Source organism: Microbacterium sp. ZW T6_19, from assembly GCF_044987465.1.
Classification (GTDB): domain Bacteria; phylum Actinomycetota; class Actinomycetes; order Actinomycetales; family Microbacteriaceae; genus Microbacterium; species Microbacterium natoriense_A.
The window spans coordinates 1-114,417 of the sequence record NZ_JBJDRH010000007.1; the positions used below are offsets into that span (position 1 = coordinate 1).

At 67.6% G+C, this 114,417-nt stretch carries 105 protein-coding genes, 1 tRNA gene and 2 pseudogenes (1 of these 108 only partly in view); 83 read left to right on the forward strand and 25 right to left on the reverse strand.

Annotated elements, in window-relative coordinates; genetic code table 11:
• From ACI3KT_RS11685 to ACI3KT_RS11785, 21 genes and pseudogenes are all read left to right on the forward strand, one after another.
• Positions 1 to 1,433: pseudogene (locus tag ACI3KT_RS11685) on the forward strand (hypothetical protein); the annotation flags it as partial.
• Entirely contained in the window at positions 1,433 to 2,470 is a 1,038-nt protein-coding gene (locus ACI3KT_RS11690; protein ID WP_404904392.1) for an HAD-IIA family hydrolase, read from the forward strand. The pseudogene ACI3KT_RS11685 and the gene ACI3KT_RS11690, both read left to right, overlap by 1 nt.
• Before the next feature lie 45 nt (positions 2,471 to 2,515).
• On the forward strand, positions 2,516 to 2,692 hold the full coding sequence (locus tag ACI3KT_RS11695) for a hypothetical protein (RefSeq protein ID WP_292908011.1): 177 nt from the start codon (positions 2,516 to 2,518) through the stop codon (positions 2,690 to 2,692).
• Positions 2,689 to 3,486 carry a TlyA family RNA methyltransferase gene (locus ACI3KT_RS11700; RefSeq protein ID WP_307297915.1) on the forward strand — a complete coding sequence of 266 codons (798 nt, stop codon included), beginning with the start codon at positions 2,689 to 2,691 and terminating at the stop codon, positions 3,484 to 3,486. The genes ACI3KT_RS11695 and ACI3KT_RS11700 overlap by 4 nt, the downstream gene beginning before the upstream one ends.
• Complete coding sequence (locus ACI3KT_RS11705; protein WP_404904394.1) at positions 3,483 to 4,403, forward strand: NAD kinase; 921 nt, start codon at positions 3,483 to 3,485, stop codon at positions 4,401 to 4,403. The genes ACI3KT_RS11700 and ACI3KT_RS11705 overlap by 4 nt, the downstream gene beginning before the upstream one ends.
• Positions 4,400 to 6,091: a DNA repair protein RecN gene (recN, locus tag ACI3KT_RS11710; protein WP_404904396.1), complete on the forward strand. Its 1,692-nt coding sequence runs from the start codon at positions 4,400 to 4,402 to the stop codon at positions 6,089 to 6,091. Before ACI3KT_RS11705 ends, recN begins: the two co-directional genes overlap by 4 nt.
• 17 nt (positions 6,092 to 6,108) lie before the next feature.
• Positions 6,109 to 7,797: a CTP synthase gene (locus ACI3KT_RS11715; protein ID WP_404904397.1), complete on the forward strand. Its 1,689-nt coding sequence runs from the start codon at positions 6,109 to 6,111 to the stop codon at positions 7,795 to 7,797.
• On the forward strand, positions 7,790 to 8,356 hold the full coding sequence (locus tag ACI3KT_RS11720) for an NUDIX domain-containing protein (RefSeq protein WP_404904399.1): 567 nt from the start codon (positions 7,790 to 7,792) through the stop codon (positions 8,354 to 8,356). The genes ACI3KT_RS11715 and ACI3KT_RS11720 overlap by 8 nt, the downstream gene beginning before the upstream one ends.
• A 2-nt stretch (positions 8,357 to 8,358) precedes the next feature.
• Positions 8,359 to 9,261, forward strand: coding sequence for a site-specific tyrosine recombinase XerD (gene xerD, locus ACI3KT_RS11725; RefSeq protein WP_307297911.1), 903 nt, complete (start codon positions 8,359 to 8,361; stop codon positions 9,259 to 9,261).
• Positions 9,262 to 9,363: 102 nt separating this feature from the next.
• On the forward strand, positions 9,364 to 10,380 hold the full coding sequence (locus tag ACI3KT_RS11730; RefSeq protein WP_404904400.1) for a hypothetical protein: 1,017 nt from the start codon (positions 9,364 to 9,366) through the stop codon (positions 10,378 to 10,380).
• 3 nt (positions 10,381 to 10,383) lie between these two features.
• Entirely contained in the window at positions 10,384 to 12,000 is a 1,617-nt protein-coding gene (locus ACI3KT_RS11735) for a hypothetical protein (protein WP_404904402.1), read from the forward strand.
• 14 nt (positions 12,001 to 12,014) lie between these two features.
• Complete coding sequence (locus ACI3KT_RS11740) at positions 12,015 to 12,731, forward strand: ABC transporter ATP-binding protein (RefSeq protein ID WP_292908455.1); 717 nt, start codon at positions 12,015 to 12,017, stop codon at positions 12,729 to 12,731.
• Entirely contained in the window at positions 12,728 to 14,002 is a 1,275-nt protein-coding gene (locus ACI3KT_RS11745) for an ABC transporter permease (RefSeq protein WP_404904404.1), read from the forward strand. Before ACI3KT_RS11740 ends, ACI3KT_RS11745 begins: the two co-directional genes overlap by 4 nt.
• Positions 14,003 to 14,142: 140 nt before the next feature.
• Entirely contained in the window at positions 14,143 to 15,039 is an 897-nt protein-coding gene (locus ACI3KT_RS11750; RefSeq protein ID WP_404904406.1) for a ParA family protein, read from the forward strand.
• Positions 15,026 to 15,859 (forward strand): segregation and condensation protein A, encoded by an 834-nt coding sequence (locus tag ACI3KT_RS11755; protein WP_404904655.1) that lies wholly within the window; start codon positions 15,026 to 15,028, stop codon positions 15,857 to 15,859. The genes ACI3KT_RS11750 and ACI3KT_RS11755 overlap by 14 nt, the downstream gene beginning before the upstream one ends.
• On the forward strand, positions 15,849 to 16,454 hold the full coding sequence (gene scpB / locus ACI3KT_RS11760) for an SMC-Scp complex subunit ScpB (RefSeq protein ID WP_404904407.1): 606 nt from the start codon (positions 15,849 to 15,851) through the stop codon (positions 16,452 to 16,454). Before ACI3KT_RS11755 ends, scpB begins: the two co-directional genes overlap by 11 nt.
• The gene (locus ACI3KT_RS11765) at positions 16,451 to 17,239 is read left to right on the forward strand and encodes a pseudouridine synthase (protein ID WP_404904409.1); all 789 of its coding nucleotides are present in this window, start codon (positions 16,451 to 16,453) and stop codon (positions 17,237 to 17,239) included. Before scpB ends, ACI3KT_RS11765 begins: the two co-directional genes overlap by 4 nt.
• Positions 17,236 to 18,375 carry a prephenate dehydrogenase gene (locus tag ACI3KT_RS11770; protein WP_404904411.1) on the forward strand — a complete coding sequence of 380 codons (1,140 nt, stop codon included), beginning with the start codon at positions 17,236 to 17,238 and terminating at the stop codon, positions 18,373 to 18,375. Before ACI3KT_RS11765 ends, ACI3KT_RS11770 begins: the two co-directional genes overlap by 4 nt.
• The gene (gene cmk / locus ACI3KT_RS11775; RefSeq protein ID WP_404904413.1) at positions 18,368 to 19,054 is read left to right on the forward strand and encodes a (d)CMP kinase; all 687 of its coding nucleotides are present in this window, start codon (positions 18,368 to 18,370) and stop codon (positions 19,052 to 19,054) included. The genes ACI3KT_RS11770 and cmk overlap by 8 nt, the downstream gene beginning before the upstream one ends.
• Before the next feature lie 40 nt (positions 19,055 to 19,094).
• Positions 19,095 to 20,567 (forward strand): ribosome biogenesis GTPase Der, encoded by a 1,473-nt coding sequence (der, locus tag ACI3KT_RS11780; RefSeq protein ID WP_307299423.1) that lies wholly within the window; start codon positions 19,095 to 19,097, stop codon positions 20,565 to 20,567.
• A gap of 60 nt (positions 20,568 to 20,627) precedes the next feature.
• Entirely contained in the window at positions 20,628 to 21,521 is an 894-nt protein-coding gene (locus ACI3KT_RS11785) for an NYN domain-containing protein (protein ID WP_404904415.1), read from the forward strand.
• Positions 21,522 to 21,534: 13 nt separating this feature from the next.
• Here ACI3KT_RS11785 and ACI3KT_RS11790 read toward each other — a convergent pair whose 3' ends face one another.
• The 4 genes from ACI3KT_RS11790 to ACI3KT_RS11805 are packed head-to-tail and all read right to left on the reverse strand — an operon-like array spanning position 21,535 to position 23,618.
• Entirely contained in the window at positions 21,535 to 21,906 is a 372-nt protein-coding gene (locus ACI3KT_RS11790; RefSeq protein WP_307297895.1) for an RNA-binding S4 domain-containing protein, read from the reverse strand.
• Entirely contained in the window at positions 21,906 to 22,562 is a 657-nt protein-coding gene (locus ACI3KT_RS11795) for a lysoplasmalogenase family protein (RefSeq protein ID WP_404904417.1), read from the reverse strand. The genes ACI3KT_RS11790 and ACI3KT_RS11795 overlap by 1 nt, the downstream gene beginning before the upstream one ends.
• Complete coding sequence (locus ACI3KT_RS11800; RefSeq protein ID WP_404904419.1) at positions 22,562 to 23,017, reverse strand: hypothetical protein; 456 nt, start codon at positions 23,015 to 23,017, stop codon at positions 22,562 to 22,564. The genes ACI3KT_RS11795 and ACI3KT_RS11800 overlap by 1 nt, the downstream gene beginning before the upstream one ends.
• Positions 23,018 to 23,033: 16 nt before the next feature.
• The gene (locus tag ACI3KT_RS11805) at positions 23,034 to 23,618 is read right to left on the reverse strand and encodes a GNAT family N-acetyltransferase (protein WP_404904421.1); all 585 of its coding nucleotides are present in this window, start codon (positions 23,616 to 23,618) and stop codon (positions 23,034 to 23,036) included.
• 109 nt (positions 23,619 to 23,727) lie between these two features.
• On the opposite strand from ACI3KT_RS11805, the gene ACI3KT_RS11810 reads away from it, so the two are divergent.
• Both ACI3KT_RS11810 and ACI3KT_RS11815 read left to right on the forward strand, forming a co-directional pair.
• Positions 23,728 to 23,804: transfer RNA gene (locus ACI3KT_RS11810), tRNA-Pro, on the forward strand.
• 225 nt (positions 23,805 to 24,029) lie between these two features.
• A complete protein-coding gene (locus ACI3KT_RS11815; protein ID WP_404904422.1) occupies positions 24,030 to 24,626 on the forward strand; it encodes a hypothetical protein in 597 nt (198 codons plus the stop codon).
• On the opposite strand, the gene ACI3KT_RS11820 is transcribed toward ACI3KT_RS11815, so the two are convergent.
• The 4 genes from ACI3KT_RS11820 to ACI3KT_RS11835 all read right to left on the reverse strand — a co-directional run bounded on the left by ACI3KT_RS11820 (position 24,575) and on the right by ACI3KT_RS11835 (position 31,342).
• The gene (locus tag ACI3KT_RS11820) at positions 24,575 to 25,810 is read right to left on the reverse strand and encodes a tyrosine-type recombinase/integrase (RefSeq protein ID WP_404904424.1); all 1,236 of its coding nucleotides are present in this window, start codon (positions 25,808 to 25,810) and stop codon (positions 24,575 to 24,577) included. The two genes, ACI3KT_RS11815 and ACI3KT_RS11820, sit on opposite strands and share 52 nt — an antisense overlap.
• A gap of 26 nt (positions 25,811 to 25,836) precedes the next feature.
• Positions 25,837 to 26,112, reverse strand: a complete 276-nt coding sequence (locus tag ACI3KT_RS11825) for a hypothetical protein (protein WP_404904425.1) — start codon at positions 26,110 to 26,112, stop codon at positions 25,837 to 25,839.
• Between the two features lie 219 nt (positions 26,113 to 26,331).
• Positions 26,332 to 29,895, reverse strand: coding sequence for an SIR2 family protein (locus tag ACI3KT_RS11830; protein WP_404904427.1), 3,564 nt, complete (start codon positions 29,893 to 29,895; stop codon positions 26,332 to 26,334).
• A 484-nt stretch (positions 29,896 to 30,379) separates the two neighbouring features.
• Positions 30,380 to 31,342: a zinc-binding dehydrogenase gene (locus ACI3KT_RS11835; protein WP_404904429.1), complete on the reverse strand. Its 963-nt coding sequence runs from the start codon at positions 31,340 to 31,342 to the stop codon at positions 30,380 to 30,382.
• A gap of 86 nt (positions 31,343 to 31,428) precedes the next feature.
• On the opposite strand from ACI3KT_RS11835, the gene ACI3KT_RS11840 reads away from it, so the two are divergent.
• A complete protein-coding gene (locus ACI3KT_RS11840; RefSeq protein ID WP_404904430.1) occupies positions 31,429 to 32,058 on the forward strand; it encodes a TetR/AcrR family transcriptional regulator in 630 nt (209 codons plus the stop codon).
• Between the two features lie 247 nt (positions 32,059 to 32,305).
• Here the strand turns inward: ACI3KT_RS11840 and ACI3KT_RS11845 are convergent, their stop codons facing one another.
• Positions 32,306 to 33,016 carry a helix-turn-helix transcriptional regulator gene (locus tag ACI3KT_RS11845; protein WP_404904432.1) on the reverse strand — a complete coding sequence of 237 codons (711 nt, stop codon included), beginning with the start codon at positions 33,014 to 33,016 and terminating at the stop codon, positions 32,306 to 32,308.
• A gap of 84 nt (positions 33,017 to 33,100) precedes the next feature.
• On the opposite strand from ACI3KT_RS11845, the gene ACI3KT_RS11850 reads away from it, so the two are divergent.
• Positions 33,101 to 33,973 carry an NAD(P)H-binding protein gene (locus ACI3KT_RS11850; protein WP_404904434.1) on the forward strand — a complete coding sequence of 291 codons (873 nt, stop codon included), beginning with the start codon at positions 33,101 to 33,103 and terminating at the stop codon, positions 33,971 to 33,973.
• Positions 33,974 to 34,243: 270 nt separating this feature from the next.
• On the opposite strand, the gene ACI3KT_RS11855 is transcribed toward ACI3KT_RS11850, so the two are convergent.
• Together ACI3KT_RS11855 and ACI3KT_RS11860 are read right to left on the reverse strand one after the other, a co-directional pair.
• Positions 34,244 to 35,773, reverse strand: a complete 1,530-nt coding sequence (locus tag ACI3KT_RS11855; RefSeq protein WP_404904436.1) for a serine hydrolase domain-containing protein — start codon at positions 35,771 to 35,773, stop codon at positions 34,244 to 34,246.
• 13 nt (positions 35,774 to 35,786) lie between these two features.
• Positions 35,787 to 36,329, reverse strand: a complete 543-nt coding sequence (locus ACI3KT_RS11860) for an ArsR/SmtB family transcription factor (protein ID WP_404904438.1) — start codon at positions 36,327 to 36,329, stop codon at positions 35,787 to 35,789.
• A gap of 168 nt (positions 36,330 to 36,497) precedes the next feature.
• Here ACI3KT_RS11860 and ACI3KT_RS11865 point away from each other — a divergent pair.
• From ACI3KT_RS11865 to ACI3KT_RS11895, 7 genes and pseudogenes are all read left to right on the forward strand, one after another.
• Positions 36,498 to 36,584, forward strand: a pseudogene (locus tag ACI3KT_RS11865) (DUF2510 domain-containing protein); the annotation flags it as partial.
• Positions 36,585 to 36,614: 30 nt separating this feature from the next.
• The gene (locus tag ACI3KT_RS11870) at positions 36,615 to 37,646 is read left to right on the forward strand and encodes a hypothetical protein (RefSeq protein WP_404904659.1); all 1,032 of its coding nucleotides are present in this window, start codon (positions 36,615 to 36,617) and stop codon (positions 37,644 to 37,646) included.
• A gap of 66 nt (positions 37,647 to 37,712) precedes the next feature.
• The gene (locus ACI3KT_RS11875; RefSeq protein WP_404904439.1) at positions 37,713 to 38,150 is read left to right on the forward strand and encodes a hypothetical protein; all 438 of its coding nucleotides are present in this window, start codon (positions 37,713 to 37,715) and stop codon (positions 38,148 to 38,150) included.
• 154 nt (positions 38,151 to 38,304) lie between these two features.
• Entirely contained in the window at positions 38,305 to 40,221 is a 1,917-nt protein-coding gene (nagE, locus tag ACI3KT_RS11880; protein WP_404904441.1) for an N-acetylglucosamine-specific PTS transporter subunit IIBC, read from the forward strand.
• Between the two features lie 140 nt (positions 40,222 to 40,361).
• Positions 40,362 to 42,437 carry an MDR family MFS transporter gene (locus ACI3KT_RS11885; protein ID WP_404904444.1) on the forward strand — a complete coding sequence of 692 codons (2,076 nt, stop codon included), beginning with the start codon at positions 40,362 to 40,364 and terminating at the stop codon, positions 42,435 to 42,437.
• 1 nt (position 42,438) lies between these two features.
• Positions 42,439 to 43,035, forward strand: a complete 597-nt coding sequence (locus ACI3KT_RS11890) for a TetR/AcrR family transcriptional regulator (protein ID WP_404904446.1) — start codon at positions 42,439 to 42,441, stop codon at positions 43,033 to 43,035.
• Between the two features lie 92 nt (positions 43,036 to 43,127).
• Positions 43,128 to 43,712, forward strand: a complete 585-nt coding sequence (locus ACI3KT_RS11895) for an NADPH-dependent FMN reductase (RefSeq protein ID WP_404904448.1) — start codon at positions 43,128 to 43,130, stop codon at positions 43,710 to 43,712.
• Positions 43,713 to 43,785: 73 nt separating this feature from the next.
• On the opposite strand, the gene ACI3KT_RS11900 is transcribed toward ACI3KT_RS11895, so the two are convergent.
• Positions 43,786 to 44,652, reverse strand: coding sequence for a DUF72 domain-containing protein (locus ACI3KT_RS11900; RefSeq protein ID WP_404904450.1), 867 nt, complete (start codon positions 44,650 to 44,652; stop codon positions 43,786 to 43,788).
• Between the two features lie 76 nt (positions 44,653 to 44,728).
• Here ACI3KT_RS11900 and ACI3KT_RS11905 point away from each other — a divergent pair, with 76 nt between their 5' ends.
• Complete coding sequence (locus ACI3KT_RS11905; protein ID WP_404904451.1) at positions 44,729 to 44,989, forward strand: hypothetical protein; 261 nt, start codon at positions 44,729 to 44,731, stop codon at positions 44,987 to 44,989.
• Positions 44,990 to 45,443: 454 nt separating this feature from the next.
• Positions 45,444 to 45,824 carry a hypothetical protein gene (locus ACI3KT_RS11910; RefSeq protein WP_404904452.1) on the forward strand — a complete coding sequence of 127 codons (381 nt, stop codon included), beginning with the start codon at positions 45,444 to 45,446 and terminating at the stop codon, positions 45,822 to 45,824.
• Between the two features lie 26 nt (positions 45,825 to 45,850).
• Here ACI3KT_RS11910 and ACI3KT_RS11915 read toward each other — a convergent pair whose 3' ends face one another.
• From ACI3KT_RS11915 to ACI3KT_RS11925, 3 genes are read right to left on the reverse strand one after another with little or no spacing between them, the layout of a single operon-like run.
• On the reverse strand, positions 45,851 to 49,291 hold the full coding sequence (locus ACI3KT_RS11915) for an error-prone DNA polymerase (protein ID WP_404904454.1): 3,441 nt from the start codon (positions 49,289 to 49,291) through the stop codon (positions 45,851 to 45,853).
• Positions 49,291 to 50,826 carry a DNA polymerase Y family protein gene (locus ACI3KT_RS11920; RefSeq protein ID WP_404904456.1) on the reverse strand — a complete coding sequence of 512 codons (1,536 nt, stop codon included), beginning with the start codon at positions 50,824 to 50,826 and terminating at the stop codon, positions 49,291 to 49,293. Before ACI3KT_RS11920 ends, ACI3KT_RS11915 begins: the two co-directional genes overlap by 1 nt.
• Positions 50,823 to 51,566: a hypothetical protein gene (locus ACI3KT_RS11925; protein WP_404904459.1), complete on the reverse strand. Its 744-nt coding sequence runs from the start codon at positions 51,564 to 51,566 to the stop codon at positions 50,823 to 50,825. The genes ACI3KT_RS11920 and ACI3KT_RS11925 overlap by 4 nt, the downstream gene beginning before the upstream one ends.
• 142 nt (positions 51,567 to 51,708) lie before the next feature.
• On the opposite strand from ACI3KT_RS11925, the gene ACI3KT_RS11930 reads away from it, so the two are divergent.
• The 6 genes from ACI3KT_RS11930 to ACI3KT_RS11955 are packed head-to-tail and all read left to right on the forward strand — an operon-like array spanning position 51,709 to position 56,086.
• Positions 51,709 to 52,179 (forward strand): A24 family peptidase, encoded by a 471-nt coding sequence (locus tag ACI3KT_RS11930; RefSeq protein WP_307297845.1) that lies wholly within the window; start codon positions 51,709 to 51,711, stop codon positions 52,177 to 52,179.
• A 29-nt stretch (positions 52,180 to 52,208) separates the two neighbouring features.
• The gene (locus ACI3KT_RS11935) at positions 52,209 to 52,421 is read left to right on the forward strand and encodes a response regulator (RefSeq protein ID WP_307297842.1); all 213 of its coding nucleotides are present in this window, start codon (positions 52,209 to 52,211) and stop codon (positions 52,419 to 52,421) included.
• A complete protein-coding gene (locus ACI3KT_RS11940) occupies positions 52,414 to 53,049 on the forward strand; it encodes a CYTH domain-containing protein (protein ID WP_404904460.1) in 636 nt (211 codons plus the stop codon). The genes ACI3KT_RS11935 and ACI3KT_RS11940 overlap by 8 nt, the downstream gene beginning before the upstream one ends.
• A 52-nt stretch (positions 53,050 to 53,101) precedes the next feature.
• The gene (locus ACI3KT_RS11945; RefSeq protein ID WP_404904462.1) at positions 53,102 to 54,262 is read left to right on the forward strand and encodes a type III polyketide synthase; all 1,161 of its coding nucleotides are present in this window, start codon (positions 53,102 to 53,104) and stop codon (positions 54,260 to 54,262) included.
• Positions 54,259 to 54,975 carry a methyltransferase domain-containing protein gene (locus tag ACI3KT_RS11950; protein WP_404904463.1) on the forward strand — a complete coding sequence of 239 codons (717 nt, stop codon included), beginning with the start codon at positions 54,259 to 54,261 and terminating at the stop codon, positions 54,973 to 54,975. The genes ACI3KT_RS11945 and ACI3KT_RS11950 overlap by 4 nt, the downstream gene beginning before the upstream one ends.
• On the forward strand, positions 54,968 to 56,086 hold the full coding sequence (locus ACI3KT_RS11955; protein WP_404904464.1) for an FAD-dependent oxidoreductase: 1,119 nt from the start codon (positions 54,968 to 54,970) through the stop codon (positions 56,084 to 56,086). The genes ACI3KT_RS11950 and ACI3KT_RS11955 overlap by 8 nt, the downstream gene beginning before the upstream one ends.
• A gap of 78 nt (positions 56,087 to 56,164) precedes the next feature.
• Here the strand turns inward: ACI3KT_RS11955 and lpdA are convergent, their stop codons facing one another.
• Positions 56,165 to 57,562 carry a dihydrolipoyl dehydrogenase gene (lpdA, locus tag ACI3KT_RS11960; protein WP_404904466.1) on the reverse strand — a complete coding sequence of 466 codons (1,398 nt, stop codon included), beginning with the start codon at positions 57,560 to 57,562 and terminating at the stop codon, positions 56,165 to 56,167.
• A 9-nt stretch (positions 57,563 to 57,571) separates the two neighbouring features.
• Positions 57,572 to 58,204, reverse strand: coding sequence for a copper resistance protein CopC (locus tag ACI3KT_RS11965; protein ID WP_404904468.1), 633 nt, complete (start codon positions 58,202 to 58,204; stop codon positions 57,572 to 57,574).
• Between the two features lie 99 nt (positions 58,205 to 58,303).
• On the opposite strand from ACI3KT_RS11965, the gene ACI3KT_RS11970 reads away from it, so the two are divergent.
• The 3 genes from ACI3KT_RS11970 to ACI3KT_RS11980 all read left to right on the forward strand — a co-directional run bounded on the left by ACI3KT_RS11970 (position 58,304) and on the right by ACI3KT_RS11980 (position 60,121).
• Positions 58,304 to 58,789 carry an FHA domain-containing protein gene (locus tag ACI3KT_RS11970; RefSeq protein ID WP_292908154.1) on the forward strand — a complete coding sequence of 162 codons (486 nt, stop codon included), beginning with the start codon at positions 58,304 to 58,306 and terminating at the stop codon, positions 58,787 to 58,789.
• A complete protein-coding gene (locus ACI3KT_RS11975; RefSeq protein WP_307297828.1) occupies positions 58,789 to 59,475 on the forward strand; it encodes a MerR family transcriptional regulator in 687 nt (228 codons plus the stop codon). The genes ACI3KT_RS11970 and ACI3KT_RS11975 overlap by 1 nt, the downstream gene beginning before the upstream one ends.
• A 100-nt stretch (positions 59,476 to 59,575) precedes the next feature.
• Positions 59,576 to 60,121, forward strand: coding sequence for a MerR family transcriptional regulator (locus ACI3KT_RS11980; protein ID WP_292908158.1), 546 nt, complete (start codon positions 59,576 to 59,578; stop codon positions 60,119 to 60,121).
• 99 nt (positions 60,122 to 60,220) lie between these two features.
• On the opposite strand, the gene ACI3KT_RS11985 is transcribed toward ACI3KT_RS11980, so the two are convergent.
• Entirely contained in the window at positions 60,221 to 61,027 is an 807-nt protein-coding gene (locus ACI3KT_RS11985; protein ID WP_292908160.1) for a ParA family protein, read from the reverse strand.
• 93 nt (positions 61,028 to 61,120) lie between these two features.
• On the opposite strand from ACI3KT_RS11985, the gene ACI3KT_RS11990 reads away from it, so the two are divergent.
• Genes ACI3KT_RS11990 through def form a run of 3 tightly spaced genes read left to right on the forward strand, consistent with a single transcriptional unit; the run spans position 61,121 to position 66,861 of the window.
• Positions 61,121 to 64,528, forward strand: a complete 3,408-nt coding sequence (locus tag ACI3KT_RS11990; RefSeq protein WP_404904470.1) for a pyruvate carboxylase — start codon at positions 61,121 to 61,123, stop codon at positions 64,526 to 64,528.
• A gap of 60 nt (positions 64,529 to 64,588) precedes the next feature.
• Positions 64,589 to 66,370 (forward strand): MinD/ParA family protein, encoded by a 1,782-nt coding sequence (locus ACI3KT_RS11995; RefSeq protein ID WP_404904471.1) that lies wholly within the window; start codon positions 64,589 to 64,591, stop codon positions 66,368 to 66,370.
• On the forward strand, positions 66,370 to 66,861 hold the full coding sequence (gene def, locus ACI3KT_RS12000; RefSeq protein ID WP_307297822.1) for a peptide deformylase: 492 nt from the start codon (positions 66,370 to 66,372) through the stop codon (positions 66,859 to 66,861). The genes ACI3KT_RS11995 and def overlap by 1 nt, the downstream gene beginning before the upstream one ends.
• Positions 66,862 to 66,923: 62 nt before the next feature.
• Here def and ACI3KT_RS12005 read toward each other — a convergent pair whose 3' ends face one another.
• Positions 66,924 to 68,756 (reverse strand): long-chain fatty acid--CoA ligase, encoded by a 1,833-nt coding sequence (locus tag ACI3KT_RS12005; RefSeq protein ID WP_307297819.1) that lies wholly within the window; start codon positions 68,754 to 68,756, stop codon positions 66,924 to 66,926.
• A gap of 128 nt (positions 68,757 to 68,884) precedes the next feature.
• Here ACI3KT_RS12005 and ACI3KT_RS12010 point away from each other — a divergent pair, with 128 nt between their 5' ends.
• Together ACI3KT_RS12010 and ACI3KT_RS12015 are read left to right on the forward strand one after the other, a co-directional pair.
• Positions 68,885 to 69,583, forward strand: a complete 699-nt coding sequence (locus ACI3KT_RS12010) for a 1-acyl-sn-glycerol-3-phosphate acyltransferase (RefSeq protein WP_307297817.1) — start codon at positions 68,885 to 68,887, stop codon at positions 69,581 to 69,583.
• A gap of 26 nt (positions 69,584 to 69,609) precedes the next feature.
• The gene (locus tag ACI3KT_RS12015) at positions 69,610 to 70,950 is read left to right on the forward strand and encodes a class II 3-deoxy-7-phosphoheptulonate synthase (RefSeq protein ID WP_307297814.1); all 1,341 of its coding nucleotides are present in this window, start codon (positions 69,610 to 69,612) and stop codon (positions 70,948 to 70,950) included.
• A 107-nt stretch (positions 70,951 to 71,057) separates the two neighbouring features.
• Here the strand turns inward: ACI3KT_RS12015 and ACI3KT_RS12020 are convergent, their stop codons facing one another.
• The 3 genes from ACI3KT_RS12020 to ACI3KT_RS12030 all read right to left on the reverse strand — a co-directional run bounded on the left by ACI3KT_RS12020 (position 71,058) and on the right by ACI3KT_RS12030 (position 77,135).
• The gene (locus ACI3KT_RS12020) at positions 71,058 to 73,838 is read right to left on the reverse strand and encodes an esterase-like activity of phytase family protein (RefSeq protein ID WP_404904473.1); all 2,781 of its coding nucleotides are present in this window, start codon (positions 73,836 to 73,838) and stop codon (positions 71,058 to 71,060) included.
• Positions 73,839 to 73,960: 122 nt separating this feature from the next.
• Positions 73,961 to 75,913 carry a Stk1 family PASTA domain-containing Ser/Thr kinase gene (pknB, locus tag ACI3KT_RS12025; RefSeq protein WP_404904475.1) on the reverse strand — a complete coding sequence of 651 codons (1,953 nt, stop codon included), beginning with the start codon at positions 75,911 to 75,913 and terminating at the stop codon, positions 73,961 to 73,963.
• Between the two features lie 76 nt (positions 75,914 to 75,989).
• Positions 75,990 to 77,135 (reverse strand): LysM peptidoglycan-binding domain-containing protein, encoded by a 1,146-nt coding sequence (locus tag ACI3KT_RS12030; RefSeq protein WP_404904477.1) that lies wholly within the window; start codon positions 77,133 to 77,135, stop codon positions 75,990 to 75,992.
• 170 nt (positions 77,136 to 77,305) lie between these two features.
• On the opposite strand from ACI3KT_RS12030, the gene ACI3KT_RS12035 reads away from it, so the two are divergent.
• Positions 77,306 to 77,611, forward strand: a complete 306-nt coding sequence (locus tag ACI3KT_RS12035) for an Rv2175c family DNA-binding protein (protein WP_292908463.1) — start codon at positions 77,306 to 77,308, stop codon at positions 77,609 to 77,611.
• On the opposite strand, the gene ACI3KT_RS12040 is transcribed toward ACI3KT_RS12035, so the two are convergent.
• Positions 77,612 to 78,712: a polyprenyl synthetase family protein gene (locus tag ACI3KT_RS12040; RefSeq protein WP_404904478.1), complete on the reverse strand. Its 1,101-nt coding sequence runs from the start codon at positions 78,710 to 78,712 to the stop codon at positions 77,612 to 77,614. It lies immediately after the preceding gene.
• 85 nt (positions 78,713 to 78,797) lie between these two features.
• On the opposite strand from ACI3KT_RS12040, the gene ACI3KT_RS12045 reads away from it, so the two are divergent.
• The 19 genes from ACI3KT_RS12045 to ACI3KT_RS12135 all read left to right on the forward strand — a co-directional run bounded on the left by ACI3KT_RS12045 (position 78,798) and on the right by ACI3KT_RS12135 (position 97,123).
• Complete coding sequence (locus tag ACI3KT_RS12045; RefSeq protein ID WP_404904480.1) at positions 78,798 to 79,178, forward strand: DUF3040 domain-containing protein; 381 nt, start codon at positions 78,798 to 78,800, stop codon at positions 79,176 to 79,178.
• Positions 79,179 to 79,428: 250 nt separating this feature from the next.
• The gene (gene mraZ / locus ACI3KT_RS12050; RefSeq protein ID WP_307297806.1) at positions 79,429 to 79,860 is read left to right on the forward strand and encodes a division/cell wall cluster transcriptional repressor MraZ; all 432 of its coding nucleotides are present in this window, start codon (positions 79,429 to 79,431) and stop codon (positions 79,858 to 79,860) included.
• Between the two features lie 102 nt (positions 79,861 to 79,962).
• Complete coding sequence (gene rsmH, locus ACI3KT_RS12055) at positions 79,963 to 80,901, forward strand: 16S rRNA (cytosine(1402)-N(4))-methyltransferase RsmH (RefSeq protein WP_404904482.1); 939 nt, start codon at positions 79,963 to 79,965, stop codon at positions 80,899 to 80,901.
• On the forward strand, positions 80,898 to 81,467 hold the full coding sequence (locus tag ACI3KT_RS12060; RefSeq protein WP_307297804.1) for a hypothetical protein: 570 nt from the start codon (positions 80,898 to 80,900) through the stop codon (positions 81,465 to 81,467). Before rsmH ends, ACI3KT_RS12060 begins: the two co-directional genes overlap by 4 nt.
• A gap of 35 nt (positions 81,468 to 81,502) precedes the next feature.
• Complete coding sequence (locus ACI3KT_RS12065; protein WP_404904484.1) at positions 81,503 to 83,281, forward strand: peptidoglycan D,D-transpeptidase FtsI family protein; 1,779 nt, start codon at positions 81,503 to 81,505, stop codon at positions 83,279 to 83,281.
• A 27-nt stretch (positions 83,282 to 83,308) separates the two neighbouring features.
• Positions 83,309 to 84,721 (forward strand): UDP-N-acetylmuramoyl-tripeptide--D-alanyl-D-alanine ligase, encoded by a 1,413-nt coding sequence (gene murF, locus ACI3KT_RS12070; protein WP_404904485.1) that lies wholly within the window; start codon positions 83,309 to 83,311, stop codon positions 84,719 to 84,721.
• Positions 84,718 to 85,830 (forward strand): phospho-N-acetylmuramoyl-pentapeptide-transferase, encoded by a 1,113-nt coding sequence (mraY, locus tag ACI3KT_RS12075; RefSeq protein ID WP_292908189.1) that lies wholly within the window; start codon positions 84,718 to 84,720, stop codon positions 85,828 to 85,830. Before murF ends, mraY begins: the two co-directional genes overlap by 4 nt.
• Positions 85,820 to 87,358 (forward strand): UDP-N-acetylmuramoyl-L-alanine--D-glutamate ligase, encoded by a 1,539-nt coding sequence (gene murD / locus ACI3KT_RS12080; RefSeq protein WP_404904487.1) that lies wholly within the window; start codon positions 85,820 to 85,822, stop codon positions 87,356 to 87,358. Before mraY ends, murD begins: the two co-directional genes overlap by 11 nt.
• The gene (gene ftsW, locus ACI3KT_RS12085; protein WP_404904489.1) at positions 87,327 to 88,532 is read left to right on the forward strand and encodes a putative lipid II flippase FtsW; all 1,206 of its coding nucleotides are present in this window, start codon (positions 87,327 to 87,329) and stop codon (positions 88,530 to 88,532) included. Before murD ends, ftsW begins: the two co-directional genes overlap by 32 nt.
• Positions 88,529 to 89,617, forward strand: coding sequence for a UDP-N-acetylglucosamine--N-acetylmuramyl-(pentapeptide) pyrophosphoryl-undecaprenol N-acetylglucosamine transferase (locus tag ACI3KT_RS12090; protein WP_404904491.1), 1,089 nt, complete (start codon positions 88,529 to 88,531; stop codon positions 89,615 to 89,617). Before ftsW ends, ACI3KT_RS12090 begins: the two co-directional genes overlap by 4 nt.
• Before the next feature lie 50 nt (positions 89,618 to 89,667).
• Entirely contained in the window at positions 89,668 to 91,068 is a 1,401-nt protein-coding gene (gene murC, locus ACI3KT_RS12095) for a UDP-N-acetylmuramate--L-alanine ligase (protein WP_292908198.1), read from the forward strand.
• Between the two features lie 102 nt (positions 91,069 to 91,170).
• Complete coding sequence (locus tag ACI3KT_RS12100; protein WP_404904492.1) at positions 91,171 to 91,971, forward strand: FtsQ-type POTRA domain-containing protein; 801 nt, start codon at positions 91,171 to 91,173, stop codon at positions 91,969 to 91,971.
• A gap of 182 nt (positions 91,972 to 92,153) precedes the next feature.
• Entirely contained in the window at positions 92,154 to 93,293 is a 1,140-nt protein-coding gene (gene ftsZ / locus ACI3KT_RS12105; RefSeq protein ID WP_404904494.1) for a cell division protein FtsZ, read from the forward strand.
• Positions 93,290 to 93,976, forward strand: coding sequence for a YggS family pyridoxal phosphate-dependent enzyme (locus ACI3KT_RS12110; protein WP_404904495.1), 687 nt, complete (start codon positions 93,290 to 93,292; stop codon positions 93,974 to 93,976). The genes ftsZ and ACI3KT_RS12110 overlap by 4 nt, the downstream gene beginning before the upstream one ends.
• Before the next feature lie 43 nt (positions 93,977 to 94,019).
• The gene (locus tag ACI3KT_RS12115) at positions 94,020 to 94,493 is read left to right on the forward strand and encodes a cell division protein SepF (protein WP_292908205.1); all 474 of its coding nucleotides are present in this window, start codon (positions 94,020 to 94,022) and stop codon (positions 94,491 to 94,493) included.
• Between the two features lie 4 nt (positions 94,494 to 94,497).
• Positions 94,498 to 94,794 (forward strand): YggT family protein, encoded by a 297-nt coding sequence (locus ACI3KT_RS12120; protein ID WP_404904498.1) that lies wholly within the window; start codon positions 94,498 to 94,500, stop codon positions 94,792 to 94,794.
• A gap of 155 nt (positions 94,795 to 94,949) precedes the next feature.
• Entirely contained in the window at positions 94,950 to 95,549 is a 600-nt protein-coding gene (locus tag ACI3KT_RS12125; RefSeq protein WP_292908209.1) for a DivIVA domain-containing protein, read from the forward strand.
• 9 nt (positions 95,550 to 95,558) lie between these two features.
• Positions 95,559 to 96,194, forward strand: a complete 636-nt coding sequence (lspA, locus tag ACI3KT_RS12130) for a signal peptidase II (RefSeq protein ID WP_292908211.1) — start codon at positions 95,559 to 95,561, stop codon at positions 96,192 to 96,194.
• A 2-nt stretch (positions 96,195 to 96,196) separates the two neighbouring features.
• Positions 96,197 to 97,123, forward strand: a complete 927-nt coding sequence (locus ACI3KT_RS12135) for an RluA family pseudouridine synthase (RefSeq protein ID WP_292908213.1) — start codon at positions 96,197 to 96,199, stop codon at positions 97,121 to 97,123.
• On the opposite strand, the gene ACI3KT_RS12140 is transcribed toward ACI3KT_RS12135, so the two are convergent.
• Positions 97,120 to 97,719, reverse strand: a complete 600-nt coding sequence (locus ACI3KT_RS12140) for a TetR/AcrR family transcriptional regulator (protein ID WP_292908215.1) — start codon at positions 97,717 to 97,719, stop codon at positions 97,120 to 97,122. The genes ACI3KT_RS12135 and ACI3KT_RS12140 overlap by 4 nt on opposite strands.
• Positions 97,720 to 97,820: 101 nt before the next feature.
• Here ACI3KT_RS12140 and ACI3KT_RS12145 point away from each other — a divergent pair, with 101 nt between their 5' ends.
• The 11 genes from ACI3KT_RS12145 (at position 97,821) to ACI3KT_RS12195 (ending at position 109,884) form a co-directional block, all read left to right on the forward strand.
• On the forward strand, positions 97,821 to 98,438 hold the full coding sequence (locus ACI3KT_RS12145) for a DUF6230 family protein (protein ID WP_404904500.1): 618 nt from the start codon (positions 97,821 to 97,823) through the stop codon (positions 98,436 to 98,438).
• A complete protein-coding gene (locus ACI3KT_RS12150; RefSeq protein ID WP_404904502.1) occupies positions 98,429 to 98,878 on the forward strand; it encodes a DUF6114 domain-containing protein in 450 nt (149 codons plus the stop codon). Before ACI3KT_RS12145 ends, ACI3KT_RS12150 begins: the two co-directional genes overlap by 10 nt.
• The gene (locus ACI3KT_RS12155; protein WP_404904503.1) at positions 98,875 to 99,600 is read left to right on the forward strand and encodes a hypothetical protein; all 726 of its coding nucleotides are present in this window, start codon (positions 98,875 to 98,877) and stop codon (positions 99,598 to 99,600) included. Before ACI3KT_RS12150 ends, ACI3KT_RS12155 begins: the two co-directional genes overlap by 4 nt.
• A 35-nt stretch (positions 99,601 to 99,635) precedes the next feature.
• Positions 99,636 to 100,208 carry a GNAT family N-acetyltransferase gene (locus ACI3KT_RS12160; protein WP_292908223.1) on the forward strand — a complete coding sequence of 191 codons (573 nt, stop codon included), beginning with the start codon at positions 99,636 to 99,638 and terminating at the stop codon, positions 100,206 to 100,208.
• Positions 100,209 to 100,265: 57 nt separating this feature from the next.
• The gene (locus tag ACI3KT_RS12165) at positions 100,266 to 100,856 is read left to right on the forward strand and encodes an RNA polymerase sigma factor (RefSeq protein WP_404904504.1); all 591 of its coding nucleotides are present in this window, start codon (positions 100,266 to 100,268) and stop codon (positions 100,854 to 100,856) included.
• The gene (locus ACI3KT_RS12170) at positions 100,843 to 101,940 is read left to right on the forward strand and encodes a hypothetical protein (protein WP_404904506.1); all 1,098 of its coding nucleotides are present in this window, start codon (positions 100,843 to 100,845) and stop codon (positions 101,938 to 101,940) included. The genes ACI3KT_RS12165 and ACI3KT_RS12170 overlap by 14 nt, the downstream gene beginning before the upstream one ends.
• Before the next feature lie 157 nt (positions 101,941 to 102,097).
• Entirely contained in the window at positions 102,098 to 105,616 is a 3,519-nt protein-coding gene (dnaE, locus tag ACI3KT_RS12175) for a DNA polymerase III subunit alpha (RefSeq protein WP_307297763.1), read from the forward strand.
• A gap of 161 nt (positions 105,617 to 105,777) precedes the next feature.
• Positions 105,778 to 107,022 carry a hypothetical protein gene (locus ACI3KT_RS12180; RefSeq protein WP_404904508.1) on the forward strand — a complete coding sequence of 415 codons (1,245 nt, stop codon included), beginning with the start codon at positions 105,778 to 105,780 and terminating at the stop codon, positions 107,020 to 107,022.
• A 5-nt stretch (positions 107,023 to 107,027) separates the two neighbouring features.
• A complete protein-coding gene (gene hisD / locus ACI3KT_RS12185) occupies positions 107,028 to 108,344 on the forward strand; it encodes a histidinol dehydrogenase (RefSeq protein WP_404904511.1) in 1,317 nt (438 codons plus the stop codon).
• Positions 108,345 to 108,363: 19 nt separating this feature from the next.
• Positions 108,364 to 108,831 carry a transcriptional regulator NrdR gene (gene nrdR / locus ACI3KT_RS12190; protein ID WP_292908233.1) on the forward strand — a complete coding sequence of 156 codons (468 nt, stop codon included), beginning with the start codon at positions 108,364 to 108,366 and terminating at the stop codon, positions 108,829 to 108,831.
• 30 nt (positions 108,832 to 108,861) lie between these two features.
• Positions 108,862 to 109,884: a quinone-dependent dihydroorotate dehydrogenase gene (locus ACI3KT_RS12195; RefSeq protein WP_404904513.1), complete on the forward strand. Its 1,023-nt coding sequence runs from the start codon at positions 108,862 to 108,864 to the stop codon at positions 109,882 to 109,884.
• Positions 109,885 to 109,957: 73 nt separating this feature from the next.
• Here the strand turns inward: ACI3KT_RS12195 and ACI3KT_RS12200 are convergent, their stop codons facing one another.
• On the reverse strand, positions 109,958 to 110,542 hold the full coding sequence (locus ACI3KT_RS12200) for a DUF3043 domain-containing protein (protein ID WP_404904514.1): 585 nt from the start codon (positions 110,540 to 110,542) through the stop codon (positions 109,958 to 109,960).
• A 46-nt stretch (positions 110,543 to 110,588) separates the two neighbouring features.
• Between ACI3KT_RS12200 and ACI3KT_RS12205 the strand changes: the two genes are divergently transcribed.
• The 4 genes from ACI3KT_RS12205 to ctaD all read left to right on the forward strand — a co-directional run.
• Complete coding sequence (locus tag ACI3KT_RS12205; RefSeq protein ID WP_404904516.1) at positions 110,589 to 111,992, forward strand: dipeptidase; 1,404 nt, start codon at positions 110,589 to 110,591, stop codon at positions 111,990 to 111,992.
• A 73-nt stretch (positions 111,993 to 112,065) separates the two neighbouring features.
• The gene (erpA, locus tag ACI3KT_RS12210; RefSeq protein WP_292908241.1) at positions 112,066 to 112,431 is read left to right on the forward strand and encodes an iron-sulfur cluster insertion protein ErpA; all 366 of its coding nucleotides are present in this window, start codon (positions 112,066 to 112,068) and stop codon (positions 112,429 to 112,431) included.
• A gap of 97 nt (positions 112,432 to 112,528) precedes the next feature.
• Positions 112,529 to 113,431, forward strand: a complete 903-nt coding sequence (gene coxB, locus ACI3KT_RS12215; protein WP_307297749.1) for a cytochrome c oxidase subunit II — start codon at positions 112,529 to 112,531, stop codon at positions 113,429 to 113,431.
• Positions 113,432 to 113,434: 3 nt separating this feature from the next.
• Positions 113,435 to 114,417, forward strand: the 5' portion of a protein-coding gene (gene ctaD / locus ACI3KT_RS12220; protein ID WP_292908245.1) for a cytochrome c oxidase subunit I. 748 nt of this gene lie beyond the right edge of the window; 983 of the gene's 1,731 nt are visible here — the first part of the coding sequence; the start codon lies at positions 113,435 to 113,437; the stop codon falls past the right edge of the window.

Genomic DNA, 114,417 nt, shown 5'->3' on the forward strand with positions numbered 1-114,417 from the left:
ACAACCGTGACGGTGCTGCTCCGCGCCGCGAGGGCGGGTACAACCGTGACGGTGGCGCCCCGCGCCGCGAGGGCGGGTACAACCGTGACGGTGCTGCTCCGCGCCGCGAGGGCGGGTACAACCGTGATGGTGCTGCTCCGCGCCGCGAGGGCGGGTACAACCGTGACGGTGCTGCTCCGCGCCGCGAGGGCGGGTACAACCGTGACGGTGGCGCCCCGCGCCGCGAGGGCGGGTACAACCGTGACGGTGCTGCTCCGCGCCGCGAGGGCGGGTACAACCGTGACGGTGGCGCCCCGCGCCGCGAGGGCGGGTACAACCGTGACGGTGGCGCCCCGCGCCGCGAGGGCGGGTACAACCGTGACGGTGGCGCCCCGCGCCGCGAAGGCGGCTACAACCGCGACGGCGGCGATCGTGAGCGCAGCAACCGTTCGTACCCGCAGCGCGGGGGAGCGGGTCGCGAGCGCTCCGCCGTCGCCGATGTCGATCGTCCCCGCCACAACGACCCCATCGTTCCCGACGATGTCACGGCACGCGACCTGCATCCGTCTGCTCGCAATGAGCTGAAGACGCTGAGCAAGGAGAACGCCGAGCGCGTCGCCCGCCACCTGGCGATGGCGTCCCGCCTGATCGACGAAGACCCGCAGCTCGCGCACGAGCATGCTCTCGCCGCCTCTCGCAGCGCCGGACGCATCGCGATCGTGCGTGAGACGTTGGGCATCACCGCTTACGCGACGGAGGACTTCGCCCTCGCTCTTCGCGAGCTGCGCACGTATCGCCGCATCTCGGGCAACGACGACCAGATCGCGCTCATGGTCGACAGCGAGCGGGGCATCGGTCGGCCTGACCGCGCCCTCGAGACCGGTCGCGCCGTCGACAAGTCCACGCTCAGCACACCGGTGCGTGTCGCTCTCGCGATTGCCATGTCCGGTGCCCGGCTCGACCAGGGCGACCTTGAGCTCGCACTCGGCGAACTCGAGATCCCCGAACTCGACCCTGATCGCGCCTTCGAGTGGAGCCCGGCTCTGTTCTCGGCTCGTGCCGCCGTGCTCGAGGACCTCGGTCGCGCCGACGAAGCCGAGTTCTGGGAGAAGCGCGCGGAGGTCGCTGCCGAAGCTCTGGGCATCGATGAGGCCGGCGACGAGGAGATCTTCGTCGAGGACGGTCTGATCGAGGATGACGAGTTCTCGGGCGACGAGGAACGCGGCGATGCGGGTGAGGCGGCATCTGTCGATGACGACGGTGACGACGACGAGCAGGACGACGCCGAAGAGCCCGCCGGCTCGGACGACGACGCCGAAGAGCCCGCCGACTCCGAAGGCGAGCCCGTCGAGGACACGGCTGAAGAGGCAGAGCCGTCCGTCGAAGACGAGGTGCGCGAGCTTCTCGGCGAAGATGAGGACGGCACCGCGGACGACTCCGACCAGAGCGCCTGATGGGGCTCTTCTCGAAGAAGTCCGCGTCGAGGACTCCGCTCGAAGGCATCGACACCGTGCTCGCCGACCTCGACGGCGTCGTGTATGCGGGCCCCGGCGCGCTGCCCTATGCGGTCGAGAGCCTGAATCAGGCAGCGGAGAACGCACGCCTCGGTTACATCACCAACAACGCGTCCCGTACCGACGCCTCGGTCGCCGAACATCTCACGGGCCTGGGTCTCACGGTGGCGGCATCCGATGTGGTGACCAGCCCTCAGGCTGCCATGCGCCTTCTCAGCGAGATGGTCCCGGCCCCGGCGACCATCCTGGTCGTCGGTGGTGACGGCCTGATCGACGAACTGCAGAAGGCCGGTTACACGCCCACACGCAGCGCGGAGGACTCCCCGGCCGCCGTGGTCCAGGGGTTCGCTCCGGAAGTCGCCTGGACGGATCTCGCAGAAGCCGCCTTCGCTCTGAAGGTTCCCGAGGACGAGGGCGGCATCCCGTGGATCGCCACCAACACCGACTGGACGATTCCGCGCGAACGCGGTGTCGCACCAGGCAACGGAACGCTCGTCTCTGCCGTGCACACGGCGATCGGCCGTCTGGCGACCGTCGCAGGCAAGCCCGAGGTGCCGATCTTCGAAGAGGCCAAGGCGCGCTTCGATGCCAAGAACACGCTGTTCATCGGCGACCGTCTCGACACCGACATCCTCGGCGCTGTGCGGGCGGGCATCGATTCCGCTCTGGTCCTTACGGGTATCGACCGGCCCAAGCACGTCCTGGCCGCCCCCGAGGGCTCCCGGCCGACCTACATCCTCAGCGATCTGCGCGAACTGCACCAGCCCTATCCCTCGGTGACGCAGAAAGATGACGTGCACTGGGTCAACCAGGCGGGCGTTCGAGTCGCCGGCGGTGACGTCGAGATCGTCGCCGAGGGGGACTCGCAGATCGATCTGCTCCGCGCGGGCGCCTCGGCGATCTGGGCCTCCGGCACGCCGGTGTTCGTGCTCCGGGTCCCGGAACGCCTGTACGACGATCCTTTCCACAGACCCTGACGTGGCGACGGTGCACCGTCGGTCGCCCCGCGTACAGTAGGAAGCGTGAGCGATGAGACGACGACTGCGCCGACCGATGGCCTGTGGAGCCGCCTGCGCCTGATCGAGGGACAGCCCCTCACTGATCGGGCCGCGGCCTACTCGGCTCTGCACGACGACCTCTCCCGGCGCCTCGAGAGCGGCGTCAAGCTCGAGCACCGCGAGGCCCCGGCATCACGATGACGCGCCTCGACGCCGCCCTCGCCGCGCGAGGTCTCGCGCGCTCGCGCTCTCACGCAGCGACCCTGATCGCCGACGGACTGGTCAGCGTCGACGGGCGTCCCGTCGTCAAGGCGTCCGCGCCGGTCGACGAGGGCGCGGAGATCACTGTCGCGGGCGCCGACCACTACGTCGGACGCGCGGCGCACAAGCTCATCGCCGCCCTCGACGGATTCGGCATCCCGGTGCAGGATCGGCTCGCGCTGGACATGGGCGCATCCACCGGCGGGTTCACGCAGGTGCTGCGTGAACGGGGCGCGCGACGCGTGCTGGCGGTCGACGTCGGCCATGGCCAGCTGGCAGCATCCGTGGCCGCCGACCCGGGCGTGGTCCTCGTCGAGGGCTACAACGTGCGGCATATGACTTCGGAGAACCTCGCGGCCGCCACCGGAGAAGGCGTGGCGCCCGACCTCGTGGTCGGCGACCTCTCCTTCATCTCCCTCGAACTCGTCCTGCCCGCGGTCGCGGGCGTCGCCGCACCTGACGCCGACATCGTTCTCCTCGTGAAGCCGCAGTTCGAGGTCGGACGCACCGCTGTGCGCGGTGGACTGGTCACCGACCCCGCCACGAGAGCGGATGCCGTCGCCCGCACGGTCTGGAGCGCCTGGGACGACGGTCTCGGCATGCTCGGCATCCTGCCGTCGCCGATCCTCGGCACGCACGGCAACACCGAGTACCTCGTGCATCTCGCGCCCGGCCGCGGCAGCGATCCGTCAGAATGGTCAGACCGTATCAACGCACTGGCAGGGAGCCGATGAACGAGCGCAACATCCTGGTGGTGGCGCACGCCGGCCGCGCGGATACAGTCGACGCGGCGCGTCGCGTGGTCGACGCGTTGCGAGAGGCGGGAGCCCGTCCCGTGCTCGCGGCAGACGACCGTGCGGAGCTTGCCGCCGTCGACCCGATGTTCGCGGATGTCGATGTGCTGGGAGAGACGGTGGACCAGTCCGAGCTCGAACTCGCGATCGTCCTCGGTGGCGACGGCACGATCCTTCGGGCAGCAGAGCTGGTGCGGGGCTGCGAAGCCCCCGTCCTCGGCATCAACATGGGACATGTCGGCTTTCTCGCCGAGATCGATCGCGACGACATGGATGCCGCGGTCCGCCGTGTCATCGAGCGCGACTACGACGTCGAGGAGCGCCTGGCTCTGTCGGTGCGCGTCAAGGACAGCAGCGGTGCAGTTATCTTCGAGACGTGGGCGCTCAACGAGGCGACAGTCGAGAAGGCGAGCCGTGAGCGGATGATCGAGGTGGTCCTCGAGATCGACGGCCTGCCGTTGTCGAGCTTCGGCTGCGACGGCATGGTGGTCTCGACGCCGACCGGGTCGACCGCGTACAACTTCTCCGCGGGCGGACCGGTGATCTGGCCGAGCGTCGAGGCGATCGCCGTCGTGCCGCTGTCGGCACACGCGCTGTTCGCCAAGCCGCTGGTGGTGAGTCCTGACGCCGCCGTGGCGATCGAGATGCTCGAAGGCACATCGGGCGCGGGCATCCTGTGGTGCGACGGCCGCCGATCGCACGATCTGCCGCCGGGCGCCCGTGTCGTCGTGCGTCGTTCGTCGCGGCCGGTACGGCTCGCCCGCCTGCATCAGGCGGAGTTCACCAACCGGCTGGTGCGCAAGTTCCAGCTCCCCGTCGCGGGGTGGCGGGGTCAGAGTGCGGGAGCGCAGTCATGATCGAAGAGATGCGGATGCAGGGCCTCGGCGTGATCGCCGATGCCGTGCTGCCGCTCGGCCCGGGTTTCACTGCGATCACTGGTGAGACCGGCGCAGGCAAGACGATGGTGGTCACAGGGCTCGGCCTGCTGCTTGGGCAGCGGGCCGACTCGGGCGCCGTGCGAGCGGGCGCGGGTCAGGCTTCGGTCGCCGGTGTCTGGATCGTGCCCGAGCAGGGCACGGTGGCGGACATCGTGACGGATGCCGGCGGCGAGCTCGAGCCCGCCGGCGGAGGTGCGGCCGAGCTCTACGTGTCGCGCACGCTCAGCGCCGAGGGGCGCAGCCGCGCGAGCGTGGGCGGCCGAGCAGCCCCTGCGGGAGTGCTGTCGGCTCTCGCTGAAGAACTCGTCGTCGTCCACGGGCAGTCCGAGCAGCTGCGGCTGAAGTCGTCGACGGCGCAGCGCGACGCGCTCGACCGCTTCGGCGGTGCGCCGATCGCGAGCGCCCTCGCCGCCTACGGCGAGTCGTTCACGCGCTGGCGCGCTCTCGACGCTGAGATCACCGACATCACGCAGAACCGCGACCGACGATCCGAGGAGGCCACGCGACTGCGCGAGGCGCTGGCGCTCATCGAGGCGACCGCCCCCGAGCCGAGGGAAGACGAAGAGCTCACAGCACGTGCCGAGCGGCTCGCCAACGCCGAAGAGCTCAGGCTCGCGGCATCCGTCGCCCACGGCGCACTGTCGAATGAAGACGGCGAGCCCGACGTCTCGGCGCTGCTCGGCGAAGCCCGGCGCGTTCTGGAACGCGCGTCCGATTCCGCCCTCACCGAGATCGCCCAGGCTCTGGCCGATGTCGGCTACCGAGTCGCCGACATCGCGGGCCAGCTCTCCGCCTATCTCGCCGACCTCGACGAATCGGGCCCGCACGAGCTCGCTGCTGTCGAGGAGCGGCGTGCCGCCTTGGGCGTGCTGAGCCGTGCTCACGGCTCGCTCGATCAGGCTCTCGAACTCTGGCAGACCGGCTCTCTCCGGCTCGCGGAACTCGACGACGACGACGACAGGCTCGGCCGCCTCGAAGCTGAACGTGATGAGGCCCGCGCCGAGCTCGACGCACACGCTGCCTCTCTGACGGCCGCTCGAGCCGACGCCGCAGCCCGCCTCGGCGCCGCGGTGACGGAGGAACTGCGCGATCTGGCGATGCCGGATGCTCGTCTCGAGGTCTCGGTGACTCCTGGCGCTGAGAGCACCCACGGTCGCGATGACGTGGCCATCCTGTTGGCCCCCCACCCGGGGGCGGAGCCCCGTCCCGTCGGGAAGGGCGCCTCGGGCGGTGAGCTGTCGCGCGTCATGCTCGCGATCGAGGTCGTCATCGCGGGAACCGATCCCGTGCCGACGTTCGTGTTCGACGAGGTCGACGCGGGCATCGGCGGCGCCGCAGCGATCGAAGTCGGCCGACGACTCGCCCGGCTCGCCGAGAACTCTCAGGTCATCGCCGTGACCCACCTCGCACAGGTGGCGGCCTTCGCCGGCAACCACCTCTCGGTCGTCAAGGCCAATGACGGCGCGGTCACAGCCTCGAGCGTGCGACGCTTGGAGGGGTCGGAGCGCGAGGCCGAGATGGCACGACTGCTGTCCGGCCTGGCCGATTCCGACGCCGCACTCACCCACGCCCGAGAACTTCTCAGCCTCGGCGCCCCCACCTCCTGATAGGATCGAAGCCCGTGATGAACTCTTCTTCTGCGGGGCCCAAGAACGACACGACCAGGCACATCTTCGTGACAGGTGGTGTCGTTTCGTCTTTGGGCAAGGGGCTCACCGCCGCAAGCCTCGGCAACCTCCTCACCGCCCGCGGACTCCGCGTCGTGATGCAGAAGCTCGACCCGTATCTGAACGTCGATCCGGGCACGATGAACCCGTTCCAGCATGGCGAGGTGTTCGTCACCGACGACGGCGCCGAGACCGACCTCGACATCGGGCACTACGAGCGCTTCCTCGACATCAACCTGTCGCAGGCCGCCAACGTGACCACCGGCCAGATCTACTCGCAGGTGATCGCCCGCGAGCGGCGCGGCGAGTACCTCGGCGACACGGTGCAGGTCATCCCGCACATCACCGACGAGATCAAGCGCCGCATGCGCCTGCAGGCCGACGAGACGCCCAAGCCCGACGTCATCATCACCGAGGTCGGCGGAACGGTCGGCGACATCGAGTCGCAGCCGTTCCTCGAGGCGGCCCGTCAGCTTCGTCACGAGCTCGGCCGCGACAGCGTGTTCTTCGTGCACGTCTCGCTCGTGCCCTTCATGGGCGCCTCCGGCGAGCAGAAGACCAAGCCGACCCAGCACTCGGTCGCGGCACTCCGCCAGCTCGGCATCCAGCCCGACGCCCTGGTGCTGCGCAGCGATCGCCCGGTGAGCGAGAGCAACCGCAACAAGATCGCGCTGATGTGCGACGTGGATGTCGAAGGCGTGATCAACACGGTCGACCTGCCGAGCATCTACGACATCCCGTCCACGCTGAACGACCAGGGACTCGACTCGTACATCGTCCGTCGCCTCGGCCTCGCCGAGAAGGCCGTCGACGTCGACTGGACCCGCTGGAACCGGGTGCTGCACGCGGTGCACAACCCGAAGCACGAGGTCACGATCGGTCTCGTCGGCAAGTACATCGATCTGCCCGACGCGTACCTGTCGGTGACCGAGGCCATCAAGGCCGGCGGCTTCGCGCAGGAGACCAAGGTCAACATCCGCTGGATCCCCTCCGACCTGTGCGAGACGCCAGAAGGCGCCAAGGAGCAGCTGGCTCAGCTCGACGGCATCTGCATCCCCGGCGGCTTCGGCATCCGCGGCATCGAGGGCAAGCTCGGTGCGCTGAAGTTCGCGCGCGAGCAGGGCATCCCGACGCTGGGCCTGTGCCTCGGCCTCCAGTGCATGGTCATCGAGTACGCGCGCGACGTCGCGGGCATCGCGGGCGCCTCGTCGACCGAGTTCGATCCCGAGACCACTGAGCCGGTCATCGCGACCATGGCCGAGCAGGTCGAGATCCTCGACGGCGGAGACCTCGGGGGCACCATGCGCCTCGGTCTCTACCAGGCCGCTCTCGCCGAGGGATCCCTCGCGCGTGAACTGTACGGAACTCCCGAAGCGTCCGAGCGCCACCGCCACCGTTACGAGGTCAACAACGCCTACCGTGCGCGTCTCTCGGACGCGGGGCTGGTCTTCTCGGGTCTGAACCCCGAGCTCGATCTCGTCGAGTACGTCGAGCTTCCGCGCGACGTGCACCCGTATTACATCGCCACTCAGGCGCATCCCGAGCTGCGCTCGCGCCCGACCGACCCGCACCCGCTGTTCCGCGGCCTCGTGGGCGCGGCCATCGAGCGGCACCGCGCCAGCGAGCTGTTCAGCGAAGATGACTGAGCTGCGCGACGAGCCGTTCGCGCCCGAGGTGCTGAAGAGCGATCTCGTGTTCCAAGGGCGCGTGTGGGATGTGGTCTCCGACCGCGTCTCCTACGGCGACGGTGAGATGGTGCGGCAGTACGTCAAACACACGGGCGCCGTCGCGATCGTCGCGATCGACGATCAGGACCGTGTCCTGCTGATCCAGCAGTACCGGCATCCGATCCGTCATCGCGACTGGGAGCTTCCTGCCGGTCTGCTCGACGTCGCGGGGGAGGAGCCCCTTCTCGCCGCGCAGCGCGAGCTCGCCGAGGAGGCCGACCTGGTGGCCGCGCACTGGGAGCAGCTGATCTCGTCATGGACCACTCCTGGCGGCAACGACGAACTGATCCAGATCTTCCTGGCGACGGGCGTCGAGCAGGCCGCAGCCGTGCACGACCGCGAGGACGAGGAGGCCGACATCCGTCTCGAATGGGTGCCGCTGGCGGATGCCGTCGACGCTGTGCTCGCAGGGCGGATGCGCAACGGCATCCTCGCGATCGGTGTGCTCGCAGCCGCACGGCGCCGCGCGAAGGAGTAGCGGTGCAGCTCGAGCGTGCGCTCGACGCCTACCTGCGTCATGTCACGATCGAGCGTGGTCTCAGTGCGCACACGATCTCGGCGTATCGGCACGATCTCGGCGGCTACGTCGAGTGGCTGGCGATGACCGGTGTCGAGGACACGTCGGAGATCACTCCTGCCGTCATCGGTCGGTTCATCGCGGAGCGTTCCTCGGCGAGCCCTCCGCCGGCGGCGACCAGCCTCGCCCGGCTGCAGTCGTCGGTGCGCGGCTGGCACCGCTTCCTGACCCGCGAGGGCATCGAGCAGGACGATCCCACCGGCCGGCTCCGCCCGCCCAAGGCGCCCCGGCGGCTGCCGAAGGCCCTGACAATCGATCAGGTCGAGCGCCTGCTCACCGCCCCGTCGGCTGAGGACCCGATCGGCATCCGCGACAGAGCGCTGCTCGAGCTGCTGTATGCGAGCGGTGCCCGCGTCTCGGAGGCGATCGGTCTCGACGTCGACGACCTCGCGCACGGCGATGTTCTGCGGCTGCGAGGCAAGGGGTCGAAGGAGCGCATCGTGCCGATCGGCTCGTATGCCAGAGCTGCGGTCGACGCCTACCTGACGCGAGTGCGCCCCGGGCTCGCTGCGAAAGGACGGGCATCGGCGCGACTGTTCCTCGGTGCCCGCGGCGCTCCTCTGTCGAGACAGAGCGCCTGGCTGGTGATCCGAGCCGCCGCGGAGAAAGCGCAGATCACCGCCGAGATCTCGCCCCACACCCTGCGACACTCGTTCGCGACCCATCTGCTGCAGGGCGGTGCCGACGTGCGCGTGGTGCAGGAGCTTCTCGGCCATGCCTCAGTCGCGACCACGCAGATCTACACGCACGTGTCCGTGGACACCCTGCGGGACATCTACGCGACGTCTCATCCTCGCGCTGTATGAAAATGTCCCCCATTCGGGGGACGCGCGGGTTCGCAAAAGTCATTTATGCTTTCTCGGTATGCACCCCGGTCCTCTCGACTGGGCCGACGAAGGAGTAACGACATGCGTTCCACCGGTCCTCTTGCGGTTCTCGCCGCATCTGCGCTGGCGCTCACCCTTGCCGGATGCTCTGCGGGCACAGGCGGTGAACTGACCTACGAGGATTCACCCCTCAGCAAGTACCTGAGCTCCGCGTACGGCGGCGACCTGTCTCCGGAGGAACAGCAGAAGCAGTTCGAAGAGCAGCAGCGCAAGCAGGAGGACCTCATGGCCGAATGCATGGCCAAGGAGGGCTTCGAGTACAAGCCGAACGTGCAGAACGGCGGGATGGTCGTCGCCAGCGACGACGACGAGATCAAGTGGGAGCCTGACAAGAAGGAATGGGTCGAGAAGTACGGGTACGGCATCGTGAACAACCCGTACAACGCCGAGGGGGCGAGTACCCCGGGGGAGGAGTACGTCGACCCGAACCAGGAGTACCTCGATTCGCTGTCGGAGTCGGAGCGCACCGCGTTCTACGAGACGGCGTACGGGGTGCCGCCCGAAGAGGACGAGGTGAGCGAGGACGGCAGCTACGAGTACAACTGGGAGGACTCCGGATGCCAGGGCTGGGCGCAGCACGAGCTCCAGGGCGATGACCCCTGGCAGTCGGACGAGTTCGCCGAGCTCCGCGAGAAGATGAGCGAGCTCTGGAGCACGACGCAGGATGCGCCGGAGTACAAGAAGCTCAACACGAAGTGGGCCGATTGCATGGCCGACGGCGGAGAACCCGGCTTCACGGCGCAGATGGACGCGCAGCAGTCGATCTCCGACGCCCAGAACAAGCTCTACGAGAGCGCGTACGGTGACGGCACGACCGAGGTCGATCCTGAGACCGTCGAGGATCCCAACAAGAGCCCCGAGATGAAGGAGCTCGGCGAGAAGGAGATCGCTCTCGCGCTCGTCGATCTCGGATGCCGGGAGAAGACGAACTACATGGAGGAGTCTCTGAAGATCCAGTTCGCGCTGGAGGAGAAGTTCATCAAGGACAACAAGGCCGACCTCGAGGCGTTCAAGGCCGCTGCCGAGCAGAGCAACTGACGCATGAAGGACGACGAGACTCCCACCACTGAACTGCCCGACGACTTCTCGGAGATCATCGCCGGCGATGGCACGGCTCCGGACGACGCGGTTTCGGCCGATCCCGTCGTCGCCGACACAGACGTCGACATGTCGCGTGTCAGCGGCTGGCGCCGTATTCTCCGCGGCAATCGCACGCTGTGGATCGTTGCGCTGTGCGCGGTGGTCAGCCTGGTCGCCGGACTCCTCGTGGGACGGTTCCTGATCGCGCCCGCCGAGGCATCGGAAGCTCCCGACCCCGGGCTCGTGACGGTGCCGGTGGAGTTCGGCTCGCTCAGCAACGATGTGACTCTCCGAGCCGATGTCGGCTACGCCGATGCCGTCGACGTGACGATCGACACGACCAGCGGCGGAAGCGTCGTCACGGGCTCCGTCCCCGAGGTGGGAGCGACCCTGAACCCGCTGTCGATCGCTCTCGAAGTGGTCGGCCGACCGGTCATCGTGCTCCCGGGCGAACTGCCTGCGTACCGCACTCTCCGCTTCGGGGTGTCGGGGCCGGACGTCGTGCAGCTCAAGCAGGCGCTCGTCAGCGTCGGAATCGACGCGGGCGACGTCGCCTCGAACCTGTTCGATCAGGCGACCGCGAACGCGGTCGGACAGCTGTACGCCCAGGCGGGGTACCCGGCACCTGCGCCGGAAGAGGGCGCCGACGAGACCGTGCGCAGTGCGGAGCAGGGCGTGCGCGACGCGCAGAGCAGCGTCACGCAGGCGCAGCAGGCGCTCACCGCGGCCGGCGCCGGTCCGACGAAGCTGGAGAGCTGGCAGGCCGACGTCAAGGTCGCGCAGGCCGAGCAGGCGCTCGCTGAAGCGAAGGCGTGCACGCCGGGTGGGGAGTCACCGTGCCCCAGCATCCAGCAGGCCGAGTGGGATGTGCAGACCGCGAAGCTCGAACGCGACCAGCTCTGGTCGGCCAAGAACACCGGCCCGGAGAAGGCGGCGCTCGACTCCGCTCGATCGCAGGTCGATGCGGCGAACAAGGCGCTCGAGAGCGCCCGTCAGTCCGTGCTGCCGTACCTGCCCGCGGGCGAGGTGCTGTTCCTCACCGAGTTGCCCCGCCGTGTCGACGCCGTGAACGTGAAGCGCGGCTCGACGATTCAGGGATCGGTCATGACGGTCTCCGGCGCCGCAGTGCGGCTCACGGGCGCGGCAGCCGAGGCGGACGCGCGGCTGCTGAAGGTCGGGGCCGAGGCCACGTTCGAACTGCCCGACGGCACGCAGCAGCGCGCCGTGATCTCCGAGCTCAAGCCGGGCAAGGACAACAAGGCACGATGGGACGTGCTCTTCGAGCCCGACCCGCTCACGCCGGAGCAGATCACGCAACTGCAGGGCAACAACGTCCGCGTGCAGATCGCGGTCGGGGCCACGGAGGGCGATGTCCTGTCCGTGCCGCTCGCCGCGCTCACCGCAGGGCCTGGAGGGGAGTCCCGCGTCGAGATCGTCGAATCCGATCCGCGTGAAGGGAAGGATGCCAAGACCCGCACGGTCGTCGTGAAGACGGGACTCGCGGCCAAGGGCGCCGTGGAGGTGACCGCGGTCGACGGAGATCTCGAAGAGGGCGACCTCGTGGTGGTGGGACGGTGACCGCCGCGCAGGCCGTGGAGGTCGCCACGGGGACGGATGCCGAGCCCGATGCTGCCGACGACGCCTTCGTCGTCGAGCTCCGTGACGTGACAAGGTCATTCCCCGGCCCTCCCGAGGTGCAGGCGCTGAAGGCGGCGACGCTGCAGGTACGGGCGGGCGACTACATCTCGATCGTCGGACCCAGCGGCTCGGGAAAGTCGACGATGCTCAACATCCTGGGCCTGCTCGATCGTCCGAGCGTGGGGGAGTACCGCCTGGCGGGTTCCTTGACGGGAGATCTCTCCGACGACGAGCGGGCGGCCGTGCGGGCGAAGTTCATCGGATTCGTCTTCCAGTCGTTCCATCTGATGCCGCGCCGCACCGTCCTCGACAACGTGCTGATGCCGATGCTGTACAGCGGTGTGCCTCGGCGCGAACGCGAGTCGCGCGCACGCGAAGCCCTCGCCCGCGTCGGGCTGTCGCACCGCGTCGACTTCTTCCCGAGTTCTCTCTCCGGTGGCGAGCGTCAGCGCGTCGCGGTCGCGAGAGCCGTGGTGAGCGGCCCCAAGCTGCTGCTCGCCGATGAGCCGACCGGCAACCTCGACCAGCGGACCTCGGGAGAGGTGATGTCGTTGTTCGAGGAGCTGAACGACGACGGCCTCACGCTCATCGTGATCACCCACGACGACAACGTCGCGCGGCGGGCGCGGCGGAGCATCCGCATCGCCGACGGCCGATTGAGCGAGCTGTGAAGCGCCCCTCCTGGCGCCGGAAGCCGCGCACCAAACCGGGCCTGAAGCACGCCGACCGGTTCACCTTCCAAGATCTCGTGGCCGAGGCGACCGCCGACATCGGCTCGCGGCCAGCCCGTCTCGTGATGACGATCCTGGGCACCGTGCTCGGCATCGCCTCACTGGTCGCGACGATCGGCTTCGCGCAGACCGCCGCGGCGCAGATCGCGAGTCAGTTCAACGGCGCCGCCTCGACGCAGGTCGTGGTCACTCCGGAGGAGGCGAACTCCGGCTCGGCGAAGAAGACCGTCGCGGCGGGGCGACTGCCCTGGGACGCGCCGGAGCGTGTGTCGCTGCTGGCCGGCGTGGAGAGTGCGACCCTGCTGGGCGAGGTCGAACTCGCCGAGAACGAGACCATCACTGCCGTGCCCGTGAACGACCCTTCGGCGCCCGCGACCGCATCGCCGAGGCTGTACGCGTCATCGCCCGAGCTGCTCGACACGGCTGGCGGGGAGCTCGTCACCGGTCGGTTCTTCGACGCAGGGCACGACGGCAGGGCCGATCGGGTCGCGGTGGTCGGCTCGCGACTCGCGGAGGAGATGGGCATCAACCGTGTGGATTCGCAGCCCTCGATCTTCGTCGCCGGCGTCGCGTACGCGGTGATCGGCGTCGTCGACGGATTCGAGCGCAAGAGCGAACTGCTCGACTCTGTCGTCATCCCGGTGGGAGCGGCGCGAGCCGACTTCGGTCTTGCGGCCCCGTCCGAGCTCGACATCCGCATCGTCGTCGGCGCGGGGCCGCAGGTCGCCGAGCAGTCGGTGCTGGCGCTGCAGCCCGATGCGCCCGACACCCTCAAGACACAGGCGCCGTCGGGCTCCTCCGACCTCAGCCAGAGCGTGCAGGCCGACGTGAACGTGGTGTTCCTGATCCTCGGCGTGATCGCCCTTCTCGCCGGAGGCCTCGGCATCGCGAACGTGACTCTTCTCGGGGTCATGGAGCGAGTGGGCGAGATCGGCCTGCGGCGGGCACTGGGGGCCACCCGCCGTCAGATCGGCGCCCAGTTCATGGTCGAGTCGATCGTGATCGGCTTCATCGGCGGGCTCATCGGCTCGGCCCTCGGAGTGCTCGCGGTCGTCGCGGTGGCGGTCGTGCAGGGATGGACACCCGTGACCGATCCGCTGATCGCCGTCGCGGGGGCGTTTCTGGGCGCCCTCGTCGGTTGGGGCTCGGGGTGGTACCCGGCGCGACGCGCTGCTCGCATCGAACCGGTCGCGGCGCTGCGCGGCGCCTGACCCTTCGCACGAACGGGGTGGCATCGGATCTCCGACCAGCCACCCCGTTCGCGCGGATCAGAGGATCGCCGGGTCCGTCCGCCCGGTTCGCCGTTCGCCTGCCGCTACAATCGAGCAAGCACGAAGGAGCAGGAGAATCGGTGGTTGAGAACGTGGGATCGTCCAAGGCGAAGGCGAAGGCGAAGAAGGCCGACGACACACCCATCGGACCCACCGGCCGGCCGTACCAGGGTTTCGCGACTCCTGAGCCGCTGACGTCGCACGGCCCTGCTCGCATCATCGCTCTGTGCAACCAGAAGGGCGGCGTCGGAAAGACGACGTCGACCATCAACCTGGCAGCAGCCCTCGCCGAGTACGGGCGCAAGGTCCTCGCGGTCGACTTCGACCCGCAGGGCGCCCTGTCGGCAGGCCTCGGCGTCCAGACCCACGACGTGCCCACGGTGTACGACCTGCTCCTGGACACCAAGCGCGATGCGCACGACGCGATCGTGCACACCGGCGTCGAGGGCCTCGACGTGATGCCGGCCAACATCGATCTCTCGGCGGCCGAGGTGCACCTCGTGAACGAGGTCGCACGCGAGACGATCCTGTCGCGCGTGCTGCGCCAGGTGACGGCGGAGTACGACGTCATCCTGATCGACTGCCAACCGTCTCTCGGACTGCTCACCGTCAACGCGCTGACCGCTGCGCACGGCGTGCTGATCCCGCTCGAGTGCGAGTTCTTCGCGTTGCGGGGCGTGGCGCTGCTCATCGAGACGATCGACAAGGTGCGCGACCGGCTGAATCCCTCCATCAAGCTCGACGGCCTGCTCGCGACCATGTACGACCCGCGGACGCTGCACTCCCGCGAAGTGCTCGAGCGCGTGGTCGAAGCATTCGGCGACGACGTCCTTGAGACTGTGATCGGTCGCACCGTGAAGTTCCCCGATGCCTCGGTGTCGGGCGTGCCCATCACCGAGTTCGCGCCCGAGCACGCGGCCGCGCAGGCGTACCTGCGTCTGGCTCGGGAGCTGGTCGCCCGTGGTGCCGTCGCGTAGCGATGGCACCACGCCGGAGGCGGCAGACGGCACTGAGCCCTCCGGCTTCCGCGTCTCGCTGTCGAACTTCGACGGCCCCTTCGATCTGCTGCTGAATCTCATCTCCAAGCATGAGATGGACATCACCGAGGTGTCGCTCAGCGCGGTGACGAACGAGTTCATCTCGTATCTGAAAGAACTCGACGGTGATCGGGAGCTCGATCAGGCGTCGGAGTTCCTCGTGGTCGCCGCGACCCTGCTCGACATGAAGGTCGCCGGCCTCCTTCCCCAGGGCGAGCTGGTGGATGCCGAGGCCGTCGCGCTGCTCGAAGCGCGCGATCTGCTCTTCGCCCGGCTGCTGCAGTACCGCGCGTTCAAGGAGGTCTCGGCCTGGTTCTCGCGATGCCTGCAGCGGGAGGACCGTCGCCACGCGCGGGCGGTTCGCCTGGACGAGAAGCATCGCAAGAAGACGCCGGAGCTGGTCTGGTCGCTGACCGCATCCGACTTCGCCGCCCTTGCCATGCTGGCATTCGCGCCCAAGGAGATCCCGCATGTCGGTCTCGATCATCTGCACGCTCCGCTCATCAGCATCCGCGAGCAGGCGGCGATCGTCGTGACGCTCCTGCGCGGAGCCGAGTCGCTGAGCTTCCGCGAGCTCGTCGCAGGCATCAGCGAGCCGGGCATCGTGGTGGCACGGTTCATCTCGGTGCTCGAGCTGTATCGGCACGCGGCGCTCTCCTTCGAACAACTCGAACCGCTCGGCGAGCTGACGCTGCGCTGGTCAGCCGACCACTGGTCGGACGAATCTCTCGCGACCCTGGGGGCCGACTATGACCGATGACCCTTCGACAAGCTCAGGGACCCAGAGGGAACCCGTGGAGGCGCCGCTGACCGAGAAGGTCGAGGCGATCCTGCTCATCATCGACGAGCCGATCGGGCTGGTCGCGCTGGCGGCCGCCGTGGGCGCTCCGGTCGCCGCCGTCAGGCAGACCCTGGAGACCCTCGTCGCCGACTACGACGGAGTGGGCCGCGGCCCCCGCCGGGGGTTCGAGCTGCGCGAGGTCGGCGGAGGCTGGCGGCTGTACGTGCGAGACGAGCACGACGACCTCGTCGCCGATTTCATCGGCGGTCAGGCGCCCGCCCGGCTCTCGCAGGCGGCGCTCGAGACGCTCGCCGTCATAGCCTACAAACAACCGGTGACCCGTAGTCAGGTAGCCTCTATCCGTGCCGTGAACGTCGATTCGGTCGTGCGCACGCTGCTCGCCCGCGGTCTGATCACCGAGATGTTCGCCGACTCAGAGACCGGCGCCATCAACTACGGCACGACCGACGCGCTGCTGCAGCACCTGGGGATCAACTCGATAGACGAGCTGCCCCCGATCTCGCCGCTTCTCGATGACGGCGCCGATGGTTTCGATGAAGGAGTGGTCCGATGACCGACAGTTCAGCCCCCGAGGGCATCCGCCTGCAGAAGGTGCTCTCCGCCGCGGGAGTCGCGTCGCGTCGCGTCATCGAGGACTACATCGTCGAGGGGCGCATCCGGGTGAACGGCGAAGTCGTCTCCGAGCTCGGCAGACGCATCGATCCCGAGAACGATCTCGTCGACGTCGACGGCACGGCCGTGCAGCTCGACGTCTCGAAGCGCTACGTCATGCTCAACAAGCCCACCGGCGTCGTCAGCAGCATGCGCGACGAGAGCGGTCGGCCGGATCTCCGCCGGTTCACGGAGGACTACGAAGAGCGCCTGTACAACGTCGGCCGACTGGATGCCGAGACCAGCGGTCTCCTGCTCCTCACGAACGACGGCGATCTGGCGCACGTGCTCGCGCACCCCTCGTTCGGCGTCACGAAGGTGTACATCGCGAAGGTCGATGGCGCCGTCACGGCGCAGACGATCTCGAAGCTGACCAAGGGCATCGAGCTCGAAGACGGACCCATCACGGCAGACAAGGCGAGGCTGCTCGACACCTCGCGCGGGTCGAGCCTCGTCGAGCTCACCCTGCACTCCGGGCGCAACCGCATCGTTCGCCGCATGATGGCGGCGGTCGGCCACCCGGTGACCGAGCTCGTGCGTCGGCAGTTCGGGCCGCTCCACCTGGGAACCCTCCCGGCGGGGAAGACGCGGGAACTGACTAAAATCGAGTTGGGCGCGCTTCTTACTCTGTCGCGCCGTGATACCCGTGCCGGAACGAGCGACGGCGAGCAGCAGGAGAAAGAGTGACCGACACGACCAGTGCGCCCAGCGCGGTCCGCGCTGCCGGCGCCGTCGCCGCGCGGATCACGGGCACGGTGCGCATCGTCGGCACCGGCCTGCTGGGCGCGAGCATCGGTCATGCACTGCGCGCGAAGGGCGTCGACGTCGTGCTCTCCGATACCTCGCCTGCGCAGCAGCGCCTCGCGATCGACTACGGCGCCGGTCGCGCACCCGCGGCGGGCGACGCGCCGGTGCTGATCGTCGTGGCGGTTCCGCCCGATGTCACTGCCGATGTCATCCAGAACGAACTCGAGAATCACCCGGATGCAGTCGTCACTGATGTCGCGAGCGTGAAGCTCGAGCCCTTTCGAGCGCTGAGCGAACGCGGAGTCGACCTGCGGCGCTACATCGGCTCTCACCCTCTCGCCGGCCGCGAACGCGGGGGAGCGATCTCGGCACGCGCCGATCTGTTCATCGGTCGTCCGTGGGTGGTGTGCCGTGATGAGGAGACCTCAGCGGCCGACCTCTCCCTCGTCGAGGCCCTTGCCCTCGACGTCGGTGCGACGCCGCTGGAGATGACGCCGGAGGAGCACGACCGCTCGGTCGCGCTGACCTCCCACGTTCCGCAGGTGGTCGCGAGTCTGCTCGCGGGGCGTCTCGCCGAGGCCGAAGAGGGCGCCTTGCGCCTGGCCGGCCAGGGCGTGCGCGACACCACGCGGATCGCGGCATCCGCACCCGAACTGTGGGTGCAGATACTCGGCGCCAACGCGTCTCCCGTGGTGGAGATCCTCGATGCTCTCGCCGCCGATCTGCGTGACGTCTCCGAGGCGTTGCGCGCACCCGAGGCCCCGGGCGCCCGGCGCGCTGTCGCCGAGACCATCCGCCACGGCAACGACGGCGTCGAGCGTCTGCCGGGCAAGCACGGCCAGAACCGCCGCTTCGAGTCCCTCGTCGTGATGGTCGACGACACCCCCGGCCAGCTCGGGCGTCTGTTCGGCGAACTCGGCGAACTGGGTGTGAACGTCGAGGATCTGCGCCTCGAGCACTCACCCGGTGCGCAGTTCGGTCTCGCCGAGATCAGCGTCGACCCCGCCGCACTGCACGGGGCGATCACCGGACTCACCGAACGCGGCTGGCGGATCGCGGGGAACACGAATGACTGACACCACTACAGACTTCATAGCGATCGACGGGCCTGCAGGCTCGGGCAAATCCAGCGTGTCCAAGGCGGTGGCCCGCAAGCTCGGCTTCGGCTACCTCGACACCGGCTCGGCCTATCGCGCGCTGGCCTGGCACGTGCTCGACCGCGGCGCCGACACGGCGGATGCCGACGCGGTTCTTGCCGCGGCATCCGACTTCCCCGTGCGTCTCGGCCTCGATCCCGACGACCGCACGGTGCGCGTCGGCGAGGCCGACGTCACCGAGGCGATCCGTGACCCTCGCGTCTCCGGCGCCGTCAGCGGCGTGGCCCGCGTGCCGGCCGTGCGCGAGCAGGTGAATGCGCTCTTCCGCACCCTTGTGGCGGAAGCCCCGTACGACGCGGTGGTCGTGGAAGGGCGCGACATCACCACGGTGGTCGCCCCTGACGCTCCCGTGCGCATCCTGCTGACCGCCGCCCCCGAGGTGCGCGCCGCTCGCCGTGCTGGCGAACTCGCGGGCGAGAGCGCCGAGATGGTGGCCGCCGCCCTGCACAAGCGCGACGCCTCCGACAGCGCCGTCGTCGACTTCCTGAACGCCGCCGAAGGCGTCGAGGTCGTCGATTCGACCGAATTGGATTTCACCCAGACCATCGATGCCGTACTCACGGTGATCGAACGACTCCGAGGAGCACCCCGTGGCTGACGACGAATACGAAGGCGGCCCTGACCACCTCGCAGAGAAGATGGACGCGCTCGACGAGCAGCTCGCCGAGCAGCGCGCCGAGACACTGCGAGCGGGTCTCGCCGACTACGACCTGGACGATGAGGACGCCGCGCTCCTCGCCGGCATCACGATGGGCGAGGACGGCATCCAGTTCATGCCCGCCCTGCCCGTGGTGGCGATCGTCGGGCGCCCGAACGTGGGCAAGTCCGCGCTCGTGAACCGCATCCTCGGCCGCCGCGAGGCCGTCGTCGAGGACACCCCCGGTGTCACGCGCGACCGCGTCACCTACAAGGCCGAGTGGAACGACCGACGCTTCACGCTCGTCGACACCGGAGGCTGGGAGCCCGACGCCCGCGGCATCGACCGCTCGGTGGCGGCTCAGGCCGAGGTGGCGATCGAGCTCTGCGACGTCGTGTTGTTCGTCGTCGACGCTCTGGTGGGCGCGACGTCGACCGACGAGCACGTCGTGAAGCTGCTGCGCAAGAGCGGCAAGCCTGTCTTCCTCGTCGCGAACAAGATCGATGACGCCCGCCAGGAGCCCGAGGCGGCCGCCCTCTGGAACCTGGGCCTCGGTGAGCCGTATCCCGTCTCCGCGATCCACGGTCGCGGCGTCGCCGACCTGCTCGACACCCTGCTGAAGAAGCTGCCGGAGATCTCTGCGGTGGCCAAGCAGGAGATCGGCGGACCGCGCCGCGTCGCGATCCTCGGCCGCCCGAACGTCGGCAAGTCGTCGCTGCTGAACAGGGCCGCAGGCGAGGAGCGCGTCGTCGTGAACGACCTCGCGGGAACCACCCGCGACCCGGTCGACGAGATCGTCGAACTCGGCGGCAAGCTGTGGCGCTTCGTCGACACCGCCGGCATCCGCCGACGAGTGCACATGGCGCAGGGCGCCGACTTCTACGCCTCGCTGCGCACCTCGGCCGCACTCGAGAAGGCGGAGGTCGCGGTCGTCGTCCTCGACGTCTCCGAGTCGATCAGCGAGCAGGACGTGCGCATCATCGATCTGGTGCTGGAATCGGGTCGTTCGCTCGTGCTCGCGTTCAACAAGTGGGACCGTCTGAACGATGACGACCTCGAAAACCAGGATCGCCGTCGCTACCTCGAGCGAGAGATCGAGCAGGACCTCGCGCACGTCGCCTGGGCTCCTCGCGTGAACATCTCGGCGAAGACCGGCCGTCACCTCGACAAGCTGGTCCCGGCGCTCGAGACCTCGCTGGAGAACTGGGATCGCCGCATCCCGACCGGCAAGTTCAACGCGTTCCTCGCCGAGCTCGTCGCCGAGCACCCGCACCCGCTGCGTGGAGGCAAGCAGCCGCGCATCCTCTTCGGCACGCAGGCATCGACGCGTCCGCCGACGTTCGTGCTCTTCACCACTGGCTTCCTCGACCCGGGCTACCGCCGGTTCATCCAGCGCCGCCTGCGCGAGCTGTACGAATTCGAAGGCACGCCGATCGTGATCAACATGCGCGTGCGCGAGAAGCGCCAGCGCTGAGCTGTTCCGCTCTGTGTCGGAATCGACGACGCACCCCGGATGCTGTGAAAGGCTGAAGGGGTGACTGTCGTACCTCCTGCCGCCGGCGAACCGCGTCGGCCACTCGGCCCGCTGAACCCCGGTGACGCCTGGGTGATCGCGGACACGGGGGAGAAGTACTGGGGTCGTTTCGGCGCAGCGGGACTGCTCGCCTACGATCCCTCGCGGGGCGTGCTGCTGCAGCACCGGGTCGCCTGGAGCCACTTCGGCGGCACCTGGGGGTTGCCCGGGGGCGCGCTCCACGAGGGCGAGAGCGCGATCCGCGGAGCGGTGCGCGAAGCGCAGGAAGAGGCGGGCGTGCCCGACGGCTCGGTGCGACCGCGGTTCACGAGCGTGCTCGATCTCGACATCTGGTCGTACACGACGGTCGTCGCCGACGTCGTCGAGCCGTTCGAGCCGGTGATCAGCGATCCGGAGAGCGTCGCGCTGGCGTGGGTTCCTGTCGACGAGATCGATGCGCTGCCTCTGCATCCGGGGTTCGGGGACTCGTGGCCGCTGCTGAGGTCGCTGCTCGACGTGAGGCCCGTTCTCGTCGTCGACGCGGCCAACGTCGTGGGCTCGGTGCCCGACGGATGGTGGAAGGACCGCGCGGCTGCGGCGGGTCGTCTGAGGGATCGGCTGGCCGGGCTGGCGGCGCCGGCGGATGATCTCGGGCTCGACGCGACGACGTGGTTCCCGCAGGTCTCACTCGTGGTCGAGGGTCAGGCGCGGTCGCTGGCAGACGACGACGAGATCGTCGTGGTCAGGGCGGATGCCGGGGGCGACGACGCGATCGTCGACGAGGCGGTGCGGCTGACGTCGCTGGGGCGAGCGGTCACCGTGGTGACGAGCGATCGGGCGTTGCAGTCGCGGGCGGAAGCGGCTGGCGCCCGGATTCTGTCGGCGCGCGCACTGCTGAACACGATCGGGCGCTGAGGGCGCAACCGGGTCAGTCGAAGGGGTCGTCGTCGCGTCCGCGCAACTTGTCGATCTCGCGGCGTTCGCGCTTGGTCGGTCGCCCGGCACCGCGATCTCGCAGGCCGAGTGCCGCCTGGGGTTCGCGCTCGGGTGTGCGGTCTTCGTAGGCGAGGGCGGCAACTGGTGCGCCCACGCGTTTGACCAGGATCTGGCGGACGATGAGGATGCGGTCGAACCCCGAGATGCGGATGCGCACCTCGTCGCCGATGCGCACGTGCTGCGCGGCTTTGACCTTGTCGCCGTTCAGCCGGATGTGTCCCGCACGGCACGCAGTCGTCGCCGCCGAACGCGTCTTGTAGGCGCGCACCGCCCACAGCCAGCTGTCGATCCGCGCCGCGTCCATCAGCGGCTCTTCTCTCGGGCTGAGGCGAGCGCGCCGGCGACGATGAGTCCCTGCCCGACCGTGTACGTGAGCATGACGGCCGGGCTGCTCCACTCGGGTAGCGCGTCGGGAAGGAAGAGCCGGAAGGCAAGGATCGAGTCGCTCGTCAGGAAGAACGCGCCGCCCACCGCGACGAGCGGGTGGCACCGAGTCGAGAACGCGGCTGTGCCGGCGAGCACGAGCCCGTAGACCGCCACGGCGACGAGCAGATCGCCAGAGTGCGGGCCGATCACGATGACCATGGCGATCCACCAGAGCACGTAGATGAGCGCCCACCAGGGCATCCGGCGCCGGGAGAGGTGACGGGCGAACAGCACGATGTACGCCACATGCGCGACGCCGAAGAACCCGAGCATGAGCGGCAGTTCGGGAAGCGCGGGGAAGAACGCGCCGGCGCCGTCGCCCAGCCATGAGAACAGCAGCGCAACCAGCAGCAAGACCGTCACCGAGCGTGGCTTCAGACGGCGCGCCGACACGAGCACCGGGATCGCGAGGAGCGGCATCAGGGCGAGCTTCGTCGGGCCGGCGAGCGGGCTGTGCACGGCCAGCAGGATCACATGGGCTGCCGAGAGGATGATGTAGGGCGCGAACGCCCACGCCAGTGCGCGGGGCGTCATCAGGACTCGACGGTGACGTCGGCGACGCCGTCGTCGGGTGCGAGATGCACGGCGGGCCAGTAGCCCTCGGGGAAGTGCTCGCCGCAGTCGTCGATCAGGTGCAAGATGATCGTTCCGTCGGCTGCGGCCTCGATCGTCTCCAAGGCCAGGTCGGATGCTGCCTCGTCGAGTTCATGCGCCTCCGGCGCCCCGGTGCTGAAGCGGGTGACGACGGCATCCGAGGCCATGCGTCGAAGAACGTCGAGTCGGGAGACGACCTCGCGAAGCCGGGGGAGCAGCGGCGTCACCTCGGCGTGCGTCGTCGCCTCGATCATGAGGTCGACGTCGCCGCCGTCGGTGACGACCGAGCCGGCGTACCAGTCGTGCGTGAGGATCTCGCCGTCGGTCAGCTCTGTGCTCGCGCGGACGAGGGTGCCGAGGACGTCGTCTTCGACGACCGGATGCTGGTCGCTCATGCCACCACGCTAGCGGTCAGCGGGTGAAATCGAGTGCGACGAGGGCCCGCCCGGGCTTCATCTCGGTCTTCTTCTCGAAGCCGGCGGCGAGATACGTGCCCAGGGTGCCGTGGAACAGATCGTTCGTGCGCATCTTCTCACCGCCGGTGTCGACTGGATAGCCCTCGATCAGGCGGGCTCCGGAGGACTTCGCGTGCTCGACGGCGGCGCGCAGCAGGGCGAGATTTATGCCCTGTCCGCGGTGTTCACGTCGCACGACGAAGCAGGTGACCGCCCAGACACTGTCGTCGTCGAAAGGCTCTTCGGTTGCGGCGGCGATGATGCGCGTGCGCGGTACGCGCGCCTGAGCGGTGCGCGGCCCGATGCGGATCCAGCCCGCAGCCTCGCCGTCGACGTACGCGATGAGTCCCGGCGGCGGGCCCGTATCGATCTCGGCGTGCAGCATCTCGGTGCGCTGCTCTTTCGTGGTCTCGTTCCAGTCCTTGTTGCTCAGAACGGGCCAGATGCACTGGCAGCTCGCGCCGTCTCCGCCGCCCGTGAGGGCACGCTGCACATCGTCCCATCGAGGCGTCGTCGCCACCTCGGTCGTGATCGTCACCATGCACGTGACGCTACGCCCGGCGTCCGACACTCGCAACGCTCCCCGGTTCGCGAAGCGCGTGAGCATCAGGCTAAGATAGGGGAGTTGCCTGCGCGAGAGCGAAGGGCAACGGGCTGTGGCGCAGCTTGGTAGCGCACTTGACTGGGGGTCAAGGGGTCGCAGGTTCAAATCCTGTCAGCCCGACCAGATAAGGCCCGGAAACTCGCAAGAGTCTCCGGGCCTTCTGCATGTCTGGGAAACGCCGAGGGCTCCAAAAGGGCTCCAGTTGTCTACAGCCTCTGCCAGTATGAGGCCGTGCCGACCTCAGTCATTCTCAAGTTGACGCCTCTGCCGTCGAGACTCCCGTCGCGCGCTGGCTTTCCACAGACTGTGCGGCGGCTCCGTGCATCCCATGCGAGCGTCCAGGGTCTGTTGGACAACCTGACTGATCTCCGCGCGGCGAAGCAGCTTCAGGGTATGAAGCTGGCGAGGCTTGGGCACGCTCAGAGCGACCTTCTAAGAGCGGCCATTGTGTTCTCAGGCGCGGGCGTCGACGCTGTCCTGAAGCAGCTCGTGCGAGACACACTTCCTCGGTTGCTTCGAGGGCATGCGCCGACGCAGGAGCGGTGGACCAAGTTCCTAGCAGAACTCAGCAAGCAGGAACGCGCGGTATTCGCGGTTCTCAAGAATCGCTCTGTCGACGAAGCTCTGCTCACCGCCTACATCGACTCGTTGACCACTCGCAGCCTCCAAGGACACGACGAACTGAAGAATGTCCGTGATGCGCTCGGACTGGATGAGAACCAGTTCAGCAACGAGCGGCTTATGGGTTTTCGAGAATTCTTCGACGCGCGCAACACGATAGCTCACGAGCTGGACTTGAAGCCTTCGCGCGGCCAGGGCGATGCGCAGCGGCGGGACCGTAACATGAAGCCGTCGCTAGAGCTGTGCGACAGCGTGTTCCTGCTGCTCGTGGACTATGTCCTAGCTACTGAGGAGCTGATGACTCCCAAGCTGCCCGCTGTGTAGCCTCCAAGCGCCACGATTGGCGCAGGCGTAGCGCCCGCAGATGAGATGTGGGCGGAGAACGCGGCGCGGTGCGCGCTGAAGTCGCGCGGGCGGACGTGGGCGTAAACCTTGTCTGTGATGGCGTAGCTCGCGTGGTCCATCGCCCGGGACAGCTCGTGCATATCGAGCGCGCGGGACTCTAGGGCGAGCGTGGCGAAGGTGTGACGCAGCTCGTGGAAGTGGAGACCGTCGAGTCCAGCGCGGGTAGCCGCAGGCTTGAACGTGTAGCGGTAGAAGCCCTTGGGGTCGAAAGTGTGCTCGTAGCTGAGCTTGTTGTGTCCGGGTACCTTGCCCGGCCACAGCCCGGCCTCCAGGTTGTCGCGGTGCGGGTGTTGGCGCAGGTAGACGCCGAGGTCGTGGAATAGGCCGTCGTCCAGGATCGGCACGTCGCGCACTGCCCGCGCTGTCTTCGGGGTGCCGAGGACGTAGCCCTTGCTGGTGTGCGTCATGTTCCTCCGGACCTGCACCTCGCCACGGCGGAGGTCGATGTCACGGATGCGCAGGGCGGCTACCTCGCCGATGCGCAGCCCCGTCAGCGCGCCAAACCGCACCAGCAGGTCATACGGCGGCTGGGTGGTCAGTTCGGCAGCCAGCCGGTTCACCTCCTCCACCGACAGGAAGCGCGCCTCGGCAGTGTCAGCCTTCGGCTTCGTCACAGCGATGCAGGGGTTGAACGGGATCAGCCGGTGCGCGTAGGCGTAGGAGAACACCTTCCGCACCACCTTGTACGTTCCGAGAACGCTCGTCTCCGTGCGCTGCTCGCCATTCGCCTTCGGCTTGGCGCGGACACCCGCGAGCCAATCATCGATGTCCGCGGCCTTCAAGGTAGAGATGCGACGGTTCCCGAACGCAGGGTAAGCGTGCACGCGCAGCGCGATCTCGTAGCCGTCGAGAGTCTTCTGCTTGAGATGAGCGCTGGCCGCGATCATCGCATCCGCCGTCTGCTGGAAGGTCTTCGATCGGCCGGAAAGGTGCTCCGTCGAGTTGCCTTCCTCCAGCTCTCGGACGATCTTGTCGCGATAGCGCTCGGCTTCACCCTTGTTGTAGAACGCCTTCTTCCGATACGTACCGGATTGTGGACGCCAGCGGACCGTGTAGCGGGTGCCCTTCGACGTCTCGTCAATCTTGATGCTTGCAGATGCCATGTCGTGCTCCTTGGTATGGTGCGGAATCAGTACTCGCCGGGGATTGCCCGGTCGAAGAGGCGTCGGGCGGAGAAGGTGCCGAGTAGCCAGCTCGGCTCGTCGGGGCGCTGCCACACGTAACGGGCGTAGATGTCGATGAGGTGCCGCGGGTGGCTCAGACGGGTAATGACAGCCGGGTAGTCGTGGCTCTCCATCACGACGTCGCCCTGCCGGAGCGCGCCAGCGGCTACTCGTTCGGTGTCCGGTCGGAGGTTCCAGCCGGTGCGGAGTGTCTTGCGCTGAGGCAGGGGACGCGTACGCACAGTCAGCCCGCTACGGGCACGGCGCGGGTGAAGGTCTTGTCTGCGCGGATGGGACCGATGGCCCATGGCGAGTGCACCTGGTGGGGCGACTGCACGACGAACCGGACAAGGTCAGGCTTGTAGATCGAGGAAGGATGTCCCCCGTATCGCGCCTCGAGGCAACAGGTGTCCCGAAATGGCCCCGAGCGGGACAACAGGCGACGGAGGTCATAACGCTTTCTAACTCGCGGGCGGTGCCCAAGACGCAGCGCGGTAGAGACCGATTCGCACAGCCTGTTCCGCGAGGTCGCGAAGGGCCTGATTGCTGACGCCGCAGTTTCTAAGCGCGCTGACGACCGACTCCAACTCGTGCTCGATGTGCCAATCGGATTCAGTCATCTGTTCGAGACGACGGGTCACGATCTGGGCAATCTTGTCGGGGTGCGCGCTGAGGACATCTGGGGGTAGATCGCGGAAGGAGGTGTCCTGACCGAGCGGTCCCGGTGCGGTGTCAGTGAGTTCGAGCACTTCCAGGGCTATGACGCTGGTCACCCTTAGCGCCATGTCACCCCATGCTGTGCGCTCCTGTGCGGCAATCATGCTGAGAGGTAGAGAGAGGCGGGCGCGGATGGTTTCGGCGAGCCAAGAGTTCCAAGCGTTTGTGGACTCCGCTTCGTCGACGTCGTGAAGTACGTCGGCCATCGCCGCGACGAAGCTTCTGACTTGATCGGGTTCGACAAGGCGAGCGAACAGAGCCGGGGCGTCAACATCGTTTGCCGCCGAGCGGATGCAGATCGACGCCATCATCCACCAGTACTGGCGCTCAAGCCCGTGTTCGGAGCCAAGGTTCGCGATCAGATCGTGCGCCGAAGTCAGCAGTCTCCAGAAGCCGGCATCCAGCATCGCATCATTGGCCCGAGGATGATGCAGGTAGCTCTTCCAGACCTGCGGCGCTCTTTCAGCTGTTGTGGCCTCGAACAACGGAAAGAGCTGTTCGCGCGCAAACGCGGGATCGGCGCAGAAAATGAAGTAGGTGTCGGCGGCGATTATCGCCAGACTCGCCCGAGTTGCGTTGACATCGGGGTCCAACAGCCGTGCTGCGGCCCGCTTGTCGACGGTGGTGAGCCCGTGCCAATCGTCACCTTCGGCTTCCCATCGCACTCGCACGCGGTTGACCCAGTATTGGGCAAGGACGCCTGGCCAAGTGTTGAGCCCGAGCGTCAACCAGTCATCGGAATCGCGTTCTTCCACCCCGGGAGCGTGCGTGTGCCACACAGCGCGCGCCAGGTCATCCAGGCGAGCCAGCACTGGCTCCGAATGCTCAAGTGCTTCGCTGTCCACGGTCGAGAGACAGAGATCGCAGATCGGACGGGCGAGCCGTGCGTCGGTGACGAGGACTAGAAGCGCCTCAAGCGCTTGTTCGATCTGCCGGTCCGCCAGCGTCGCATTGCCAAGCCCAGTGATGAGCGCAGCTCTGAAATCACTTTCCCAATCGGGATTGTCCGCGATGACCGGCTCCGTGAGGAGCGCCAGCCCCACGTCAGGCCGACTCTCGACAGCCTGCTGCACGACCGAGCATGCGCCCTGCCAGGTTGGGCCGTCGAATGTGTGGTCGCTGTACGAGTGATTGACTGCCAGTGCGACGGCGCTCGCTGGGCCGTGCTCGTCGAAGGCTCCCACAAACTCGTCGGCGGCGAAGGGTGCTGCCTCCTCGACCCACGAACCCGATTCCATCCAATGGTCGAAATCGGGATGTTCCCGTACACCTATGGTCGGTCGATGCTCCCTGATCCCAGCAACCGCGCGTTCAAGCTCGTCCCATCCGCTGACGTAGCGTGTGAGCCATTCGACGACGTCGAAGATGCATCGTTCGTGCAGTTGCTCTTCGCGGTCGGGATCGACCTCAAATAGGGGAGGACCATCGAGAACCCGTTCGAGGAGCAGCTTCCGATCAGCGTCGTCCAGTTCGGTCGCGATAGTCGCAAGCAGCCGAAACACTTCGTGCTTACTCCGCTGGTCGTAGAGATGTGACCCTGACAGCAACAGCGTAAGCTTGTGGTGGTTGATCATGGCCTGGTGCTCAGTGACGAGGTGCAGACCCAGTCGACGGAAGAGCCCGAAATCGCTACTTAGCCAACGCTCGATGATGGATCCATCTGATCCAATCAGCTCGATGCTTGTGTCTCGCAGGGCATCGATCAACGTGCTTTCGTAACTTGGGAACCGATCCTGCTCGTGCGGTTCAATCGCTGAGCGCCGATAGGACCAACTGTCCCACGACTTGTTAGGCTCGCAGGTCGCCAACAACTCGTATGCATCAGTTAGAGATTGTTCGAGTATCTGAAGGGCGGAGACTGCCACAGTCGGCAATCCCTCTCGCACCGCCTCCCAGAGATGCTTCAGATCTGACTTAGAGCTTGACCACCTAACGCTTGCTTTGGTCCGGGTGCGCGCTTCAGTCTCGTCGAGATACCATGGCCGCTCGATGTCCAATTGAAGACGAACTTGCAGCGCGCGCCTCAGAAAGGGGAGTGCGGACGCGCCGTGCGACGCCGGGCGGTGTAGCAGGTTCCACGTCTCTTCAGGATCCTCATCGTGTGTTCGCAGCGCGGCCGCCACGATAATTGACCAACTTGTCGCCAATCGCGGCGAGGACTCGCGGAAGCCATAGGCGGCGTAGGCGATCGCCTGTCGCAATCGAGCGCAAACGATCGGACCGTGCCGCGCGAGAGTAGCGAGTGCCAGATCCGTCATCTCAGCGTCAGCAACGTAGCAATCGGCAAACCACTGTGCCAAGACCTGGCTCTCATCGGTCGTCTGATTCGCTGAAGTAAACAGGGACAAGAACGCCGGCTGCTGCTCAGCCCATAGAAGCCACTCCTCGCCGCGTGCCTTCTCGCTGAACGCTCGCACACCAGCAGGAAGACTTAGCACCGCGGAGAGATAGTCAGCCTCTGCGGGCAACTTCGGTGGCCCACCGCTGACGATCTCGTGGACCCTCCCGCGATGGTCGAGCTGCCCCATTTCGAGTCGGCGGGCCCATTCGTTCAGGGCCGTGGTCAGTGCAACATGTTCAGCCGCGCCCGGATACTCGATGGGGGTAATGCGAAGATCGCGCCACTTTGGGTCGTCGGGTGTGTCTGTGAGCGCGAACCTCTTCGTGGTAGGTGGCAGTCCCCGCGCCAAGTACTTCATCACTGCGTCGCTGTGGCTGTAGCCGACAAACAGGACTGTGCGATTGAGGAACAAGTCCGTGACGAATCGTCTAGCCCATCCGTCAAACAGATAGGCACGACCAAAGTCATCATCGGTGATTACAATTTCTGTCGCGGCGCGCGATACGTGGCCGTGGAGGTACACGAGACCAGTGAAGTCGCGCCCCAACGGGACCGCGGGGGCGCGGTAGATGTCGCCAATCTCAATCGAGAGCTCAGCTGCCGCGGCCGAGAGATGCTCGTCGTAGTTCGTGCTGACGATGCGAATGGCACCGCAGGCGTTACCCAGCCGAACGATGGCGCGGTGCGAGTCGTTGGGCTGTGAGTTCGGATTGGCAATGATCGCGCGGGCACGGTCCCTCACCGAGGGGTCCGAGTCGCACAATCGTCCGATGAATGCATCCGGCTCCAGGCGCTTATCCAGTTCGACGCCCGCTGCCTCGGCAAGTTGGGCCGCTAGTTCTGCGAACGAGGGGAGGCTCGCTGGTGCGTTCATGGATGCCCCGGCACCGACGAACAGGACCAGATCTCCTACGGTGGCCGCACTGATGAGTGCCTCGGGCAAGTTGACGTCGTCCGTGATCCTCATGGTCTTACTAATACCGCATCGTCGCGACACACGGCCGCGATGGGCGGACATTGGCTATTCGTGAACCCGACGCGTTCTACTACTTCGCGACCTTACGGCCGAACGCCAGTAGATAAGTGGCCACCGGCTGCGATGAGAGAATCGGTGACGAGTCGAGCCCGGGCGTTTCCAGTTCAACCCATCCCAAACATCCGTGAGTACTCGCAGACATCCGGGTTTGATCGGAACAAGCGAGCCGATCGGCTCGTATGAAAACCCAGGTCATCCGCAGGTTTCCAATTTATTCGGAGGCGATCGGCATCTCGCCGGAACCTCCAAGGGATCGCAGGCTCAATCCTGTCGGCCCGACCAGATAGCCCCGGAGAACCGCAGAAACACGCGGATCTCCGAGGCTTTTCCATGCTCTGCGGCGGTCGAAACGACCGTCGACTCAAATGGGTCTCACATGACGACGCGAGCTGCGCCCTCATCCGCGAGAACCCGCTCAGGGTACGAGCACGATGCGCCCGAACACCTCACCGGCATCCATGAGTCGGTGCGCTTCGGCGGCGGCGCTCAACGGGAGAGTGTCGTGAACCACGGGGGAGAGGACGCCTCGAACGGCGTCGTCGAACATCTCGCGTCGCACCCGGGCGAGCTCGTCGCGCGGCACGGTGTCGAGGCTGAGCGTTCCGAAGGTGATCGATCGGCGGAAACCGGCCAGAAGCGCGGTGCCGAAGTCAGCGGGCGGGAATCCGCCGACCACGCCCACGGCGATCAGGCGGCCGTTGGGCGCGAGTCGCTCGATGAACCGGGGAAGATCGGGGCCGCCGACGATGTCGAGGATGACGTCGAATCCGTCCAGGGCGTTCGGGTCGCCCGCGCCGGCGCGATCGAGCACGTGCGTGGCGCCGAACGCCCGCAGTCGCTCCCCGCGCTCGGGGGATGACGTGGTGACGGCAATGGTCGCGGCGCCGGCGCGGGCGGCCAGCTCAACGCCGGCCAGGCCGATGCTCCCGGCGGCGCCCCGCACGAGCACGGATTCGCCCTCGACGAGGTGAGCACGTTCGAGCGCGAAATGCGCGACCGGTGCCGCGCCGCCCAGGGTCACGGCCTGGACGGACGAGAGTTCGGATGACAGCGCGACGATCTCGTCGGCGCGAGCGATCACGTACTCGGCGTAGCCGCCCGAGATCCCGGTGAACGCCCAGACGCGCCGGCCGACCCACGCAGGGTCGACGTCGGCCCCCGTCGCCGTCACGACGCCGGCGGCCTCGCTTCCCGGGATCATCCCCGAGTCGCGGGTTGCTTCGGCGATCCCGCCTCGGCGGATCACGACATCGACCCCGCCGACGCCGATTGCCTCTGTTCGAACGAGGACCTCGCCGACTCCGGGCGTCGGGACGGGAAGGTCCGTCACCTCCATCCCACTCGGGTCGCCGAAGGTTCGGATGATCACTGCGCGCATGGGTGCACTCCGTTTCGCGGCGGGGGATCGAACCCGCCTTCCGAAACGTAGCGGACGCCTGCGTCCACTTGACTAAAGTGAGACACATGCCCGCGACACTGCCTCAGGAACTGCGATCCGACGCGAAGGAGAACCGCGACCGTGTCCTCGCCGCGGCACGCGAGCTGTTCGGGACCGACGGTCTCGAGGTGACGATGCGACAGATAGCCCGACGCGCCGGCGTGGGGCCGGCCACCCTCTACCGGCGGTTCCCCACGAAAGCCGATCTCGTCCGCGCCGCCTTCGTGAACGAGCTCGACGCCTGTCGCTCGATCGTGGTCGACGCCCTTGCTGATACCGACCCGTGGCGCGGTTTCCGGGGCATCATCGAGCGGGTCTTAGTGCTCAACGCCCGAAACCAGGGCTTCACCGATGCGTTCCTCTCCGCCTACCCCGACGCCGTCGATTTCCGAGCACAGCGCGAGGCGGCAGTGCGGGGAATCGTCGCCGTCGCTCGTCGTGCCATCGAAGCCGGCGCGCTGCGTGCCGATTTCGTCCTGGACGACTTCCTGATCGTCCTGCTCGCGGCGCGTGGACTCTCGAGCACGACGGAGGCGGAGCGCACCCGTACCGCGCGTCGCTACGCGGCGCTCGTGATCGACGGATTGCGCGCATCCGATCGGCACGGACCGTTACCCACCGCGCCACGACTCATGCCGAGTGTCATCCCCGGGTAGACCGCGCACCTCCCTGATGAAGGTGCGGACGACTAGCAAGAGCCGGGACCTGGCCCGGACCTGACGCACGCAAGCCATGCAATCCCTGACATGAAATGGCGCCGCTTCAGGGGCAGAAATGTCCGGGAAAATCAGGAAACCAAGCTGAACGCGCTACCTGGGGGTCAAGGGGCGCAGGTTCAAATCCTGTCAGTCTTCTCGCGCTCGTAAATTGGGGCGCCGAAGCGCCGCCTCAAGGACCGGCGTGCTATCGGGCTGTCGGCCGCCTGCCGAAGTCGCTCGTGAGCCAGTCTTCGATCGAGGCCCAGGGAAACGCCCGCCGCCCGTGCGGTCCGGGCGAGGTCGCAGCCGTCCGCATCGCTTCGAGCCGGAAGAGACGCCAGTCGTCGCGATCGAGATCGAAGGCGACGAGATACCACTTCCGCTCACGGAGAAGATGTCGATGCGGCTCCACGGTGCGTTGCGTCGGGTGACCGCGCCGATCCGTGTACTGGAACGAGAGTCGGCTCCCCGTCGCGATGGCGTCGACTATGGTGCCGACGAGCTCCCAATCGACGGAGGTCGGAGTCTCGCGCAGAACCTGCGTCGACAGGGCCACAGCGGCGGCCCGTCGGCGCAGACTCCCCGGCAGAACTTGTTCGAGCTTGGTGCGCGCGGTCGCGGCGGTGGTGTCGTCGGGCAGCCATGCTTCGAGGATGAGCAGACTCGAGATGATCGTCGAGACCTCATCCACGCCGAGCAGCAGCGGCGGGATCTTCAGGCCCGGACGCAGGGAGTACACCGCGCCGGGACCCGGGCGGGAGTGGACGTCGTAACCCATGTCGCGCAGACGCATCGCGTCGCGGCGCACCGTGCGCTCGCTGACTTGCAGCCGGGTCGAGAGATCTTGCACAGACCACTCACGCCCTGTCTGGAGGAGGGCTAGCAGATCGAGCGATCGGCTCGTGGGCGAATCCATAGATCCATGATGATCCAAGATGCGGCCACGATCAGGCCGTATCTGCTTCTAGCGTGGAAGCAGTTACGGAAGAGAGGAGCTGTCATGAAGATCGCAATCACGACACCACAGGGAAACGTCGGACGTCATCTCGCGCGGATGCTCGTTCGGTCAGGCGTGAGGCCGCTGTTGCTCACCCGCCATCCGGAGAATCTCCCCGCCGATGTCGCCGAGCACGCCGACGTGATGACGATGGACTCACGGGCGCCGCGTGACGTGATCGCCGCGACGTCCGGCGTCGACGCCGTGTACTGGGTCGATCCGCCGGTCGAGTCACCCGACCCCATGGCTGACTATCGGCGTGCGACGGAGTCCATCGTCGCCGCGGTCGACGCGAATCGGATCCGGCGAGTGGTCTTCCAAAGCAGCGTCGGAGCCGAAAAGCGGCACGGGGCGGGGGAGATCGATGGACTCGCGGAGACCGAGGTCGCTTTGGACCGTTCCGGTGCGGAGGTCACGCACCTCCGGTGCGGGTATTTCTTCACCAACCTCCTGTTCGACGTCGAAGCGGTGAAGGCCGGGCTCGTCAAGACCGTGCTGCCGCTCGACGCACCGATGAGCTGGGTGGCCCCGCGAGACATCGCCGAAGTTGCCGCCCTCACCCTGCTGAACCGCGAGTGGAGCGGCCGCCGCGTCCAGGCCGTGCACGGACCTGAGGACCTGACATGGACACAGGTTGCGCAGATCCTCGCCCAAGAGCTCGGCCGCGATGTGCGAGTCGAGAGAATCAGTGACGAGGAGATGCGGGCGCAGTACCTCGACGCGGGGATGCCGCCGGCGATGGCGGATGCGGTGCTGGGGATGTCCACGGGACTGCGAGACGACTTCACCCCTGAACAGCACCGCTCGCTGCTCACCAGTACGCCCACGACGTTGCGGAGCTGGATTCACGAGGAACTCGGGATGTCAGGGCGCTGAGTTGCGGTGCCGAACGCACTGCATCCCGACTCCGATCAGCGACGTGGCGGTCGCGCTCCTCGCGGCGTCTAGCGACGACCCAGGCTGACACCCGGAAGATCGTTCCCGTCTGTCGGTGTCTGCATCGGACACAACTATCAGTGAGCCGTTGGGAGTCGATCGACAATGCCAGCGTCAGAGCCCGAGTCGATCGAGATGTTCCTGGAACCGGATCTGGTCGGGTGAACGTGTTCTCCCGACGATCCGCCGTGACCCTCGGATGCCGGGCCCTCACCAGAGGAAGGTCGCCCCCACCGCCGCGACGAGCCCGAGAACCGCAACGGGCCACCAGAACCACGCCCGCCGCCCGGGCAGGAACGGCATCCGCTGCCCTCGGGCAGACCGCAGGATGAGCACCCCGACGGCGGCGAGGGACGGTGCGAGCGCGATTCCCCACGCCCAGCCGCCGACCGTGAACCACGGACCGCCGGTCCACAGCAGCAGGAGCCCGGATGCCGCCCACGCGAGGTCGCTGATCGAGGGAAGCCACGACTTCGCCCGCAGCGCGCGGATCAGCGCGATCGCTCCGAAGATCAGCGCGAGAGCGACGGCAGACCAGCCGACGATGGCGTTCGCTTCCGCGGGGCCAGGGATCGGGGTGCCTGTCGCGTACGCGACGGCGACGTCGTCGACGGTGGCGACGGTGTTCGACAACGCGATGAACGCCGTTCCGGCTTCGAGGTCCAAGGTCAGGAAGGTGCGAAAGCCTCCGGTTCCGCCGTTGTGCCAGGTCTGAGTGCCCGCCCCATCGAAGGACGGCGACGTGATCCATCCCCACCCGATGTCGGCGCCTGGTCCCATAGACGCCGTCGGCTCGAGTGCGGCTGCACCCGGAGCCGTGCCGTCGAGGTTGGCCTGGGCCCAGATCGCCACGTCGGATGCCGTGGTGAATGTCGATGAGCCTGCAGGCAGATACCCCTCGCCCCACCAGCGCGGTGCCCGCGTGCCGTTGAGCAGGAACCCGGGGACGGCATCTGCGGGCACATCGTCAGCCGTGGCCGCGACGACGGTGTCGTCCATGCCCAATGGCCCGGTCAGGCGCTCTTCGAGCAGAGCGGCGTAGTCGTCGGCCCCTGCTGCCTCGACGAGTGCGGTGCCGAGCAGGGAGACGGCGAAGTTCGAGTAGACCACACCCTGGTCGGGGTCGACGGGTGCGATGGCCGCGTCGGCGATCAGCTGCTCGGTGGTCGTCGACGCGTAAGGGTTCTCGTTCAGAAGCAGGTTCGAGAGCGTGTCGGCAGCGGCGGTCGCGCCCAGACCGGGCAGCCCGGAGGAGTGCTGCGACAGGGACGCGAGCGTCACATCGCCCGCCGGGGTTCCTTCGAGCGCACTGAGGTATTGCGAGAGGTGGTCGTCAGATGCGACCTCTCCGCGCTCGACGGCCTCGGCGAAGAGGGCGCCCGTGAACGTCTTGGTGATCGAGCCGAGCTCGAAGACGGTGTCGCGGTCGGGGGCTCCGGGGTTTCCGGGATCCGCGTCGCCGACGCCCGCGAAGACGGCGCCGTCGGGTCCGATCTCGGCGACGGACAGGGAGCGGAAGCCGTCGAAGCCGCCAGGAAGGGAACGGATGCTCTCGGCGAGGCGTTCGTCACCGGTCTGCGCCGCGCTCACCGTCTGATGTTGAGGGCCGAAGGCCGCGCCCGCAGCCACGGCGGCGATCGCTGCGCCGGCGAGCACGGCGAGCACCGGCATTGCGGATCGGTGAGGACCTGGGCCGGGTGCGGGCGGAACCGCGGAGTCGGTGAGGGTGGGGGAGGTCATGGTGCGGTGCTCCTCAGCTCGCGGCGATCATGGTCAGGACGAGTAGGGGGACGACGCGCGCAACAGGGACTACGTAGTGCCCGCGTCGCGGCGAGGCGAGCCAGCCGGCGCTGACGAGCTGACGCAGATGGTGATAGAGCTGACCCGACGAGGCGAACTGGTCGAGTTCTAGGAGCTCGGCCGTCGTCTGCGTGCCGGCCAGGATGCGGCGCACCAGCTCTAGGCGCACCGGGTGCCCGAGTGCCTCGATCGGACGCGCGAGCTCGCCCCAATCCTTCGCGAGGAGATCCGCAGCGTGGAGACCGTACTGCCAGCGGACGGGGCCTGCCGGCACCTCGACGGCACCCGCCATCATCACGACACCTGGAGCGTGACGCCCGAGCGTGTTGACGAACCACAGCGGGTCGGTCGGGGCGTCCGACACCGCGTCCGCCCCCGCATCCGTCGCCGCCGCAGCATCCACGTCTCGGGCCTCGAACTGCGCTCGAAGGAGCTCGACCTCGCGTTCCAAACGGTCCACGCGCTGCTCGATCTCGTCGCGCGAATCAGTGTTCATGGCTGCAACAGTAGCAATAGTTCGTAATTACGAAGAAATCGAATGAAGTGATGGGTTTCATCGGAGGCGCGGGAGAGAGGCTGAGGTTCGGTCCGCCGCTCCCCAGTGCGGGCACCGTGGCTCGGATGCGGTCTATTACACTGGCGACGTTGAGGGGGCGACATGAGTATGCAGCAAGGTTGGTACGACGACGGTTCCGGGCAGCTGCGCTGGTGGGATGGCAGGCAATGGACGGAGCACCTCGCCCCCGCATCGCCACCAGTGGCATCATCTCAGGTACCTCTCGTGCGACGATCTTCCCCGGTGCTGGGAATCATGGCGCTCGGGTTGGCCATAGCAGGTACTGCGCTGGCAGTCATCCCGAGTGCGCTCGACGCTCACGGGTTCGTGATGCTGACCTCCTTCGTCTTCGGGATGCTGCTGCTGGCGGCGGCGTTCGTGATGTCGCTGATCGGCACTCTCCGCAAAAGCGCAGCGAAGTGGCCTTCGCGCATCGGGTTGGGATTGTCGACCGTGGGCGGGATGACTGCCACGGTCGTCTTCGTCACGGCGATGCTGGGGAGTGTGGCAGGAACATCGCCGCCGGAAGCCACCAGTACCGAGCCTCCGTCGTCAGAAGCGGCGACGGAGCGCCGCTCGGCCGAAGAGATCGCCACCTTTCTCGAGCAGAACGTGCGCCCAGCAGACGACAAGGTCTACAGCGACTACCTGTTCGAATGCATGGGCAAGAGCCTGTACTCGTCCGATCTTTCGGACGACGAACTTCAGACGCTGTTGTCGATCGATGCGGATTCGCTCAAGAGCCTCGTCGAGCAGGATCCTGTGTGCTCCGCCGAAATCGCGACGGTAGTGGCGGGTGACATGCACGGTGCCGGCGCAGAGGTCTCCATCGGGTCCGGAGTCACTCTGCAAGTCACCGTGCGACCCGCGCAGCTCCGGGATGCCGAGCCCGTTCTCCCGGGCAGTCCGGTGACACAAGAAGACATCGATTACTCCTGGGGCGATGCCGCCCAGACCGACGGCCAGGTCGCGGTGGTGACGATCGTGGTGCGGAACAAGGGTGATGCCGCCCAATCGGACAACGGGGCATTCTTCTCTCTGCTCGACTCCTCGGGAAAGAGCATCACGGGCTCGGCCGGCATGTTCGGAACCCTCGACTACCCCTCCGATCCTTTCGACATCAGCGGTGTCGCCCCCGGTGGAGAGAAGACGTTCACTGAGGTCTATCCCGTGCGCGCTGCGGACATCGGCCAGGTCAAGGGCGACGTGCTGCTCATCAGTGACATGGGTGAGGGCTACGGTTTCATCATCGAATAGGGCCGGATCAAGGAATCTCGCCGTCGGCGCGGTGCCTCGATCATCCGACGACGGGAAGGGACGCTGATGGATCATCGACCTCGCATGCGGCCGGTGCTGACACCGGCGCAGGAGCGCGATCAGGTGATCCTCGATGCTGCGGCCGCGCGCCGCGCGGCGGGGGAGAAGGTGCGCGCCCTTCGCGGTGCCGAAGACGGCCGGCTGCGCATCTATACGAAGGCCGAAGCGGGCCCCGCATGGTCGCGATCGTCATCCTCGCGCGCGGTCTTCGCGCTGAGCGGTCAGCTCGTGTTGTTCGCCATCATCTCTGCGATACTTGCGCTCATGGTCGTGATGGCCGTGCGGTTCGACGGGTCGGAACAGGGTGCGATCTTCGTCGGTGTCTTCGTCGTCGGAGCGGTCTGGGTCGCGACGGCTGTGATCGTGATCAGAAGCATCATCGCCGCGCGCCTGCGCCGGAGGAGTGGACTTCCCGCGCCTCGCCCGAACAGCGACCACCTCTGAGCGACGCTCCAGAAGCTCGAGTTCCGGATCGGCTGACACGTCCGCTACTATTTTGTTCGCATCGCTTACTTAAACCTGGTCCTGAGTCACCGGGCTCGATACAGTTCACTCGACGACTCGGCAGCGCTGCGGAGTGCACCCACGAGGAGAGATCATGAAGTTCTTCCAACGACTCGGACGGTCGATCATGCTGCCGGTGGCGGTTCTGCCGGTCGCCGCGATCCTGTCCGGCATCGGCTACTGGATCAAGAGCGCTGCCGGCGCCAACATCGTCAGCACCTTCCTCAGCGCGGCGGGCGGTGCGCTGCTCGACAACATGGCCCTGCTGTTCGCGATCGGCATCTCGATCGGCATGGCGAAGAAATCCGACGGGACGTCCGCCCTGGCCGGTCTCGTCTCGTGGCTCGTGGTGACGACGCTTCTCAAGCCCGAGACGGTGGCCGCCTTCACCGGGGCGAAGCTCGACGACGTGCCGGCGGCCTTCGGCTTCGTCCAGAACGTGTTCATCGGCATCCTGTGCGGTCTCATCGGCGCCTTCTGCTACGACCGGTTCAAAGACACGAAGCTCCCCGATGCGCTGTCGTTCTTCTCGGGCCGCCGCTCGGTCGCGATCGTGACCGCCGCGTTCTCCCTCGTCGCCGCGATCGCCCTGTTCTTCGTCTGGCCCTTCGTGTACGGCGGCCTCGTCGCCTTCGGCGAGTGGATCGTCACGCTCGGCCCGATCGGCACCGGCATCTACGGCTTCCTGAACCGCATGCTGATCCCCGTCGGCCTGCACCACGCGCTCAACTCAGTCTTCTGGTTCGACGTCGCGGGCATCAACGACCTCAACAACTTCCTCGCAGGTGAGGGCACCTACGGCGTCACCGGTCAGTACATGACCGGGTTCTTCCCCGTCATGATGTTCGGCCTCCCCGGCGCGGCGCTCGCGATGTACGTGACGGCGAAGTCGACGCGCAAGAAGGTCGCCGCCGGCATCCTGCTCTCCGGCGCCATCTCGTCGTTCTTCGTCGGCGTCACCGAGCCTCTCGAGTTCTCCTTCATGTTCCTCGCTCCGGTGCTGTATGTGATCCACGCCCTGTTCATGGGCATCTCGATGGTGATCAGCCAGATACTGCCGGTGCGAATGGGCTTCGGGTTCTCCGGCGGATTCATCGACCTGGTGCTCGGCTGGGCCAACCCGATGGCCGAGAACCCATGGATGATCCTCATCATGGGCGTCGCCTGGTTCTTCATCTACTTCTTCGTCTTCTACGTCGTGATCAAGCGCTTCAACCTGAAGACTCCCGGTCGCGAAGACGATGACGGCCTCGAAGAAGGCACCGACCTCGACCCCGCGGTGAAGGATGACATCTACCTCGCGACCGCCGGAAAGTTCCTCACCGCGCTCGGCGGCAAGGAGAACATCACCGAACTCGACAACTGCGCCACCCGGCTGCGGCTGGAGATCGCCGACGTCTCGAAGGTCGACGAAAAGGCCCTCAAGCACGCGGGCGCCGCCGGCACGATGAAGGCGGGCGGGCACTCCGTGCAGGTTGTCTACGGGCTGAACGTGCAGTTCGTAAAGGACGCGATGGAACGCATCGTGTCCGGTGACGCGGCGGCTCCGGCCGGGTCTGCGGCGACCGGAGTGGTCCTCACGGCGGCTGCGCCGAAGACGGATGCCGGTGTGCGCACTCTGCGTCAACCGCTCGCGGGTACCGTGGTGCCGCTGTCGGAAGTGCCCGACCCGACCTTCGCGCAGGGGATCATGGGCCCGGGCGTCGCGATCCAGCCGAGCGGTGACACCGTGTTCGCGCCGGCCGACGGCACGATCGGGGCGACGTTCGACTCCGGTCACGCGATCGCACTGGAGCTCGACGACGGCACCGAGCTGCTCATCCATGTCGGAATCGACACCGTGCAGATGAAGGGTGACGGATTCGAGACCCTCGTGAAGAAGGGGGATCGGGTCACGGCAGGCACGCCGCTCCTGCGGTTCGACATCGGGAAGATCGCGGCGGCCGGATACTCGGCGGTCACTCCCGTGATCGTGCTGAACGACGAGAGCGCGACCATCCGGTTCGCCTGATCGGTCGACCGTGCCCGCCGGCCTTCGAGCCGGCGGGCACGGTCGTGCCGCAGCGGTGCATTTCTCTCAGCTTGCCCAGATCTTGCAGTCATGTAATATTGCACGTCTGCAAAAATATCTGAGCCTCCTGAAGGGCTGGAATGTCAACTGTCTCCACCCGCACCGGGTCCACCCCGGTCGCAACATCCGGTGCGTCGAAGCCGATCATGACGCACCGTCAGATCATGTTCGTGATCTACGGCCTCATGGCCGGAATGTTCCTGTCATCCCTCGATCAGACCATCGTCGGCACCGCGATCCGCACGATCGGCGATGACCTGCATGGGCTCGATCAACAGGCGTGGGTGACCACCGCCTACCTCATCACATCGACCATCTCCGTGCCGATCTACGGAAAGCTCTCCGACATCTTCGGACGGCGTCCGCTGTTCATCTTCGGCATCACGGTGTTCATCATCGGGTCGGTGCTGTCGACGTTCTCGTCGTCAATGCTGATGCTCGCGGCATTCCGTGCGTTCCAGGGAATCGGCGCCGGGGCGCTCATGTCGCTGCCGCTGGCGATCATGGCCGACATCCTGGCCCCGCGTGAACGAGCCAAATACCAGGGCTACTTCTTCGCGGTCTTCGGCATCTCCTCGCTGATCGGCCCGCTCGTCGGCGGTCTCTTCGCGGGCGCGAACGAGATCCTCTGGATCGCCGGCTGGCGCTGGGTCTTCCTGATCAACCTGCCGATCGGCCTCATCGCGCTCGGCATGGTGATCGCGTTCCTGCACCTGCCGAAGATCGGCACGCACAAGAACCCCCGCATCGACTGGTGGGGCGCCACTGCGGTCATCGTGGCCCTGGTGCCGCTGCTGCTCGTCGCCGAGCAGGGACGCGAATGGGGGTGGACCTCCGTGGCGGCGATCGCGTGCTACGTCATCGGCGGTCTCGGCGCCATCGGGTTCGTGCTCATCGAGATCTCGATGAAGAACGACGCGATCATCCCGATCCGCCTGTTCCGCTCCAACACGTTCTCCTGGGCGACCATCATCGGCGTGCTCGTCGGCTTCGGCATGTTCGGCGCCATGATGACCATCCCGCTCTACATGCAGATCGTCGCAGGACTCACCCCGACCGAGTCGGGCTTCGCGATGCTTCCGATGGTGGTGGGCCTCATGGCATCGTCGATGGCGGCCGGACAGATCACATCGCGCACGGGCAGGTACGGGTTCTTCCCCCGCACCGGAACCCTCACCACCGCGCTCGGGTTCCTCATCCTGACGTTCGTGTCGGCCGGCACTCCCATCTGGTTCATGATGATCGGCATGTTCGTGGTCGGCCTCGGACTCGGCCAGCTGATGCAGTCGCTGACCATGGCGAGCCAGAACGCCGTCGAGGCGCCCGACATGGGCGTGGCCACCAGCGCTGCGACCTTCTTCCGCCAGATCGGCGGAACCCTGGGCACCGCGATCATGTTGTCGGTGCTGTTCACGCTCCTGCCGACGAACATCACGCACAGCATGGGCGACAAGCCCACGCTGACCGCGGCCCTCGACGCTGCGCTCGACCCGGCCGTCGCCGGTGCCGAGCAGAACAAGGCCGTCATGGCGCAGCTGTGGACTCCGATCGTCGGACCGCTGCAGGAGAACATCCAGACTCAGCTCGACGAAGGTGCGACCTCGGCGAAGACGGCGGCTTCGGATGCTGTGACCACGGCTGTCACCGACGCCGTGAACCAGGCGGTCGCAGCCGGCCAGGTGCCGGCCGGTGCAGCGCAGACGGTGATCGACCAGAAGGTCGCGGAGGCGCTTCCCGCTGCCGAGGCCGAGGCGCTGCAGGCGGTCGCAGACAAGGCGCACGCCTCCGTGGTGGACGGCGCGGTGTCGGTGGACTGGTCCGACGACACCCAGCGCACGTACTGGGTCGACAAACTCGTGCCCGACATCGCCGAAGAGATCGACAAGGGGACGTCGGATGCGTCGAGCGGATCGAGCGATTCGGTCAGTGACACGTCGTTCCTGAACGGCGCGGATGCGGCCCTCACGAAGCCGTTCATGGTCGGCTTCACCCAGGCGATCGATGTGATCTACTGGGTGGGATTCGGAGTGCTGATGCTCGCGTTCGTGCTGAGCTGGTTCTTCAAGGCTCCGCCGCTGCGGACGCGCTCCGCGCTGCAGGAACGGGCGGACGAGGCGGGATTCACCGCGACCGGGACGATCAAGGTGCAGAGCTGATATGACGAACGACCAGAGCGCAGGGGAGCCTTCGGGGCTTCGCGAACGCAAGAAGAGGCAGCGGCGCGAAGCCCTGCACGAGGCTGCCCTGCGCCTGGTCGAACGTCAAGGGCTCGATGGCACGACCGTCGAGCAGATCTGCGAAGAGGTCGGGGTTTCGCCCCGTACGTTCTTCAACTACTTCCCATCGAAGACGGCAGCAGCCCTCAACCTTCCCGAACAGATCATCTCGCCCGAGGCCGCAGCACGATTCCGTTCGACGAGCGGCGAGCTGATGCCAGCCATATGCGAACTCCTCGCCGACTCGATGAGCTCGGGGGTCGAGCGCGTGAGGCTGAAGAAGCTGATCACCGATCAACCGCAGCTGGTCGCCGCCTTCACGCAGTGGATGGGCGCGTTGAAGGCGGAGTTCCACGTTCTGGTCGAGGAGCGTGCGGGTTCCCCTGAGGTGGCCGACGCGGCGATCATGCTGGCTCTCGCGTCGCTGCGAACCCTCATGCACCGCCCGGCTGACGACACGCGACCCGACGCGGTCCGGCTGCTGGAGACCCTCGACCGGCTGATCGCCGTGCGCCACGTGACGATGGTCGAGTCCTAGTCGCACACCGACCGTGTGGTGCCGGGAGGATGGACGATTCGACGCGAGTGGCGTATACCGGAGACGAACGACCGAGACGAAGGAGCACGTCAATGACCCACCGCATCGGATACATCGTCGGCAGCCTCTCGCAGGACTCGATCAACCGGGTCCTGGCGAAAGCACTCGTGCGCGTGGCGCCACCGAGCCTCGAACTGTCCGAGATCTCGATCCGCGACCTCCCTCTCTACAACCGTGATGACGAGATGGATCCGGTGACCGCGGTCACCGACTTCAAGAGCGCGATCGAGAAGTCCGAGGGACTGCTGATCGTGTCGCCCGAGTACAACCGCTCGATTCCCGGTCCGCTGAAGAATGCGATCGACTGGGGATCCCGCCCCTGGGGGCACAACTCCTTCGCACGCAAGCCCACCGGCATCATCGGCGCCTCCACGGGCGCCATCGGCACCGCCGTCATGCAGTCCTCGATGCGCAGCGTGCTGAGCTTCCTGAACGCACCTCAGCTCAACGCGCCCGAGGCGTACATCACGTTCAAGCCCGAGGTGTTCGCCGACGACGGCCAGGTGTCGGATGCCGGGACGGAGCAGTTCCTGACCCACTACATGAGCGAGTACGCGGCGTTCGTCGAGCGGGTGCTCTCACTCACCGCGCCCGGACACGTCGGGGATCGGGAGTGACCTCGTCGATGTTCGCACGGGGATAGGGTCCGACGGCGCGGCCGCGGAACTCGTGGGATCTGCCTGACCCGGCTCAGTCGAGATGCTCGGCGACGAGTGCGGCGAGGGCGGCGGCGTCGTGAGGAGCGTGGCCGCGGGCGTCGTTGTCGAAGTACACGTACACGTCGCGGGGTCGACCGTCCTCCGCGCCGGTGCCGTCGGCCCACGCCGTCACGAGATCGGCCCATTCGCGCAGCTCTGCGGAGGTGTATCCGCTGTGGTACAGCATGCGGGCACCATGCAGTCGCACGTAGGCGAAGTCTGCGGTGAGTGCGTCGAAGCGCGGCCATCGTCCTGCCGTGTCGGCCACCACGAGCGCGACTCCGTGCCGTTGCAGCAGCCGCAGGCTCGACGGATCGTCCCATGAGGAGGAGCGCGGTTCGATCGCGTGGCGGATCGGGACGTCGGCCTCGATCTCGAGCCATGCGCGTCCGTCGAGCCGAGCGTCGTGCCTGCGAGCGAGCTTCTGCGCTTCTCCGGTCGTTGCGGGCAGCGCCTGCAGGAAGTCCTCGAACTGCTCCGCGTCGAAACGCAGCCGTTCCGGGAACTGCCAGAGAAGAGGGCCCAGCTGCGGTCCGAGGGCCAGCAGGCCCGAGGCGAAGAAGTTCGAGAGCACTTGATCGACGTTCTTCAGGCGGAGCATGTGCGTGACGTATCGAGAGCCCTTCACAGCGAACACGAAGTCCTCCGGCACGCTCGCACGCCACCTCCGATAGCTGTCGGGCCGTTGCAGCGAATAGAACGAGCCGTTGAGCTCGACAGTGGGGAACCGTTCACCGATGTACTCCAGCTCTCGTCGCTGCGGCAGGCCCTTCGGGTAGAAGTCACCGCGCCACCGGGGGTACCTCCACCCCGAGACGCCGATGCGGACGACGCTGCGGACCTGTCGGGAGGACACCATCGCGCGTCAAGCCCCTTGGCAGCGGAGCCCACGCACGCGCAGGATCGAAGAAACCCGCACGAGAGAGGATCCCGAGATGTCCGATGCAGAGGAACGGATCGACGACCTGAAGCCGACGGGCGATCTCGCCGAACAGCGACGCCCGGTCATCGACGAACCCGACGACCCTGAACGCGCGGTCTCGCTCGAGCCGGTGTCCGCACTGACCGAGGCCGATGAGGCCGATGTGGCCGACCAGCGCGAAGAAGTGCCGTTCGATGACGAGCCGACGTCCTCGGAGGAGGGGGCGGGGGTCGGGGTGTTGGCGTCAGACGACGAGGGTTTCCTGGAGCAGTAGGGGCGCATCGAGCCGGCCATCGCCGCGCCCGACGCGGTTCCGGGCAGCAGGTCGCTCATCTCATGTCCTTCCTCGATCGTCGTCTTCGACGCTACGTCGGGCATGATTCGAGCGCGCCGGGGTTGACGCGTGCGGATGCGGTCGCTATCGCGCGGACGGCGGGGAGTTCAAGCAGGACGGCCGCCGACGGAGATGGTTGCCCTCTCGAGTCATCCGCTCCCCAGCTGGATCTTCCCGAGAGGGCTCACCGCCCTTCCCGGACGGCAGGGGAGGGCGGCGAAGATTTCGCGGCTCTCATCGGCTGATTCCCCAGTTCTCAGCCTGTATCCCCGGTTACGCATACCAGAGTATCGCTCTTTTGTCATGTCCGCCATTTGGGGGACAAAGAAATATACGAATATTCTCGCGCCGGAGTCGGGGTTGCCGCGGCGGCGGCGAACCATAGAGTGGTGTCATGGACAGGACGCTCGTGCTGAACACGCAGCTCGCCATCGCGCGAGGGCATCGCATCGAGGTGTCCGAACGGATCGTCGAGGGCGGGGAACCCGCAATCCTCTCGATCGTGGATCTCGACACGGGCATCCGCTACCGCAGGGCCGAAGAGCCACGGGGAGAGATCGTCCGCTGGATGGGGCGGGTCCTCGAGTGCACGGTCGTGTTGGGCGGGACCGGTGCGCACACCGAACTCGCGGTGGCTCCGGAGGCGTCAGGGGGCACGGGAGCCCGCACTGCGCTGCGGGAAGCGGATGCGGCGGTCGACGCGGCGAAGGCGGAGGCTGACCGCTGGGGCGGGACGGACAAAGCGCCGGAGGAGCCCGTCGACCGGATCTGGTGAACGCTCCCTCCGTGTCCGCGGGGAGATCAGCGGAAGTCTCTCGACCGGTGTGCGAAGCCCGTGCGCAGATCCTCGAACCCGTCAGCGAGCACGTTCACGACGCCCTCGGTGGAGCGCTCCAGGATGCCGCGGATCACAAGTGCCGGAGAGTCGCGGGCGACGCGACGGTAGCGGCCCCAGACACCTGCCGAGCAGACCACGTTGACCAGTCCCGTCTCGTCCTCCAGGTTGATGAAGGTGATTCCGGCCGCGGTCGCCGGTCGCTGCCGGTGCGTGACGAGACCGGCGACCTCGATGCGCCGCCCGACCTCGTGATCCTGCAGCTCGGTAGCTGTGAGCACCCCGCGCTCCCGCAGCCCCGCGCGGAAATGGGTGAGCGGGTGATCGTCGGTGGACACGCCCGTCGACCAGAGATCGGCGGAGAGCTGCTCATAGCTGGACTGGTCGGCGAACAGCGGAGGCTGCACGGCGACGACCGTCCCGGGCAGATAGCGCGCGCGGTCCTCGGCGGCGGCGCCCGCGAGCCAGATCGCCTCGCGGCGCTGCAGACCCAGACAGCCGAAGGCCCCTGCGGTGGCGAGCGATTCCAGCTGAGCGGCTGTGGCATCCGTGCGCCGCACCAGATCGCCCAGGTCGCGGTAGAGGCCGTTCGCCTCGCGCTCGGCGACGATCCGTTCGGCCAGCTGCTGCCCGATCCCGCGCACACCGCTGAGGCCGAGCCGCACGGCGAAGCCTCGGTCACGGCGATGGGCGTCCGACTCGTCGGGCAGTGAACGGTCGAATCTCGCGGCCGACGGCTGCGGGTCGTGGAGGCAGGAATCGAGCCAGGGGCCGGCCGGGCCGGTCCGCTCGAGGATCTCGGTGGCGCCGGACGCATGCAGATCGGGACGCAGCACCTCGACCCCGTGTCTGCGCGCGTCTGATGTCAACGTCGACGCCGAATAGAAGCCCATCGGCTGCGACCGCAGAAGACCGGCGAGGAACGCGGCGGGATAGTGCAGCTTCAGCCAGGAGCTGGCATAGACGAGCAGCGCGAACGACAGCGAGTGCGACTCCGCGAACCCGAAGTTCGAGAACGCCTGGATCTGCGCGTAGATGCGGTCGGACTGCTCCGTCGACAGCCCCCGCCTCTTCATCCCCGCGTACAGCTTGTCCTTCACCCGCTCGATCTTCTCCTGCCCTCGCTTGGAGCCCATCGCCCGACGCAGCAGATCGGCCTCGTCCGCCGTGCAGTCGCCGATGGCCGTCGCCATCTGGATCAGCTGCTCCTGGAAGATCGGGATGCCCAGCGTCCGCTTCAGGATCGGCTTCAGATCGTCATGCGGATAGGGGATCGGATACTCCACAGGCTCCTCGCCGCGTGCGATCCGCTCGCGGTTCTCCTCATCGACCTGATCCTTCGCCATCTTGCGCCGGACGAACGGGTGCACGGCCCCGCCCTGGATGGGACCGGGACGGATCAGCGCGATCTGGATCGCGAGGTCGTAGAAGCATCGGGGCTGCAGTCGGGGGAGCAGCCCGATCTGTGCGCGCGATTCGACCTGGAACACCCCGATCGAATCGGCACGGCAGAGCATGTCGTAGACCGCCGGCTCCTCCTTGGGGATGGTCTCCAGCGTCCACTCCTCGCCGGTGGCGCCGTGCACCAGGTCGAAGCAGTGCCGGAGGGCCGCCAGCATCCCCAGCCCCAGCAGATCGAACTTGACCAGCCCCATGGATGCCGCATCGTCCTTATCCCACTGGATGACCGTGCGGTTCTCCATGCGCGCGTGCTCGACCGGCACCACCTCGCCCACAGGACGTGCGGTGAGCACCATGCCGCCCGAGTGGATGCCGAGATGACGCGGAGCCTTCAGCAACTCGCCCGCGTACTCGAGCACGTTCTCGGGGATGTCGTGGTCTTCGGACACCTCCAGCCCCGCCGACCAGCCATCGACCTGGCGCGACCAGGAGTCCTGCTGACCGGGGGAGTAGCCGAGAGCCCTCGCCATGTCGCGCACCGCGTTCTTCGGGCGGTACTGGATGACGTTCGCGACCTGCGCCGCGCGCTCCCTGCCGTACTGCTCGTAGGTCCACTGGATCATCTCCTCGCGGCGGCTGGAGTCGAAGTCCACGTCGATGTCGGGCTCCTCCTGCCGGGTGGTGGCGAGGAAGCGCTCGAAGGGGAGCCGGTAGAGGATGGGATCGACCGCGGTGATCCCCAGCAGATAGCACACCGCGCTCGCCGCAGCCGAGCCCCGGCCCTGGCACAGGATGCCGCGAGCCTTCGCCTCCGCGACGATGCCGTGCACGATGAGGAAGTAGCCGGGGAAGTCCTTCTCCTCGATCACGTCGAGCTCACGTGCGATCCGCCTGCGGCCGTCGTCGTCGAGTCGCGGATACTTCGTCGGCACCGCCTCCCAGACCAGATGGCGCAGCCAGCTCATCGGAGTGTGCCCCGCGGGCACCTCCTGCTGCGGCAGCGCAGGCTTGGCCTGGATCAGGGGGAAGGCGGATGCCGCCGCCAGCTCGAGTCCGTACGAGATCGCCCCCGGGTAGCGCTGGAAGCGAGCTGTCATCTCTGCGCCGCTGCGCAGATGGGCCCCGCCGTGTGCCGGCAGCCAGCCGTCGAGCTCGTCCATGCTGCGCACCGCTCGCACCGCGGCCACGGCTTCGGCGAGACCCGCACGCTCGGGTGTCGCGTAGTGCACGTTGTTCGTGGCCAGCACGGGCAGACGCATCCGCCGGGCGAGTGAGGCGAGTTCGTCGTTGCGGCGGGAGTCCAGCGGGTCGCCGTGATCGAAGAGCTCCACGGCGACATGATCCCGACCGAACAGGTCGACCAGTCGGCGCAGGGGCGTCACGGCGTCCCCGGCCTCGAGCCCTCGGCGCACCGCTCCTTTGCGGCACCCGGTGAGGATCGTCCAGCGTCCGCTCGAGCTCGCCGCGAGCTCGTCGACGTCGTACACGGGGCGGCCCTTCTCTCCGCCCCGCAGCTGCGCGGTCGTGATCGCGCCGGAGAGGCGGTGATACCCCTCCAGCCCGTCGGCGAGCACGAGCAGATGCTCTCCTATCGGATCGGCGGCTCCGCGCTGCGGAGCGTCGAGCCCCAGCGACAGCTCAGCCCCGTACACGGTCTGCACCGACGCGTTCATCATGTCGGCGACCTCGGCGAACCGCGCGGCCCCGTAGAAGCCGTCGTGGTCGGTGAGCGCCAGAGCCGACAGCCCCAGACGCTCGGCCTCGACGAGCAGCTCCTGCGGAGAGGAGGCGCCGTCGAGGAAGGAGTAGGAGGAGTGCGCGTGCAGTTCGGCGTAGGGCACGGCGTCGTCGGGGCGCGTGATCGGGGGAGGCGCGGTGTAGTCGCGCTTCCGACTCACCGGCCCCGGGTCGGTCCGCGTGCCGCGCGGTTCGGCACTCGGCGGCTCGTCGCCGCTGAGAGTGCGCTCGATCTCGCTCCAGGTGAGCGGCGGGTTGTGCCAGCCCATCAGCGGTACCTCCCCTCAGCCCACCAGCGACCGCCGGTGCAGAACACCAGCCAGGCGCGCTCGCGGTCGTCGACGATCTGCAGCCGGTGCCCCTTCTTGCCGCCGTCAGCCGTCCACCGCCGTTCGGCGATCGGCCACGGGCCCGCCCACGCCTGCACGCCGGCCCCGTCTATGCGCGCGGGCGAGGCGGAGAGCGAACCCCGGCCGTCGATGCCGATGCTTTCGCCCGTCGCCGACTCCACGCCGATGGGCCGTGGCGGGAGGAACACCTCGGCAGGCACCGGATCGGGCAGGCTCCCCGGCCACGGGCGCACCGGATCGCGGGGGGCGACGGCGCGCTCGCCCCAGGGCGTGAGCACCTGCCGATCGGCGAGCCAGCGTCCGCCCGCGATCGCGGCGGTGACCACCCCCTCGTGCCCGAGCATGGTCTGCACGCGGGAGACCGCGTGGTGCAGACGCTCGTCGGTGGCCGAGCCGAACAGGCCGGGCTGATGATGGGCCGCGTCGTCGACCGCGATCGGCACGATGCGCACGGCCACGATGCCGCCGAACGCTCTGGCTTCGTCGACGGGCGTCTGCGCAGACTCCGCAGCCAGCGCCTCGAGCTGCCAGCGCACGCGATCGACGAGATCCGCGGCGTCGAAGCAGGTCGGATGCAGCCACGACCGGGAGAACACCTGTCCGTTGTCGTCGGTCAGGTCGATGCGCACCTCGGTGCACACGGAGGCAGCGTCGTCGAGGGCGAGGAGCACGGCATCCGCAGTCTGCCGCACGGCGAAGGCGACCTGATCGGTGCCGGCCAGGGCGGGTTCGAACTCCACGGCCCGCACGAGCTCGGGATCGGGAGGCCGCGGAGCGGGCACCCGGGAATCCGCGCCGGCCGCCAGGGCGTGAAGGCGCGCTCCGCGCTCGCCGAAGCGATCGCGGACCTCGATGGCGTCGAGTGCGGCGAATCCGCCGAGGGTGTGCACGCCCAGGCGGGTCAGGAGGCCCGCGAGATGCTCATCGCGGAGCGCCTGCACGGGGAGAGGGGCGAGGAACTCCGCCGAGCGCCCTGCCAGGACGACCGTGCACGGCTCGGACCCGTGCGCAGCGAGCTCAGCCGTGAACGGGCCGTCGGCGACGCCTATCCGGGCTTCGGAGTACCCGGCCGCGGTGAGGATGTCGAGCAGCGCGCTGCCCGCCTCGGCCTCCCCTCCGTGGAAGCGTGCCAACCCTCTGGCGCGGATCACGGCGAGCCCGGGGCGCAGCAGCGTCGCCCCCGGTGCGTGCCGCTCGACGAGCCGCAGCACGGGGAGGAACGCGCGATCGTCCCTCGTCGGATCGTGGGGGAGCACCCGCAAGGCGGCGAGCCGCCCCTGGGCCTCTCTGCGACGCTGGCCTATGCGCACTCCGTGCTCGCGGGCGGATGCCGTGCACGCCACGACGGCGTTCGCGTGCACCAGTGCGGTGGGCGGATGCGGCGGCGGGCCGAGGGCGGCGCGCAGCGGCCAGTCGGGCAACCACAGGGCGAAGACGCGGAGCGGAGACGTCATCCGGCCACCGCCAGGGGGGCGAACCGCATCGGCAGCTCGGCGATGGCGGTGGGAGCCGTCTCGATCGCCTCGACCGCTCCGTGGCTTCCCGGCAGGCGCACCTGCACGCTCGAGGCGAGCGGAGCGCGTCTGATCTGCGCGGTCACGGTCGCCGTGCAGTCCTGGAGCAGCCCCCACCCTTCGCCGAGACCGTGCCAGTGCGGGTCGGTCAGTCGGATGCTGCCCTCGCTCTGCGGCCAGGCCTCGCTCGCCGCCGATTCGGTGACGAGCAAGGTGGTGCCGCGGTCGCGCAGCCGGGCGCTCAGTCGCGAGACGTCGGCATCGCGGACCCGTGAGCCCGGATGCACCGCGATCAGCGGGACGACCTCGGCGAGGGCGGAGGTCGCCGCCAGCCAGCGCTCTGCGGGGTTCGGCACGAGGATCAGCCGCTCGAGATCGATGCCGAATGCGGCGGCGGCTTCGATCCCGAGCGTCGGCATGCCGATCACCGCGCACCAGTGCCCCTTCTGAGAGGCCGCGCTGAGCAGCGCGAGGATGAGAGAGGGAGAGGGGGACACCGTGTAGGCGGAGCCGGTGAGCAGTCCGCCGTCGGGAAGCAGCGAGGAGAAGGCGGAGTCGAGGGGGAGCAGCGGATGCTCGCTGCGTCGCCGTTGCATGCGGCTGATCTCACGGCGCAGCCTCAGCACCTCTCCTGCGCGGACGTCGGCCGGCGCGGAGAGCAGTGGCGCTGAGTCGAGCATGTTCCCCATATCTCCATCTTCGAATCTATGTACTATTAAATCAAGTGGACGTGATGACGTTAGTTCGAACGTCCGACATCGCTCTTTCGAGTTATCCACACCCTCTGGGCCGCAGTATCCGCAGATCTCCTACCCTTCGAGGATGGATCCGCGCACCGCCCTCGTCGTCGTCGCGCACGTCGGCCTGGTCGGCGTCGGCGCGTGGCTGCTGGTGATCGACATCCGCACGCATCGACTGCCCAACCGCATCGTGCTGCCCGCCATCGCCGCGGTCTCGCTGCTGGCCGTGCTCGACGCCGTGATGACGGGAGACGACGCAGCCCTCGTCAGGGCGCTGTGGGGACTGCTGATCCTCGGCGGCTTCTACGCCGTTCTGCGTCTGGCCAGCAGATCGGGCATGGGCGGCGGTGACGTCAAGCTCGCCGCTCTCATCGGCGCCGTGCTCGGCTGGCACAGCTGGACGGCGCTCGCCGTCGGCGCGGCATCCGCTTTCGTGCTCGCCGCCCTCTACGCGCTGGTGCTCATCCTGTTGCGCAGGGCCACGGGTTCCACCCGCATCGCCTTCGGGCCCTGGATGATCATCGGCGCGGTTCTCGGCGTCGCGATCGCCTGACCGCCGCCTGCGGGCGCTAATCTGGGCACATGGCACTCGCACGGCTTCACGGCGGCCCGCTGGACGGGCAGATCATCCCCCTCGGCGACGCGGACGACAAGCTGATCGTCCCCTACAGCGAGACGCAGGTGGTGTACAACCGCCGCGGCGAGCCCTCGAACACGGGTGAGAGCGACGGCCCCACCGAGATCGACTACTGGTACGACGAGTCCCTCGAGGAAATCAACCCCTCGGATGACTGAGACCCCCGACGGCTCAGGGCACTCCCGCACCGTCGAGGTCGAGCGCAAGTACGACGTCGACGTCGCCACCCCGCTGCCGCAGTGGCAGGGACTACTCCCCGGAGTCGACGCGGTGAGCGACGCAGAGGTGCGTGAGCTCGACGCCCGCTACCTCGACACGGCGGATGCCGCGCTCTCGCGCGCCGGCGTTGCTCTGCGCCGCCGCACCGGAGGGCCGGACGCCGGCTGGCACATCAAGGGACCGCGAGAAGGCGACGGCCGGCTCGAGATCGGCTGGTCGCTCGGTGAGGACGAGAGCGTTCCGGACGCGGTCATGGAGACCCTGTCGCGATGGACGAGAGATGAGCTGACCCCGCTCGCGCGCATCGAGAACAGTCGCACCGCCTATCTGCTCACCGGCCCCGAGGGCGTCGTGGCGGAGTTCGTCGACGATCACGTCCGTGCAACGGACCTCCGTCAGGGCGTCCGGCGCGAATGGCGGGAGTGGGAACTGGAGCTCGGTCCCGCCGCACCCGCCGACGAGGCGGGACGCGAAGAGCTGTTCGCCGCAGCCGAGAGAGCGATCTTCGCCGCGGGCGGGCGCGAGGCGGCATCCGGCTCGAAGCTCGCCCGCGCTCTCGGGTTCTGAGCCGAAGCGCAACCCCTTTCGCGAAGACCTGGGTGCATGCTTGAGTGACAGCATGCACCCACCTGTCAGGCTCCGCTCGCTGCACACGATCGTTCCCGACACCGTCCTCGTTCAGGCCCAGGTGCGAGACGTCTTCGCCTCACAGCCCGACATCGGGCGGCTGGCGCAGCGCATCGTCGGCGCGTCGTTCAACGGCTCCGGCATCGACTCGCGGCACACGGTGATCGACGAGCTGTCGCTCACGGCTGAGACCGACGATCCCGTCTTCTTCGACAGGGCGACCGGCGCTCTGCTCTCCCCGGGCACGAAGACGCGCAACGACGTCTACGTCCGCGAGGCGAGTCGTCTGTTCGTCGAAGCGGCGCGCGGGGCGATCGACGCCGATCCCGACATCCAGGCATCCGACATCACGCATGTCATCACGGTCTCCTGCACCGGATTCCACGCACCGGGCCCCGAGTACGAGATCGTCAGGGCGCTGGGGCTCGCCGACTCGGTGCAGCGCTACCACCTCGGATTCATGGGCTGCTACGCGTCCATGCCCGCGCTGCGCGCTGCGCGCCAGTTCTGCATCGCCGACCCCGAAGCCGTCGTGCTCGTGGCCAGTGTCGAGCTGTGCACCCTGCACCTGCGCTCCTCGGAGGACCCCGACACGATCGTCGCCTCTTCCCTGTTCGCCGATGGCGCGGCAGCGGGCCTCGTCACCGCACGGGACCTCCCGACGTCGGTCACGGCGCTCCGACTGGACCGGTTCCACACGGCCATCGCCCCCGAGGGTGAGAAGGACATGGCCTGGACGATCGGCGACAGCGGCTTCGAGATGATCCTCTCCACGTCCGTTCCCCAGATCATCGGAGAGACGATCATCGGCGCGCTGCGGCCGCTCTACGCGGGGGAGAGCGAGCTCGCAGCGGCCTTCGAGGAGGGACGCGTCGGCGATCGCGTCGAGCACTGGGCGATCCACCCCGGCGGACGCAGCATCCTCGATCGCGTGCAGGAGCGCCTGCACCTCACGGATGCGCAGCTGCACCCCGCACGAGAGGTGCTGCGCGTGAACGGCAACATGTCGAGCGCGACGATCCTCTTCGTGCTGAAGCACATCCTCGAGCAGCAGGATGCGCAGCCGGGAGAGCGCGTCGCCGCCATGGCGTTCGGACCAGGGCTGACGGCGGAGAGCGCGCTGCTGACGGTCGAGGCGCCAGAGGCGCCATGAGTCCCGATCTCTCGGTCCGCGCCGTCGCTGCGCACGAGTTGATGGACGACCCGCATGCGGATCAGCGGATGCTGGAGCACACCTACCGCCGGTTCGCGCTGATCAACTCCGTCGTGTCGCGCCCCGGTCTGCTCTATCGTCGTGACATCCGCCCGCGCGCCCGACGAGGGCGCGTGCGGATCCTCGACGTGGGGTCAGGCGGTGGCGACCTCTGCCGCATGCTCGCCGCCCGCCTGCGCCGGGACGGATTGTCGGCCCACATCACGGCGCTCGACGCCGACGATCGGGCGACACGATGGGCTTCGGCCCATGACGCCGGCGCAGCGGTGCGGTATCTCTGCGCGCACACCGCCGACCTGGTGCGCGCGGGGGAGACCTTCGACATCGTGCTGTCCAACCATGTGCTGCATCACCTGGGACCCGATGAGCTGCAGCAGCTCCTCTCCGATACGCGTGTGCTCGCGGGGGCCGGCGGGCTCGTCGTGCACGGCGACATCGCACGCAGCCGGTTCGCCTACGTGCTCTTCGCCGCGCTCACCCTGCCGCTCGCGAAGAACCTGCTGGCGGGCTCGTTCATCCGCGATGACGGACTCACCAGCATCCGCCGGTCCTACACGGCATCGGAGCTGGCCGCCGTCGCACCGTCGGGCTGGCAGGTGCGCACCGGAATCCCCTCGCGCATCGAGTTGCGATGGGGATCGGCGGATGCCTGATCACGACGTCATCGTCGTCGGCGCCGGTCCCGTCGGCCTGCTGGCGGCGTGCCTGCTGCTCCAGAAGGGCCTCGACGTCGTGGTGTGCGAGAAGCACAGCGGGCAGGATCCGCGCACCAGGGCGATCGGGATCCATCCGCCCGGTCTTCGAGCGCTCGACGAGGCGGGCATCGGGGAGAAGGTGCGCGCCGAGGCGCTGGCGCTCAGAGGCGGCGATGTGCTCAGCCGTGGTCGGATGCTCGCCTCCGTCGATTTCGCGGATGATCGGCGGATCATGATCCTGCCCCAGCGGCGGACGGGGACTCTGCTGCGGGAGCGGCTCGTGCGTCTCGACTCCGACGCGCTGCGCCTCGGATGCTCTGCGATCTCGGCCCGAGACGAAGGCGATTTCGCTCGGCTCACCGTCGAGATCGGCGGGTCTCACGCCGAGCTCACCGCCTCGCTCATCGTCGCGGCCGACGGTGTGCGCAGTCCTCTGCGTGAGGGACTCGACGTGCCCTGGCGTGCCGGCGCCGGGGCGGCGACCTACGCGATGCTCGACGTCCCAGACGCCTCTGCCGTCGACCGTGCCCGGCTGCACTGCGAACCGGGAGGACTGGTCGAGTGCTTCCCGCTCACCGACGGGACGAGGCGGTGGGTGGCCCGTGAGGCGGATGGACCGCTCGGCGACGTCGACGCCTTCCGGGCGGCGATCCGGGGTCGCACCGGCGTCGACCTGCAAGTGCCGCCGGGAGCGCGGCCGGTTGTGTTCCGGGCGGCGCAGCATCGTGCTGACCGCGCCGTTCTCGGCCGGATCGTGCTTCTCGGCGACGCGGCGCACGAGGTCAGCCCGATCGGCGGACAGGGCATGAACCTCGGCTGGGTCGCCGCGCAGCGTCTCGCTCACGCGATCGGCGATCTCGGGGGCACGGGCGCTCCCGATCTCCGCGAGGTCGAGCGTCGCAACGCCCGCACGGCGAGAAAGGTGCAACGCCGGGCGCACTTCTACATGTCGATGGGCGCGCCTGCAGAGGGAGCCCGACTCGGCGCGCGCGAGCGGCTGATCAGGACGCTCGGCTCGCCGCCGTTGCGGGGGCGCATGGCGGCGATGATCACGATGGCGCGGCTGTAGCGCCCTCAGAGCAGGCGCCGCAACGAGAACGGGGTGACTGCGAGTCCGCAGTCACCCCGTTCTTCTTGACTCTGACGATCAGAAGTTGATCATGTGCCCTGCGAGACCGTGGAAGCCCTCCTGCAGCGCCTCCGACAGCGTCGGGTGGGTGTGCACGTTGCGCGCCAGCTCGAGAGCGGTGAGGTCCCACTTCTGGGCCAGCGTCAGCTCGGGCAGAAGCTCGGAGACGTCGGGGCCGATCATGTGAGCGCCGATGAGTTCGAGGTGCTCGGCATCCGCGATGAGCTTGACGAAGCCCACGGGCTCGCCGAGGCCGTGGGCCTTGCCGTTGGCCATGAACGGGAAGGTCGCGACCTTGATCTCGCGTCCCTCGTCCTTGGCCTGCTGCTCGGTGAGTCCGAACGAGGCGACCTGAGGCGAGCAGAACGTCGCGCGAGGCATCATGCGGTAATCGCCCAGCGTCTGCGTCTCGGCGCCGCCGATGGTCTCGGCCGCCACGACACCCTGCGCCTCGGCGACGTGGGCGAGCTGGAGCTTGGCGGTCACATCGCCGATGGCGTAGATGCCCTCGACGTTCGTGCGCATGTGGTCGTCGATGTCGATGGCGCCGCGCTCGGTGAGCTTCACGCCCGTGTTCTCCAGGCCGTAGCCGGTGACGTTCGGGGCGAATCCGATCGACATGAGCACCTTGTCTGCGGTGATCGAGCCCTGCTGGCCGTCCTTCGCGGTGTAGGTGACGGTGACGTCGGAGCCGTTGTCGACCACGGTCTCGACCTTGGTGGAGGTCAGGATGTCGACGCCGTAGTTCTTGTACTGCTTGGCGATCTCCTTCGAGACGTCCGCATCCTCGTTCGGGAGGGCGCGGTCGAGGAACTCGATGATCGTGACCTTCACGCCGTAGTTCGTCAACACGTAGGCGAACTCCATGCCGATCGCACCGGCGCCGACGATGACGATCGACTCGGGCAGCTCGCGGGTCATGATCTGCTCTTCGTAGGTCACGACGTTCTCGCTCAGCGTGACGCCGGGCAGCAGACGGACGGTCGAGCCGGTAGCGATGATGACGTTATCGAAGGTGACCTCTTCGGTCGTGCCGTCGGCCTTGGCGACCGAGATGGCCTTCGGGCCCGTGAAGGTGCCGCGACCGTCGTACTCGGTCACCTTGTTCTTCTTCATCAGGAAGTGGATGCCCTTGACGCGACCGTCTGCGACCACACGGCTGCGATCGAACGCTTTGCCGAAGTCGATCGTGAACTCACCCGAGATTCCGAAGAACTCGGCCTTGTGGTTCAGCGTGTGTGCGAGCTCCGCGTTCTTGAGGAGAGCCTTGGAGGGGATGCAGCCGACGTTGAGGCACACACCGCCCCAGTACTTCTCCTCGATGATCGCGGTGGACAGGCCGAGCTGCGCGCTGCGAACCGCAGCGACATATCCGCCAGGACCTGCACCAAGGATGACGACGTCGTAGTGTGGCATGCCTTCAGCCTATCGCGCCGAGAGGTCGTCCGATCCGGTCGTGGAGCGGTTTCCACGTCGTGAAAGAACGAGGATCACGACGGCTGCGAGAACGAGCACCCCGACGATTCCGAGCACCCAGAAGCCGACCGCGTCGCCGGAGGAGTCGGCCGGATCCGCGGCCTGCCTGTCGACGGCGTCGGCGGTCTGCGCGGCGGTCGCGGACGGGGTCGGAGACGGCTCGGTCGTGGGCGCGGTGAGCGTGCTCGTGGTCACGGTGAAGGAGAACTCGCCGGAGGTCGGGTGGCCGTCGCTGGAGACGATCTTCCACACCACGTGGTACTCGCCTGCCGCACCGCCCGCCACGAGGGGCTGAGTGACGATCGCCCCGTCCACCGTTGCGGGCCCGTTCACGACCGACGCGCCTGAGGCGTCGGTGACGACGAGTTCGGTCGCGCCATCGCCGGTGATCAGCTTCTCGCTGAATGTGAGCGTGATCTCGGCAGGCAGGGTCTCGACCGTGCTGTCGGCCGCAGGCGACGAGGCCACCAATGTGTCATGTGCCGACGCCGAGAGAGGTGCGAACAGCACGAGGAACGCGACGAGCAGGGTCGCGGCGAGCGCGACGGGGGCGAACGGGATGCTCCGGGCGGCGGTTTTCACGGGTCCAGCCTATGAATGTCGTGTATGCGGCGGCTGAGTGCGAAGCGGCCTCCCGCGAGCGGCTCCGGATCGGTTAGTCTGGACGATCAGGAGGGCATAGTGACAGACAACGACAGCCGACCAGCCGGCGACGCCGCGATCCACCGTTCCGGCGAGCAGAAGCACGACGTGACCCAGACGTTCGGGCACGACTCGGACCTCTCCTTCGTGCCCTTCGGCGTCGAACTCACCGACGTGGAGCAGAGTGCCATCGCGGCTCTGCCCGCGGGCAGTGCGCTTCTGCTGGTCCGCTCCGGCGCACTCGCCGGCGCCCGCTATCTCCTCGACACCGACGTCACGACGGTCGGTCGTCACCCCGAGGCCGACATCTTCTTCGACGACGTCACGGTGTCACGCCGTCACGCCGAGATCACCCGTAACGGCAGCTCGTTCGAGATCATCGATCAGCGCTCCCTCAACGGCACCTATGTGAACGGCGAACGGGTCGACCGTGCCGCCATCGCCGACGGCGCAGAGCTGCGCGTCGGCAAGTTCCGCCTGAACTTCTTCGCATCACCCCTCGACCGCGCGGCGGCGAACGACTGATGGCGTCCTCTCCCGCCCGCGAACGCAATGCGTCCGCGGGCCTGCTGAGTATCGGCCAGGTCCTGGCCCGGTTGACGCCGGAGTTCCCCGATCTGTCCTCCAGCAAGCTGCGCTTCCTCGAGGTGCAGGGGATCGTCACCCCTTCGCGTACCGAATCGGGGTACCGCAAGTTCTCGCAGGCCGACATCGAGCGCCTGCGGCTGGGTCTCACCCTGCAGCGCGATCACTATCTGCCGCTCAGCGTCATCCGCGAGCAGCTTGACGAGGCCGAGGCGTCGGGCGAGTCCGCGGCGATCGTTCCACCCCCCTCGATCACGCCGGCTCCTCGCCGCTACCGCCGCGAAGAGCTCCTCGCGGCGGCCGGTGCCGGACCGCAGCTGTTGAACGACGCGATCAGCACCGGGGTGATGGCCGCGCAGGAGACCTACACCGAGGCATCCGTCACTCTGCTGCGCAGCCTCGTCGGCCTCGACCGCCACGGCATCGAGCCACGGCACCTGCGTTCGCTCCGTCAAGGCGCCGAACGCGAGGTCGCCCTCATCGAATCCGCTCTGTCGGCGCTGCTTCGCAGGACGGATGCCGCGTCGCGTGCGAAGGCGAGTGAGATGGCGCCGGAACTGGCGGGAAAGATCGACGAGGTGCGCTCGCTCTTCGTCAAGGACGCGCTGGCCCGGCTGCTTTCGTAACGAACTGGTTGCGACACACCTTCGGGGTGGCGCGGATGTCATTGCCGGGGTCAGGGCACTGCTCTAGCGTGGAGGTATCAGCTTCCAGGGAGGACTTCAGATGAATGCGGACGAGCGTGCAGGCGACCCGCGGTTCGTGCCAGAGCTCCTCTTCACCGACGGCCTCCCCGCCATGGATGACGAGGTCGGCTATCGCGGTGCGGTAGCCGCTCGCGCGGCGGGCATCACCTACCGTCAGCTCGACTACTGGGCCCGTACCGAGCTCGTCGAGCCCACCGTGCGCGGCGCGAGCGGGTCGGGATCACAGCGTCTCTACGGCTTTCGCGACATCCTCGTCCTCAAGCTCGTGAAGAGCCTGCTCGACACGGGCATCTCGCTGCAGCAGATCCGTACCGCGGTCGACGAGCTGCGTCGTGCCGGCATCCGCGATCTCGCAGGCACCACGCTGATGAGCGACGGCGCCTCGGTCTACCTGTGCACGTCGAACGACGAGGTCATCGACCTGGTCAGCCGTGGGCAGGGTGTGTTCGGGATCGCCGTCGGCAAGGTGCTCCGCGAGGTCGAGTCGACTCTTGTGCAGTTCGACCCGACTGCACCCGATCCCGTCGACGAGCTCTCGGCCCGCCGCTCCAAGCGGTCCGCCTAGGCACTACGCCGGCCCATCGGCGCCTCGACTCGACGGCGCCGGATACGGAGAACGCCCGCTCATCGAGCGGGCGTTCTCCGTATCCGGCGGAGGTCAGGGTCAGGCGCCGGCCTCGGGAACCTGGATGCGTCCGGTGCGGATGATCCTGTCGAGCAGCGAGTCGAAGTCGGCTGCGAGCTCCTGCGCCGAGTCGCCGGGCCAGATGTGCAGCGGCTTGGCCGCGCCCTGAGCCTGCTGCAGCGACGTGCGCTCAGGAAGCTGCGGCGACAGCACGAGCGGGCCGAACATGTCGCGCAGCTCCTTGATGCGGAACTGGTGCTCGATGGACTGCGGACGCACGCGGTTCACGACGATGCCCAGGGGCTGCAGGCGGGGGGAGAGGCCGCGGCGGATCTCCTCGATCGCACGCAGCGCGCGGTCGGCGGCAGCCACGGAGAACAGACCGGGCTCGGTGACGACCATCACGCGGTCACTCGCCGCCCACGCGGTGCGGGTGAGGGCGTTCAGTGACGGAGCGCAGTCGATGAGCACGAGGTCGTAGTCGGCCTCGACGGAGGCGAGGGCCTCTTCGAGCTTCCAGACGTCGCGGACGCTGGGGTGAGGGCCGTCGAAGTTGATCGCCGAGGGGCTGCCGATGAGGACGTCGATCGTGCCGGGGTGCACCTTCGCCCAGCCGCTGGAGGTGATCGCCTGACGGACGACCTTCTCCTTCGGGTTGGCCAGGACGTCGGCGACGTTGAGTCGGCCGGCCACCTGGATGTCCATCCCGGTGGAGACGTCGGACTGGGGGTCGAGGTCGACGACGAGCGTCCGCACACCCCGGGCGAAGGCCGCTGAGGCCAGGCCGAGAGTGACGGTCGTCTTGCCGACGCCCCCCTTGAGAGAGCTGACGCTGAGTACGTGCACGGACTCCACGTTACCTTCCCCTAGGCTGGGGGAACACTCAGCCCCGCCCCATGCGCGTCGAAAAGGCCGTGCATCGAGCTCTCAGAGGTGTGCATGTTCAAGAAGATCCTTGTGGCGAACCGCGGCGAGATCGCGATCCGCGCCTTCCGTGCGGCCTTCGAGGTCGGGGCGAGGACGGTCGCTGTCTTCCCCCACGAGGACCGCGGCTCGGTCCACCGGCTGAAAGCCGACGAGGCGTACGAGATCGGCGAGCGCGGTCATCCGGTGCGCGCATATCTGAACGTCGACGAGATCATCCGCGTCGCCCGCGAGGCCGGTGCCGACGCGATCTACCCCGGCTACGGATTCCTCTCCGAGAACCCGGAACTGGCCGAGAAGGCCGCAGCGTCCGGCATCGTCTTCATCGGGCCGCCCGCGAACGTGCTCGAGATGGCGGGGAACAAGGTCGAGGCCAAGCGTCACGCGATCGAGGCCGGTGTTCCCGTGCTGCGATCGACCGAGGCGTCGGACGACGTCGACGCTCTCGTCGCCCAGTCCGATGAGATCGGATTCCCGCTGTTCGCCAAGGCCGTGGCCGGCGGCGGCGGCCGCGGCATGCGACGCGTCGAGACCAGGGGCGACCTGGCGCCCGCGCTCGCTGAGGCGATGCGCGAGGCCGAGAGCGCCTTCGGCGACCCGCGGATGTTCCTGGAGCAGGCCGTGCTGCGTCCGCGCCACATCGAGGTGCAGATCCTCGCAGACAAGACCGGCGAGACCGTGCACCTGTTCGAGCGCGACTGCTCCGTGCAGCGACGTCATCAGAAGGTCGTCGAGATCGCTCCGGCGCCGAACCTGGATGACGGCATCCGCACCGCTCTGCACGCCTACGCCGTCGCGTTCGCCCGCTCGATCGGGTACGAGAACGCCGGCACCGTGGAGTTCCTGCTCGAGACGGCGGGGGAGCGCACGGGCGAAGTCGTCTTCATCGAGATGAACCCGCGCATCCAGGTCGAGCACACGGTCACCGAGGAGGTCACCGACGTCGACCTCGTGCAGAGCCAGATGCGCATCGCCGCGGGGCAGACGCTCGCCGACCTCGGTCTGCAGCAGAAGGATCTGCACCTGCGAGGGGCTGCTCTGCAGTGCCGGATCACCACGGAGGACCCCACGCAGGGCTTCCGCCCCGACACCGGCAAGATCACGACCTACCGTTCACCCGGAGGCGCCGGCGTCCGTCTGGACGGCGGGACCGTGCACCAGGGTGCGCAGATCAGCCCGCATTTCGATTCGATGCTCGCCAAGCTCACATGTCGCGGACGCGACTTCCCGGCCGCGGTAGCCCGTGCGCGCCGTGCACTGGCCGAGTTCCGCATCCGCGGCGTGTCGACGAACATCCCGTTCCTGCAGGCGCTGCTGGACGACGCCGCCTTCGTCGCAGGAGACGTGAGCACCTCGTTCATCGACGAGCGCCCCGAGCTGCTCCGCGGTCACGTCTCGAAGGATCGCGGCACGAAGATACTGAACTGGCTCGTCGACGTCACCGTCAACAAGCCGCACGGCGTGCACCCCGGCGTTGTGGACCCGGCGAGCAAGCTCCCGAGGATCGACCTGTCCGCCGCGCCCGCTCCCGGCTCCCGTCAGCGCCTGCTCGAACTCGGCCCTGAAGGGTTCGCAGCAAACCTGCGCGCGCAGTCCGCCCTGGCGATCACCGACACGACCTTCCGCGACGCGCACCAGTCGCTGCTGGCGACCCGTGTCCGCACCAAGGACCTGGTCGCGGCCGCTCCGTACATCGCCCGCCTGACGCCCGGTCTGCTGTCCGTCGAGGCATGGGGAGGGGCCACCTACGACGTCGCCCTGCGATTCCTCGGAGAAGATCCGTGGGAGCGGCTCGACAAGCTCCGCGCGGCGCTGCCGAACGTCGCGATCCAGATGCTGCTGCGCGGCCGCAACACGGTCGGATACACGCCGTACCCGACCGCCGTCACGGAGGCGTTCGTCGCCGAGGCGGCGGCCAGCGGCATCGACATCTTCCGCATCTTCGACGCCCTCAACGACGTCGAGCAGATGCGCCCGGCCATCGAGGCCGTGCGTGCGACCGGCACCGCGATCGCCGAGGTCGCCCTCTGCTACACCGGAGATCTGCTCAACCCGGCCGAGGATCTCTACACCCTCGACTACTACCTGAAACTCGCGGATGACATCGTGGCCGCGGGCGCTCACATCATCGCGATCAAGGACATGGCGGGACTGCTGCGCCCCGCAGCCGCCGCGAAGCTCGTCGCCGCGCTGCGCGAGCGGTTCGACCTGCCAGTGCACCTGCACACGCATGACACCCCCGGCGGTCAGCTCGCGACTCTGCTCGCGGCCAGCGGCGCCGGAGTCGACGCGGTCGACGCGGCATCCGCTCCGTTGTCCGGCACGACCAGCCAGCCCTCGCTGTCGTCGCTGGTCGCCGCTCTCGCCCATACCGAGCGCGACAGCGGCCTCGACCTCGACGGCGTCTCTGACCTCGAGCCGTACTGGGAGGCCGTGCGCCGCACCTACGCGCCGTTCGAGTCCGGCCTGCCGGGGCCCACGGGCCGGGTGTATCACCACGAAATCCCGGGCGGGCAGCTGTCGAACCTCCGTCAGCAGGCCAAGGCGCTGGGGCTCGCCGACGACTTCGAGCTCATCGAGGACATGTACGCGGCGGCGGATCGCATCCTCGGACGCGTGCCGAAGGTGACCCCGTCGTCGAAGGTGGTGGGCGATCTCGCTCTGCATCTGGCCGCCGTGAAGGCGGATCCGGGGGACTTCGAGGCCCACCCCGAGAAGTACGACGTGCCCGATTCGGTCGTGGGGTTCATGGCGGGAGAGCTGGGCGACCTGCCCGGCGGCTGGCCCGAGCCGTTCCGCACGAAGGTGCTCGCCGGTCGTTCGGTGCGCACGGGCCTGACAGAGATCAGCGCAGACGACGAGGCGGCACTCGCCGGTGACAGCGCCACCCGGCGCGCTCGGCTGAACACGCTGCTCTTCCCCGCACCGACGCGCGAGTACGAGCAGGCGCGCGAGCAGTACGGCGACCTCTCGGTCCTCGACACGGGGGACTACCTGTACGGGCTCGTGCAGGGCCAGGAGCACCTGATCGAGATAGACAGGGGCGTGCAGCTCTACGTCGGTCTGGAGGCGATCGGCGATGCGGACGACAGGGGCATGCGCACGGTCATGACGACGCTGAACGGACAGCTCCGACCGGTGTTCGTGCGCGATCGATCCATCGTGGTCGACGCGCATGAGGTCGAGAAGGCCGACACCTCGGTGACCGGTCATGTCGCCGCCCCGTTCTCCGGTGTCGTCACGCTGATGGCCGAGGTCGGAGCGACGGTGCGCGCCGGGGAACCGGTGGCATCCATCGAGGCGATGAAGATGGAAGCCGCCATCACAGCGCCCGTCGACGGCGTCGTCGAACGTCTCGCGATCGGCGCCACGCAGCAGGTGGACGCGGGAGATCTTTTGGTCGTCATCAGCCCTTCGCACTAATCTTGTGCGGGCGAGGTCGTGCCTGGGGCGCGACGGGGCCGCACGAGCTGGGAGTGACACGTGACCACGAAGAAGACACCGCACGCGGATGAGGAGTCGACGGGGGTGCTCGACGACGCCGCGTCGCTGGACACCTCGGCGCTCGGAATCCTCGGCGGCACCGCTCAGGTGAGCGTGACCCTCCCGCAGACGGACGAGGATGACCTCGCAGACGAGGACGTCATCGACGGAGAGGTCGTCGACCTGATAATCGACGAGCCGGCGCCCGAGGCGCCGCCGGCACCGGAATCGGACGCCGTGCTCGAATCGATCGTGATCGAGCTGCCGGCCGAGGAGGTGCCTTCTGCCCGCACGGAGACGACGGATGCCGTCGAGGCGGACCCGCACGAGGACGCGACGGTCGAACCGGTCGCCGTGCCGGCATCGGTCGCGGCTCCGCTCGAGTCCGAGCAGGCCGCCGAGAGCCCCGACAACGACGCAGACACCCTCGCTGAGGCTGAGGCTGAGGCTGAGGCTGAGGCTGAGGCTGAGGCTGAGGCTGAGGCTGAGGCTGAGGCTGAGGCTGAACCTGAACCTGAACCTGAGCCTGCCGGCGGGACGCCCGCAGCCGACCTCGTCGACGCGGAAAAGACCGTCACTTCCGAGCGTTCCGCTCGGAAGCCCGCCGACGTCGTCGCGGAGGAGGCCGTGGCAGCCGCCGCGTTCATCGCACGCGCCAAGGCCGACATCGAAGCCAAGGCTGCCGCAGCCGCGGCATCCGTCTCCCGACCCGCACTCGTGAAGGAGAGCACTGTCGTGGACACCTCGACGAAGAAGACCGTGGCGCCGCAGACGCGGGCCTCGCGCGCCGAGGTGGCTCTCACCTCGAAGCGACTGGACGATCTGGGCGACTCGTCGCGCGAGAGCGCGGATCTGCTCACCGCCGACCGCCTGCTCGACCCGCATCAGGTCGCCAAGCCCGAGCCGGAGGGCGCCTGGAGCCACTTCCTCTACACGGTCTCCGGACGTCGCATCAACATCGGCGACGGCCGGCGAGCCCGCGAGCGCAAGGCTCTCAGCGCACGCATCTCCGCGCCGCTGTCCGGCGGCGCGCGATTCGTCCCCGTCCTCTCCCGCAAGGGCGGCGTGGGCAAGACGACGATCACGGCCCTGCTCGGGATGGCGCTCGCCGACGCGAGAGAGGACCGCGTCATCGCGGTGGACGCGAACCCCGATCGTGGAACCCTCGCCGACCGGATCGCCCGACCCAACCACAGCAAGTCGGTGCGCGATCTCGTGCGCATCCACGACGAGGTGAAGGGATATCACGACATCTCGGCCATCGTCGCACGCGATGCGACACGACTCGACGTGCTCGCATCCGACTCCGACCCCCGCATCGCCGAGGCCTTCAGCGACAGCGACTACCGCGATGTCGCTGACGTCGCGGCGCACTACTACTCGCTCGTGCTCACCGACACCGGCACCGGCATCGTGCATTCGGTCATGTCGGCCACGCTCGACCTCGCCGACCAGATCGTGATCGTGTCGGGGCTCAGCGTCGATGAGGCGCGTCTGGCATCCGAGACGCTCACGTGGCTGGAGACGAACGGCTTCGCCGACCAGGCGCGAGAGGCGATCATCGTGCTCAACCAGTCGACCCCCGGGGCCCCGCTGGTGCGCCTGAACGAACTCGAGTCGCACTTCCGCACCAGGGCGAAGAAGGTCGTGCGGATGCCGTACGACGCGCACATCGCAGGAGGCGGCACGATCGTGTTCACCTCGCTGCAGCCTGAGACCCGCGTGGCTGCGCGAGAGCTCGCCGCCCAGCTCGTCGAGGGCCTCCGGGCCAAGGCCGCCTGATGGCCGTCCGCGAGATCCGAGTCTTCGGCGACCCCGTGCTGCGAACGGTGTGTGCGCCGATCGATGAGATCGACGACGGCGTGCGGGCCCTCGTGGCCGACCTCGTCGACAGCGTCGAGCTGCCGGGTCGTGCTGGCGTCGCCGCTCCGCAGATCGGCGTCGCGCTGCGCGCCTTCAGCTACAACATCGACGGCGACATCGGCTACGTCCTGAACCCGGTTCTCACCGAGGTGCGCGGCGAGGCCGTGCCGACCGGCGAAGGATGTCTGTCGGTGCCGGGACTCTGGCACGATGCGCTCCGTCACCCGTGGGCGCGCGTCGAGGGCATCGACCTGGACGGCAACCCCGTGGTGATCGAAGGGGAGGGGTTGCTGGCGCAGGCGCTCCAGCACGAGACCGACCACCTCGACGGCAAGCTCTACCTGTCGCGACTTGATCCCGAGACCCGCAAGATCGCGATGCGCGAAGTGCGCGAGAGCTCCTGGTTCTGATCCTCCACGCATGACGAAGGGCCCCGCGGAAACGGGGCCCTTCGTCATGCGTCGAAGGCTGCTCAGCCTCCGATGGCGACGTTCGTGGTCGCGACGGGCTCGTCGTAGATCGCCGAGATCTCGTCGGCGAAGTCGCTCATGATCACGTTGCGCTTGATCGAGAGCTTCGGAGTGAGGTGACCCGACGCCTCGGTCCATTCCGAGTCCAGGATCGTGAACTTGCGGATCGACTCCGCTCGCGAGACGCGTGCGTTCGCGGCGTCGACGGCCTTCTGGATCTCTGCACGGACCGCAGGGTTCGTCGATGCATCCGACAGCGACATGTCGGTGGGGAGGTTGTTGTTCGCCAGCCACGTGGGCAGCATCTCGGGGTCGAGGGTGACGAGCGCGGCGATGAACGGCTTCTGATCGCCCACGACGACCACCTGTCCGATGATCGGATTCGCGCGAATCGGGTCCTCCAGGGCGGCGGGGGCGACGTTCTTGCCGCCGGCGGTGACGATGATCTCCTTCTTGCGTCCCGTGATCGTGAGGAACCCCTCGGAGTCGAAGCTGCCGATGTCGCCGGTGCGGAACCATCCGCCCTCGCCGAAGGCATCCGCCGTGGCCTGCGGGTTGTTCCAGTACTCCTTGAACACGTTGATGCCGCGCACTTCGATCTCGCCGTCGTCCGCGAGACGGACGCCGACGCCGGGAAGCGCCGGTCCGACGGTGCCGATCTTCGACTTGTCCGCGAGGTTCACGGTCGCCGGGGCGGTGGTCTCGGTGAGACCGTAGCCCTCGAGGATCACGACGCCGAGGCTGTGGAAGAAGTGGCCGAGACGGGCGCCGAGGGGTGCGGATCCGGAGACGGCGTAGACGACGTTGCCGCCCATCGCCTCGCGGAGCTTGCTGTAGACGAGCTTGTTGAACAGGGCGAACTTCAGCCTCATGCCGAAGGGAACCGGCTTGCCCTCTTCGAGGAGCTTGGAATGTTCGATGGCGACGTCAGCCGCTGCACGGAAGATCTTTCCCTTGCCGCCGGCCTCGGCCTTCTGCTCGGCGGAGTTGTAGACCTTCTCGAAGACGCGGGGCACCGCGAGCAGGAACGTGGGCTTGAAGGAGCCGAGGGCGGGCAGCAGCTGCCGCGTGTCGGGCTGGTGTCCGGTGCGGACGCCAGCGTGCACATCGAGGATCGAGATGAACCGGGCGAACACGTGCGCGGTGGTGATGAACAGCAGCGTTGAGGCTCCGGGGGTCTGGACGACCTTGTCGAGCGCCTTCGCCGAATTGCGTGCCAGTTCGACGAAGTTGCTGTGCGTGAGCACGCAGCCCTTCGGGCGCCCGGTGGATCCGGACGTGTAGATAAGAGTCGCGATGTCGCTGCCGACGGCGAGATTGCGGCGGCGCTCGATCTCGGCATCCGTCACCGAGGCTCCCTGCGCGGTGAGCGTGTCGATCGCCCCGAGGTGCATCTGCCAGACCTCGCGGATCAGCGGGAGGTCACCGCGGACCTCGTCGACGCGCGCGAAGTGCTCGGGCGATTCGACGACGAGGGCGATCGCGCCCGAGTCCTCGAGGATCCACTGGATCTGACTCGGCGAGCTCGTCTCGTAGATCGGCACCATCACTGCACCGGCGTAGAAGAGCGCGAAGTCGACGAGCGTCCACTCGTAGGTGGTGCGCGCGAGGAACCCGACCTTCTCGCCGGGCTGGATGCCCGCGGCGGCGAAGCCCTTGGCGAGGGCGATCACGGCGGTCTGGAAATCGGCGGCGGTGATGTCACGCCAGCCGGCACCATCCGGCACGGAGAAGAGAGCGCGATCCGGAGTGGCCTCGACCCGCTTCACGAGGATGTCGGCGATGTTCGCATCGGGGTCGGCGGGGACGACGGCGGGGACTTCAAACTGAACCACGGCAGCTCCTTCGGTACCGGTCGGGCACGGTGTTGCAACGAGTCTAAGGCATGGGACTCAATTTCATCCGGGGTGGGACTCAGTCGCCGTCGTGAACGGATGCCGGTCTCGGCGCTAGACTTCACCCGATGTTCTACTGGCTGATGAAGTACGTGGTGATCGGCCCCGTGGTCAAGGCGGTCTTCCGCCCCTGGGTCGTCGGGAGGGCCAATGTGCCCGCGAACGGCGCAGCCATCCTCGCGAGCAACCATCTGTCCTTCGCAGACTCGATCTTCCTGCCCCTCATGCTCGACCGGTCCATGTCGTTCCTCGCCAAGAGCGACTACTTCACCGGCCGGGGCATCAAGGGCTGGGCCACGCGCTTCTTCATGAGCGCGACCGGCCAGATCCCGATCGACCGCTCAGGCGGAAAGGCATCAGAGGCGTCGCTGAACACAGGGCTTCAGGTTCTCGGTCGCGGCGACCTGCTCGGCATCTACCCCGAGGGCACGCGAAGCCCCGACGGAAAGCTCTACCGCGGTCGCACCGGCATCGCACGGATGGCGCTGGAAGCCAAGGTCCCGGTGATCCCGGTGATCATGGTCGACACGGACACGGCGATGCCGATCGGCCGCCGTGTTCCTCGCGTCATGCGGGTGGGGATCGTCATCGGCGAACCGCTCGACTTCTCCCGCTACGCAGGCATGGAGAACGACCGCTACATCCTCCGGTCCGTCACCGACGAGATCATGGTGGCGCTGCAGAGGCTGGGCGAGCAGGAGTACGAGGACGTCTACGCGTCGACCGTGAAGGACCGCCTTCCAGCCGCCGCCTCACGACGCTCCTGAGACCCGTCGACCACTAGGCTGGGTGCATGCAACAGCACCACATCGACGCCCTTGACGCGTGGCGCTCGCTCCCCATCAAGCAGCAGCCCCAGTGGCCCGATGCCGAACGCGTCGCCGAGGTCTCTCAGCAGATCGCCGCGCTCCCGCCGCTCGTCTTCGCAGGCGAGGTCGACAACCTCCGCGACCGACTCGCGCGCGCGGCATCCGGCCGGGCCTTCCTGCTGCAGGGCGGCGACTGCGCGGAGACTTTCGCCGGCGCCACGGCCGAGCAGATCCGCAACCGGATCAAGACCGTGCTGCAGATGGCCGTGGTGCTCACCTACGGCGCCTCGATGCCCGTGGTGAAGATGGGCCGCATGGCCGGCCAGTTCGCCAAGCCCCGCTCCAGCGACGACGAGACCCGCGGCGACGTCACGCTTCCCGCCTACCGTGGCGACATCGTCAACGGCTACGACTTCACCGAGGGCTCGCGTCGAGCAGATCCCGGCCGCCTGTTGCAGGGGTACCACACGGCCGTCTCGACGCTGAACCTCATCCGCGCCTTCACGCAGGGCGGTTTCGCCGACCTCCGTGAGGTGCACTCGTGGAACAAGGGCTTCGCGCAGAACCCGGCGAACCAGCGCTACGAGCGGATGGCGGCCGACATCGACCGCGCGATCAAGTTCATGGAGGCCGCCGGCGCCGATTTCGACGAGCTCAAGCGGGTCGAGTTCTTCACGGGTCATGAGGGCCTGCTGATGGACTACGAACGCCCCATGACGCGCATCGATTCGCGCACGGACACTCCGTACAACACCTCGGCTCACTTCCTGTGGATCGGGGAGCGCACGCGCGAGCTCGACGGAGCTCACGTCGACTACTTCTCGAAGATCCGCAATCCGATCGGCGTGAAGCTCGGCCCGACCACCACGCCCGAGACCGCTCTCGCTCTGATCGACAAGCTCGACCCGAATCGCGAGCCCGGCCGCCTGACGTTCATCACGCGCATGGGGGCAGGCAAGATCCGCGATGCGCTCCCGCCGCTGCTCGAGGCCGTGCGCGACTCGGGTGCGCAGCCGCTGTGGGTCACCGACCCGATGCACGGCAACGGCATCACGACCCCGACCGGCTACAAGACCCGTCGCTTCGACGACGTCGTCGACGAGGTTCGGGGCTTCTTCGAGGCGCACCGCGCGGTGGGCACGTTCCCCGGCGGCATCCACGTCGAGCTGACCGGTGATGACGTCACCGAGTGCCTCGGAGGATCCGAGCAGATCGACGAGGCCGCCCTTGCGACCCGCTACGAGAGTCTGTGCGACCCGCGCCTGAACCACATGCAGTCGCTCGAGCTGGCGTTCCTCGTGGCCGAGGAACTCGAGAAGCGCTGAGCTCTCTTCCGCAAAGACGAAGAACCGCCCTTCCGGATCGGAAGGGCGGTTCTTCGTCTCTGCCGGCGGCCGTCGTGCGGCGCGTACAGATGGAGCGGCGTGTGGGGTCAGCCGCGTGCGCGACGGCGCAGAAGAGTGAGCGCGGCACCGGCGATGAGCAGGACGCCGGCGCCGATCGCGACAGGCAGCAGCCAGGCATCGTCGCCACCCGTCGTGGCCAGATTCCCCGTCGAGGCCCCGCCGGTGCCCGGCGTCGTGACCCCTCCGGTGCCCGGCGCGGTCACGCCTCCGGCTGTCACGGTGATCCCCGTCCTCGCCGTGACGTCGCCGGCGACGGCGACGATCTCATGCGCACCCGCAGCGGTCGCGGCGGGGACGGTCGCGGTGAGGCGCAGGGCTCCCTGCGCATCGGTCGTCGCCGTCCCGAGGACCACAGGGTCGCTGTGCAGTTCGACGCGCACCGCGGTCTCGGAGGGGAAGCCGGAGCCCGTCACCTCGACCGTGTCCCCGGCCTTCACCGTGCTCGCGCTGACAGCGATGGAGGCCTCCGCCGGTGCCGTGACCTCGGGGAAGACGTCGGCGGCTGCGCCGAGCCGGAGGAACACGGTCTCTCCCGTCGCATCCTTCAGTCCGTCGTTGTCCGTGACGCCGTACAGGCGCCCATCGGCAGCGACGGCGAAGCCCTCGAGCTTCTCCTGGGTCCATCCGGCTGTGGAGCGCAGAGCCGGCAGCACGTCGATCGCGGTCGACTTGTCGAGGACGGTCAGAGGCTGACCGAAGACGGATGCCGCGGCGTCCGCCGGGATCTCGACGCGGGTGACGCGCTTGACGGCAGCGGCCGGACCGTTCAGCTTGTCGCGTTCCACGATCGCGAAGGTGTCGTCGTCGATCGCGGTGATCTCCGACAGCCCGATCCAGTCACCGCTCGCGGTGGTGTGCTCGAGGCGGTAGCCGAACCACTCCCACGCACCGCTCGCAGGGTTCAGACGCCCGATACGGGCGACGTCGTCGCCATCGACCCCGCCGGCGGCGAGATCTGCGGGGTCGTTCCAGAGCGGACGCTGGATGACGCTCCAGACCCGCAGATCCTCGCCCTCGCCCGTGGTCGTGACGCCTTCGAAACCCCACTTGCCGACGTGCGCGGCGATCTCCGGGGGCAACGGGTACCTGGCGAGAACGGCTCCGCCCGCATCCGTGTGCACGATCGTGTCGCCGGCGCCCGATGCGCCTTCGACGGCCAGCCAGAACGTGCCGTCGGCGGACGCCGAGATGCCCTCGACATCGAGTGCCGCCGGTGATCCGTTCTCCGTCACCGCCGTCGCCGAGGTGATTCGCGCCGGCTCGTCGGAGACGTCGACCGTGTAGATCGTCGCGGGGGAGACGACCGCGTCGCTGGCGGCGTAGACCACGGCAGGGTCGGTGGGGTGGCCTGACAGTGCACCGAGAGCCGACCAGCCGATCGGCGAGCCGTCCACGACGTCCGAGACGATGCTCGGCTGCGAGGACTGACCGGCGCCGAACGAGAAGACGCTCACCGAGGCGCGCACGCCCGCACCGGCGTCGTCCGTCTCGCTCGAGACGACGAGCAGGTTCTTCGACGGCACGGGCAGGATGCCCTCGGGGCCGTTGGTGGTGAACAGGATCTGATCGAACCGCGGCGACACGGGGTCGGTCATGTCGTACACCGCGACGAAATTCGATCGCTCGCTCGCGACGAACGCGTACGGAGTGCCGTCGAACTCGGCGAAGGCGAGCCCTTCGGGTTCCGCGCCCTTCTTGGCCGCGCGATCCTCGTTGTGCAGGCCGTACTGCACAGCGATGTTCGCGAACGAGTTCCCCGCGTCCCACACAGGCTGGCCTGTCTCGGTGCTGAAGACCGTCCACCCGCGGGTGCCGCCCTTCCAGTCGCCCTCGTTCGCGGTGGCGACGAGGCCGTCGCCGACCCAGGCGATCGAATCGGGCTCTCGAGGCGCCGCCGGCAGGGAGCCGGTGAGGTCGATGCGTCCGTTCTTGACCGTGTCCACGCCGGTGAGAGCGACACTGCCCGCCGAGAACACCGAGGTCAGCGACTTCGTCTCGAGATCGATCACGGCGATCCCGTTGTTCTCCTGCAGGGTGACCGCGAGTTCGTTGTCGTCGTTGATCGTGACGTACTCGGGCTCGGGGTCCTGAGGGGTGTCGAGTCCGGCCGCGGCGACGACAGGAAGCGGCACGCCGGCCTCGTCGAGGAACGGCACGGGCGTCGCTGTCCACGAGGTGGGATCGGCGCCGAGGTCGAGCACCTGCACGAAGCCGCCGGGGAGCTGCGGCAGGTCGCCCTTCTTCCCGCCTGCGGGCGCGGCATCCTCGTCGCGCTGGTTCTCCATCGCGATCGCAGCGTAGGCGCCGTCGTGAGAGATCGCGATCGAGTCGGGCTGGCCGCCGAGATCGATCGAACGCACCACGGTGCGGTCGGACGCGCGGAGCACGTCGAGACGCCCCTGGGGGTTCGCGAAGTCGCCGCCGGTCTCGTCGATCACGACGAGGATGAAGTCCCGGTAGGAGGCGACGGACGTGGGCTGATCGTCGGCATGGCCGAGATCGGCGAGCGACACGGTTCCTGTTCCCGTCGGTGTCGCGGGGTCAGTGACGTCGATGAAGCCGATGCGCTTCCCGATCGCATCCGTGTACACGACGGTGCCGTCTTCGGTGATCGTGGAGATCTCGGCGACGGTCTCGGCAGCGGGATCGACGCCTTCGGGCACGTTGAGGTACACGGGATAGGTCGCCGTGCGGATGAAGGCGCCTGACGGTGCGGGGGCTGCGGATGCCGGTGCTGCGGCGGCCGTCACGGCACCGGCCAGCAGGCAGGTCGCGAGCAGCACGGCGGGAAGGGAACGAGAGGGCATGGGGACACACTCCAGGTGGGCGGGTACGGGCGTACTCGCCAGCGTGTTGCGGCCAGGCGTCGTGGAGGTGCCGTCGAGGTGACGAACCCGCGTCTCGAGAGTGAACGGCGGGTGTCTTCAGATCAGTCCTTGAGACCCATCTGCAGCACGATGGTCGCGCCCTTGCGCTGCGGATCGGTCGGGCTGTACGACACGACCTTGGTGTTCTTGTTGTCGAGCAGATCCCACGCGACGTCGGGGATCATGGTGTCGCTCGTGTAGGTCCACTGGAATCCGGCGGCGCCCAGCGCCTCCTTCGCCTTGTCCCGGGTCATGCCCGTGACATCCGGGACGTCGTACAGCTGCGGGCCCTTCGACACGATCAACTGGATCGTGTCGCCCGGGCGCCACGATCCGGCCTCGGCGCGGTCGGCATGGCCGATGACCTTGTCCTTCGCGACGTCCTCGCTGAACACGGTCTGGCTCTCGGGGCTCACGACGAGGCCCTTGTCGGTGAGCGTCTTCGTCGCCTGATCGACGGTCATGCCGCTGACGTCGGGAACCGGGCCCAGCGACACCTGGATCGTCGCGGTGTCCTTCTCGAACACCGTGCAGCCCTGGTCGCAGCCGAAGGCGTCACCGCCGGCGCGGGGTGCGATGCGCACGTTGAGCACCTTGCCGCCGTCGAGGTCGTCGAAGTACTGCTCGTCGTCGGCGATGTCCAGGTTCGCCGCAGCGAGGATCTGCCGGACGGCCTCCACATCCTGTCCTGCGACGGCGCCGATGTCGTGCGAGGCGGGTCCCTTCGAAACGATCAGCACGACGGGCACGCCCTTGTCGAGCCGCTCGCCCGCTCCAGGGTCGCTGTCGATCACGACTCCGGCATCGACGTCGACTGAGAACTCGTCCTGACGCTGCGGCTCGAAGCCGTCGGCCGTCAGCGCGTTCGCGGCATCCTCGTACGTCATTCCGGCCACCGCCGGCACAGCGATCAGCGACCCGGGGCCGGAACCGAACCACCAGCCGACTCCACCTGCGACCGTCGCGAGGAGCAGTACGAGCGTGAGCAGGAAGGCGCCCCGTGCGCGCCGCTTCGACGAGCGTCGCCGCAGCAGTGTGGCGTTGTCGACCGACGGGGCGACCGGAGCGGTGGGATCGGCGAGGACCGCCGTCTGCGGCATGACCTTGGTGAGGTCCCCGGAGTCGTGCGTGCGCTGCGGAGCGTTCGTGGCGGCGACGGCAGGGGCGACGCCGAGATCGCGCTCGATCTCGCGCAGACGCTCCAGCATCTGCCCCGCGTCGTCGGGCCGCTCGTCGGGAGACTTCTCGGTCGCCCACAGCACGAGCTCGTCGAGCTGCTCGGGAACGCCCGGGTTTCGCACGCTGGGGCGCGGGACGGATTCGGTCGCATGCTGGAAGGCGATCTGCATGGGCTGCTCGCCCTTGTAGGGCTGCTCGCCGACGAGCATCTCGTACAGCATGATGCCCAGGGCATAGATGTCGCTGCGCGCGTCGGCGGTGCCGCGCGTGACGAGCTCCGGGGCGAGATACGCGATCGTGCCCAACAGCTGCTGCCCCGTCGCGGTGTTCGCCGTGGTCGCCCGGGCCAGGCCGAAGTCGCCGATCTTGATGCGACCGTCTTCGGCCAGCAGCACGTTCTCGGGCTTGACGTCGCGGTGCACGATTCCGGCGCGGTGCGCAGCGGAGAGACCCGCGAGCACGGCGTCCATGATCGTGATGGTCTGCGAGATGGTGAGGCGCTTCTGCTCGCGCAGCAGCTCGCGCAGCGTGATGCCGGGCAGGTACTCCATCACGAGGTAGGCGAGCTCGCCGTCCTGCCCCTGGTCGAAGACGTTGACCACGTGCGGGTTCGCCAGACGGGCGGCGGCCCGAGCCTCCTGGATGAAGCGGCTCTGGAAGTTGGAATCGTCGCTCAGGTGCGCGTGCATGACCTTGAGCGCGATGCGACGCTCGAGCCGAAGGTCCGTCGCGACGTACACCGTCGCCATGCCTCCGCGGGCGATGCGGGCCCTTACGCGGTAGCGACCGTCGACAAGTCGCCCGATGAGGGGGTCGGCCTGCTGATTGGTCGTCACGTCAAGATTCTAGGGAAGGGAGACTGAAAGCCCGCGGAACGGCTCGCCCCTCGGGCCTGACGGTTTGCCGCGAACGTCACCCGTGGAGGGCGAGCCACTGGTACGCCTGAGTCTCCCACTGCCCGTACTTGTCGGGATAAGCAGAGATCTGCACGGTCTGCGCCGCGACCGTGAAAGGCAGGGATTCCCAGCCTGCGACGTCGAGCAGGCCGCGCGTGATCTGCCCGTTCGGGTCGCTCTGACCGCCGAAGAAGGCCCGCGTGCTGCGGTCGGCGTCGAGGATCTGCTCTGCAGCGCCCCATCCGGTGCTCGGGCGCTGCTGGAACAACCCGAGAGAGTCTCGATCCCCGTGATCGAGATTCCTCAGACCGGACTCGACCATCGCGGTGGCCAGGGCGATCGCGAGGCCGCGGTCCGAGACGCCGAGCTGACGGCCGATCGTGATGATGAGGGCCGCGTTCGCCGCCTGTTCGGCGTCGAGCGTCGCACTGAGCTGGCCGCCGGGCTGCACCGGGGGAGCGGAGACGACGATGCTCTGACCCGGATAGATGATCGACTGCGCGGTCATCGCGTTCCAGGCGTACAGCGACGCCGTCGTCGTGCCGTACTTCTGGGCGATCCCGAAGAGCGTGTCGCCCGCGACGACGGCGTGCGTCTGCGCACCGGCTGCGGGGGTCGTCACCGCCGCAGGGGCTGTCGCAGGTGCGACTGCTGGGGCGGCGGCCGCAGCACCCGAGACGAGCAGGCTCTGACCGGGGTAGATCACGGATGCACGGGTGAGCGCGTTGGCGGCGAGCACCGCATCGACGGAGATGCCGTACTTCTGGGCGATGCCGTATACCGTGTCGCCGGCCACGACGACGTGGGTCTGGGCGGCCGCGGGGACGGTGGCCGGTGCGCTCGTCCCGGCGAGGGAGAGCGTCTGACCCGGGTAGATGACCGATCGCCAGGTGAGCCCGTTCCAGGCGAGAACGTCAGCGGTGCGCAGGCCGTGACGCTCCGCGATGGCGGAGATGGTGTCGCCGGGCTGGACGACGTAGGCCGTCGGAACGGAAGCCGGCACCACGCGGAGGGCCGGAGTCGACCGGATCTCGGAATGAACAGGGGCGACGTCCGCAGTGGCGGGGACGACCGCCATGCTCCCGGTGAGGGTGCCGATCACCGCCGCCGGCATGCCGATCTGCAGATAGCGGGTGCGTCGGGCTGCAGTGTTCAGTCTCACGGTTCCCCCTTGTTCGACGTCTGCCCACGCTGGCACGTATGTAAACAGAAGTCAACAAGAGTGACCCAAGTGAAAATTGTTACTGGAGTGAAGATATGCGTCCTGCGCGCAGAGGTGAGATAGTTGGCAACGTGTCTGCACCAACTGAGAACGTGTCCGCCTGGCTGACCATGCCCGACCTCGTCGAGGTTCTCGACGAACCGCTCGGTCGTGTGCGCCGCTTGATCGACGAGCACTATCTGGTGGGCTCGAAGCGCAGCGGCGTCTTCGCCGTTCCTGCCGTCTTCATCGTCGACGGACACCCGCTCCCGTCGCTGCGCGGCACCATCATCGCGCTGCAGGATGCGGGCTTCACCGACGACGAGACCGTGGACTGGCTGCTGTCTGAGGAGGAGACCATGGGACGCTCGCCGATCGATGCGCTCCTCGCCGGCCACAAGAGCGAAGTGCGACGCATCGCGCGTACGCTCGCCTGATCAGGCCGAACGGGCTGTCGCGGCCCGGGCGAGATCGCGCAGATCTCCGACCGCCGCGTTCTCGAGACGAGCGCCGGACAGTGCCCGGTCGGCGGCCACGGCGTAATCGTCGATCATCGTCTCAACGCGGCCGAGGGCTCCAGACGCCTTGATCGTGGCCTGCAGGAAGGAGATCTGCTCGGCCGTGAGCTCGGGATCCCCGAGCATCTCGTCGAACAGGTTCCGTGCCGAGATGTCGATGCTCTGTCGCGTGAGGGCGACGAGCGCGGTGCGCTTCCCCTCGCGCAGGTCGTCTCCGGCGGGCTTCCCGGTGATCGCGGAATCGCCGAAGACTCCGAGTACGTCGTCGCGCAACTGGAAAGCCATGCCCACGGGGTGCCCGAATCGTCGCAGGGCACTCAGCTGCTCCTCGTCGGCGCCCGCGAAGGCCGCGCCGAGGACGAGCGGCTGCTCGATGCTGTAACGGGCCGACTTGAGCGAGACGATGCGCAGGGCGCGCTCCAGGTGCGAGTCTGCGGCGTTCACGCTCCAGGCCGACTCTTCGGCGATGTCGAGGAACTGTCCCACGGTCACATCACGTCGCATACGTGCGTACTCGCGGCGAACGCGCGGGGCGAGAGGATGCCGCTCCAGCGCGTGCTCCAGCAGGTCGTCGCTCCATGCGACGAGGAGATCGCCGAGCAGGATGGCGGCGGATCGGCCGAAGGCCGCTGCGTCTCCGCTCCAGCCCGCATCCGCGTGCGCGCCCTGGAGAGCGCGATGTGCTGCCGGCCGCCCGCGGCGAGTGTCGGAATTGTCGATGAGATCGTCGTGCACGAGGGCAGCCGACTGGAAGATCTCGAGCGCGGCGCAGACGTCCCACACGGCGGGCGTCTCTGAGGCATCGCGATCGGCGAAACGCGCGACCGCTTGCCACCCCGAATGGCAGAACCGGGCGCGCAGCCGCTTGCCGCCGACCAGCGTGCGCTCGCCGGCATCGATCAGGGCGGCTGCGTCCGGACCGTACTCCACAGCCTCCGCGCGCATCCGCTCCACGAAGACGTGCAGGCGATCAGCGACGGCGTCGGAGACGAGTGTGGGTGACGGCACGACTCCCAGCATACGTAAAGCCAATCCGGTCCCGAACGGCTACCCCAGTCGGGCGAGGCGCGCGTAGAATGGTCGGAAGATACCCGAGGGGGACGAAATGCCACTCTCCGAACAGGAGCAGCGTCTGCTCGACGAGATGGAACGCCATCTCCTCCACAACGACGCCGACGTCGTGAGCGCGCCTAGCGGCGACCGCGCTCTGAGCTACCGCAATCTCGTGTACGGAGCCCTGTTGCTCCTCGTCGGGATCGGCGGTCTGATCGCCGGAGTCATCGTCGGCGACGTCTGGGGCATCATCATCGGCGTCGTCGCGTTCGCCGCCATGCTCGGTGGAGTGATGCTGGCGGTCACCCCTGTGCGCCGTCCGACGCCGGCCGTTCCCCGTGACGGCGTCAAGAAGAAGCCGCAGCAGCAGAGTTCCGCGTCGTTCATGGATCGCATGAACGACCGATGGGATCGCCGCCAAGACGGTCACTGACCTCTCCACACTTCACAGGCCCGGATGCTGAGCATCCGGGCCTTTTTGCTGTCCGCCGTCCGGGCTCCACACGGCTCCCCCTTTCCTCCACTGGCCCTCCACTCCTCTCCACCGCGTAATCACGCGGAATTTGAGCATGCGCGGAATCGAAAGTGCTGGTATTTCCCAGAAAGAGCGTAGGAATGTGGAGGGAAGTGGAGTAAAGTGGGGCGCACCTCGAGTTGGCCGGACGCAGAGGGGGTGATGGCTGATGTTGCTGGGAACGCATTCTCCGAAGCTGGACGACAAGGGACGGGTCATCCTTCCCGCGAAGTTCCGCGAAGACCTCGGCGGCGGCATCGTCGTCACCCGAGGGCAGGAGCGCTGCCTCTACGTCTTCAGCACGGCCGAGTTCGAGTCCATGCACGAGCGGATCCGTCAGGCGCCGCTCGCGAACAAGCAGGCGCGCGACTTCATGCGCCTGTTCCTCTCCGGTGCAAGCGCGGAGATGCCCGACAACCAGAACCGCATCACCATCCCGCAGCACCTGCGTCAGTACGCGGGGCTTCAGAAGGAGCTCATCGTCACCGGAGTCGGCGCCCACGCCGAGATCTGGGATGCCGAGAGCTGGAACGCCTACCTCGCCGCCGGCGAGGAGACCTACTCCGACCTCGAGCAGGAGGTGATTCCGGGACTCTTCTGACCACGGCTGTGATGCCCCGCCGCTCCCGCCCCGACACACTTCCCCGGTGCCGGGTCGAGAAGCGGAGGGGGATCAGAGCCGAAGGTCAACCCGAGAAAGATCATGAACCTCCGAGACATCCACACCCCCGTCCTGCTCGAACGCTGCGTCGAGCTGCTCGCTCCCGCCCTCCAGGCGGACGGCGCGGTGCTCGTCGACGCCACCCTCGGGATGGGCGGCCACTCCGAGGCACTGCTCGAGCGCTTCCCGAACATCCGCCTGGTCGGACTCGACCGCGACACCGACGCGCTGCGCATCGCGGGGGAGCGGCTCGCCCGCTTCAAAGACCGGGTGACGCTCGTGCACACCGTGTACGACGAGATCGGCCTGCACGCTCAGGGCGCGTCCGGCATCCTCTTCGACCTCGGCGTATCCTCGCTGCAGCTCGACGAGGCCGAGCGCGGATTCGCGTACTCAAAGGACGCCCCGCTCGACATGCGGATGGACCAGACCACGGGCATCACCGCAGCCGAGGTCGTCGCGACGTACAACGAGGGCAACCTCCGCCGCATCTTCGAACGGTACGGCGAGGAGAAGCTGGCCGGCCGATACGCGCGCTTCATCATCGAGGCCCGGCAGAAGAAGCCGATCACACGCTCTGGCGAGCTCGTCGACATCCTCATCGCGGCGACGCCTGCCGCGGCACAGCGTGCGGGGCACCCGGCCAAGCGCGTGTTCCAGGCGCTGCGCATCGAAGTCAACGCCGAGCTCAATGTGCTCGCCGACGCGATCCCCGCCGCGATGGATGCTCTGGCCGTCGGCGGACGCATCGTCGTGATGTCCTATCAGTCGCTGGAGGACCGCCTGGTCAAGCAGGCCTTCGCCGCAGGCGCCGCGTCGACCGCGCCGAAGGGGCTGCCCGTCGAGCTTCCCGAGCACGCACCGAAATTCAAGATCATCACCCGCGGCGCCGAACTCGCCGACGACGAGGAACGTGCTCGAAACCCGCGGGCGATCCCCGTGCGGTTGCGGGCGGCAGAGAAGGTGCGAGAGAACACATGAGCCTGAACGCCACCGCACGCAAGCCGGTCGTCGCGCCAGACGCACCCGCTCGGGCACCGCGCCCGAATCTGACGCCGCTGCCGAAGACCACCGCCCGGCGCAAGCCGAAGCTCGCCTACGCCCTGGTCGCCCTGGGCGGGGCCATGGCCATCGGCGCCGCGCAGATCGGGCTGTCGCTCGCGATCACGCAGGATTCCTACACGCTCGCCTCGCTGAACTCCGAGCAGCGGACGCTGGATCTTCGAACAGACGCCCTGCAGGAGGAGCTCACGGGGCTCAGCTCTCCGCAGGCGCTGGCCACCAGCGCCGCGGCGCTGGGCATGGTCGTCGCCGGTTCACCGGCGTACCTGCGGCTCAGCGACGGAGCCGTGTTCGGCACCGGCACCGGCGCAGGGTGGGATTCCACGGTCAACCCCAACGGCGCGGGCGCCGTCAGCAACTCGCTGCTCGTCCCGCCCGCGCAGGCGGACGCGAACGACGGACCGGTCACCGACGATGCCGTGACCGAGACCGAGCAGCTTCCGCCGGCGATCACCGACGGCCTGCCGAGCCCCGAGACACGCTGACGACGCGCACAAGAGAGAACCGACGGAGAGAACCCATGACGACACGAGCAACCCGGAGTCCCCGGCGACGCACCGTCGTCGCCCTCGCCGTGATCCTCTCGATCCTGGGCGCGTTCATCGTGCGCCTCGTCGACATCCAGGTCGTGAGCGCGGATGAGCACGTGGCGCAATCGCTGCAGTATCTCGGCGACAAGACGACGATCCCGGGGCAGCGCGGCTCGATCGTCGACGCGAACGGCACGGTGCTCGCCGAGAGCGTGACCGTCTACGACGGGAACATGGACCCGAAGGCGATGAACGCCGTCGAGACCGACGAGGAGAACCCGCCCAAGCTCCCCTGGGCGGAGGCTTCCACGAAGATCGCCGAGATCATGGGCTTGAACGCGGACGAGCTGCGCAGCGGCGTGGAGGCTGCACGCGCGGAGAACCCGGACACGCAGTGGTACCAGCTCGCCAAGGGGCTCAACGCCAAGCAGTTCACGGAACTCAAGGCGCTGAAGCTCGCATACTTGCACTTCGATCCTCGCGAGACCCGGGTGTACCCGAACGGCGCCGTGGCCGGCAACGTGATCGGATTCCTCAACGGCTCGGGCGAGGCTCAGGCGGGCATCGAGCAGATGGAGACGCAGTGCCTCGCGCCGACGAACGGCGAGGAGACCTACCGCAAGGGCACGAACGACGTCGTGATCCCGGGCAGCGAGCAGCGGACGGATGCTGTGAACGGCGGCTCCGTGCAGCTGACCATCAACAGCGACCTCAACTGGTACATGCAGCAGATGATCGCGGAGGAAGCCCAGGCCCAGGGTGCTCAGGGCGGCACCGTCACGGTCGTGGAGGTCAAGACCGGCAAGATCCGCGCCGCAGCCGAGTGGCCCACGGTCGACCCCAACAACCTCAACGGCTCATCGCCCAGCAGCTGGTACAGCAAGCTCTTCACCTACGCGTTCGAGCCCGGTTCCACGTTCAAGCCCGTGACGGCCGCCGCCATCATGGAGAACGCCGGAGTCACCCCGACCAGCCCGACGGTGTCGGCCTCGTCGAAGGAGCACTTCCCGAACGGCGCTGTGATCAACGACGCCTTCGTGCACCCGACGTACAACTACACGCTGGCCGGCGCGCTCATCGACTCGTCCAACGTCGCACTGTCGAAGTTCGGCACGATGGTCAGCCCCGACGTCCGCTTCGACTACCTGCAGCGTTTCGGCGTCGGCACGCAGACCGTCGGGTTCCCGAGCGAGACGAACGGAGAGCTGCATCCGACAAGCGAATGGGACAACCAGTCTCTGTACACGACGACATTCGGCCAGCACTTCACCGTCACCGCCCCGCAGGTCGCCGGCGCCTATCAGGCCATCGCCAACGGCGGGGAGAAGATCGGCCTGTCACTGATCGAGTCGTGCACAGACGCCGACGGCACCGTGCACAAGGCCGCAGATCCCGAGAAGAAGCAGATCATCAAGCCCGAGACCGCGGCCGAGTTGACGCGCATGCTCGAGAACGTCGCGGTGCAGGGTGGAAACGCAGAGCGCATCAAGGTTCCTGGCTACCGCGTCACGAGCAAGACGGGTACCGCGCAGATCCCCGACGGCAACGGCGGATACAAGGCCGGCGTGTATTACACGAGCATGGTGGGCTTCGCGCCGGTCGACGATCCGCAGTACGTCGTGATCGTCACTCTCGACCAGCCGACTAGAATCACATCATCGGCTGCGACGGCATCCGCCTTCCAGAAGGCGATGACGCAGGTCATGAAGACCTACCGCGTGATGCCCTCGACCGTCCCGATGGACGCGCTGCTTCCCAAGTTCGAATAGCCGGCATATGCCGCGCATGGAGATGTCATGATCGCCCTGTCGCTCGCTGAGATCGCCGCCATCATCGGCGGTGAACTGCGCCTCGTCGACCCCGACACGGCGGACACCGTCGTGGACGGCGTCGTCGACACCGATTCCCGCACGATGGCAGAGGGGTCGATCTTCGTCGCCAAGCCAGGGGCGGAGACCGACGGCCACCGATTCGTCGGGAATGCGGTCGCCGCCGGCGCCGCACTCGCGATCGTCGAGCGTCCGGTCGACGAAGAGGTCTCGCAGATCGTCGTAGCCGACGTCGTGGCAGCCCTCGCGGCGCTCGCTCGCGAAGTCGTCGCGCGCGTGCGCGCGGCGGGGAACCTCAAGATCGTGGGGATCACCGGCTCCAACGGCAAGACCACGACCAAGAACTTCCTCGCCCGCATCCTCGCCGACGAGGGTGAGACCGTCTCGCCGATCAACTCGTACAACAACGAGGTCGGCGCTCCCGTGACGATGCTGCGCGTCACGTACGGAACGCGGTTCCTCGTCAGCGAGTTCGGCGCCGCGGCGCCGGGCAGCATCGCTCATCTGGCCGGTCTCGTCGAACCCGACGTCGCCGTCGTGCTGATGGTCGGCATGGCCCACGCGGGCGGCTTCGGCGGCATCGAGGAGACCGCGAAGGCGAAGTCCGAGCTGGTCGCTGCAGCGCGTCCCGACGGCACGGCCGTGCTCAACATCGACGACCCCCGCGTCGCGGCGATGCGCGAGCTCGCGGAATCGCGCGGCATGAGCGTGGTCGGCTTCGGGCAATCGGCTGCGGCCGACGTGCGCGCGCACGATCTGGTCGTGACGGCATCCGGCACCACCTGCGAGATCGAGGCGGCGGGTGAGCGGATGCCGCTGCACCTGCGTGTGCTCGGCGCTCACCACGTCAACAACGCGATGGCCGCGATCGCGGCGGCCGGAGTGCTCGGCGTCGCAGCATCAGACGCCATCGCCCGTCTCGAGACCCTCGAGATCGCCGAGCGCTGGCGCATGCAGCCGATGGGCAGCGACCGCGTGCGCATCATCAACGACGCGTACAACGCGAGCCCCGATTCGATGGCCGCCGCCCTGCGCACGCTCGCGCAGATCACAGGCCCCGGTGAGCGCACGGTCGCGATCCTCGGCGCCATGAGCGAGCTCGGCGAGACCGCCGGAGAGGAGCACGATCGCATCGGCCTGCTCGCGGTGCGGCTGAACATCCAGCGCATCGTGGTCGTCGGCCCTGAGGCGCGCAGGCTCTACATCTCTGCGATCGGCGAAGGCTCGTGGGACAGCGAGGCCGTGCACTTCCCCGATCAGGACAGCGCCTTCGAATACCTGCGCACCGAGCTCCGCGACGGGGATCGAGTGCTCGTGAAGTCATCCAACTCCGTAGGCCTCCGGCATCTCGGCGATCGTCTGGGAGAATTGTTCTCGTGAGGTCCCTCATCATGGCGGCGGCCATCTCGCTCGCCTTCACTCTCTTCCTGACCCCCGTCTTCCTGCGGCTGTTCCGCACGTGGGGCTGGGGACAGGTCATCCGCACCCCCGAGGCGATCGAGAACCCGAGCCACGAGGCCAAGCGGGGGACCCCCACGATGGGCGGGGTGATCTTCATCCTCGGCACGCTGGTGGGCTACTTCACCGGCGTGTTCGTCGGCGGCGGTGTGCCCTCGCTTTCCGCCCTGCTGCTGATCTGGGTCATGATCGGATTCGGCGCGGTCGGCTTCATCGACGACTACATGAAGGTGCGCAGCCAGCGCAGTCTCGGCCTCTCCGGCTGGCGCAAGATCATCGGACAGCTGCTCGTGATGGTCCCGTTCGGAATCGTGGCTCTGAACTTCCCGAACCGGTCAGGGCAGACCCCGGCATCCGGCGCCGTCTCGCTCTTCCGCGACATCCCGTGGCTGAACCTGTTCGTCTTCGGCGTGATCGGCGGCTGGATCCTCTACCTGGTCTGGATCTCGGTCATCGGCGTCGCCACGTCGAACAGCGTGAACCTCACGGACGGCCTCGACGGCCTGGCCGCAGGCGCCGGCATCCTCGTGGTCACGTCCTACGGCCTGATCGCGTTCCGTCAGTTCCAGCAGTCGTGCGTGGGGGAGTCGATCGAGAAGGCGGCGATCGGCGGATGCTATGAAGTGCGGGATCCGCTGGATCTCTCCGTGATCGCTGCGGCTTTCGCGGCCAGCCTCATCGGCTTCCTCTGGTGGAACGCGCCCAAGGCGAAGGTCTTCATGGGCGACGTCGGCTCGATGTCGATCGGCGGGGTCATCACGGCGCTCGCGATCCTCACCCGCACCGAGCTGCTGCTCTTCGTGATCGCGGGAGTGTTCGTCCTCTCCTCGGGCTCCGTGATCCTCCAGCGCGCGTACTTCAAGATCACGCGCGGCAAGAGGCTGTTCCTGATGAGCCCCTTCCATCACCACCTCGAGATGCGCGGCTGGTCGGAGGTCACGATCGTCGTGCGCCTGTGGATCATCGCCGGACTCCTCGCGGTCTCGGCGGTCGGGCTCTTCTACGTCGAGTGGCTCACCCGTGTCAGCTGAGCCGCGTCTCGCGTCGCTCACGAGCTGGAACTCCGACTGGTCGGGCCTTCGCGTGGCCGTGCTCGGGCTGTCGATGACCGGATTCTCGGTCGCCGACACTCTCGCCGAACTGGGTGCCGCCGTCCTGGTGCTCACCGAGTCGGCAGAGGAGGAGTACGCCCGGTTGCTGCCCGTGATCGGTGCGGAACTCGAGCTCGGCTCTCTCTCCAGCGTGCCCCAGGCTCTCGTCGACTTCGACCCCGAGGTCGTGATCGCCTCGCCGGGATTCTCGCCCGCGCACCCCGTGATCCGGTGGGCGCAAGAGCGCGGCACGGCGATCTGGGGCGACGTCGAGCTCGCCTGGCGCGTGCGGGACAAAGTCACGCGCCCAGACGGCACCCCCGCGGAGTGGGTGCTCATCACCGGCACGAACGGCAAGACGACCACGACCCAGCTCACCGCGTCGCTGCTCGTCGAGGGCGGGCTGCGCGCCGCGCCGTGCGGCAACATCGGCGTTCCGGTGCTCGACGCGGTGCGCGACCCCGCAGGCTTCGACGTCCTGGTGGTGGAGCTCTCGAGCCACCAGCTCTGGTACATCGGCCAGTCTCTCCCCGAGGGTGAGCTGATCCCGTACGCCTCGGTGTGCCTCAACCTCGCCGACGATCACCTCGTCTGGCACGGAAGCGCGGAGGCCTACCGCGAGGCGAAGTCGTTCGTCTACCGCAACACGAAGGTCGCCTGCGTCTACAACAAGGCCGACGAGGCCACGCGACGCATGGTCGAGGATGCCGATGTGATCGACGGCGCCAGGGCGATCGGCTTCGACCTCGGAATCCCCGGCCCCAGCGATATCGGCGTCGTCGAAGGGCTGGTCGTCGACCGAGCGTTCCTCGACGACCGTGCTCGGAGCGCGCTGGAGCTCACCACGCTCCGTGATCTCGAGGAAGCAGGGCTGTCGGCTCCGCACATCGTGCAGAACATCCTCGCCGCCAGCGCTCTCGCGCGTTCGCTCGGAGTCGAGCCGGAGGCCATCCACGCGGCCCTGCAGAAGTTCACGCTCGACGCGCACCGCATCCAGGTCGTGGCCCGGCATGCCGGCGTCACCTGGGTCGACGACTCGAAGGCGACGAACCCCCACGCGGCGGCGTCTTCGCTGCGCGCGTACCCCGGCGCCGTCTGGGTCGTCGGCGGAGATCTCAAGGGCGTCGACATCGCCGACCTGGTCGCCGATGTCGGGAGCACGGCCCGCGCGGCGATCGTGATCGGCGTCGAACGCGAAGCCGTCGTCGCGGCATTCCGACGACACGCGCCCGTGGTGCCGGTCTTCGAGGTGGATGCTGGCGAGACTGGTCAGGTCATGAACCGTGTCGTGGAGATCGCGGCGGGGGTCGCTGGCGACGAGGGGACGGTTCTGCTGGCCCCGGCCGCAGCGTCCTTCGACCAGTTCTCCGGTTACGCGGATCGTGGCCGCCGCTTCGCCGAAGCGGTACGGGAATGGATCGACCGGGGGAGCGCCGATGACGCAGGTGGCCCGAACCCCGCGCACTGATCCTCCTCGCGCCGAGTCGCGAGGATTCGCCGCACGCGTCTCGCTCGGCCGGCGGTTCACGCCGGTGTCGACCGAGTTCCTGATGATCGCGTCGACGGCCCTGCTGCTGACGATCTTCGGTCTCGTCATGGTGCTGTCCGCGACGAGTGCGGATGCCGTGTCCAAGGGCGCCAATCCGATGGACGGCGCATTGCGGCAGGGCATCTTCGCCTTGCTCGGCATCCCGCTCATGTTCGCGATCTCTCGTCTTCCGATCGCCTTCTTGAAGAAGATGGCGTGGCCGGCCCTGTTCGGGGCCGTGGCGCTGCAGATGCTCGTCTTCACGCCGCTCGGCATCGAAGACGCCGGAAACCGCAACTGGATCAAGGTCGCAGGCTTCACGCTGCAGCCATCCGAGTTCCTCAAGCTCGCCCTGGCGGTCTGGATCGGCTACGTGCTGATGCGCAAGCAGACGATGCTCGGCACCTGGCACCAGGTGTTCATCCCGGTCGTGCCCGTCTCGGCGCTGGCCATCGGCACGGTGCTCGCGGGCAAGGACCTCGGCACCTCGATGGTGCTCGTCCTGATCATGCTGGGCTGCCTGTTCTTCTCCGGCGTCAAGCTGCGACTGTTCATCATCCCGGTGATCCTCGGCGTGCTCTCGGTGCTCGCGCTCGCGCTGACCAGCGAAGACCGCATGCGCCGCATCACCGCTGTCTGCTCGGACATGAGCGATTACGAGAGGAACTGCTACCAGTCGATCCACGGAATGTGGGGCATGGCGACCGGTGGGATCTTCGGGGTCGGACTGGGCAACTCTCAGGAGAAGTACGGCTGGCTGCCCGCAGCGGGGAACGACTTCATCTTCGCCATCGTCGGCGAGGAGCTGGGCCTCATCGGATGCCTGGTCGTGCTCGCGCTGTTCGCGACCTTCGCGATCGGCGTCTTCCACATCATCCGCAAGACGAACGACCCGTTCATCCGTGTGGCCGCCGGCGGCATCACGGTCTGGATCGTCGGGCAGGCCATCTTCAACGTGGGCGTCGTCATCGGTCTGTTCCCCGTCATGGGCGTGCCCCTGCCGTTCATGTCACAGGGCGGTACCGCGCTGCTCGCCGTGCTCATCGCGTGCGGGGTTCTTCTGGCCTTCGCGCGCACGATCCCCGCAGTCGAGCGGGGTAAAGTCACCAGGTGACCACGTACCTTCTTGCCGGCGGAGGCACCGCCGGCCATGTCAACCCTCTGCTCGCCGTCGCCGACGGGCTGCGTGAGCGCGACGCCGCAGCATCCGTCCTCGTTCTCGGCACGGCCGAAGGCCTCGAGTCTCGTCTGGTCCCTGCTCGCGGCTACGAGCTGCTGATCGTCGACAAGGTGCCGTTCCCTCGCCGTCCGAACGCGCAGGCCGTAGCGTTCCCGAGCCGCTTCCGGCGGGCTATCGCACAGGTGCGCGAGCACATCCGCGCGCACGGCGTCGACGTCGTCGTCGGCTTCGGCGGCTATGCCTCGGCTCCCGCCTACGTCGCGGCTCGCCGCGAGGGCATCCCCTTCGTGGTGCACGAGGCCAATGCGAAGCCTGGACTCGCGAACGTGCTCGGCGCACGGCGCGCCGCCGCGACCGGAGTCGCCTTCGACGGCACCCCGCTGCGCGGCAGCGAGGTCGTCGGGATGCCCTTGCGCCGGGAAGTCATCGAACTCGACCGATCGGCCCGCCGCGCCGAGGCAGCCGAGTACTTCGGACTGGATGCCGCGCGCCCCGTGCTCCTGGTGTTCGGCGGGTCTCTGGGAGCGCAACGGCTCAACGAGGCGCTGGCCGGCTCCTGGGCCGACATCCTCGCGGCGGGTTGGCAGCTGCTTCACGTGACGGGCGAGCGCAGCGAGCTCGCGGATCCCGAGGCGCCCGGCTACGCCCTGCGCCGCTACGTCGATCGCATGGACCTCGCCTTCGCGCTCGCCGACCTGATCGTGTCCCGTTCGGGTGCGGCGACGGTCAGCGAGATCAGCGCGCTCGGCATCCCGGCCCTGTACGTGCCGTATTCGGTGGGCAACGGCGAGCAGCGCCTGAACGCGGCGTCCGCCGTGGCAGCCGGCGCCGCCGAGCTTCTCGACGACGCGACCTTCGACGGCGACGCCGTGCGCCGAATCGTCGTCCCCCTGCTCGGAGACGCCGAGCGTCTGGCGAAGATGGCGGCATCGGCGGAGCAGGTCGGAACCCGCAGCGGCACCGACAACGTGATCGCGCTCGTCGACCGGGCACTGGGCACCGCGAACCACGGCCGTTGAGCGAGCCCAGCGAGTCGACACGCAGATATGAAACGTAAACTGGAGAAGCCATGATCAGACCCGACCTCTCCCTTCCGATTCCCGAGAACATCACCTCCGCGCACTTCATCGGCATCGGCGGCTCGGGGATGAGCGGCCTCGCCCGGATGTTCCTCGACGCCGGCATCCGCGTGTCGGGTTCCGACCGCGCCGACAGCGCGAATCTGCAGGCACTGGCGGCAGCGGGGGCCACGGTCCACGTGGGCCACGACGCCTCTCATCTCGGTGACGCCGACACCGTCGTGCACACCGGTGCGATCTGGCCCGAGAACCCGGAGTTCGTGCTCGCCAAGGAGCGCGGCCTGCACGTCATCCATCGTTCACAGGCGCTGCACTGGCTGATCGGATCCCGACGACTGGTGTCCGTCGCGGGCGCGCACGGCAAGACGACGTCGACCGGCATGATCGTGACGGCCCTGCAGGCTCTCGGCGTCGACCCGAACTTCGTCAACGGCGGCGTCATCGAACAGCTGGGCACGTCGAGCGCCACCGGCACCGGCGAGCTGTTCGTGATCGAGGCTGACGAATCGGACGGCACGTTCCTGCTGTACGACACCGCAGTGGCGCTCATCACGAACGTCGACCCCGACCACCTCGACCACTACGGCTCGGACGAGGCGTTCCACGACGCGTTCGTGCGCTTCGCGGACGCCGCGACGGAGGCCGTCGTCATCTCGAGCGATGACCCCGGTGCGCTGCGGGTCGGCGCCGGGCTGTCGCACCCCAATGTGATCACGTTCGGCCTCGCCGAGAACGCGAACGTACGGGTCACCGAGGTGCGCGCTGAGGCAGGCGTGTCCGCCACGATCACTCACGCGGGAGAGAGCGTCCGTCTGCAGCTCGCCGTGCCGGGCCTGCACAATGCGATCAACGCCGCGGGCGCCATCACCGTGCTGCGCGCTCTGGGCTTCGGCTTGGAGGAGTCCGCGCGAGCGATCGAGGGATTCGCCGGCACGGTCCGCCGTCTCGAGAAGCACGGTGAAGAACGTGGCGTCACGGTCTACGACGACTACTCGCACCATCCGACCGAGGTGCGCGCCGCACTCGAGGCCATGCGCTCGATCGCCGGCACCGGGCGCATCATCGCCATCCAGCAGCCGCACACCTACTCGCGCACTCAGCACATGTTCCGGGAGTTCGCGGACGTGCTCGAGACCTATGCCGACCACACGGTGATGCTCGACGTCTACGGCGCGCGCGAAGATCCGGTTCCCGGTGTCACAGGAGAACTGGTCAGCGGCGCCTTCGACGATCAGGCCCACGTGCACTACGTGGCCGACTGGCAGCAGGCCGCCGACTACACGGCGAGCGTCGCGCGCGAGGGCGACTTCGTGATCACCCTCGGCTGCGGCAACGTGTACCAGATCATCCCGCAGGTGCTCGAGTCGCTGCGCGGATCCGCCGAGGGCTGATCCGTGCGTCGGCCCGCTCCGCTCCCGGTCGATCGGGAAAACGCTCGTGAGAAGGAGAAGCCGGCGCGGTCGATCTCCCGAATCCGCGAGATCGAGGAGCCCGTGGATGCGCCGGACACCGTCGACGAGGCCGTCGAATCGGAACAGCCGACCAGCGCCCGCGACGTCTGGCGTGCTGCCCGCGCCAGACGCCGGGCGCTGCGTTCCGAGATCCGTCGATTCACACAGCGGTCCCGTCGGCGCCGCGTCCTCTGGCTGAGCGTCGTCGGCGCGCTGATCCTGCTCATCGGCGGCAGCGTGGCGGCCGCATACAGCCCCCTGTTCGCGGTGCAGAAGATCACGGTCGTCGGCGCGACGACGCTCGACCCGGCGACGGTCGAGTCGGCCCTCGATGCGCAGCTCGGCACGCCGTTGGCGCTCGTCGATACGAGCAAGGTCAAGGCGGCGCTTCTCGCCTTTCCGCTGATCGAGACGTACGCGCTCGAAGCGAAGCCCCCGCACGACCTCACGGTGCGGATCGTCGAGCGCACTCCCGTCGGCGTCATCCGCTCGGACGCCGGCTACACGCTGGTGGATGCTGCAGGGGTCGTGCTGTCCACCACGAGCGACCAGCCCGCCGGGCAGCCGCTGCTCGAGATCACGGGTGGAACCGACTCGCGCGCGTTCGAGAGCGCCGGCCTGGTCGTGCGCTCGCTTCCCGCTGATGTCCGTGCGGCCCTCACCGGCGTTCGTGCGAGCACCGCAGACGACGTGACGCTCACCCTGAGCTCGGGCCTCACGGTCGTGTGGGGGAGCGAGGACGAGTCCGCGCTGAAGGGCGTCACGCTCGCGAGAGCCATCGCGCTGAACCCCGAGGCGTCGACCATCGACGTGACCTCGCCCGAGGTCGCGGTCATCGGCTGACCGGTTTCGTCGGCAAAGGCGCGACACGCCCGCGTCGCTGCGGGCGCGCGCAACCGTGGCGCTTACCTTCGAACAAGAGAAACCGATGCTGGGAAACACTTTACACCTCTAGTTGAGGTTTAAGGTTCACATTCCGATATCGGCCAGAAAACGTAGAAGGCTCGACTATTCGGAGGCCGGCCATGAGCCAGAACCAGAACTACCTCGCCGTGATCAAGGTCGTCGGCGTCGGCGGTGGCGGCGTCAACGCCGTGAACCGCATGATCGACCTCGGCCTCCGCGGAGTCGAGTTCATCGCCGTCAACACGGATGCGCAGGCGCTGCTGATGAGCGACGCCGACGTCAAGCTCGACGTCGGTCGTGAACTCACCCGCGGTCTCGGCGCCGGTGCAGACCCGGAGGTCGGGCGCCGCGCGGCCGAAGACCACGCGGAGGAGATCGAGCAGGCGCTGACCGGCGCCGACATGGTCTTCGTCACCGCAGGAGAGGGCGGCGGCACCGGAACCGGTGGCGCCCCTGTGGTCGCACGGATCGCGAAGTCGATCGGTGCGTTGACCATCGGCGTCGTGACCAAGCCGTTCTCCTTCGAAGGGCGCCGTCGCCAGAGCCAGGCCGAAGCCGGTGTCGCGAAGCTGAAGGAAGAGGTCGACACCCTCATCGTGGTGCCGAACGACCGTCTGCTCGAGATCAGCGACCGGGGCATCTCGATGATCGAGGCCTTCGCCACCGCCGACCAGGTGCTTCTCGCCGGTGTGCAGGGCATCACCGACCTCATCACCACCCCGGGGCTCATCAACCTCGACTTCGCCGACGTCAAGTCGGTCATGCAGGGGGCCGGATCCGCTCTCATGGGCATCGGCTCCGCACGCGGCGCCGACCGCGCGATCAAGGCCGCCGAGCTCGCAGTCGAATCGCCGCTGCTCGAGGCGTCGATCGAGGGCGCGCACGGTGTGCTGCTCTCGATTCAGGGCGGGTCGAACCTCGGGATCTTCGAGATCCACGACGCGGCCGACCTCGTCAAGGAAGCTGCGCACCCCGAGGCGAACATCATCTTCGGAACGGTCATCGACGACACTCTCGGCGACGAGGTGCGCGTCACGGTGATCGCGGCGGGCTTCGACGGTGGCGGGCCCTCTCTGCGCCTCGACCCGATGGTCGTCTCGCGCCCCGAGCCCGCGGTCCTTCCCGAGGTCGCCCTCGCCGAGAGCGCGACCGAGAAGGCGGATGTCGTCGAGGTCGACACCACGCCGCGCTACTCGACGACCAGCATCGAGCCGGCCATCGTCGACGACGACATCGACATCCCTGAATTCCTGAAGTGACCTCGGAGCTGGGAGCGCGGCTGTCGGCGATCGATGAGAAGATCGCCGACGCCGCGCGCCTTGCCGGACGCGATGCGGGCGAGATCACCCGCATCGTCGTCACGAAGTTCCATCCCGCCTCTCTCGTGCGCGACCTGCATGCTCTCGGCGTGCGCGAGGTGGGGGAGAACCGGCAGCAGGAGCTCAGCGCGAAGACCGCTGAGCTCGGCGACCTCGACGACCTGCGCTGGCACTTCATCGGACAGGCGCAGACGAACAAGGCTGCGGCCATCCGTCGCAGTGCCGACGCCGTGCACTCGATCGATCGAGACCGTCTCGCCGATGCGCTGCATCGAGCGGCGGAAGACGACCGCATCCTCGATGTCCTGGTGCAGATCAACCTCACCGACGACCCCGGCCGCGGCGGCGTCGCGCCTGATGCGGCGGCTGCACTGGCAGAGCACGTGCTCTCCCTTCCGTCCCTGCGTCTGCGCGGAGTGATGGCGGTGGCACCCCTCGACGAGGAACCCGCGGCGGCATTCGACCGTCTGCGCACCGTCGCCGACGGCGTCCGCTCCCTCGACCCCGCGGCCGACTGGATCTCGGCGGGGATGACCGGTGACTTCACCGAAGCCATCCTCGCGGGCGCGACACACCTGCGGATCGGTTCCGCAATCACGGGACCCCGGCCGGACCGGGGTTAACCTGTGACAAGACCCGCCCGAATCGTTCGAACCGGAGGACACAATGGGTAACCCGCTGAAGAAGACCATGGTGTATCTCGGCCTCGCCGACGAGGAAGAGGTCTACGAAGAAGAGACGCAGGCCCCGGCCCGCTCGCACCGCGAGCGTGAGCGTGAGCGTGAGGAGCCGGCCCCGGCACCGATCACGCCGCTGCGCCGCCCGGTCGCCGTGCGTCAGCCCGCAGGAGGGGCAGTGAACGAGATTCTCACCGTGCACCCGAAGCAGTACCGCGATGCTCAGCTCATCGCCGAGAGCTTCCGCGAGGGTGTGCCGGTCATCATCAACCTCTCGCAGATGAGCGACGCGGACGCGCGCCGTCTGATCGACTTCGCCAGCGGTCTCTCTCTCGGCCTCTACGGCCGTATCGAGCGCGTCACCTCGAAGGTGTTCCTGCTCTCGCCGGAGAACATCGCGGTGTCCGGTCACGGGGGAATCGCGCACGCAGACGCAGACTCTGCGGGCTTCGATCAGCAGTAACCCCGTGGGGCTCGTCTCACTGATCGCGAGCATCGTCCATCTGGCGCTGCTGTTGTATCTTCTGGTCCTCTTCGCGCGACTCATCCTCGACTACATCCCGATGCTCAATCGTGGATGGCGTCCGAAGGGTGCGGGACTCGTGGCCGCCGAGGTCGTCTACACCATGACCGACCCGCCGATCCGGTTCTTCCGGCGGATCATCCCGCCCTTGCGGCTCGGGACGATATCGCTCGACTTCGGCTTCTCGCTGACCGTCCTGGTCGTGCTGATCCTGATGAACATCGTGCGGATCTTCATCTGACATATCGCCGAGGAGTCCTTCCTGCCTGGGTGTCGCGACATCGCGGCTGACGGATGCGGGGGCTATGCTTGGCTGGCAGGTGCGCGCCCCGGGTTCGCGCCACATAACGAAACGCCGTTCATCGAACTGGCACCGAACTCATCGAAGGAGCCACCATGGCACTTACCCCGGATGACGTCGTCACCAAGCAGTTCCAGCACGTCCGCTTCAAGGACGGGTTCGACCCGGACGAGGTCGACGACTTCCTCGACGAGATCGTCATCGAGTGGCGCAAGGCCCTCGAAGAGAACGCTGAGCTGAAGGCGAAGCTCGCGGCATACGAGTCCGGCGAGGCTGCGGCCGCTCCGGCCGTCGCGCAGGCGCCGACTCCCGCTCCCGTCGTCGAGGCAGCCCCCGCCCCCGCTGCGGAAGCCGCTCCTTCCGGCTCCGCCACGGCGACCGCCGGCATCATCGAACTCGCACAGCGACTTCACGATGAGCACGTCGCCGAGGGCGAGGCGAAGCGCAACCAGCTCATCGCCGACGCCGAGAACGAGGTCAACCGCATCCGCTCCGAGGCCGAGGCCAAGCAGCGTGAAGAGACCGCACGCCACGAGCGCGAGCGCAACACCCTCGAGGCACGGATCACAGAGCTGCGCAACTTCGAGCGCGACTACCGCACGCAGCTGCGCAGCTACATCGAAGGACAGCTCCGCGACCTCGACGAGAAGTCCGCGTCGACGGACTCCACGCCGGTCTCCGCGATCGGTCTGTAAGGCGCCCTCTTGTCAGGACGCCGTCCCCTTCGTCGGTCGGCGGCCGGCACGATCGTTGCGATTCTCGCAGCGATCGTGCTGGCCGCCGATCAGTTTGTGAAGTACCTCACCGTTGCGAACCTGCCGGTCGAAGAACCGGTCCCCGTGCTCGGGGAGTTCCTCCAGCTGTACTTCATCCGTAATTCCGGAGCGGCGTTCTCGCTGGGCTCCGAGGTCACGTGGATCTTCACGATCGCATTGACCGTCGTCGCCGTCGTGATCATCTGGAAGGCCAGCGGACTGCAGTCCCGCCTGTGGGCGGTAGTGCTCGGCTGTCTGCTCGGAGGTGTGCTCGGCAATCTCACCGACCGTCTGTTCCGCGAGCCCGGCTTCGGAGTCGGGCATGTCGTGGACATGATCTCGATGCCGTGGATGCTCCCGGCCATCTTCAACGTCGCCGACATCTTCATCGTGACAGGCATGATCTCCGTCGCACTGCTCGTGGTGTTCGGTCTGCGATTCGACGGCACCCGCGAACGGGATCACGCCGTCGTCGAGACCGATGAGGAGGCCGAGGCTGCTGCGGCTTCCGCTGAGGCTGTCGACACGGATGAAGACGGCCCGTCTCCCGAGATCGACGCCGACGCTGCCGCCGAAGGACGCTGAGGGTGGAGTCGCGGTCGCTTCCCGTCCCCGACGGCCTTGACGGCGTACGTGTCGACGCGGCGCTCTCGAAGATGCTGGGTTTCTCGCGCACCTTCGCCGCCGACGTCGCTGCGGCGGGAGGCGTGAGTCTCGATGGAACGACCCTCGGCAAGTCCGACAAGCTCCGAGCGGGCGGCTGGCTGGATGTCGAGTGGCAGCCGAAGGAGGAGCCGCGGATCGTGCCGATCGCGGTGCCCGAGCTCGGCATCGTGTACGACGACGACGACATCGTCGTGGTCGACAAGCCCACGGGCGTCGCGGCGCACCCTTCGCTCGGATGGGAGGGGCCGACCGTCGTGGGCGCTCTCGCGGCCGCGGGCTTCCGTGTCGCGACGAGCGGCGCCCCGGAGCGCCAGGGCGTCGTGCATCGGCTGGATGTCGGCACGAGCGGTCTCATGGTCGTGGCCAAGACCGAGACGGCGTACACGGCGCTCAAGCGCGCGTTCAAGGAACGCACGGTCGAGAAGATCTATCACGCCGTCGTCCAGGGTCATCCCGATCCGCTGGTCGGAACGATCGACGCGCCGATCGGGCGGCATCCGAACCACTCGTGGAAGTTCGCTGTCACCCCCGACGGCAAGCCGTCCGTGACCCACTATGAGACCCTCGAAGCCTTCCGCGGCGCCTCGTTGCTCGAGATCCATCTCGAGACGGGGCGGACGCACCAGATCCGGGTGCATATGGCCGCGTTGCGGCATCCCTGTGTCGGCGACCCGTTGTACGGCGCCGACCCGACTCTCTCGGCCAAGCTCGGCCTGACCCGGCAGTGGCTGCACGCGCATCAGCTCGCCTTCACTCATCCCGCAACGGGGGAGCGGGTGCAGTTCGAGTCGGCGTACCCGGCCGACTTCGTGCACGCCCTCGAGGTGCTGCGCGCAGGCGAATACTAGAAGCGCGCTCGAGCTGCGGCCTCGACCACGCCGTCGAGAGTCTGCTCCAGGAACTCCACCACGGCCTCGTCGTCGGCTCGCCGATCCACGATCAGCTCGAGCAGAGTGTCTTCGGTGAACGCGACCCAGGCGCGCAAGGCCACGCGGAGGGCAGGCGTATCCGCATTCCCGAGTTCCGTGAACGCCTCGAGAAGCCGCTGAGCGTTCAGCTCGCGGGATTCGTCGACGATCGCCCGCACTTCGGGCGCACCACTGGCGACTCCGCGGATCAGGGATGAGAACGTGCCGCCGTGCTCGCGGACGAAGCCGGCGATGCGCAGCAGGGTGTCGTGCACGCGCTCGCGAGGAGCGAGCTCGGCACGCGGCTCGGTCGCAAGCAGCAGGCTGTCGCGAGCCGTCGTCACGATCGCGCGCTCGACGCCCTGTCTGCTCTCGAAGTAATGGAAGATCAACGCTCTCGACACGCCGGCACGCCTCGCCAGCTCGTCGATCGTGAGCTCATCGAGCGGATGCTCGGCGAGGAACGCCACACCGATCGCGATGAGCTGGGCGCGCCGCTGCTCGGGACTGAGACGGGAACGCGGCTCGGACGTCATGCGAGAAGCCTAACCAGATCGGGTGTTGACTCTGAGTCAATTGCGTTTAGGATCGAGGAGGATCGCGCGTACGGAGTCGTACGCGCGAAAGAGGAGGATCGATGAAGTTCCCGAAAGTCTCGAAGACCCTGTCCAGGGCCACCGCGTCGCACGCGGGGCGCATCACGCTCGTCGCGGTACCGGTGGGCATCATCGCCGCCTCGCTGCTCGGAGGCGTTGCTCAGGGTGCGGTGCCCGTGTCGTTCGCGGTCTCCGGAAGTCAGTTCCAGATCGGCGCCAGCCAGCTCGAGGGCACCGGATTCTCGCAGTACGCGGGCGTGGCGACCGACACGGAGGGTGTCGAGCACACGGTCGCGATCGCGAACATCAAGAGCGCCACTCTCAGCGACCTGTGCCAGTCCGTCATCACTGAGACGCCGCTCGGCACGGTCGGAGTGCTGATCAAGGCGGGCGGGGGCGGCAAGCCGGCGACGGCCACCGACCTGCAGATCGGCATGACGGGGTTGAAGGGCGATGCTTCATTCGGCCAGATCCGCATCGGCGTCGACGCGTCGACGGTCAACACCGACGCCAAGGGCAGCGCCGGCGACTTCGCGCAGGATTCCGACACGATCTCGATCGCGAACCTCCAGCAGACGGCATGGAGCACTCAAGCATCCGTGTTCACACTCACGGGGATGACTCTCGAGCTCACGGACGGCTCGCAGGGATGCTTCTGAACGGAGCGGATGCTGTGACGGAGGAAGACGTGGCCTCATCCGCGTCCACGACCGGAGGGTTCCGGGCATGGCGTCGACAGCGGCCGTTCATCGGCGGGCTGCTGATCGCGATCGGCGGAGTGGAGATGTTCTTCTCCGGGCAGCTCGACATCGGACACCTGCACGTGCAGATGGGCATCGAGGGTATGCAGGCGACGATCATCCCGATCGTGCTGCTGCTTCTCGGCGTTCTCGCGATCTCCATGCCCGCGCACCACATCTTCTACGGCGTGATCGCCCTCGCGGTATCGATCTACTCGCTGATCGGCGTCAACCTCGGCGGCTTCCTCATCGGGATGCTGTTGTCGACCGTGGGCGGTATCCTCGTGGTCGCCTGGATGGGGCCGAAGGCCATGGCATCCGATGTCGGAGGAGACGCAGAACAGGCGACGTCGACGTGATCCGCCGACGCATGGGCGTCGCGGCTGCTCTTGTCGCGGTGATGGTGGCGACGCCGCTCACATTGGGGGCGGCATCCGCGCCGGGTATGCGTGACGCCGGAATCTGCATCCCGCTGATCTATTGCCCGCAGCCGACGCCTACTCCCACGCCGACGACGCCTGGCACGCCGACGACGCCCACGACGCCGGTGCTCCCGATCGACCCGACCGCTCCGGTCGATCCGTCGACGCCGGTCGTCCCTTCCGATCCTCAGGCGCCGCAGGCGCCCGTAGAGCCTGTCGAGGCGCCGGTCGACGCCGGAGCGCCGGTGTTCACCGGAACGCCGGCGTCGATGGGGTCTGAGTCGTTGTCGTTCACGGGACTCAGCGGCATCTCGATCGTGAGCGTGCCCACGGTCGACGGCGGCAGCATCCGCGCGCTCAAGATCAGTGCCGACTCCATCACTATCAAGGGATTCTCGCTCACCGTCCGCCCGCCGGACGGGCCGGGGCTCGTCACGACTGCCGACACGATGTCGCTGCAGGGCGATGTGTCGGTCTACATCGGATCGATCAGCGCCTCGTCGATGGGTGGAGCGCCGTTGACGATCGGGACCGACACGCCGCCGCCTCTGACGGACGTCGAGCCGGGACTGTTGAACGTGAGCATGGGACTTGTGGGCAGCATCGCCGATCTCATCACCTATTCGAATACGGATCAGAGGATCGTCGAGGCGGAGTAGTCCGCCATGTCGGTGGTGAGGGCCACACTGGATGCATGAGCATCGAGGTGCGCCCCGCCACCGATTTCGACGATGTCGCGACGCTGGTCGGGCCGAAGAACCCCGCGTCCAACGTGTGCTTCTGCTTGAGCTATCGGATCGGCAGCAAGGAGAACGTCGCTCTGCGGGGGAAGGCCAGGGCCGATCGCGTGAGAGAGCTGTGCGATCAGGATCCGCCGCCAGGCGTGATCGCCTATCTCGACGGCGAACCAGTAGGGTGGGCGGCGCTTCACCCGCGGCGAGACACGAGCTTCGCCCGCAACCGCCTCATCCCGCATGTCGATGATCTCGATGTGTGGTCGCTCTGGTGCTTCCGGGTACGACCCGGACACCGCAAGCAGGGCGTATCGCATTCTCTGATCGAGGGGGCGATCGCTTTTGCGCGTGAGCGTGGGGCGCCTGCGCTCGAGGGCTATCCGGTCGACAACGCAGGGGAGAAGGTGAACTTGACGATGGCGTACGCCGGCACCCGCTCGCTTTTCGAGTCGGCCGGCTTCTCCAAGGCCGCCGATACCGGTTCGGTGCTCGACGGTTTCCCGCGGGTGCTGATGCGGCTCGATCTGAGGTGAATCTCACGCGAATCGAGAAACCGTGAACTCATCGGAGACGCTCAGACAATAGACAGTGTGAGCACAGACAGCGAGATCATCAGACGATCTCTAGACCAGCCGGCCGCGTTTGCCGAGCTCTTCGACCGGCATGCGCGCGCGGTGAACGCATTCGCCGCGTATCGGGTCGGCCGGAGTGCTGCCGAGGACGTGCTGAGCGAGACGCTCCTGGTCGCATTCCGCCGGCGGGCGGACTTCGATTCAGGCGTGGAGTCGGCCCTGCCCTGGCTGCTCGGCATCGCGTCTCGGCTGATCCGCAGGCATCGAGCCGTCGAGGCCAAGCACTGGCAGTCGTTTGCCGCGTCGATCACTCAACAGGACCATTCCTCCCTGGGTGGGCTGGACGAGGCCATGAGCCGCGTGGATGCGGAGCGCGAGGTCGCGACGATGAAGATCCGTATCGCCGCATTGGCGCCGCGGGACCGGGAGACGCTGCTGCTCTATGCCTGGCACGGACTGAGCTATGAGGAGATCTCCGAGGCGCTCGGTGTGCCCGTCGGCACAGTGAGATCGCGGTTGAACCGCGTTCGGAAGAGGCTGGACTCCGGTCGGAGGATCCGGGCATTCGACAAGCAGGAGCAGAAGGGAGAGACCGTTGGACGTGTTTGAGAAGGTTCAGGAGATCAGGCCTGAGATCGAGGGCGACGACGAGAACCTCGTGGCTGCGCGGATGCTGCTGCTGAAGGAGATCCAAGCGGCAAGCAAGCCCGCTCGAGTTAAGGCGGCGCGTCGCCCATGGATCGTTGCCGGCTCTCTGATCGGCGGAGGCGTGGCCGTGACCGCCGGTGTGATTCTTGGATCGATGATCGCAACCCCAGAGCCTGTGCCCCATGCGAATCCGACGCACCGACCCATGCACAGTGCGGAACCTACGCAACCCCCGCTGGAGTCGTCACCAGTTCCTGAGCCGCTGACGGTGGAGGGCGTGCTCATGGGCGCAGCGAGCGCCTCCGCAGCTTACGAGACTCCTGTCGCCGGTCCTGGGCAGTATCTCAAGATTGAGCACCAGATGCGCCAACTCGTTCTCTGGTCGCCGGAGGAGCCCGTGAATGCAACTCGCGAACAGGCGACGGCGGGATGGGTGGTCACCAGCGCCTACACCTCGTACATACCTGCCTCGGTGTCCGACGACTGGGTTGACGTGTTCAATGCCCAGAAGTCCGTCGTCGAACTATACGGCGCCGATGCCGCTGCACAATCGGAGCGATGGCTTGCGGACTTCTCATGGATGCAGGAGTCCATACAGCGCACCCCCGGGGGGTCAGGGTCCTCGAATGCCAGCATTGCGACCTATCCAATGATGCCGCGCGATCCGGCTGCACTGCTCGAGTGGACGCGGAGCTCATTGGGACTTCACGACAGCATGGACGATGACGCCCTCATCGCGAACTCCCTTATCCAGGAGCTGCAGTTGAACGCCGCTCCGGCGGATCTGCGTTCCGCGATGTTCGGCGCGCTCAGCATGGTGCCGGGAGGGCGGATCGACAGTGCAAACGACAACGCCATCACGCTGAGCTTCTTGACCAACGCAGCGCAAGAGCGGCGCGATGCGATCGAGATCGACACGCGCACGGGCCTTGTTCTTCAGTATGCGGTCACCTTCGGCGAAGGGGCGAGCGGGGCAGTCGTGCCAGACGAGGTGCCGGACTACGTGACCGTTCGCACGGTCACCGTCGTCGACGACGCTCCCTGAGCCGAGATCGATACGGAACCGGCGCCGTTGAGACTTAGGGGTGGCCAGGACTCCGAGATCATGCGACGGCCCTTGGGGCATCCTCGGGCGTTTGCTGCAGGGAGTGACAAGCCCGGCACCGACCTCCGGTGTCGGGGCTCAGCCGTAGACTCGAAGCATGGCTTCAGACTCCTTCGTGCACCTGCATGTCCACAGCGAATACTCCATGCTGGACGGTGCGGCGAAGATCGGGGCGATGACCCAGGCGGCCGCCGAATACGGGATGCCGGCGATCGCCGTGACCGACCACGGGAACACCTTCGCGGCGTTCGAGTTCTACCGCGCTGCGCAGGCCGCGGGCGTCAAACCGATCATCGGCCTCGAGGCCTATGTGACCCCCGGAACGCACCGCAGCGACAAGTCGCGCGTGCAGTGGGGCTCGCCCGACCAGAAGAGCGACGACGTCTCGGGTGCCGGCGCCTACACGCACATGACGATGTGGAGCCAGAGCACGCAGGGCATGCACAACCTGTTCCGGCTGAGCTCGCGGTCGAGCATGGAGGGCTACTACTTCAAGCCCCGCATGGACCGCGAACTGCTCCAGACCTACGGCAAGGGCCTGATCGCCACCACCGGCTGCCCGTCGGGGGAGGTGCAGACGCGCCTGCGGCTGGGGCAGTACGACGCGGCGCGCGCGGCCGCCGCCGAGTTCCAGGACATCTTCGGCAAGGAGAACTACTTCGCCGAGATCATGGATCACGGGCTCTCCATCGAGCGCCGCGTCATGACGGATCTGCTTCGACTGTCGAAGGATCTCGGCATCCCACTGGTCGCCACCAACGACTCTCACTACACGCACCAGCACGAGGCCGACGCGCACGCCGCTCTCCTCTGCGTGCAGTCCGGTTCGACCCTCGACGATCCGAACCGGTTCAAGTTCGACGGCGACGGCTATTACATCAAGACCGCCGCCGAGATGCGCCAGATGTTCCGCGACCACCCCGAGGCTTGCGACAACACGCTGCTGATCGCCGAGCGGTGCGAAGTCGAGTTCAACACCTCCGCGAACTTCATGCCGCGATTCCCGGTGCCCGACGGCGAGACAGAAGACAGCTGGCTCGTCAAAGAGGTCGAGAACGGCTTGCACTACCGGTACCCGAACGGCATCCCCGACAAGGTCCGCAAGCAGGCCGAGTACGAGACCGACATCATCCTGCAGATGGGATTCCCGGGCTACTTCCTCGTCGTCGCCGACTTCATCAACTGGGCGAAGGACAACGGCATCCGCGTCGGCCCTGGCCGCGGATCCGGCGCAGGCTCCATGGTCGCGTACGCCATGAAGATCACCGACCTAGACCCGCTCGAGCACGGGCTCATCTTCGAGCGCTTCCTCAACCCCGATCGCGTCTCGATGCCCGACTTCGACGTCGACTTCGACGACCGTCGCCGCGGCGAGGTGATCGACTACGTCACCCAGAAGTACGGCTCCGAGCGCGTGGCGCAGATCGTGACCTACGGCACGATCAAGTCCAAGCAGGCGCTGAAGGATGCCGGCCGAGTGCTCGGCTTCCCGTTCAGCATGGGGGAGCGGCTGACCAAGGCGATGCCGCCGCCCGTGATGGGCAAGGACATGCCGCTCGACGGCATGTTCGACTCGGCGCACCCCCGCTACAAGGAAGCCAGCGAGTTCCGCGCCCTCATCGAGACCGACCCCGAGGCGAAGACGGTCTTCGACCGCGCCCTCGGCCTCGAGGGGCTGAAGCGTCAGTGGGGCGTGCACGCGGCCGGCGTGATCATGTCGTCCGAGCCCCTGCTCGACATCATCCCGATCATGCGCCGCGAGCAGGACGGTCAGATCGTCACGCAGTTCGACTACCCGTCGTGCGAGACGCTCGGCCTGATCAAGATGGACTTCCTGGGGCTGCGGAACCTCACGATCATCTCGGATGCGCTCGACAACATCCGGATGAACCGCGGCGAGGAACTCGACCTCGAGCACCTCGCCCTCGACGACCGCGCGGTGTACGACCTGCTCGGCAAGGGCGACACGCTCGGAGTGTTCCAGCTCGACAGCCCGCCGCTTCGGTCGCTGATGCGCCTGATGAAGCCCGACACCTTCGGTGACATCTCAGCCCTCATCGCGCTGTACCGGCCGGGCCCCATGGGGGCGAACTCGCACACGAACTACGCGCTGCGCAAGAACGGCCAGCAGGAGATCACCCCGATCCACCCCGAGCTCGAAGAGCCGCTTGCCGAGATCCTGCAGGAGTCCTACGGCCTGATCATCTATCAGGAGCAGGTCATGGCCATCGCGCAGAAGGTCGCCGGGTTCAGTCTCGGCCAGGCAGACATCCTCCGTCGCGCGATGGGAAAGAAGAAGAAGTCCGAGCTGGACAAGCAGTACGAGGGCTTCTCAGGGGGCATGAAGGAGCGCGGCTTCGGCGAGGGGGCCATCAAGGCGCTGTGGGACATCCTGCTGCCGTTCTCCGACTACGCCTTCAACAAAGCGCACTCGGCCGCCTACGGTCTCGTCTCGTACTGGACGGCCTACCTCAAGGCCCACTATCCCGCCGAGTACATGGCGGCTCTCCTCACGAGCGTCGGCGACTCCAAAGACAAGATGGCGCTCTACCTGAACGAGTGCCGTCGCATGGGCATCAGAGTCCTCCCGCCCGACGTCTCCGACTCGATCAACTTCTTCGCCGCCGTCGGCGACGACATCCGCTTCGGGCTGGGTGCAGTGCGCAACGTCGGTAGCAACGTCGTCGACGGCATCGTGAAGGCGCGCAAGGACGAGCGGTTCACGTCGTTCCACCACTTCCTCGACAAGGTGCCGCTGCACGTCGCGAACAAGCGCACGGTCGAGTCCCTCATCAAAGCGGGGGCCTTCGACTCGATGGGAGACACCCGCCGCGCGCTCATGGAGATCCATGAGGATGCGGTGGAGGCCGCAGTCGACCGCAAGCGGAACGAGGCGCAGGGAGCCATCGGCTTCGACTTCGACAGTCTCTACGACGAGATGGAGGAGGCGCCGCCCGCGAAGGTGCCCGATCGTCCGGAGTGGATCAAGAAGGACAAGCTCGCGTTCGAGCGTGAGATGCTCGGCCTGTACGTGTCCGACCACCCGCTCGCGGGCCTCGAGGTCCCGCTGGCGAAGCACGCGTCGATCTCGATCCACGACCTCAACAACTCGGAGGACATGCAGGACGGCGATCAGGTGACGGTCGCGGGCCTCGTGACGAGCGTGCAGCACCGCGTGGCGAAGGCCAGCGGCAACCCCTACGGCATGATCACGGTCGAGGACTTCAACGGCGAGGTGACGGTCATGTTCATGGGCAAGACCTACACCGAGTTCCAGCACGTCCTCCAGCAGGATTCGATCCTGGCCGTTCGGGGGCGTGTGTCCCGACGCGACGACGGCCTCAACCTGCATGCGCAGTCGGCCTTCGCGCCGGACATCGGCTCCTTCGACGCATCGGGGCCGCTCGCTCTCGTGCTCGCCGAGCAGCGGGCCACGGAACGCGTGATGAACGAACTCGCCGAGGTGCTCCGTCGACACAACGGCGACACCGAGGTCGTGCTGCGCGTGCACCGAGGCGGCACGGCGAAGGTGTTCGACGTTCCCATGCCCGTCAAGGTCTCCGCCGATCTCTTCGGCGATCTCAAGTCGCTTCTCGGGCCCTCCTGTCTGGGATGACCTCGCTCGGCCTGCGGGCGACGTTGCCGCAGACCGAGCGGTCATGAAGCGACACCGACAACCATTTCCTGAGCATGCTCTCCGGCGCACCCGGTAGTATCGGGTCGCGTTGGGCGCGCCCCATCTCGCAGGTGCCGCGCCCGGACGAAAGGACCACTCTCATGAGTACGGACTTCCCCCTCCGCAATGACGAGAACCCCGAAGAGGACGTCGTCTCCGCCCCCGTCGACGACGAGGCCTTCATCGACGACGGCGTCCTGTACGACGACGAGGTGACGCCGGAGTACGGCATCCTCGGGTTCACGCTGCGCGAGCTGCTGATCGTCGGCGTCTGGATCGTGCACTTCGTGTTGTCGTTCTTCCCGATCGTCGTGAACTCTTCGCTCTGGTCGACGGGCATCGAATGGGTGCTGCCCGTCGGTGTTCCCACGGCTGCGGTCTTCCTGTTGGTGCTGCGGCGGTTCTCGCCCGACGGCATCCGTCGTGTCGGCTCGCTCGGGATCGACCAGTTCGCCTCCGTCGCCTTCTCGGTGGCGGCCATCGTCCTGGTCGGGCGGTTGTGGCTCGCGATCGCCGGAGCGATCGGCAGCGGGTTCTGGGCGCTGAGCTGGAGCGGTATCGCGCTCGTCGTGACCTCGCTCGCGCTCGTGGCGCTGACGGTCTTCGCGCCGATCATCCCCGGCCTCAAGGAGGACTTCCAGGGACGGCTCGTCACGCTTGCGCACCGCGCGGCGAACCCCGTGCGCCCGGTCATCGCCCGCCCCCGCCCCGAGCCTGTGGCCGTGGCGGCTCCGGCGGCCGCGCCGGAGAACGCCCCCCTGGACGTCGAGCTCTCGGGTGCGAACGCGACGGACGAGATCGCTCGCGTCGACATCGCCTCGCAGGTCCCGCTGTCCGCTCACGCCTCCGGTGGCGGGATCGGCACCGAGCAGGTCGTTCCCGATGAGGACTACACACCCGCATACTCGCGCCGATCGTCGAGCGAGGACATCGCCTACGACACCGACAGCATCGTCGCGCTGGTCACCCCCGAGACGGATGCCGTCGAGCCGATCGCTCAGACCGTCGCACCGGAACCGACCGCTGAGACCTGGACAGTCCAGGCTGCGGCCGCTGAGACCGCAGTCGTCGAGCCCGCAACCGAGCCCGCGGCCGCCGAACCGGCCGTCGAAGAGATCGACGTCGAGGCCACCAACCCGCGATACGCCGCCGCTGAACAGCAGCCCTTCTGGATCCTCGCGCCCACCGAGCGAGACGTGCACGACGAGCGCGGCGAGGCCATCTTCCAGATCGGACCGACGGCGTGGGCTCTCGTGATCGAAGACCGCGGCGGTGCCTACGTCGTGCGTCATGACGACGGGCGCATCGGCTACCTGCACGACATCTCCGACATCACGAAGGGCTGACGCGTTTGCGCACCATCGATCTGCGAGGGCGAGAGCTCTCGCCCTCCGACATGCTCGCGGCCGTTCCCCGCGCCGCTCAGGCGCGCGCGGAAGCGCTCGACACCGCCGCTCGCATCGTCGAGGACGTCCGCAACAGGGGTGAGCAGGCACTGCGCGAGCAGGCCGATCGCTTCGACCGCGTGTCGGGGCACGAGATCCGGGTCCCGAAAGAGCACATCGCCGAGGCGCTGGCTACGGTGGATTCCGGGGTCCGCGCGGCGCTCGAAGAAGCCATCCGCCGCGTGCGCCTCGCCTCGGCCGCCCAGGTGCCCGAATCCCGCACCACCGAGATCGGGCCCGGTGCCGTCATCACGCAGCGCTGGCAGCCAGTCGCTCGCGCGGGGGTCTACATCCCCGGGGGCAAAGCGCCGCTGTCGTCCAGCGTCGTGATGAACGTGGTGCCGGCACAGGTCGCGGGTGTGACCGTGGTGGCGCTGGCCTCTCCGCCTCAGGCGGCGTTCGGCGGACGCGTGCACCCGACGATCCTCGCCGCCGCGGGATTGCTCGGCATCGACGAGGTCTACGCGATCGGGGGAGCGGGGGCAATCGGCGCGCTCGCCTACGGCGTCGAAGAACTCGGTCTCGACCCGGTCGATGTGGTCTCGGGCCCCGGCAACAACTACGTCGCCTCAGCGAAGCGTGCCGTCGCCGGCGTGGTCGGCACGGACTCCGAAGCCGGAGCCACTGAGATCCTCATCGTCGCGGACGCCTCGGCTGATCCCCGTCTCATCGCCGCCGACCTCATCAGCCAGGCCGAGCACGACGAGCAGGCCTCCGCGGTTCTCGTCACCGACTCGCCGGAACTCGCGGAGCGTGTCGCAACGGAGATCTCGGAGCGCGCGGCGAGGACTCGGCACGCGGAGCGCGTCGCCGTCTCTCTGGCCGGCGAGCAGTCGGCGATCGTGCTCGTCGACGACCGCGCCATGGCCACCGCCTTCAGCAACGCCTATGCGCCCGAGCACCTCGAGCTGCACATCGAGGGCGCGGAGGAGGTGGCATCCGCGTTCACCAGCGCCGGTGCGGTCTTCGTCGGCGACCAGACCCCGGTGAGCCTGGGCGACTACATGGCGGGCAGCAACCACGTCCTCCCGACGGGGGGACAGGCGCGGTACGCTCCGGGACTCGGCGCCTACACGTTCCTTCGTCCGCAGCAGGTCATCCGATACGACCACGCCGCGCTCGCGCAGGTGCGGTCGGGGGTGGTCTCCCTCGCCGCGGCCGAGGTCCTCCCTGCGCACGGTGAGGCCGTCGAAGCGCGCTTCACGGATCCGTCGTCCGACTGAGCGGGTACGCTGAGACACCATGCACTGCCCCTTCTGCCGCCACTCCGATTCGCGAGTCATCGATTCGCGCACCAGCGATGACGGACTCTCGATCCGTCGTCGCCGACAGTGCCCCGAATGCGGCGGCCGCTTCACGACCACCGAGACGGCGAGCCTCAACGTGATCAAGCGAAGCGGCGTCATGGAGCCGTTCAGCCGTGACAAGGTGATCTCGGGCGTGCGCAAGGCCTGCCAGGGCCGTCCGGTCACGGAGGGCGACCTCGCGGTGCTCGCGCAGAAGGTCGAGGAGGCGGTGCGACAGACCGGTGTCTCGCAGCTCGACGCGAACGAGATCGGTCTGGCGATCCTCGGTCCGCTGAGAGACCTCGACGAGGTCGCATACCTGCGGTTCGCGAGCGTCTATCAGGCGTTCGACTCGCTCGAGGATTTCGAGAGCGCGATCTCCGACCTGCGCGCCGATCATCTGAAGGCTCCTCGAGCCGAGTAGACCCGCCACGCGACCGGTAATCTGGCAGTGATGTATCCGCTGCTCTTCCGCGCTGTCCTCTCGCGCTTCGACCCCGAGTTCGCCCACCACGCCGGCATGGCGGTGATCCGCGTCCTCGGCGTGCCGCCGTTCTCCTGGGTGACGAGCGCACTGACCAAGCCTGACCGCTCGCTTTCCGTCGATGCGCTGGGACACACGTTCCCCTCGCCGTTCGGAATCGCCGCGGGCTTCGACAAGAACGCCGTCGGCGTGCGCGGACTCGCAGCGCTCGGCTTCGGCCACGTCGAGATCGGCACCGTCACGGCGATCCCGCAGGAGGGCAACCCCAAGCCGCGCCTGTTCCGCCTGATCGAGGACCGCGCGGTGATCAACCGCATGGGCTTCAACAACGATGGAGCGGATGCTGCCGCGCGCCGCCTCGCGAAGCTGCGACGCGGTGCTCCGAACACCATCATCGGGGTGAACATCGGAAAGAGCCGCGTCGTCGAGGTCGAGAACGCGACGGCCGACTACGTCGCGTCAGCGACCAGACTCGCTCCGCTTGCCGACTATCTGGCGGTGAACGTGTCATCGCCGAACACGCCAGGGCTCCGCGGGCTCCAGGCGGTCGAGACCCTCGCGCCGCTGCTGCGGGCGGTCAAGAACGCATCAGGGAGCACGCCGCTCCTGGTGAAGATCGCTCCCGACCTCGCAGACGAGGAGATCACCGCGATCGCCGAGATGGCCGTCGCGGAGGGACTCGCCGGCATCGTCACCCACAACACCACGATCTCCCGCGACGGGCTGCGCACCGATGCCGCGACCGTCGAGTCGGCTGGTGCCGGCGGCCTCTCCGGGGCTCCGCTCAAGGCGCGTTCCCTCGAGGTGCTGCGGCTCGTGCGCTCGGTCGTGCCTGCCGAGTTCTGCGTGATCGCGGTCGGCGGTGTCGAGACTCCGGCCGATGTGCAGGAACGACTCGACGCGGGCGCCACCCTCGTGCAGGGATATACGGCCTTCCTCTACCGCGGGCCGTTCTGGGGACGCGAGATCAACAGAGGACTCCGCCGGCGCTGAGCCCTGGTCGCCGAGACGACGATGCCCCGTGCTCGAGCGAGCACGGGGCATCCGTCTGCCTGAAGGTCGGAGGTCAGGCGGGGCGTTCGCCGCGCTTGACCTGGGGTTTCGGCAGGCGCATGAATCGCATCTGCAGAGAGCGCATGGCGGCGTACCAACCCAGGCCGCGCTCCAGGCGCTCCTTGCCGAACTTCGCCGCGGCCTTGGTCTTCACGCGCCATCCGAGCAGGATCATCCCGCCGATCGCCAGAACCAGATAGCCCATCATCACGAGGTAGGCCCACGCCCCGACGGAGACGCCGCCGATCGCCCAGGCGGGGGGCAGCAGCGACACGAGGATGACGAGCACCATGATGCCCATCACGAACTCGGCGGGGTGCCAGCCGGAATCCACGTAGTCGCGCACCCAACGGCGCTGCGGACCCTTGTCCCGAACGGGAAGGTACTTCTCCTCGCCGGCGGCGAGGCCGGCCTGGGCGCGGTTGCGGCGCTCGTTCATCTCTGCCTTGGCCGCAGCGCGAGCCTCTTTGGTGTTCGCGACGAGCGGTCGGCGGCGTGCCGCCTCCTGCTCCGCGCGGGTCGGCGTCGCGCGTCCCTTGCCGACGGCCGTCTCAGGGGGGTCGTCGTTCGATGGAGGGGAAGCAGGGGTAGTGGGCACGAGGTTCCTCGGTTCGATTGCGGTGGATCACCTTAAGATTACTCGCATGACCTCTCCTGCTCTCCCCAGCGACAACGACCAGGCGATCCGGGAAGCGGTGGCGACCGGCATCCCGGCCGCTCTCAGCGATCTCGGCGACCTCGTCCGCATTCCCGGCATGGCATGGCCCGCCTTCGACCAGACGCAGCTGCAGCGCAGTGCGGATGCCGTGGCCGCACTGGCGGAGGGCACCGGCGTGTTCGACGAGGTGCGCGTGCTGCGCGCGGCGATCCCCGGCACCGATGAGCACGGTCAGCCGGCTGTTCTGGCTCGACGGGCAGCGCGAGGCGGCAAGCCCACCATCCTCCTGTACGCGCACCACGACGTGCAGCCGCCCGGAGCGGATGAGCTCTGGGAGACTCCGCCGTTCGAGCCGACGGTGCGGGACGGGCGGCTGTACGGGCGCGGCGCCGCGGATGACAAAGCGGGAATCATGGCCCACATCGCCGCGATCCGCGCCGTCGCGGAGACGCTCGGCGATGATCTCGATCTCGGCATCGCGATGTTCATCGAGGGGGAGGAGGAATACGGCTCCCGCTCGTTCGCGCAGTTCCTCTCCGACAACAAGGAGGCGCTCCGCGCCGACGCGATCGTCGTGGCCGACTCCGGGAACTGGGACTCCTCGACCCCCGGGCTGACCGTCTCGCTCCGGGGCAACGCGCGGTTCACACTGCGCGTGCGCACCCTCGATCACGCCTCCCACTCCGGCATGTACGGGGGAGCAGCGCCCGACGCGATGATGGCGACGATCCAGCTGCTGTCGACGCTGTGGAACGACGACGGCTCTGTCGCGGTCGAGGGAATGACGGTGCGAGACGCCGATACGCCTGAGTACAGCGAGGAGACCCTGCGAGACGAGGCGGGCTTCCTGCCGGGAACCGCGCCGATCGGCGACGGCACGATCCTCAGCCGGATCTGGAACAAGCCTGCCGTGACCGTCATCGGGATCGACGCCACCAGCGTGGCCCAGGCATCCAACACCCTCCTCCCCGAGGTCACGGTGGTGATCAGCTCCCGCGTCGCGCCCGGACAGACCGGTGAAGACGCGTATCGCGCGCTGGAGGCGCACCTGCGTCGGCATGCCCCCTACGGCGCGGAGCTCACGTTCTCCGATCTGGATCTCGGCGACGGATTCCTGGTCGACACCAGTGGCTGGGCCGTGGCACTGACCCGGGACGCCATGCGCGACGCGTATGGCGCGGCGCCGGTCGATCTCGGTGTCGGGGGGTCGATCCCGTTCATCGCCGATCTCGTCCGGGAGTTCCCCGAGGCGCAGATCCTCGTCACCGGTGTCGAGGACCCGTACTCCCGGGCGCACAGCCCGAACGAGTCGCTGCACCTCGAGACGTTCCGCAACGCGGTCGCGACCGAGGCGCTGATGCTGTCTCGGATGAACGACATCGCACGCTGACCCTGCAGGGCGCACCTGCGGGTAAAATCTGAACAACAGCCGTGCGCGAGCGCGGCCCGGCAGAAGGAGCAACATGAGCGACACCACCCTGACCGCAGCAGAAACCACCAGCGCACACGGCGTGAGCCTCACCGACGCCGCGGCGACCAAGGTGAAGAACCTCCTCGAGCAGGAGGGTCGCGACGACCTCCGTCTTCGCGTGGCCGTGCAGCCCGGCGGATGCTCCGGCCTGATCTACCAGCTGTACTTCGACGAGCGCTTCCTCGAGGGTGACGAGACCGTCGATTTCGACGGTGTCGAGGTCATCGTGGATAACATGAGCGTCCCGTATCTCGACGGTGCATCCATCGATTTCAAGGACACGATCTCGGAGCAGGGCTTCACGATCGACAACCCGAACGCGGCCGGTTCCTGCGCCTGCGGCGACAGCTTCCACTGAGCGGATCACCCTCGGTCAACCTGCGTGGTTGGCATGAATCAGGTGTGAGGTTGCCCTAGACTTGGGTGTGCCCTGTCCGCAATCTGAAAGGTGCATCGTGCCCTCGAAACGCCGCCTTCGTTGGGCCGCACTCCCTCTGGGAGTCGTGGCAGCTGTGGCTCTGGCCGGTTGTACAACCGCCGAGCAGCACGGCTATCTCCCGGGCTTCGTGGAGGGTGGACCTGCAGCCACCAACCAGACCGAACGCGTGTCGTCGCTCTGGGTGAACTCCTGGATCGTCCTCCTCGCCGTCGGTGTGATCACCTGGGGCCTGATGGGCTGGGCCGCGATCGCCTACCGCCGTCGCAAGGGCCAGACCGGCCTCCCGGTGCAGATGCGCTACAACATGCCGATCGAGATCTTCTACACGATCGTGCCGCTCATCCTCGTCGTCGGAATGTTCTTCTTCACGGCGCGTGACCAGGCTGAGATCGAGGCCAAGTGGGACAACCCCGACGTCGAGATCACCGCGATCGCCAAGCAGTGGGCGTGGGACTTCCAGTACGACGGCGAGAAAGAGGACAACTCCGACGCCGTGTGGACCATGGGCATCCAGGCCCAGCCGAACGCGAACGGCGACATCGACCAGTCGCAGCTGCCCACTCTGGTGCTGCCGGTCGACAAGAAGGTCACGATCAACCTGCAGTCGCGTGACGTCATCCACTCCTTCTGGATCATCGACTTCCTCTACAAGAAGGACATGTACATCGGGAAGGACAACTCCTGGTCGTTCATCCCGACCCGCGAGGGCGAGTACAAGGGCAAGTGCGCCGAGCTCTGCGGCGAATACCACTCGATGATGCTGTTCAACGTCAAGGTCGTCTCGCAGGCCGAGTACGACGCCTACCTCCAGTCGCTCGAGGAGAAGGGCAACACCGGCGACATCACGGACGCATACGACCGCCTGTCGAACTACCCGGGCACGACCGAGAAGACCGACTCCACGGAAGGAGAGGAGTAAGCCATGTCGACCACTGAAGCACCCCGCACCGACGAGGCCTCCCACTCCCGACCGACGACCCTGCCCGCGCGCCAGGCCGCTCTCATGAGCTCCTCGCGCGTCGAGCAGAAGGGCAACATCGTCGTCAAGTGGATCACCTCCACCGACCACAAGACGATCGGGTACATGTACCTCATCGCCTCGGTGCTGTTCTTCCTCCTCGGTGGCGTGATGGCTCTGATCATCCGCGCCGAGCTGTTCGCTCCGGGGATGCAGATCGTCCCCACCAAGGAGCAGTACAACCAGCTGTTCACGATGCATGGCACGATCATGCTGCTGATGTTCGCGACGCCGCTGTTCGCCGGCTTCGCCAACGCCATCCTGCCGCTGCAGATCGGCGCTCCCGACGTCGCGTTCCCTCGTCTGAACGCCTTCGCCTTCTGGCTGTTCCTGTTCGGCTCGACCATCGCGGTCGCCGGCTTCCTCACGCCCCAGGGTGCGGCCTCGTTCGGATGGTTCGCCTATCAGCCGCTCGCAAGCGCCTCGTTCTCGCCCGGCGCGGGTGGGAACCTGTGGATGCTGGGTCTGGGAATCTCCGGTTTCGGAACGATCCTCGGCGCGGTGAACTTCATCACCACGGTCATCACCATGCGTGCACCGGGCATGACCATGTGGCGCATGCCGATCTTCTCGTGGAACACGCTCATCACGAGCCTCCTGATCCTCATGGCGTTCCCCGTGCTGGCGGCGGCGATCTTCGCCGCCGGCGCCGACCGTGTGCTGGGCGCGCACATCTACGACCCGGCGAACGGCGGCGTGCTGCTGTGGCAGCACCTGTTCTGGTTCTTCGGCCACCCCGAGGTGTACATCATCGCGCTGCCGTTCTTCGGCATCGTGTCCGAGATCTTCCCGGTCTTCAGCCGCAAGCCGATCTTCGGGTACAAGACCCTCGTCTACGCGACGATCGCGATCGCGGCGCTGTCGGTCGCGGTGTGGGCTCACCACAT

Coding starts and splice junctions, on each gene's coding strand:
- ACI3KT_RS11690 (WP_404904392.1), top strand. CDS start 1,433: ATGGGGCTCTTCTCGAAGAAGTCCGCGTCGAGGACTCCGCTCGAAGGC.
- ACI3KT_RS11700 (WP_307297915.1), top strand. CDS start 2,689: ATGACGCGCCTCGACGCCGCCCTCGCCGCGCGAGGTCTCGCGCGCTCG.
- ACI3KT_RS11705 (WP_404904394.1), top strand. CDS start 3,483: ATGAACGAGCGCAACATCCTGGTGGTGGCGCACGCCGGCCGCGCGGAT.
- recN (WP_404904396.1), top strand. CDS start 4,400: ATGATCGAAGAGATGCGGATGCAGGGCCTCGGCGTGATCGCCGATGCC.
- ACI3KT_RS11715 (WP_404904397.1), top strand. CDS start 6,109: ATGAACTCTTCTTCTGCGGGGCCCAAGAACGACACGACCAGGCACATC.
- ACI3KT_RS11720 (WP_404904399.1), top strand. CDS start 7,790: ATGACTGAGCTGCGCGACGAGCCGTTCGCGCCCGAGGTGCTGAAGAGC.
- ACI3KT_RS11730 (WP_404904400.1), top strand. CDS start 9,364: ATGCGTTCCACCGGTCCTCTTGCGGTTCTCGCCGCATCTGCGCTGGCG.
- ACI3KT_RS11735 (WP_404904402.1), top strand. CDS start 10,384: ATGAAGGACGACGAGACTCCCACCACTGAACTGCCCGACGACTTCTCG.
- scpB (WP_404904407.1), top strand. CDS start 15,849: ATGACCGATGACCCTTCGACAAGCTCAGGGACCCAGAGGGAACCCGTG.
- ACI3KT_RS11765 (WP_404904409.1), top strand. CDS start 16,451: ATGACCGACAGTTCAGCCCCCGAGGGCATCCGCCTGCAGAAGGTGCTC.
- cmk (WP_404904413.1), top strand. CDS start 18,368: ATGACTGACACCACTACAGACTTCATAGCGATCGACGGGCCTGCAGGC.
- der (WP_307299423.1), top strand. CDS start 19,095: ATGGACGCGCTCGACGAGCAGCTCGCCGAGCAGCGCGCCGAGACACTG.
- ACI3KT_RS11790 (WP_307297895.1), bottom strand. CDS start 21,906: ATGGACGCGGCGCGGATCGACAGCTGGCTGTGGGCGGTGCGCGCCTAC.
- ACI3KT_RS11795 (WP_404904417.1), bottom strand. CDS start 22,562: ATGACGCCCCGCGCACTGGCGTGGGCGTTCGCGCCCTACATCATCCTC.
- ACI3KT_RS11800 (WP_404904419.1), bottom strand. CDS start 23,017: ATGAGCGACCAGCATCCGGTCGTCGAAGACGACGTCCTCGGCACCCTC.
- ACI3KT_RS11805 (WP_404904421.1), bottom strand. CDS start 23,618: ATGGTGACGATCACGACCGAGGTGGCGACGACGCCTCGATGGGACGAT.
- ACI3KT_RS11820 (WP_404904424.1), bottom strand. CDS start 25,810: ATGGCATCTGCAAGCATCAAGATTGACGAGACGTCGAAGGGCACCCGC.
- ACI3KT_RS11830 (WP_404904427.1), bottom strand. CDS start 29,895: ATGAGGATCACGGACGACGTCAACTTGCCCGAGGCACTCATCAGTGCG.
- ACI3KT_RS11835 (WP_404904429.1), bottom strand. CDS start 31,342: ATGCGCGCAGTGATCATCCGAACCTTCGGCGACCCGAGTGGGATGGAG.
- ACI3KT_RS11840 (WP_404904430.1), top strand. CDS start 31,429: ATGCCCGCGACACTGCCTCAGGAACTGCGATCCGACGCGAAGGAGAAC.
- ACI3KT_RS11845 (WP_404904432.1), bottom strand. CDS start 33,016: ATGGATTCGCCCACGAGCCGATCGCTCGATCTGCTAGCCCTCCTCCAG.
- ACI3KT_RS11850 (WP_404904434.1), top strand. CDS start 33,101: ATGAAGATCGCAATCACGACACCACAGGGAAACGTCGGACGTCATCTC.
- ACI3KT_RS11855 (WP_404904436.1), bottom strand. CDS start 35,773: ATGACCTCCCCCACCCTCACCGACTCCGCGGTTCCGCCCGCACCCGGC.
- ACI3KT_RS11860 (WP_404904438.1), bottom strand. CDS start 36,329: ATGAACACTGATTCGCGCGACGAGATCGAGCAGCGCGTGGACCGTTTG.
- ACI3KT_RS11875 (WP_404904439.1), top strand. CDS start 37,713: ATGGATCATCGACCTCGCATGCGGCCGGTGCTGACACCGGCGCAGGAG.
- nagE (WP_404904441.1), top strand. CDS start 38,305: ATGAAGTTCTTCCAACGACTCGGACGGTCGATCATGCTGCCGGTGGCG.
- ACI3KT_RS11885 (WP_404904444.1), top strand. CDS start 40,362: ATGTCAACTGTCTCCACCCGCACCGGGTCCACCCCGGTCGCAACATCC.
- ACI3KT_RS11890 (WP_404904446.1), top strand. CDS start 42,439: ATGACGAACGACCAGAGCGCAGGGGAGCCTTCGGGGCTTCGCGAACGC.
- ACI3KT_RS11895 (WP_404904448.1), top strand. CDS start 43,128: ATGACCCACCGCATCGGATACATCGTCGGCAGCCTCTCGCAGGACTCG.
- ACI3KT_RS11900 (WP_404904450.1), bottom strand. CDS start 44,652: ATGGTGTCCTCCCGACAGGTCCGCAGCGTCGTCCGCATCGGCGTCTCG.
- ACI3KT_RS11905 (WP_404904451.1), top strand. CDS start 44,729: ATGTCCGATGCAGAGGAACGGATCGACGACCTGAAGCCGACGGGCGAT.
- ACI3KT_RS11910 (WP_404904452.1), top strand. CDS start 45,444: ATGGACAGGACGCTCGTGCTGAACACGCAGCTCGCCATCGCGCGAGGG.
- ACI3KT_RS11915 (WP_404904454.1), bottom strand. CDS start 49,291: ATGGGCTGGCACAACCCGCCGCTCACCTGGAGCGAGATCGAGCGCACT.
- ACI3KT_RS11920 (WP_404904456.1), bottom strand. CDS start 50,826: ATGACGTCTCCGCTCCGCGTCTTCGCCCTGTGGTTGCCCGACTGGCCG.
- ACI3KT_RS11925 (WP_404904459.1), bottom strand. CDS start 51,566: ATGCTCGACTCAGCGCCACTGCTCTCCGCGCCGGCCGACGTCCGCGCA.
- ACI3KT_RS11930 (WP_307297845.1), top strand. CDS start 51,709: ATGGATCCGCGCACCGCCCTCGTCGTCGTCGCGCACGTCGGCCTGGTC.
- ACI3KT_RS11935 (WP_307297842.1), top strand. CDS start 52,209: ATGGCACTCGCACGGCTTCACGGCGGCCCGCTGGACGGGCAGATCATC.
- ACI3KT_RS11940 (WP_404904460.1), top strand. CDS start 52,414: ATGACTGAGACCCCCGACGGCTCAGGGCACTCCCGCACCGTCGAGGTC.
- ACI3KT_RS11945 (WP_404904462.1), top strand. CDS start 53,102: ATGCACCCACCTGTCAGGCTCCGCTCGCTGCACACGATCGTTCCCGAC.
- ACI3KT_RS11950 (WP_404904463.1), top strand. CDS start 54,259: ATGAGTCCCGATCTCTCGGTCCGCGCCGTCGCTGCGCACGAGTTGATG.
- ACI3KT_RS11955 (WP_404904464.1), top strand. CDS start 54,968: ATGCCTGATCACGACGTCATCGTCGTCGGCGCCGGTCCCGTCGGCCTG.
- lpdA (WP_404904466.1), bottom strand. CDS start 57,562: ATGCCACACTACGACGTCGTCATCCTTGGTGCAGGTCCTGGCGGATAT.
- ACI3KT_RS11975 (WP_307297828.1), top strand. CDS start 58,789: ATGGCGTCCTCTCCCGCCCGCGAACGCAATGCGTCCGCGGGCCTGCTG.
- ACI3KT_RS11980 (WP_292908158.1), top strand. CDS start 59,576: ATGAATGCGGACGAGCGTGCAGGCGACCCGCGGTTCGTGCCAGAGCTC.
- ACI3KT_RS11990 (WP_404904470.1), top strand. CDS start 61,121: ATGTTCAAGAAGATCCTTGTGGCGAACCGCGGCGAGATCGCGATCCGC.
- def (WP_307297822.1), top strand. CDS start 66,370: ATGGCCGTCCGCGAGATCCGAGTCTTCGGCGACCCCGTGCTGCGAACG.
- ACI3KT_RS12010 (WP_307297817.1), top strand. CDS start 68,885: ATGTTCTACTGGCTGATGAAGTACGTGGTGATCGGCCCCGTGGTCAAG.
- ACI3KT_RS12015 (WP_307297814.1), top strand. CDS start 69,610: ATGCAACAGCACCACATCGACGCCCTTGACGCGTGGCGCTCGCTCCCC.
- ACI3KT_RS12020 (WP_404904473.1), bottom strand. CDS start 73,838: ATGCCCTCTCGTTCCCTTCCCGCCGTGCTGCTCGCGACCTGCCTGCTG.
- ACI3KT_RS12035 (WP_292908463.1), top strand. CDS start 77,306: ATGCCCGACCTCGTCGAGGTTCTCGACGAACCGCTCGGTCGTGTGCGC.
- ACI3KT_RS12040 (WP_404904478.1), bottom strand. CDS start 78,712: ATGCTGGGAGTCGTGCCGTCACCCACACTCGTCTCCGACGCCGTCGCT.
- ACI3KT_RS12045 (WP_404904480.1), top strand. CDS start 78,798: ATGCCACTCTCCGAACAGGAGCAGCGTCTGCTCGACGAGATGGAACGC.
- mraZ (WP_307297806.1), top strand. CDS start 79,429: ATGTTGCTGGGAACGCATTCTCCGAAGCTGGACGACAAGGGACGGGTC.
- rsmH (WP_404904482.1), top strand. CDS start 79,963: ATGAACCTCCGAGACATCCACACCCCCGTCCTGCTCGAACGCTGCGTC.
- ACI3KT_RS12060 (WP_307297804.1), top strand. CDS start 80,898: ATGAGCCTGAACGCCACCGCACGCAAGCCGGTCGTCGCGCCAGACGCA.
- ACI3KT_RS12065 (WP_404904484.1), top strand. CDS start 81,503: ATGACGACACGAGCAACCCGGAGTCCCCGGCGACGCACCGTCGTCGCC.
- murF (WP_404904485.1), top strand. CDS start 83,309: ATGATCGCCCTGTCGCTCGCTGAGATCGCCGCCATCATCGGCGGTGAA.
- ftsW (WP_404904489.1), top strand. CDS start 87,327: ATGACGCAGGTGGCCCGAACCCCGCGCACTGATCCTCCTCGCGCCGAG.
- murC (WP_292908198.1), top strand. CDS start 89,668: ATGATCAGACCCGACCTCTCCCTTCCGATTCCCGAGAACATCACCTCC.
- ftsZ (WP_404904494.1), top strand. CDS start 92,154: ATGAGCCAGAACCAGAACTACCTCGCCGTGATCAAGGTCGTCGGCGTC.
- ACI3KT_RS12115 (WP_292908205.1), top strand. CDS start 94,020: ATGGGTAACCCGCTGAAGAAGACCATGGTGTATCTCGGCCTCGCCGAC.
- ACI3KT_RS12125 (WP_292908209.1), top strand. CDS start 94,950: ATGGCACTTACCCCGGATGACGTCGTCACCAAGCAGTTCCAGCACGTC.
- ACI3KT_RS12140 (WP_292908215.1), bottom strand. CDS start 97,719: ATGACGTCCGAGCCGCGTTCCCGTCTCAGTCCCGAGCAGCGGCGCGCC.
- ACI3KT_RS12145 (WP_404904500.1), top strand. CDS start 97,821: ATGAAGTTCCCGAAAGTCTCGAAGACCCTGTCCAGGGCCACCGCGTCG.
- ACI3KT_RS12150 (WP_404904502.1), top strand. CDS start 98,429: ATGCTTCTGAACGGAGCGGATGCTGTGACGGAGGAAGACGTGGCCTCA.
- ACI3KT_RS12160 (WP_292908223.1), top strand. CDS start 99,636: ATGAGCATCGAGGTGCGCCCCGCCACCGATTTCGACGATGTCGCGACG.
- dnaE (WP_307297763.1), top strand. CDS start 102,098: ATGGCTTCAGACTCCTTCGTGCACCTGCATGTCCACAGCGAATACTCC.
- ACI3KT_RS12180 (WP_404904508.1), top strand. CDS start 105,778: ATGAGTACGGACTTCCCCCTCCGCAATGACGAGAACCCCGAAGAGGAC.
- nrdR (WP_292908233.1), top strand. CDS start 108,364: ATGCACTGCCCCTTCTGCCGCCACTCCGATTCGCGAGTCATCGATTCG.
- ACI3KT_RS12195 (WP_404904513.1), top strand. CDS start 108,862: ATGTATCCGCTGCTCTTCCGCGCTGTCCTCTCGCGCTTCGACCCCGAG.
- ACI3KT_RS12205 (WP_404904516.1), top strand. CDS start 110,589: ATGACCTCTCCTGCTCTCCCCAGCGACAACGACCAGGCGATCCGGGAA.
- erpA (WP_292908241.1), top strand. CDS start 112,066: ATGAGCGACACCACCCTGACCGCAGCAGAAACCACCAGCGCACACGGC.